Raw genomic sequence first — 113561 nt, 5'->3', positions numbered from 1 at the left:
CGCTCGGAAAGAAGGCCGCCTTGACGTGCGTCTGCCAGCCCTGCCGGTAGGTGTCGATGGTTGCTTCAGCGCGGGCCATGGCGGTGGAAACGTCCGCCGCAGCCGCCGCCATGGCCCGGCCCGCCTCGGTGAGCCGCACTCCCCTGCCGGATTTTTCGACCAGGACAACACCGAGTTCGTCCTGGAGTGTCTTGAGCTGCTGGGAGACGGCGGACGGCGTTACGTCCATCGCCTCGGCAGTGGCGCCCACGGTGCCCCGGTCCGAAAGTTCACGGAGAATCCGGAGCCGTTTCAAATCCATGAGGCGAGGCTACAGGACGGGCGCGATTCCCCCATGTAAGCCTTTACAGCCGTAATCACACCGACGTAACGTCAAGCAACGGCAACCTTGCCTTGTGGACAGAAGGGCTCTGCTATGGACTGGATTATTTGGGTCATCGTCATCGTAGTCATCGTCGGGGTCATCTGGTGGCTCCTGAACCGCAATAGTTCAGGGAATACCACTGGCGCACCGACGTCCTCCGATTCCGGTGTGTCCGCTCCAAGGGCAGAGCAGGCCGGCACCGGCAGGCCCGCAGGAGCCGCACCGGCCGGCGGTGGCGCGGCAGTGTCGGCGGAGGCAGCCGCCACGGCCGGAATGGCAAGTGCCGCAGGGTTTGGGTCTCCTGCCGGACCTGCAGCGCCCGCGACGGCGGATGCCGCGTCCGGGGCAGCGGCATCCACATCCGCCAGCCCGGCGCCAACGAGTTCCGCGCCGGCAGGCGGGGACGTGGATGACTGGGACGAAGACGCAACAGCGGCCCAGGAGGCGCCTACTGCAGAAACCCGCCGCACGGCGGCACAGGACGCCGCCGAAACGGACCGCGCTGCTGTGGCCGACAAGGCCGAGTGGGAAGCGCAGTGGTCCGAGGCTGCCAGCACTCCGCACGCGGTCCAAACGCACCCGAAGGACACGGCAGCCAAGGAACCTGCCGCCCGGGAGACTCCGGCCGACGGAGGCAAGCAGGCGCCAGTCCACCCTGAGTACGTCCACCACCCTGAGTACACCGAACCACATGCCCCCACCCTTCCCGGCGCCGAATCCGCAGCGGCGGAGGATGCTGCGGCAGAGGAAGCCGCGGCCGAAGGCGTCGCGGCCGAAGGCGAAGCGCAACGGCCGCCCGTCGTCGGAGCCGGACCGGCCGCCGGGACCCACACGGGCGTCCTCTCCGAGGGAGATGCTGAAACGCTGCAGGCGGCCGCGTCTTCGGCGGCCACGGAAGCGGCTGCAAGCCACACTGCAGAACCCGCCGGACACCTCGCAGCCGACAAGCCCTACGGCGAAGGATCCGCAGCCCCCGGCCCGGACGGAAACGGGCCGGAAGGCTACACGGTCAAAGGCAATGCACAGTCGATGATCTACCACGATGAAACCAGCCCGGACTACGAGGAAACCACCGCAGAGGTCTGGTTCGAGTCGGCCGCCCACGCGGAAGCGGCAGGCTTCCGGGCTCCGCGTCGGAGTCGGCACTAGGCCCGGCAGTCAACGGGCGGGGTCCATCATGAACCCGGAGAAGGCGGGGCGCACGTCCGGGCGCGCGCTCCGCCTTTTGCATGCCGCCGCCGCCCTGTTCATCTCGCTCTCGTTGGCCGCCTGCACCGGGGGCGGCACCGGCGTTCCCACGGGCAATGCCGGTTCAGTCACGGGAAGCAACGGAGCGGCCCAGGAACCACAGGTACTGCGGACCATTGAGGGACTGCAACTGCCCTGGTCCACGGTCTTCCTGCCGGATGGCACCGCCATCATTTCGGAACGTGACAGCGGCGAACTCAAATCGGTCAAAGACGGGAAGACAACGGTGCTGGGCGACCTCCCCGGAGTTGTTCCCGGCGGGGAGGGTGGCCTCCTGGGGTTGGCCGTGTCGCCGGACTACGGTTCCGACAGGTCGCTGTTCGCCTATTTCACGGCCAGTGCGGACAACAGGATTGCCCGTTTCACGCTGGCGGTGCCGGATTCCGGGGGCCCATTGAAACTTGGACAGCCGGAGATCATCTTCTCCGGCATTCCCAAGGCCTCAACCCACAATGGAGGCCGTATCCGCTTTGGGCCGGACGGGAACCTTTATGTCGGAACCGGTGATTCACAACGCCGCGACCAACCGCAGGATCCGAACGCGCTGGGCGGCAAGATCCTTAGGATCACCGCGGAAGGCCGGCCCGCGCCCGGGAACCCGTTTGGAGACAACCCCGTGTACAGCCTTGGCCACCGGAACGTGCAGGGCCTCGACTGGGACGACTCGGGCAGGCTGTGGTCCAGCGAATTCGGTCCGACCGTGGATGACGAACTCAACCTGATCCAGCCGGGCGGCAACTACGGCTGGCCGGAGGTGACGGGAGCACCGGGCAGGCCGGGCTTCATCGATGCCAAGGTGGTCTGGCCGTCCACGGCGGAATCATCCCCGAGCGGACTCGAGATCGTGGGCTCCACGGCCTATCTGGGAGCCCTCAGGGGCCAGCGGTTGTGGGCTGTCCCGCTCGACGGTGAAAACGCAGGCAATCCTGTGAGCCATTTCACAAGCCGCTTCGGGCGCATCCGGGACGTTTCCCTCGCCCCGGACGGCACATTGTGGATGCTCACCAACAACGAAAACCCTGATTCCGCGCTGATTTTGGCCCCTCCAGGCCTGCCGAAGAGCTGAGGCGGGAGCCGATTTCACACGGCGCTAAATCTCGTGTAGAGTTTCATGTCGTTGCGGAGATGAACGCGGGAAACAAAAGCCCTCGGGAAGAACCAAAACAACAGCTGCACCTCTAGCTCAACTGGCAGAGCAATTGACTCTTAATCAATGGGTTCCGGGTTCGAGTCCCGGGGGGTGCACCACTGAAAACCCCGTCTTCACTGGCCACAAGCAGTGAAGGCGGGGTTTTTGTTTTGCCCGGGCAGGGACCGCCGGATCGGCCGGGCGACAAACCGCCCTGGTTATGCCAAGGCCGGCTGGTTACAGCGGCCCAAACTCCCGGGTGCCCACGGGATCCCGCCACGTCAGTGACATCTCCTCCAGCGCCGCGCGAAGTTGAGGCTCTGCTGAAATATCGGCAAGGAAATCACGCCTGGCATGTTCCAAGAAGTAGGACGGCACAGTGAAGACGCTGCCGATGAAGACGAGGGTCATGACTGCATAACCGAGCAGCAGGGCACCGCCTTCGGGTCCGCGCTCCAGCAGCCGGCTGGCCAAGGGGTAACCGATGCCAGCGAAAATCAGCACGAAGAATGTCCCCGGACCAAGCCCTGACCTGACATTGCCCGCGCCTCTTGAAGGGGCCATCTCCACGACGCGTGGCAACCGGCGCCTCCGGATCCGTCGGAACATCAGCGTTCCAAACAGAACCAGGGCGAGACCAGGAGCGGACAGCCCAACCAGAAGGCCGGGACCGCCGCCGCTTGCCACACCAAGAATTCCGAAGCCGGTGAATGCCACTCCTGCAGACCTCAACCGGGGCCACTTGCACGAGCTTGAAAAGCCGGGGCTCGTCCCGCGGGTCGTAGTGTGCAGGTGCATTCGCCATCCGGTGCGTCCTCTCGATTCGGTCATCGGGAGCAACTCCCCCAAATGAATTGTGTCGCATCAATGCCGGCAGGTGCGTTTCTCGCGGGAATGTGTTTACCAGTTCGGTATACGGCCGTTGAGGCATGGACTCATTTCTTTAGGAAAAATTCACCCTAAGCATCGGAATACCTGCGAAATGCTGGATAAGGTGACCTCATTACTAGGTCTGGGAGGTCAAACCATGGCTGTCTTTCGGTTCACTGTGACGGGCACGATTGAAGCGGATGTCGACGCCCTTGGCGCCGCCATGGCTGCTTCCCTCCCGACCCATCTCACCGGCTCCGACGCCATAGTCGCGCTGGAAAGCAGCCTGGAGTTCAGCGAGAATCCCGGCTCTGCATTACAGGCATTGTTGGAGATGGGCGTGATGGGGATCCTGCAGGCCAAACTCGGCCCGGTGAATAAGGGCTGGGACATCCAGGCTCTGGAGGCGATAGCCGTCAGGCTTCTGGGGTAGGAAAACCTAGTTGGCGCTGCCGGCATCCACGGTGAGGCCGGAATCGGCACTGGCCACGATTGCCTTGGTCTCCGGCGAAGAAAAGCGGCTGGCCAGGACGGTCACCACAGCCTGGAGCTCTTGCCGCAAGACATCGGGGTCGATCGAAGCGGCGGCCAGCACGGTTCGTTCCATGTCCGCTGCCGCAGCCACCGCCTCAACACCCCGTTCGGTGAGCGACACCACATGGCTTCGGCGGTCGGACGTGCTCCGCTCCCGTCGGATGTGTCCATGAACCTCAAGCCGGCTGAGCGTTTTCCCCATAGTCTGGGCCTGGACACGGACCAACTGGGCAAGCTGTGCCTGGGTCATGGGGCCGTTCACGGCGAGTACCTCCATGGCGATAACCCCGGCATGGGTAAGCCCGATGGCTCCCAGCTTCTCATTCCAGGAATGTTCGACGAGGCGTGCCGCCGTGGACAAGAGGCGCCCTGTGGGCCAGCGATCCATATCAGGCATACCACTTAGTATAGCCAGCGTGGGATTCGTCGCCCGCTCCCCCGCTTACTAAGCTTGAATGTCCACAACATTCCAAAGGAGAAAATCTTGGCTGAACGACTCATTCCCGGCACTCCGGCACCGGACTTTACGCTGAAGGATTCCGCAGGGAACGATGTCAGCCTGAAGAGCTACCGCGGCCGGAACACCATCGTGTACTTCTACCCGGCAGCGTCCACGCCGGGCTGCACTAAGGAAGCGTGCGATTTCCGCGATACGCTCGCTTCCCTGCAGCGGGAAGGTTATGACGTCCTGGGCGTGTCCCCTGATCCGATTGCAAAGCTCGCCAAGTTCGCCGAGGCTGAGGGCCTGACTTTCCCGCTCTTGTCCGACGAGGACCACGCCGTGGCCGAGGCCTACGGTGCCTGGGGTGAAAAGAAGAACTACGGACGGACCTACGAGGGCCTCATCCGCTCCACGATTGTGGTGGATCCGGGGGGCAACGTGGCGGTGGCGCAGTACAACGTGCGGGCCACCGGCCACGTAGCGAAGCTCCGCCGGGACCTTGGGCTGGCCTAGGTTTTTCCCCCGGAGACAGGCCCCGGTGTGCCCATCACCGAGCGGAAGGCGCCACCCGGCAGGTACACTGGAGCCTGGCATCCGCCGTCGGACGTTTTACCGCTTTCGCATGAATAGCGTTAAGACCACCCACGACGGCGCCGCGCGCGAGTGGTGAAATTGGCAGACACGCAGGATTTAGGTTCCTGTGCCTTCGGGCGTGGGGGTTCAAGTCCCCCCTTGCGCACAGCAGTGAAAAATCGGAATCCCGGGCCTCACGGTCCGGGATTCCGGTGTTTAAGGCCCAAGTCCCAGTACTTGAAACGCCGCAGGAAAATAATTCTCCAGGTTCACCCATCCGTTGCCGCTGAACCGCCGAATACCCATTGAGACACCAACCAAGGGTCGGTGCCCACAGTCGGAATAGAGCCAGTGCAGTGATCGGGAAGTCGTTCGCCGCAGGCAATCATCGGCACTAACAAGGAGAATCGAAATGCAGTCATTCAAGCGCAGTACTTTCACCGTTGCAGGCGTGGCAGCTGCAGCTCTGCTCAGCCTGACCGCCTGCGGAGGCTCCGCCACGACGGCAAACAGCTCGTCGGCACCGGCGTCCGCGCCGTCCGCTTCGAGCATGGCTCCGTCCCCGTCGGCCAGCTCCGCGGCCGCCATGGATCCGGCCGCCAATTTGGTGGGCCCCGGCTGTGCAGGCTACGCGGAGCAGGTTCCCGACGGTGCCGGCTCGGTGGCGGGCATGGCACTCGACCCGGTCGCGGTTGCAGCTTCCAACAACCCGCTGCTGAAGACCCTGACGGCAGCGGTGTCCGGCAAGCTCAACCCGAAGGTCGACCTGGTGGATACGCTCAACGGCAGCGAATTCACTGTCTTCGCACCGGTGGATGACGCGTTCGCCAAGATCGACGCCGCCACCATCGAAACCCTCAAGACCGACGACGCGCTGCTGAGCAAGATCCTGACCTACCACGTGGTTCCCGGTCAGATCACTCCTGACAAGATTGTGGGCACCCACAAGACTGTCCAGGGCGGCTCCGTCACCGTCACCGGCACCAAGGACGCGCTCAAGGTGGATGACGCCGGCGTAATCTGTGGCGGCGTCCAGACGGCAAACGCCACCGTCTACCTGGTGGACTCTGTCCTGATGCCGAAGTAGGCAACCCGAAACGCTCCTGATCCGGCTCCAGCCTGACTCCCTGGACCGACCCGGAGAAGCGAAGGCCCGCACCGATGGTGCGGGCCTTCGTTTTGCCCACGGGGCACACGGCCCGGACCCGGCCGGCGTCCAGGATCGGTCAATTAGACTGGGGAACGGTCCCGGCCCGCGGACCTCCCAGCCGTCCAGAGGCCTTCCGGCCGTCCAGAGGTGATAATCGAGTGCCCAGCAGTAAATCGCGCCGCATTGCAGTCAGTATCGGTGCAGGTGTCTTGTCGCTGCTGCTTGCCTCGTGCACGGGCGTGCCCGCTCCCGCGCCGGCGTCATCCTCTGCGGTCACCACCAGCGCCGCGTCTGCCGCCCCGACGGCAACATTTACGTTCGGCACCGCGGCCCAGCCGCTGGGGCTTGATCCGGCACTGGCATCGGACGTTGAGTCCTACCGGATCACCCGCCAGGTCCTCGAAGGCCTGGTCGGGGTGGACCAGACGACCGGCCTGCCGACTCCCCTGCTCGCCACCGAGTGGGCAGCATCCAACGAGGGCCGCGCGTACACCTTCAAGCTCCGTGAGGGCGTCACCTTCCAGGACGGCTCGCCTTTCGATGCAGCGTCGGTCTGCACGAACTTCAACCGCTGGTTCAATTTTCCGGAGAGCCTGCGGAAGCAAGCCCCCGGCACGTCATTCAAGGGTGTCTTCAAGGCCCACGCCGACCAGGCCCCGCTGTCCATCTACAAGAGCTGCACCGCACTCTCCGCCGGGAATGTCCGGATCGACCTCACACAGCCCTTCACCGGATTCCTCCAGGCGCTGACCCTCCCGGCCTTCGCCATGTCTTCCCCGAAGGCCATGGCGGAGCAGAAGGCTGACAGCCTCAGCCGGACCCGGGACGGCCAGCCTGTCTCGGATTACGCGCTGCACCCCGTCGGCACGGGTCCCTACAGCTTCGCAGCGTGGGAAGACTCCAACGTCAAGCTGGTCAGTAACAAGGAATACTGGGGCGACAAGGGCCAGATCGGCACCATCAACTTCGTCACCTACGATCAGCCCCAAGCAAGGCTGCAGGCCCTCCTCGACGGGAAGATCGACGCGTACGACGCCGTCACCGTGGGGAACTTCGACCAGCTCGTCAAGCGCGGAAAACAGATCATCCAGCGCGACCCCTTCTCCGTGATGTATCTCGGCATGAACCAGGAAGTGCCCATCCTGCAGAACCTCAAGGTGCGGCAGGCCATCGAAATGGCTGTGGACAAGGACACACTGATCCGCAGGTTCTTCATCGACAACACCACGCAGGCAACCCAGTTCGTCCCGCCCAAACTCAGCGGGTTCAACAACAACGCCGCTTCCCTGGGCTATGATCCGGCCAAGGCCAAGGCGCTGTTGGAGGAGGCCGGGTACAAGGGCGAGGAACTCAAGTTCTACTACCCCCTCAATGTGACCAGGCCGTACCTCCCCACACCTGAAAAGGTCTATGCCGAGCTCAGCAGGCAACTCACCGCGGTAGGCCTGAATGTGAAACCTGTTCCGGTGGAATGGTCGGACGGCTACCTGCAAAAGGTCCAGTCCCCGGGCGACCATGCACTGCACCTGCTGGGCTGGAACGGCTCGTACGCCGATCCGGACAACTTCGTCGGCCCCCTGTTCGGCGAGAAGACCGGTGAATTCGGCTATCAGGATCCGCAGGTCTTTTCCAAGATCGCCCGTGCCCGTGGCCTGCCTGAGGGCGAGGACCGGACGGAGCAGTACCGCACCATCAACGCCCAGATTGCCCAGTCCGTCCCGGCGGTGCCCATCGCCTTCCCCATTTCGGCCCTGGCGATGTCCGACCGGGTGCTGAAGTACCCTGCATCCCCGGTATTAAACGAAGTTTTCACAAAGGTCGAGCTGAAACCTTGACGGACTGAACCAATTTCAGTTAGTGGGGTGCTCGGGGATATTCTGTGACAGCCAGAGCCGCTGCTATCGGAGACTCATTGTGACTTTCATTTCCAAGACCCAACATGCCGACGTCGTCCTGATTGGCGGCGGCATTATGAGCGCCACGCTGGGTGCGTTCATCAAGCAGCTCGAACCGACCTGGACCATCTCGCTGTTCGAACGGCTCGACGAGGCCGGCCTGGAAAGCTCAGGCCCGTGGAACAACGCAGGCACCGGCCACGCCGCCCTGTGTGAGCTTAACTACTCTCCCGCAGCCAAAGACGGCTCGGTTGACCCCTCCAAAGCACTGCACATCAACGAACAGTTCCAGCTGTCCCGCCAGTTCTGGTCCCACCTGGTCAGCAACTCCCTCATCGGTTCCCCCAAGGGCTTCATCAACACGGTGCCTCACATGAGCTTCGTGATCGGGGACGCCAACGCGGACTTCCTGAAGACCCGGTATGAGGCACTGAAGCCGAACGCCCTCTTCCGCTCCATGGAGTACTCCGAGGACCACGCCCAGATCTCCAAGTGGGCACCCCTGATCGTCAAGGGCCGCGACCCCAAGCAGCGGATCGCCGCCACCCGCGCAGCCGAGGGAACCGACGTCGACTTCGGCGCGCTGACCCGCGAGCTGACAACGTACCTGGGCAACAACGGCGTCGAGATCAACTACGGCCACGACGTCAACGGCATCCGCCGCGTCACCGGCGGCGGATGGGACCTCACGCTCAAGCACAAGAAGTCCGGAGAGCACGGCAACATCCGCGCCAAGTTCGTCTTCGTCGGCGCCGGCGGCGGGGCCCTCCATTTGCTGCAGGCTTCCGGAATTCCGGAGAGCAAGGGCTACGGCGGCTTCCCGGTCTCCGGTCAGTTCTTCCGCTGCACCGACGAGGCCCTTGCCGGCCAGCACAGCGCCAAGGTCTACGGCCAGGCGTCCGTCGGAGCGCCGCCCATGTCCGTTCCCCACCTCGACACCCGCTACGTCAACGGCAAGCGCTCCCTGCTGTTCGGACCGTACGCCGGATTCTCCACCAACTTCCTGAAAAACGGCTCCTACCTGGACCTCCCGCTGTCCATCCGCCCCAGCAACATCATCCCCATGCTGGCGGTGGCCAAAGACAACATGGACCTGACCGCCTACCTCGTCAAAGAGGTCGCCAAGCGCCACGGCGACAAGGTGGAGGCCCTGCGGGAGTACTATCCGGAAGCAAAGGACGGCGACTGGGAACTCATCACCGCCGGCCAGCGTGTTCAGATCATCAAGAAGGATCCGAAAAAGGGTGGTGTCCTTCAGTTCGGAACTGAAGTGATTGCGGCCCGCGACGGTTCCATCGGCGCGTTGCTGGGGGCTTCCCCGGGAGCTTCAACCGCTGTTCCCATCATGATCGAACTGCTCCAGAAGTCGTTCCCCAAGAACTTCCGGAGCTGGCAGTCGAAGCTCAAGGAGATGATGCCCGGCTACGGCATCAAGCTCAACGACAACCCGGAACTGGCAGCACAGCTGGAGGCAGAGACTGCCAAGACCCTCCAGCTGGAAGCCGTGGACGCACCTTCCAGCTGACGCCCTGTTCGGGTTACGGCAGGTTTCACCCCCAACCACAAGTCCGATAACCCACCAGGAGACGATGAGATGTACCGGCTGGCAAAACTTTCGCTGGCAAACAGGGCCCTGATCGCGCTGATCACCGTCTTCGCGTCGGTATTCGGCGTGATCACCATGTCCTCGCTGAAGCAGGAACTCATCCCCTCCATCGAGTTTCCGCAGATCACGGTCATCTCGTCCATGCCGGGGGCGTCCCCGGAAGTCGTGGACAAACAGGTGAGCGGGCCCGTCGAAACCGCGCTGAACGGTGTCGAGGGGCTGGAGTCGACGTCGTCCACGTCCCGCACGGGCGTCTCGCAAATCACCATGGTGTTCACCTACGGGACAAACCTTGACCGTGCACGGAACCAGATCGACCGGGCCATCTCCAATGCCAAGCGCGCACTGCCCGACGACGTCCAGCCACAGGCCATCGCCGGCAGCATCAGTGACTTCCCGATCGTGTTCCTGGCGGTCTCATCCGACAAGCCGCTCAGTGAGCTGAACGCCGACCTCCAGCGCCTCAGCGTCCCCCGCCTTCAGAAGCTCGACGGCGTCAGGGGCGCTGACGTGACCGGCGGCGCCACCCAGCACATCCAGATCCTTCCCCGCCCCGAGGCGATGGCCGCCAGGGGTGCCACCATCCAGTCCATCAGCAACGCGCTGAAGAACAACGGAGCCCTGGTTCCCGCCGGCACCATTGAGGAACAGGGCAAGACGCTTTCGTTGCAGATCGGCAGTCCGGTGGACTCCCTGGACGCCGTCAAAGCCCTGCCGCTCGGTGGCGCCAAGGATGCCTCCACGATCGGCAGCGTGGCCGACGTCAGCATCAAGGACGACGTCCGGACGTCGATTACGCGGACCAACGGCAAGGAAACGCTGGCCCTGTCCGTGACGAAGAAGCCCGAAGGCGACACCGTGGCGATCTCGCACGCGGTCAAGGATTCCATCGGCCAGCTCGAAGCGGAGCTCGGATCCAACGCCAGGTTCACCCCCGTGTTCGACCAGGCCCCGTTCATCGAGAAGTCCATCAAGGACCTCACCACCGAGGGCCTGCTGGGCCTCGGATTCGCCGTGGCGGTGATCCTGGTGTTCCTGATGTCAGTGCGGTCCACACTGGTCACCGCCGTCTCCATCCCGCTGTCCCTGCTCATCACGTTCATCGGACTGTCCGCGACCGGATACTCCCTTAACATCCTGACCCTCGGAGCGCTCACCATAGCGATCGGCCGCGTGGTGGACGACTCGATTGTGGTGATCGAGAACATCAAGCGCCATCTCAGCTACGGCGAGACCAAACTGGAGGCTATCCTCACCTCCATCCGTGAAGTTGCCGGCGCCATCACGGCGTCCACCCTTACCACCGTGGCTGTTTTCCTTCCGATCGCCTTCGTCGGTGAACTGGCAGGCGAGCTGTTCCGGCCCTTCGCCCTGACGGTGACCATCGCGTTGCTTTCGTCACTGCTGGTGTCGCTTACCATCGTTCCCGTTCTTGCTTACTGGTTCCTCAAGACACCCGCCGGCAGCGCAGGCGCCGCATTGTCCGCGGCTGCCGCCCGGGAAGCCGCTGCCAAGGCACATGAGGCAGAGCAGCGCAGCCGGCTTCAACGCGGCTACCTGCCGATCCTCCACAAGACACAGAAGCATCCTGTGGTGACTCTCATTGCGGCGGTCCTGGTCCTCGGCGGTACGGCTGCCATGACGCCGCTGCTTGCCACCGACCTGCTGGGCCGGTCCGGTGAGAACAGCATGACGGTCCGCCAGGTCCTGCCGGCGGGAACCAGCCTGACGGACACCAGCGCGGCCGCCGTGAAAGTCGAAGAGGTGCTGCGGAGCATTGAGGGCATCAAGGATGTGCAGGTCACCTCAGGCAACGCGCAGACCGGCTTCAGCGCGCTGATTTCCAGCGGCGCGTCCAACTCGTCATTCACCGTTGTCACCGAGGAGAAAGCCAACCAGGCGCGGCTCCAGGAGACCGTCCGCACCGAACTGGCCAGGGTCAGCGACGCAGGCAAGATTTCGGTGGGTTCCCAGCAGGGCGGATTGGGCACCTCCTCCACCGTGGACATCACGCTGAAGGCCGCGAATTCCGCGGACCTCCGGACGGCGAGCGATGCCATGGTCAAGGCCATGGAGGGCGTTCCCGGTAGCACGGAGGTTGCCACCAACCTCGCAGCCAGCCAGCCTGTTGTGCAGGTCAAGGTGGACCGTGCCAAGGCAGTCGCCGCCGGCCTGAACGAGGAACAGGTGGCGGGCGTCCTGGCTTCCGCCATCAGCCCGCTTCCGGCCGGTACCGTACGGATCGACACCAACGACTTCCCGGTGCAGATCGGCGAGGGCACCCGTTTCACGAGCGTCAGCGCCGTGCGGAGCATCCCGCTGCCGACGTCCGGCGGCGCTGTCCCGCTGGGAAGCATCGCCTCGGTGGAGCAGGTGGACATCCCGGTTTCCATCACCGCCAGCAACGGCCAGCGCACCGCACGTGTCTCGGTGACGCCGTCGGGCGCCAACCTGGGCGAGGTCAGCACGGAGGTACAAAACCGGCTTAAGGCGGTTGGGCTTCCTGCGGGCGTCACGGCAGAGATCGGCGGCGCCACCACCCAGCAGACGGAGTCATTCCAGCAGTTGGGCCTGGCCCTGCTTGCCGCCATCGCCATTGTGTATGTGATCATGGTGGCCGCCTTCAAGTCGCTCATCCAGCCGCTGATCCTGCTGGTGTCCGTCCCGTTCGCGGCGACGGGGGCAGTCGCGCTGCTCCTGGTAACCAGGGTGCCGCTGGGCCTGCCGTCGCTGATCGGCATGCTGATGCTGGTGGGCATTGTGGTGACCAACGCAATCGTCCTGATCGACCTCATCAACCAATACCGGCAGCCGCGGACCGGCCCTTCCGGACTAAGCTCGCCGGGCATGAACGTGGCTGACGCCATCACCCACGGCGCACGGCAGCGCCTCCGTCCCATCCTGATGACCGCCCTGGCCACCGTCTTCGCGCTGACGCCCATGGCGCTTGGACTGACCGGCGGCGGGGGCTTCATCTCCCAGCCGCTGGCCATCGTGGTGATCGGCGGCCTGATCTCCTCAACCGCGCTGACCCTGGTCCTGGTCCCGGTCCTGTACCGGCTGGTGGAGGGGCGCCGCGAGAGGAAGGCCCTGCTCCGGGCGATGCACGAACGCGCCGACTTCGGGCCGGCGGACGACGTCGACGCAGAGTTCGTCGACTGGACAACGGGCATGGTTCCCAAAGTTTCGGGCCGCCGGGCTGCGGCCGGAGAGCCCGAATAGCAGCGCCTGACCAACAGCAGTGCCAAAAAAAGCAGCAGTGCTTAAACAGCAGTGCCCGTGCCACCCCGGTGGCACGGGCACTGCTGTTTAACCGTGCGGGAATATCCTGGCATGCCGGACGTTACACACACCGATAGATGCAAATGCATGTAAATCGGCTACACTGGAACAAGACCCGGAGTAGTTCGGCAATCGGAAAGGCACATCATGCAGATCGGCGTATTCAGCGTCAGTGACATCACCACTGATCCCACCACGGGCCGCACGCCCACGGAACACGAGCGCATCAAGGCGTCCGTGGCCATCGCCAAGAAGGTCGAAGAGATCGGGATGGACGTCTACGCCATCGGCGAGCACCACAACCGGCCCTTCTTCTCCTCCTCCCCCACCACCACGCTGGCGTACATCGCGGCGCAGACAGAACGCATCATCCTGTCCACCGCGACCACGCTGATCACCACGAACGACCCCGTGAAGATCGCCGAAGACTTTGCGATGCTGCAGCACCTGTCCGACGGCCGCGTGGACCTGGTGATGGGGCGCGGCAACACGGCCCCGGTCTACCCCTGGTTCGGCAAGAACATCCAGGACGGCATCGAGCTGGCCATCGAGAACTACAGCCTGCTGCGCAAACTCTGGGATGAAGACACGGTGAACTGGTCCGGCAAGCACCGCACGCCGCTGCAGAACTTCACCTCCACCCCGCGCCCGCTCGACGGCGTTGCCCCCTTCGTGTGGCACGGCTCCATCCGCACGCCGCAGATCGCTGAAGTGGCCGCCTACTACGGCGACGGCTTCTTCGCCAACAACATCTTCTGGCCGAAGGAGCACTACCAGCAGCTGATCGGCCTCTACCGCGAACGCTACGAGCACTACGGCCACGGCAAAGCGGACCAGGCCATCGTGGGGCTGGGCGGACAGTTCTTCATGCGCAAGAACTCCCAGGACGCCGTGAAGGAGTTCCGCCCCTATTTCGACAACGCACCCGTCTACGGCCACGGCCCCTCCCTGGAGGACTTCACGTCGCAGACACCGCTGACCGTGGGCAGCCCGCAGGAGGTCATCGAAAAGACCCTCACCTTCCGTGAGTACTTCGGCGACTACCAGCGCCAGCTTTTCCTGATCGACCACGCGGGCCTGCCGCTGAAGACCGTGCTGGAGCAGCTGGACCTGTTCGGCGAGGAAGTCCTGCCGGTGCTGCGCAAGGAGTACGCCGCGCTCACGCCCGCCCACGTGCCGGAACCGCCCACGCATGCAGGACGGGTGGCAGCCCGGATGGCTGCACAGGTGCAGGAGGACGCCCTGAGCAAGCCCACGGCGCAGGACGCCTGATGGCCTCCCAGCCAGGCGGGTCGCCTGTCCGGCTCGCCGCCGAAACCTGGGAATCACTGTTCCGCGCCCAGGTGGCGGTGATGCGCAGGCTGCAGTCCGGCCCTGCCTTCAAGGCGCTGGCCGTCAACGAATACGACGTCCTGTTCACCCTCTCCCGCTGCCCCTCCGGCTGGCTGCGGCTCAACGAGCTGAACGACAACGTGCTGCTCAGCCAGTCCAGCCTCAGCAGGCTCGTTGAGCGGCTGGAAAAGCGCGGACTCGTGGAGCGGATGCCGGCGCCGCAGGACGGCAGGGGCGTTCTGCTGAAACTGACGGACGCCGGCCGGGACCTGCAAAAGCAGATCGGGCGGGAGCACGTAAGGGACATTTCCGCGCTGATCACTCCGGCGCTGACCGCCAGCGAACAGCGTGAACTGTTGCGGCTCACCGAGAAACTGCGCGGCTCCGTGTCAGGGCACTAGGACGCTGGGGCCGCTCAGGCGATGGCGACAAGCTTCGTGGGATCTTCCACGGGCAAGTCGCCGTCCACCACGGCCGTAACGCGGAGCTCCCTCAGGGACAGGCTTCCTCCCACCGTGGACAGGAAGGCCGTGTCCGAGGAGTCCCTGCCGGCGGTAATCCTCAGCATGCTCTCCCGCGGCGCGAGCCCGGTGGGATCGATGACGTACCAGGCACCGTTGATGTACGCCTCGGCCACGGCGTGGAAATCCATCGGGCTGAGGCCGGGCGCATAAACGGCCACCAGCCGTGCCGGGATGTCCTTGGACCGCAGCAGGGCGATGGCCAGGTGAGCGAAGTCCCGGCACACGCCGCGGCGGTGCAGGAGCGTCTCCACCGCGCCGTCGGTACCGCGGGAGGAGCCGCTGACATAGCGGAGCTCGCTGAAGACCCAGTTGCGGACGGCGTGCAGAAGCTCTTGGCCCTGGAGCCCGCCGAACTCCGCGTAGGCCGTTGGGAGCAACCGGTCGGACTCCGCATAGCGGCTGGGCCGGACATAGCGGATGAGCTCCATGCGGTTGGGCTCCTCCGGGACCGCCAGCCCGGAAACCGTGGCCGTGTACTCCACGGTCACTTCGGTTGGTTCTGCGAACTCCATGTAATGGAAGCGGCCGCCGTGATGATCGGACAGCTCCGTCACGGGAACCTGGCTCTCGCCTGACGTGACCGAAAGCGTCTCATCGAGGGACGAATAGCCCGCATTCCTGGCGACGGAAACCGCCAGCGCGACTTTGGTTTCAGCTGCGGTCTTGAAGACGAGCCGGGCGGCCACGCTGCGTTCCATGTATCTCCGGGGTGTGAGGTAGTGGCAGAACAGTCCCCAGCGCCGGCCGGTTGGATTTACGGGAAGGCGGCGGGACTAACTTTTGATCTTCAGAGACATTAGCATCCGCTGGACATTCGCGAATTCGGACCCCTCGTTGGCGTACTTTGCAGCCTGGTCCAAGGTGTCGAAGGCCTTGGCAGGGGCCACTTTCTCATCGGTGGCGAAGGTCTTGAGCGCGGTCAGGTCACCAAACGAGACGTCCCCTTTGCCTTCGGGCCCGCGGACGATGTTCTGCAGGGCACAGGCCTTGCCGTCGACCCCTCCCACCACGTTGGTGATGCCGTAGGAGCCGAAGAACCTGTATCCCTGAATCACACGGAACACCACATGCGGGGTGATGAGGCCCTCGCCCTCACGGTGCGGCAGGTCCACCGGGACGCTGCTGACCACCACGTACGGCTTCCGGCCTGCCTCAGCGCAGGCAGCAGCCGACGGCGATGGCAAGCCTGTCTGCAGCGTGGCCAGGTAAGTTCCCTTGGCGTCCTTGACCTCGATCTTGAGGGCGCCGGGAAGCGTGCCCTGATCCGGGGTGACGGACTGAGCGATCCAGTCCTGCGGCAGTTCAAAGCTGACGTTCTTGGCGGAATCCGAGAAGACCTTCCACGCCGACGCTGTCGCGCCGGGCGACGCGGTGCCGCCGGGCGCCGGGGACTCCGTACCGGTGGGTGAGGCGCCGGGAGTTGCCCCTGGTGCTGACGCTGAAGGGGTGCCCGCCGCCGTCGCGCTTTCCGTCGGACTGCTGCCCGCCGTCCAGGCGGGTTGACCCTTGCCGTCGCCGCTGCAGCCCGACATCACCGCGGCAACAACGATCAGCGCCGTGCCAAACCGGACCCTGCGGGCTACTGCCTTCCCTGTCATGAGGCAAGCGTAGCGGCGCCGCCGCCGGAGGTCCTGTGTTCCGGACGGAGTGTTGAGGTCGGCGTGTGCATCTGCGGTAATCGTTCCGGGCGGCGCGGCGTTACTGCAGGCGGCGGGGTTTCCCGTCCCCAAAGAGGGATACGCTGGGGACATGGCGGAACAGCACTTTGACGCGGACCAGGACAGCGTGACGGATATCTCGGCCCTGGACATTGCCGACTGGCGGGTCCGGACCTTCGCCATGTACCAAAACGTCCGCAGAATCGCCGCGGACAGCCCCGCCGAAGCTCACACGTACTGGCGCCAGGAACGGGACCGGATGTTCGGAACCCACCCTGCCTCCGCCCTCACGACGCCAGACAAAGCAACGTTCAGCGGCCTCCGGACCGCCGACTACGACCCCATCTACCGGTTCCACGTGCCCCTGACAAAAGAGGGCGAGGGCCGGGAAATGAACGTCGAGACCGCGACCGACGGCGTTGTCAGGTTTGTGCGCCTGGGCACCTTCGACTTGCCGGAGATGGGCCAGTTGGCCGTCTGGAAACTACACGGCTACGGTGGCGGCATCTTCGTGCCATTCAGGGATGCGACGGCGGGCCAGCCCGGAGGCAGCTACGGCGCCGGACGCTACCTCCTGGACACGATCAAGGGCGCCTTCCACGGCGTCCTGGGATCCGGGCCCGACGCTGAATTCATCCTGGACTTCAACTTCGCATACAACCCCTCCTGTGCTTACAACGAAGCCTGGGCGTGCCCGCTGGCGGGTCCCTCCAACCGGCTGGCCGTGGAGATCCCCGTCGGCGAACTGTACTGACGTCCTCCCGCGCCGAAAGGGAATCGTAAGGAAAACCACGAGACGCCACTCTCGCACCGCATCTAGCCTTGAACCATGGGAAAACCGCGACGACGTACCCTCCTGGCCTGGGCCTCCGCAGCGTTCCTGGTGTCGCTCGTTGCGGGAATGGGACTGTTCCAGCCATGGCGGCTGTTCACCAGCAGCTCGATCGATGAACCCCTGACGCCGGGCTCTGTTGCCACCGCACCGGCCGGTTCGCCGCCGGCCGCAGCCGCATCCGCATCCGCCTCCGCGCCCGTCGCCACGCCAGCCATCCGGCCCGCTGTTCTGGCCACAGGGCCGTTCCAGTCCCAGGAACACCCCACCTCAGGCAGCGCGAGCCTGGTGCAGCTGCCTGACGGTTCGCATGTGGTCAGGCTCGAGAACCTTGCCAGCAGCGACGGCCCGGATGTCAAAGTGTGGCTCAGCGACCGCGAGGCCGGCGGGGACTGGTTCAAGTACCGTTCCGGCAGGTTCCTGGATCTGGGACCCGTCAAGGCTACCCACGGCAACCAGAACTACGCCGTCCCGCCAGGAACAGACCTCAGCGGCCTGCACACCGTGGTGCTTTGGTGCGACAGGTTCAGTGTGGCATTCGGATCTGCCGCCCTCGCCTGACGGCTCACGCGGGCACCGGAAGAGGGCGGCCGACACACTGCGTCAAGGTTCAGGACAAGACATAGGATGTCGTGATGACCGCCATCCTGACGCGCCGAATTGCCCGAGTCCGTCCGCACGCCCCTGCCTCTGAGCTCGAACAGTTCTTCGTGGCCAACGATGCCGCGGATTTTGGCAGCGATGCGGGAAAACTCTGGACAGTCATCGACAGCCCGTTCCCCGGATCCCTGGCGAACGCCGGGTCTGCTCCGCGGGCAGGCTGGCAGCAGGGCTCCACTGTCGGCGAAGACTCATTCACCTTCCTCGCGCCCAGTATTCCGGCCAACGTCCTGGGCATGGCGCACAACACCGGCCAGGCCGGGCGGGACCTTCCGCCCCAGGCCTTCCACAAGGCGGCCACCAGCGTGGTGGGACCGGGCGACGCCATCGAACTCGCGCCGGGCGTAGGGCATGTGGACCCGGAAGCGGAACTGACCATCGTCGTCGGGCGCAAGGCACGCGGGCTGACCCTGGAGAATGCACGGACGGCCGTCCTGGGCTTCACCGTGGGCAACGACGTCACGGCCCGCGAGCTGCAGAAAACGGACGACCTGTGGATCAGCGCCAAGAGCCAGGACACTTTCACGCCGGCGGGTCCGTGGATTGTGACGGGCCTGGACAGTACTTTGGACAACGCCGCGCTTTCCATCGGAATCGTGCACAACGGCACTGAACTCCGGGCAGCCAGCTCAGCGGACCTCGGCTGGGGCGTGGACGAAATCCTGGTCTACTTGACGTCCTTCATGACGCTGCACCCCGGAGACCTGGTCCTCACGGGGTTCCCCGCCGAAAGCGCGCGGCTTCACACCGGAGACACGGTCACCTGCCGGGTGGAGGGAATCGGCGATCTGACGAACCCGGTACGGGCCTCAGCCTGACGGGATTCGCCGGCGCGGTGTGGCAGGCTTGAGCGATGGAATCACCTGCTGCGCCCGCCGCCCCGCTGACGCAACAGTCCGGTTCCGGCTCGGCCCTCCGGCGACCACCGGCCACGAAGCACTACCGTGGCATCCTTCGTTTCCCCGCGCTGCGGCAGCTCCTCCGGTTCACCGGCGTAGGCATCGTCTGCACGGTGACCTCGCTTGCCCTCTATGCCCTGCTCCGGCCCTGGCTGGGACCCCAACCGGCCAACGCCGCAGCGCTGGTCATGACCTCGGTGATGAACACGGCCCTGAACCGGCGCCTGACGTTCAAGATTGCCGGAAGCGGAAAACTTGCCAAGGACCATCTCAGCGGACTGGTTGTCATCGTGATTGCGCTGGTAATCACGGGCGGCAGCCTTGGCGTGCTTCACTGGCTCAACCCTGACGCCACGATGTCTGATGAACTGTGGACCACCACGCTGTCCGGATTCCTGGCCACGGCCGTGCGCTTCGCACTGTTGAGGCACTGGATCTTCCGCCGCGCACGGCACCGCTGATGCCCTACAAACAACGCCGGACAGATAGCGCCTAGCGGATGCCGAGGGACAGCACGCTGCCGACGGCGTTGCGAACGGCTGCTGCCGCTTCCTGCAGTTCTTCCGCCGTAACCGTGGCATCAAAGCTGAACCGGACGGCGGTCTGGGCGACTTCGGCCGGGATGCCCATCGCCAGCAGCACCGGCGAGGCGGCATCGGATCCGGCGGCGCAGGCCGACCCGCTGGAGCAGACCACGCCCTGGCGCTCCAGCTCGAGGAGCACCGACTCCCCGCTGGTTCCGGGGAAACAGAACGAAGCCACTGACGGCAGCCTTTCCAACGGGTGTCCTGTCAGTTGTGCGCCGGGAACGTCGGCCAGGATCTCTCCGATGAAGTCGTCCCGCAGGGCCGCAACGTGCGCAGGCAGGCCCTGCTCGGGGCGGACCAGCGACAGTGCGGTGGCCAGTGCCACGGCGCCGGCGACGTTCTCGGTTCCGGAGCGGCGTCCGCGTTCCTGCCCGCCGCCATGGAGAAGGGGTTCAATGCGGGTGCGGCTCCGCACGAACAGCGCCCCGTTGCCTTTCGGCGCCCCCAGTTTGTGACCGGAGATGCTCATGGCGTCCACGCCCAGGAGTTTCGTGTCCAGCGGAAGCCAGCCCGCGGCCTGCACGGCGTCCGTGTGGAACGGAACGCCATGTTCGCGGCTCAGCCCGGCGAGCTGCCGGATCGGCTGGACCGTTCCCACCTCGTTGTTCGCGTACATGATGCTGACCAGCGCCGTCTCCGGCCGAAGCACGACGGCCAGGGCCTCGGGGGTTACCTTCCCGAAGCGGTCCACCGGGACGACATCTACGGCAAAACCGTGGAACCGTTCGAGGTAGCGTGCCGATTCCTCCACAGCGGGATGTTCGACGGCGCTGATCACCACGCGGTTCAGGGCCGGGTCGGCTGCCTGCCGCGCCAGGGCGATGCCCTTGACGGCGAGGTTGTCCGCCTCTGTTCCGCCCGAAGTGAAGGTGATCTCTGCCGGGCGGCAGTTCAGCGCTTTGCCGGTGTCCGTGCGGGCGCCGGCGAGCGCATTTGCGGCGGACTCGCCCAGCGAGTGGTGGCTCGACGGGTTTCCGAAGTCGCCGGTGAGGTAGGGCCACATGGCTTCCAGCACTTCGCGGCGGACCGGCGTGGTGGCCGCTGCGTCCAGGAAAATCATGGCGGTCAGCCCACCGTCAGCTCGGTAGCCGGTGGTTCAACGTCCAGAAGTTCAATGTCGAGGCCCAGGTCAAGGGCGAGGACGCTGTGGGTGAGGCCGCCGATCGAGATGACGTCCACGCCAGTGGCGGCAATAGCGGCCACCGTTTGGAGGCTGACGTTGCCGCTGGCCTCTACCCGGGCCCGTCCGTCGACAAGGGCCACGCCGGCAGCAAGTTCATCGGGCGTGAAGTTGTCCAGCATGATGGTGTCCACCCCGGCGGCGAGGACCGGCTCCACCTGGTCCATGCGGTCCACTTCAACCTCGAAGTGGGTGGTGTGGCCGAGTTGCGCCTTCGCCGCCCGGAGTACGGAGGTGAGCTTCGCCGGGTCGCCGCCGGTGATGACCGCGAGGTGGTTGTCCTTGGCCAGCACGGCGTCCGACAGGCTGAAGCGGTGGTTAGCGCCGCCTCCGCACCGAACCGCATAGCGCTCCAGGACGCGCAGGCCCGGCGTCGTCTTCCGGGTGTCCGTGATCCGCGCGCTGGTCCCCTGGACGAGATCCACGAATTCGGCCGTCTTAGTGGCGATCGCACTCATCCGCTGGACCAGGTTCAGTGCCACGCGTTCCGCCAGCAGGACTGCCCGGGCGTTGCCGGTCACCCTGGCCAGCGGCGTGCCCGCGCCGAACCTTTCGCCGTCAGCCACCAGCAGCTCGACGACGGCGTCCGGGTCCGTGAGTTTCATGGCGGCGGCAAACACGGTTCCCCCGCTCAGGACACCGGGGACACGGGCGTTGAGCACGGCCGTCGCGCGTGCCTGCGCCGGGATGAGAACCTGCGAGGTGATGTCGCCATACGGGGCATCCTCGGCGAGCGCAGCGCGCAGCACCCCCAGCACGGCAGCTTCGGGAAGGCTGCCGGTGAGGTCAACGGCCGTCAGGGCCGGCGTTTCCTGGGCGGTGGTGGTCATGAGGAAATCCTTTGCATGGAATAGGTAGTGGCTGAAGCGTGGTCGGTATCGGCCCGGTAGTGCGCGCCCACGGATACAGTCCGCTTCCGGGCGGCCTCCACGAGCAGCCGTGCGGCCAGCAGAAGGTTCCGGTCCTCGTACTCCCCCGGATCGGTAGGCTCAGTGGCACTGATGGACTCGGCCCACTCGGCCAGCTGCAAGGCCGCGGCGTCGAGTTCCGTCCCACTGCGCAACACCCCGGCATGGGCCGTCATCAACCGCCCCAGGGCCTCTCGGGAAAACGGCCCGGGACCAGGAACAGACTTCACAACAACCTCGGGGGCAGCCGGCGAGGCTTCCTCCCCGGCAAAGTCGCGCGGCAGTGCTGCGGAAGCGTGCGTCAAGGGGAGGCCGCCAGCGGCCGAGACAGCACGCGGAGCAGCGCTGTCGTGCGACGGTTCAGCACCCAGGAAGGACTCAACGGCGCGGCGTCCGAAAACCAGTCCTTCGAGCAGCGAATTACTGGCCAGTCTATTGGCGCCCTGGGCCCCGGTGCAGGCCACTTCGCCCGCTGCGTAGAGACCCGGGACGGAGGTCCGTCCGCCAAGGTCGGTGGACACCCCGCCCATCCAGTAGTGGGCCGCCGGCGACACCGGGAGCGGTTCAGCGGTCCAGTCGTAGCCTGCCGCCCTCGTGGCGGCGTTGATGGTGGGAAAGCGCCGTGCCAGGAAGCCGGAACCCCTGGCGGCTTCTACCCCGCGGGCGTCCAGGAACACCGGGCTGTCGGCCGGTGCCCCGGTGCGGACCAGGTGCAGCGCAATGCTGCGGGAGACGACGTCGCGGGGGGCAAGCTCGGCGTCGGGGTGATAGTCCGGCATGAAGCGGTGTCCGTCGGCATCGAGCAGCACCGCGCCCTCGCCGCGGACAGCTTCGGAAACCAGCAGCGGCGGCGGTCCGCCTGCCCTCTCGCGCATCGCCATGGTGGTGGGGTGGAACTGGAAGAACTCAAGGTCGCCTACCGCGGCACCTGCCCCCCAGGCGAGCGCCAGTCCGTCCGCTGTGGCAACGACGGGGTTGCTGGTGCGCGCGAAGATCCTGCCGGCACCGCCAGTGGCGAGCAGCACGCCCGCGGCCGGAAGGCTCTTGAGTTCGCCGTTCTGCAGGTACTCAACCCCGGTCACCCGGCCGTCCGCCGTCGTCAGCTCTGTGACGAACGCGCCGGTTTCCAGCCGCAGCCGGCCGGACACGGCCCGCTCCAGGACGGCGGCGATCAGGCCGCGGGCAATGCCGGCCCCGGTGGCGTCCCCGCCGGCGTGCAGGATGCGCGGCGCTGAATGGGCAGCCTCCAGCCCCAGTGCGGCGTCCCCCTGCGCATCGGCGTCAAAGGTGACTCCGTACCGGCGTAGCCCCGCGATGTCGCGTGCGGCTTCCGTGCACAGAATCCGCACGGCTTCCGTGTTGTTCAGGCCGGCGCCGGCTGCCAGCGTGTCCGCGACGTGGGCCTCCACGGAGTCGCCGGGGGCGGCTTCGCCAGGTTCCAGCACAGCGGACACGCCGCCCTGGGCATAGAAGGTGTTGCTGTGTTCCAGCTGTCCCTTGCTCAGCAGGACCACCTCTGCCGCGGCACCTCCTTCGGCGTCGGCCGCCAGCAGCGCTGCATACAGCCCCGCAATTCCGCTGCCCACCACGACGAGTCGGCGCGGCGGGGCCCCGGCGTTGTGGGTCGCACCGCCGTCGGCCGCGTTCGGCCGGGCCACACGGGGCCTGGTCACGGCCGGGCCGCCAGCATCCGCTCGAGGGCCACGCGCGCCGGAGCGGCGACGTCGTCATCCACGGTGATGCGGTTGAGGACCTCGCCGTTGACCAGCGCCTCCAGCACCCAGGCGAGGTAGCCCGGGTGGATCCGGTACATGGTGGAGCACGGGCAGATCACCGGATCCAGGCAGAAGATGGTGTGCTGGGGGTATTCCGCTGCCAGCCGGTTGACCATGTTGATCTCGGTGCCGATCGCAAAGGTGGTGGGTTCCGTGGCCGCGGCGATGGCCTTCTTGATGAAGTCGGTGGATCCGGCGGAATCGGCGGCGTCCACAACTTCCATGGGGCACTCAGGGTGGACGATAACGTTGACGCCGGGGAAGTCGGTGCGGGCCTTCTCGATCTGGGCCACGTTGAAGCGCTTGTGGACCGAGCAGAAGCCGTGCCAGAGGATCACACGGGAATCGAGCAGGGTCTGTTCATCGTTGCCGCCGAGCTCCTTGCGCGGGTTCCACATGGGCATCTGCTCCATCGGCACGCCCATGGCCTTGGCCGTGTTGCGGCCCAGGTGCTGGTCGGGAAAGAACAGGACCCGCTGGCCGCGCTGGAAGGCCCATTCAAGGACGGTGGCGGCGTTGGAGGACGTGCAGACGATGCCGCCGTGTTCCCCGCAGAAGCCCTTGAGTGCTGCGGAGGAGTTCATGTAGGTGACGGGGATGACCGGAACCCGGCCGTCGGCGTCGGGCTCGGTGCCGTAGAGCTCTTCCAGCTGCTCCCAGCATTCGGTCACGGAATCGATGTCTGCCATGTCCGCCATCGAGCAGCCGGCGGCGAGGTTCGGCAGGATAACGGCCTGGTCGGGCTTGGACAGGATGTCCGCCGTCTCCGCCATAAAGTGCACACCGCAGAAGATGATGGCTTCGGCGTCCGGTTTGGTCAGTGCGGCATTGGCCAGCTGGAAGGAGTCGCCCACAAAGTCGGCGTACTCAATGACCTCATCGCGCTGGTAAAAGTGGCCCAGGATTACGGCCTTGTCCCCTAGGACAGCCTTGGCTGCCCGGATGCGAGCGTCCAGTTCGGCGTCGCTGGCCTTCTTGTACTCCTCCGGCAGCTGGCCCTGGCGCGGGGTGGCGGCGGGGGCAACGTCGGCGCTGGAGGCGCCCGGGCCGTACGCGGGCACACCGGCGAGGGCCTCGGCGAGGTCGTAGTCCCACGGTCCGCGGGCCAGTGCCGGGCTGCAGGTGGCGGCGGCTCCGGTCGCCAGGCCCAGAGCTTTCTGTTCGGCCTGTTCGCGAGTGATCAACTGGATTGCCGTGTTGACGCTGCTCATGGTGTGCTCCTGTTATCTGGGTCAAGGCCGGGGCGGCCGGTAAAGCGGTAGAGGCGGGGAGGGCGGTGTTTGCCGCCCTGCAGGTATTCGCCGGTTTCTTCGATCTCCGGCGTGGACTTGAGCTGGCGGCGGAAATTGGCGGGGTCCAGTTCGCGGTCCAGGACTGCTTCGTAGACTTCCCGCACTTCGGCCAGGGTGAAGTACTCCCCCAGCAGGTGGTAGGCAACCGAGCCGTAGGCCAGCTTGTTCCGCAGGCGCCAGAGGGCGTAGTCCACGATCGCGTTGTGGTCGAAGGCCAGGTCGCCCAGCCGGTCCGCCCGGAACCACTTGACGTTCTCGGACTCGTCGGCGAGCGCTGCTTCCGTAGGCTGCACCAGCGCCCAGTACACGATGGACACCACGCGTTGCGTCGGGGAGCGGTGGAGGCCGCCGAAGGCGTACAGCTGCTCCAGGTATTTGGGCGCCAGCCCGGTGGTTTCCCGCAGGTTCCGCGACGCCGCGTCCTGCAGGGATTCGGCGTGGGTAAGCGGGCCTCCGGGCAGGGCCCACAGTCCTTTGAACGGCTCCCGGATCCGGCGCACTAGCGGCAGCCACAAGGTGGGACGCCCGGATTTCTCGCTGGGGCGGAGGGCGAAGATCACCGTCGAAATGGCCAGCGACGGCGGCGCGGCCTGGCGCTCGGCGACGTTGGCTGAGCTTGTGTACACGGCGGTTCACCCCGCTTTCCTCGCGCCGGCGGCGCCTCTGGGCTTCGTCCGGCGCCCGACCGACGGGCGCCTTGATTAGTTATAGTCAATATGACTAGAACTAATGGTACGGCTGCAGCGCCAGTAGGCAAAATGTTTCAGGTCACATTGCGGCGGCAGCTTCCAGCAGCGGCAGTGTCCGGCCTTGGAAATGCGTGTTCAGGACAATCACGGACGAGGCCCTCAGCACCGTCCTGGTGGCGATCATGGCATCGAGGACCCGCTGCAGGTCCGGGTTGGACCTGGCCGCGATCCGGGCCATCAGGTCCGAGCTGCCTGACACGGTGTGGATCTCGATCAGTTCGGGGATGCGCGCCAGCGCCTCGACCACCGCATCATGCCCCAGGTCCTGATTGATGGTGAGCGAACAGAACGCCACCACCGGATAGCCGAAGTGTGCCGGATCCGGCTGGGGCACCCACGATCCGATGACCCCGCCCGCCGCCATCCGGTCCAGCCGGGACTGGACGGTGGCACGGGCGATCTTCAGGACACGCGAGGCTTCAAGCACCGAGGCCTTGGGCGAATCCGTGAAGAATCGGACAATTTTGGCGTCGATCTCGTCCACATTCATCGAATTTCCTTCCAAGCTCGCGGGCCAGGTCACAAATCACCGAATAAAACGACGATGTACCTGCAAACTGCCACCATGCTCTCACGAACGGCGTGCGAAGAGGCTTGGCCGGGGCGGTAAATTCAAGTTGTCCCAAAAGGACCACCCAACGACCACAAGAAGGTTCGCAAGCATGACGATGAAGTCCACCGCAGAGCGCCCCACCACAAGTCTCGGGCACAGCATGAAACCCCGCCAGCTCACCATGATGGGACTGGGAAGCGCCATTGGCGCCGGGCTGTTCCTCGGCTCGGGAGCAGGCATCCAGGCCGCCGGGCCCGCCGTACTGATTTCCTACCTCGTGGCCGGCACACTGATCATCCTGGTGATGTGGGCCCTGGGCGAAATGGCCGCGGCCAACCCCAACAGCGGCGCCTTTTCCGTCTACGCCGAAAAGGCCATGGGACGCACCGCCGGCGCCACAGTGGGCTGGCTGTGGTGGCTGCAGCTGGTGGTGGTCATCGCAGCCGAGGCCCTCGGCGCGGCCGGCCTGCTCTTCACCGTGTGGCCGGTCATTCCCGCCTGGGCCCTGGCCCTCGCGTTCATGGCCGTGTTCACCGCCATCAACCTGGCCGGCGTGAGCAACTTCGGCGAATTCGAGTTCTGGTTCGCGATCCTCAAGGTCGCCGCGATCCTGCTGTTCCTGGGCATCGGCACCGCACTGCTCTTGGGCCTGCTCCCGGAAGTGGCGAGCCCGGGCCTTGCCAACATCACCGGGAACTTCGCCCCGGAAGGCCTCGGCGGAATTGCCGCCGCGCTGTTCGTGGTGATCTTCGCCTTCGGCGGCACCGAGATCGTGAGCGTGGCCGCCGCCGAAACCGAGAACCCCCGCCACAGCGTGGGCCAGGCAATCCGTACGGTGCTGTGGCGAATCCTCGTGTTCTACATCGGCTCCGTCTTTGTCATTGCCGCCGTCCTCCCGGCCACGTCCGAATCACTGGCGTCGCCCTTCGCCGGAGTCCTCGATGCCGCCCGGATCCCCGGAGCCGGCACAGCCATCACCCTCGTGGCAGTCGTCGCCCTGTTGTCCGCACTCAACGCGAATCTCTACGGCGCATCCAGGATGATCTACTCCCTGGCGGAGCGCGGCGAAGCCCCGCTCTTCCTGTCGAAGCTGAACAAGGCCAGGGTGCCGATGGTCGCCGTCGGCGTGTCCGTGGCCTTCGGCTTCATCGCCGCCGTGCTGGAGCTGCTTTTCCCGGAGCAGATCCTCCCGGCGCTCTTCCAGCTCGTGGGCTCCACCTGCCTCATGGTCTGGGGTTCGGCTCTCGTCTCGCAGCTGATCCTGCGCCGCAGGGCCGACCGCGACGGCACCGAACTTCCGCTCCGGATGAAGGGCTTCCCGGGCCTGACGATTTTCGGGCTGGTCCTGCTGGCCCTGATCTTCGCCGTCGGGTTCAGCAACACCGACAGCAGCCGGCAGCTGGTGAGCACCATCATCCTGATCGCCGCTATCGCCGCAGCATGCCGGATCGGCGCCAAGGTCGCCGCATCGCGCCAGGACAGCCTCACCCAGTAACGCATCCCAACCAGGTCGCAGCCCAACTAGGTCGCAATAGATGTCGTTATGAGCGCTCAAAACGACATTAACTGCTACCTGGTTGGGTGACGCGGCCTGCGGACCAACCCCGAGGATGCTGCACAAATTGCTATGCATTGCAGCTCCATCCATGACAGCTTCCGGCAATTTGGTCAGTGAACCCTGAGCTGATTGCCTAGCCTTCCGCCCGTGACTAGGGTCACAGCTATGGATACCCCGCTTACCCCGACCGCCGGCAATGATGCCGGCCCGCCGTCGGAACCACGCTACGAGCAACTGTCCGGTCTTCCGGCCGAGCCGCTGACCGCCGGCCAGCTCCGCGAACTGTATTCGCTGATGGTGGCCGTCCGGCACCTGGATGCCTCGGCCATCGCCTGGCAACGCCAGGGACTCATCCCCGGCTACGCCCCCGAACTCGGCCAGGAGGCGGCCCAGGTGGGAAGCGGCTACGCCGTGGACACTGCCCGCGACTTCGTCTTTCCCACCTACCGGGAAATGGGTGTTGCCCGGGCCATGGGAGTGGACATGGTGGCGTACATGTCCACGCACAAGGCCACCTGGCACGGCGGCCTGTACGATCCGCAGGAATCCCGGCTGGCGCCGATCCAGGCCGTGGTGGGCGGCTCCGTGCTCCACGCCGTGGGCTGGGCCCACGGCCAGACGCTGTCCCGCCCCGCCGACGGCACTCTCGGCGTGGCCATGACCTACTTCGGTGACGGCGCCTCGTCCCAAGGCGATGTGCATGAGGCCATGAACTTCGCGGCAGTCATGAAGGCCCCCGTCGTCTTCTTCGTCCAGAACAACGGCTGGGCCATCTCGGTCCCCACAGAACGCCAGGTGGCCGGCGGCTCCGTGGCCGCCCGTGCGGCCGGATACGGCATCCCGGCCCTCCGGATTGACGGGAACGACGTCGTCGCCGTGGTCGAAGCGACCCGGCGGGCGTTTGCGCACTGCCGGGCAGGCAACGGCCCGGCCCTCATCGAGGCCATGACCTACCGCCGCGGCCCGCACTCCACCTCCGATGATCCGGGCCGCTACCGCTCACTGAACGAAGAGCGCGACGACGCCGGGGAGGACCCGCTGGAGCGGTTCCGGCGGCGGCTGCTCGCCGACGGCGTCGCCGACGAAGCCTTCTTCGCCGAAGCCCTCGCCGCCGCCAAGAGCGAAGAGGAAGAAATCCGCGCCGGCGTCCAGGCGCTCGGTTCCCGCCCCGGCAGTGAAATGTTCGACCTGGTCTTCCAGGAAACCACGCCTGCGCTGCAGGCCCAGGCAGCCAACTGGCGCGAGGAGTCCGAGCATGTCTAACGCCATCCTTGAAAGCGAGGCCGCCATGGCCGATGGAACTCCCAACCACGGAGTTGAACAGCTTTCCATGCAGCAGGCGCTGAACCGGGCCCTCGATGAGGTGCTGGCCGGGAATCCGAAAGCGCTGATCTTCGGCGAGGACTGCGGGCGGCTGGGCGGCGTGTTCCGCATAACGGACGGGCTCCAGGCGAAGTACGGAACAGGCAGGGTTTTTGACACCCCTCTCGCCGAGTCCGGCATCCTCGGCATGTCCGTCGGCCTGGCGATGGCCGGCTTCCACCCGATCCCCGAAGTCCAGTTCGACGGCTTCGCCTACCCGGCCATCAACCAGATCGTCTGCCAGATCGCCCGGATGAACTACCGCAGCCGGGGCACCATGCCGATGCCGGTCACCCTGCGTGTGCCCAGCTTTGGGGGCATCCGCGCCCCTGAGCACCACGGCGAAAGCCTCGAGGCACTCTTTGCCCACGTTCCGGGCCTCAAGGTAGTCTCGCCGTCGAACCCGCACGAGGCCTACCACCTGCTCAAGTACGCCGCCACCCGGCCGGACCCGGTGATCTTTATGGAACCGAAGTCCCGCTACTGGCAGAAAGGCGGGGTCAACTTCGACTCCGCAGACGGGTCAGACTCTCCCGCCGGGGATTCCCCCACCGGCGCCAACGTCATGCGCGCGGGCCGGCACGTGACCCTCGTCGCATGGGGGGCCATGGTGGCCCGCTGCCTGCAGGTGGCCGAGCTGGCCGCCGAGGACGGGATCGACGTCGAAGTGCTGGACTTGCGCTGGCTAAAGCCCATCGACGAAGCCGCGCTGGTGGCGTCCGTGCGGAAGACGCGGCGCGCCGTCGTCGTCCATGAAGCGCCGCTGACCTCAGGGCTGGGCGCAGAGGTGGCCCAGCTGGTCACGCAGGGCTGCTTCGACACCCTCAAAGCTCCTGTGGAGCGAATTACCGGCTTTGACGTCCCGTATCCCTCCGGCGACCTCGAAGACGAATACATCCCGAACATTGACCGGATCCTCTTTGGCATCCAGCGAGTATTGGAGTACCGCCGTGGCTGAAATTTCCTTCCCGCTTCCCGATCTCGGCGAAGGCCTGATCGAGGCGACCGTGCTGGAATGGCTGGTTTCGCCCGGCGACCAGGTGGAACGGAACCAGCCCCTCGTCGAGGTGGAAACCACCAAATCGGCTGTTGAACTGCCCAGTCCGCAGGCAGGTAAAGTGGTGCGTATCCACGGCGGGCCCGGCGACAAGATCAATGTCGGCGAGCCCTTGATTGTGTTTGAGGTGCCGGACAACACTGCCGGCATCGTGGGCACGGTCCCGAAGGAAGAGGCACCGAAGCGCCGGGTCCGCCTGAGCGCCGTACTTGATGAGGACTGACACCATGAGCGGCAGGCACACCGGCGAGCAGCACCACCACACCGTGGAGGGCACCGACCCCCAGCTTTACGTGGAGGTGCATGAGCCGGCGGCCGACGCCGGACTGCGGCCCGTCCTGCTGCTCCACGGATTTTCCTCCTCCACCAAGCTGAACTGGGAGGACACCGGCTGGCTGGCCGCCCTGCTGGAAGCCGGCCGCCGTGTCATCACCGTGGACCTGCCTGGTCACGGCCGCAGCGGGGCCCCGGAAGACATGGACTCCTACAGCCCAAGCAGGATCCGGGCGGACCTCCTGCAGGTGGCGTTCGACGCCGGCGCCCGTCCTTTGCGGGACGGTGACCCAGTCAGCGGGCTCGACGTCATCGGCTACTCGCTGGGATCACGGCTCGCCTGGGAATTCGGGGCCACCCAGCCGGAACTGGTTCACCGGCTGGTGCTCGGGGGCCCCAACATCGCGGACCCGCTGGCCGCCTTTGACCTGGTGGCCGCGCAGCGCTACCTGGCCGACGGCACCCCCATCGCGGACGAATCCACTGCCGGGCTGCTGAAGATGGCGCAGGGGCTGCCGAGCAACAACATCTTTGCCCTACTGTCCCTCGTGGAAGCAATCAAGGGCGAGCCCTTTGACCCGGCCGAAGCCATCCCCCACATGCCGATGCTGCTCGTGGCCGGCGAAAAGGACGACCGCGCCGCCACTATGCCCGAGCTCGCCGAACTGGGCGCCAAGTCAGGGTCGCTCGTTGAGCAATTGCTGATACCGGGCAGGAACCACAGCAACGTGATCACCAGCAGGGCCTTCAAGCAGGGCGCTATCGACTTCCTGAGCGTCTAGGTCCCGGGCCAGTAGTAGCCTCCGGCCTCGCACTCGAACAGGGCGCCGGATGTCTCGGACTGTACGGTCGAGGAGACGTCGTCCGACGCGACGGCCGACATGAGCTCGTCCTGCTGGTTTGGTGTTGACTCCTTGGCTGTGGAAAGACCCATCGTTGGGCCCTGGGGTTGGGCCGCCGGCGCGCAGGCTACCAGCGGGATGGCGAGACTCGTGACGAACACGGCGGCACACAGCCGGCTGAAAAGTCTACTGAAGAACGTCAGCCGGGAGGCGCTATCGATGCAGGCACTACGACCATGGGCAGCTGCTGCCGCAACCCTTGTGATGCTGCTTTCCGGCTGCTCGGCCACCGAGCCGCCGTCCATCGCGCCGCTGTCCATTGAGGATGGCGTGCCCCACTACCGGTCCATGACCCGGGAATTGATGGCAGCACTCTCGGCAAAATTTCCCACTGTTGAGTGGAGCCGTGAGGCAACGGAGCACCTTGGACCACGCGAGGACGGACAGGGCTGCAGCTTTCATCCGGCATCGTATGAATCGAAGCAGGGCCTTGAGAAGGCCTCACCCCGCTTTAAGGAGGTTATGGCTGCGGTGAACCCGGTGCTGGAAAAGTTTCATTTCACCAAGGTGGAGAAGCTCGCGGACGTTCCTGGCGGCTGGACAGTCATCAAGTCTTCCGACCGGCATGGCGCCAGCCTTAGCCTCTCAGCCAAGGGCACGACTCTGCTCAGCCTGGGGGCGCCGTTGAAAGCCGCGGACTGCAACGTGGCGCTTCCGGCGTACGGCTCCTAACGCCGCGCCGCCACCGCTAGAGGACGACGTTGGCGGAAGTCGTAGCGTCCGGCGCAAAAGAACGGCGGGCACAGACCACCGGTCCGTGCCCGCCGTTTCCTTCCGGGGACTCCGCCTAGTGGCGGCTCACCCCGAGCAGGTTCCCCTTGGTCTCCTTCGCCAGCAGTACGCCGACGGCGGAAATGACGCACAGGATCATGATGTAGATGCCGATGGACCCGGTCCACTTGGTGGTCTGCAGCAGCCATTCCGCGATGGTGGCCGCGAACGCACCGCCCAGGATCGCGCCGAAGGCGTAGCCGATCGAGATGCCCGAGTAGCGGACATTCGCCGGGAACATTTCCGCGTACATGGCGGACATCGGGCCGTAGGACAGGCCCAGGCCGATCGTCAGGACGAACAGCGCCACGCCGTAGAGCACGATGTCCTTGGTGTCGATGAGGGCGAACATCGGAATCATCCAGGCAAAGACGATGGCATAGCCCGCCAGGAAGGTCTTGACCCGGCCGATCTTGTCCGAGAGCCAGCCGCCGACCAGCGTAAAGATCAGCCAGCCAAAGGAGGCCAGCGTCGTGGCGAGCAGGACCTGCGGTGCGGGCATTTGCAGCGAGCGCGTTGCGTAGGAAATGAAGAACGCAATCAGGAGGTATCCGGCGGCGTTGTTGGCGATGAAGATCATGGTCGAGTAGAGGACCGGCTTCTTGTGATGGCGGATGAGCTCTCCCAGCGGGGCCTTGCTCTCGGCCTTACGGGCAGCCATCTCGCGGAACACCGGGCTTTCCGCAACAGCGCGGCGAATGAGGTAGCCCACCACAATCAGCACGATAGACAGCAGGAACGGTACACGCCAGCCCCATGCGTCGAAGTCGGCCGGAGACATGCCGCTCCGCAGGAAGAACAGCAGGCCCGTGGCGAGGATCATGCCGACGGGAACGCCGATCTGGGGGTACGCGCCGAAGATCCCCCGCTTGCTCATTGGTGCATGCTCCACGGCCATCAGGGCGGCGCCGCCCCACTCACCGCCGGCGGAGAAGCCCTGGATGATCCGGAGGAGGATCAGGAGAATCGGAGCCAGAACCCCGATCTGGGTGTACGTAGGCAGCACGCCGATCAGCGCCGTCGCGGCACCCATCATGACGAGGGTAAAGACGAGCATGGCCTTGCGGCCAAGGCGGTCGCCCAGGTGGCCGGCAATAACGGCCCCAAGGGGCCGGAAGAGGAAGCTGATACCAATGAGGGCGAAGGAGAGGATTTGGGCAAGCCCAGGGTTGGACTGCTGCAGCGGGGTAAGAAACAGCGGTGACAGCAGAGTGCCCGTCAGCTGGGCGAAGATGAAGAAGTCGTACCACTCGATGGTGGTGCCGACCAGCGTGCCCGCGAGGACTTTTCGTTCCTCATGCTTGCTGCTGGGGCCCGCCTCTGAATCGACGTGTGAAGTTGCGGTCATTGGAACTCCGTGGGCTGGGGGCAGTGTTGCTGCCGGAGGTGAATTGGAGCCGCGCGATTTACCGATCGAACGGTCAGTTGGTATGAGGATACTCGATTGTGTGACAAAGCGCACTTAAATTCTTGCGCGGACGCTGTCGCCGCCTCAGCAGCGGCGGCCGGCCCGCCAAATACCGCCCGTTTACTCCTGCCTGTTGAGGAATTCCCGGACCCGGGCACGGACAGGCTCCCGGTCATAGGTATTGACGAGGGCGCCGGCCATCCGGACGGGATCCCCGAAGAAGAAGTACTCGTAGAGGGACTGCCGGCCCGAGAACCCGGAGATGGACGCGTCGAACGCCAGCTTGAACAGGCGGACGCGCTCAGGGCCGGTGAGCGTCTTGCCCTGCAGGTACGTGTCGATGTCCGCCTTGGCCTCGCTGTTGACGTCAGCCTCACCGGGCAGCGCCATGAGCCCCGACGCCGAGAACTTCCGGATGATCTGCGGGAAGCGCTGGGCGATCTTGGGGTACCAGTTCCTGGCTGCGTTCAGGGTGGACCACTTGGGCAGCATCATGCCGGCCTCGTTGAGCTGGGCGTCCGCCTCGGACGCCCGGACCAGCGCCTTGCCGATTTCGACGTCGATGATGAGTTCCGCGATGTCCTCCTGGATGTGTTGGAAGCCGTCGATCCCGATCGAATCGGCGAGCTCGGACGCCAGCCCGAGGAAGAACTCGCTCTTTGCGATGGTCCGGGTGACCACTTGGTGCGTCATCAGGGCACCCGCGCCGGTCTCCGTGTAGAAGGCATTGCAGAGCTGCGGGTTGCCGAGCATGAAGATCCGCTCGCTTGGCACGAACACGTTGTCGAAGATTGCGACGGCGTCCATCTCCTCATAGCGCGAGGCCAGCGGTTCATCGTGGGTGCTGCCGCCGTTGTACAGCGAGGTGCGGCAGAGGTAGCGCAAGCCCGGCACATCGTTGGGGATGGCGAACGCGAAGGAATAGGGGGCATCCTCTGGGGTGCCGCGCAGCACAGTGGATGGGAAGACGAGGAGTTCATCGGCGATCGGGGCGATGGTGGCCAGCATGCGGGCGCCGCTGACCACGATGCCGTCCTCCCGCTCCTCGACGATGTGCGCCGTCAGCTGCCCGCCCATCTGCTCGGAGCCCGAGACGGAGCGGTTGACCTGCGGCGGGATCAGCGTATGCGTGGCCAGGACGTCATTCTCACGCGCCCACTCATAGTAGTTGCGGATATTCTCACCGAATTTGGGGTCAGCCTGCGCAAACCACTTCTGTGCGGTACTGAGTGCCGTCAGGGAAGAGTTCATATAGTCCCCCGAGCGGCCGAGGAAGCCGTTCGAGAATTCTGCCCACGTGGAAATGGCCCTGCGCCGTCGCTGCAGATCCTCGACTGTCCTGGGGACCAGGAACGATGCGTTCACCAGGTCGCCGGTGGAGGGCGAGGGGTACGTCAGCGCTTCCTGGTGGGCGGGGTCGTGCTGCATGTCGAAGAGCTTGGCGTAGGACCTGGCCACGTTGCGGAACGCGGGGTGCTCAGCGATTTTCTCACTGACCACCTCGCCGTCGATCACCACATGGGGCGTCATGGCGTTAAGCTTGTCCAGGTACTGCCGGCCGGTACGGATACCCATTGTTCTTCCTCCAGTCGTCGCTGATCTGTGGCGGGGCTTGGTCAGTGCCTTTCAGGGGCCAGGGATGGCAGGGCTATAGCAGGTCCTCCATACCCAGCTGGCTCTCCGGGATGGTGGTGAAGGTGCTGTTGGCAAACGCCAGGGCGTCCCCGTTGCGGTAGTTGAAATCCACCACCTCGCCGAGATACAGGGTGTGGTCGCCGCCGTCGTACTCCGCCCATGGCTTGCACTCGAAATAGGCGAGGACGCCGGACAGCCGCGGCGCTGTTTCACCTTCCACCCACCGGGGTTCGGGCCCCGGGACGCCGGCGAAATGCATGGCCAGCTGCCGCTGTTCGGCGCCCAGGATGTTGACGGTAAACGGGCGTCCGGCCAGCTCATCATGCGCTTTCGTGGTCCGCGCAATGCTGACCAGGACCAGGGGCGGCTCCATGGACACGGACGTGAACGAATTGACGGTAATGCCGTGGCGCTTGGTGACGCCGTCGAATGTCACGATCGCGACCCCGGTGGCGTATCTGCCCAGGCTGCCGCGGAAGTGGTGGGCGCGCGGGCCGGATGTCCTGCCGATGACTTCGGGAGCCTCCGCGCGGGGCTTGGCAATCATCATTGATCCCTTGGATTGGCCGTTCTATACTTGAACTATTCTATAGTTGAACATATAGTTCCCATATGGAACGCTAGCCCAAAGTGAGGCGCAACACAAGACCCTCCGGGCTGAGCGCCACAACTCCCGGCCTAGGATGGACAGCATGACTCAGACCGCAGGCGCCGGCGCACAGGCTGCGCCCGCCCAGGCTTCCCCGTCCCAGACCCTCTCGCGCGGTATCCGCGCGCTGGAAATCCTGGCGGAAGCCGAGCAGCCACTCACCATCGCGGAGCTCGCGGACGCCATGGGCGTCCACCGTTCCGTCGCGTACCGGATCCTGCGCACGCTCGAGGACCATTCGCTCCTGGTCCGGGACGACGCCGGCAGGGTTCAGCCCGGACCCGGCCTGGCCGTCCTGGCACGGGGGGTATCACGCACCTTGCAGTCGGCAGCCTTGCCGGAGCTGACCCAGCTTGCCAACACCCTGAACATGACAGCGTTCATCGCCGTGTGGGACCACCAGGACTGCATCACGCTCGTGACCGTGGAGCCCAGGCACTCGGCGGCGACGGTGGTCCAGCACCCCGGGTCACGGCACCCTATCAGCGCCGGCGCCCCCGGCATCGCCATCCAGTCCGCGCTCACGGAACAGGACTGGAAGTTGTTGGCACCGGATATCCCCTACCGGGCCGAGGCAGCGGAAGCACGGAAGCGCGGCTACGCGGCCAGCCATGACGAGGTCATCGCCGGGGTTTCATCGCTGGCGGCCCCCATCAACGTGCCGGGCGGCCGCCCCGCTTCGGTCGCCGTCGTGTATATCCGCTCAACGCAGGATCCGGCAGAGGTGGCGGCAGCCCTGACCTCGAGCGCAGCCCGCATCGAGAAGCAGTTGCTGTAAGACGCCGGGTCCCGGAAGGCCCTAGCTGGCGGCTGCCGGCGTCGCCTTCCTGTGTTGGCGGATGACGACGGCGGCGACTGCCCCGAGCAGGAACAGCGCCGCGGCGGCGCACACCGGTACGACGAAAGCTGCGGAGTACCCCTGGTGCTGCGCCAGCTGTCCGGCAATGGAGGACCCCAGGGCCGTGCCGGCGACTATGCCGCTGGCGAGGGCTGTCATGACCGTACCCAGCCGCCCGGCAGGAGCCATCACGCCGCCTATCGCGAACACGGTGACCATCAGCGGGCCAACCGGCAGCCCCAGGACAAGCAGGACCAGGACCATCGGGAGCGCCGAGGCCGGCAGCAGCAGAAGCACGGCGAGGCCGGCCATCAGCACGGCGCTGACCATCCATCGTGCTGACAGCGTGAAGCGCTGCGGCCAGTAGGCAACGCTCAATGCGGCCGCGGCGGAGCTCAGTCCCATGACGGCGTACAGCAGCCCGGCGATTTCGGCTGTGGCGAAGCTTGCGGAGAAGGAGCTCAGCCCGGTCTGGGTGGACCCGAAAAATGTTCCCATGCACACCATGGCCAGGACGGGCAGGGCAACGGCCGCCATGCCCGTGCCGCGGAGGCCGGCTGCCGGGGAATCGGCAGTGGTACCGACGGCGCCGGAACCTGCAGCTGTGGGAGCGTCCCGACGGCGGCGCACGCTCAGCGGTACGGCGCGGTGGGTGCGGTGGACCGCGAATGCGGGAACCAGCGTGATTGTCAGGGCCGCCGCGAGGGCAAGCGGGAGCCACGGGGCGATCAGGCTGGCAAGGATGCCCACCAACGCGGGACCGAGGACGAAGGTCAGTTCGTCCGCCGTGCTTTCGTACGACAGCGCCGCGTCCAGGTCCTGTGGGTTCCCGGCCTTGCTGCCCCGGGCGGTCAGTGCCATCCAGCGGACGCGGGCGAGCGGGCCCACCTGGGGACAGCTCGCTCCGGCCACGAAAGCCGCGGCGAGGACGGGTACCGCCTCCGCCAGGTCCTGGCCGGACGGAACGAGGTATGCCGTGAGGATCAGGGCCACTACGGCGGCGGTGTTAAAAAGTGCGGCGAGCAGCAGCACCGGCCGCTGGCCCAGCCGGTCCGCCCACGCACCAAGGACAGGCGCTCCAAGCGCTGAGCCGATGCCAACGGCGCCGGCTGCTGCTCCGCCAACGGCGTACGAGCCCGTGACCGCAGTCACCAGGGTCAGGGCGCCCACAGTCAGCATGGCCAGGGGAAGACGGGCGAAGAGTCCCAGCGGGATGAATCCCTTGCCGGCCAGCAGCGGGAGCCGGGCATAGCGTCCGCCCGTCGGCCCGGGAGGGCTCGTGACAGGAGGGCTCGGGAAATCCTGCTCGGAAAGAGGAGCGGCGTGTGCGGTGTCCGCGGACGATGAAGTTGCGGCTGATGCCTGCAAAGAGGTTGAAGAGTTCATTATTCCGGGTTCGTTCAAGAGTGCGCATCGTCCCTCCTCCCGATGCGCGCAACCCGGTAACTTTCCAATTGTAGCCGAGGCCCTGAGCGTCGAGCCAAGACCCTACGCCTGCCCGCGAACCAGACCTTCGCGAATCAGACCACGGCGTCGTCGGAAATGTGGAGGGTGGAACCGTTCCGGCCCTTGACCACCTGAAGCTGGGTGTTGATGCGTTGCTTCATTTCCGGCACATGGCTCACCAGCCCGACCACGCGGCCGCCGTCCCGAAGCCCTTCGAGGGCATCCATCACCTGTTCCAGGGCCTGTTCGTCGAGGCTGCCGAAGCCTTCGTCGACGAAGAGCGTCTCAATGTCGACTCCGCCGGACTCCTGCTGCACCACGTCGGCGAGGCCCAAGGCCAGCGACAACGAGGCCATGAACGATTCGCCGCCGGACAGCGTGGCGGTGTCCCTGCGGTGGCCGGTCCACTGGTCCACGACTTCCAGGCCCAGACCGGACTTGGCTCCGCGCGCTGCCTTGGCGTCCGTGTGCTGCAGCGTATAGCGGCCGTCGCTCATGCCGACCAGCCGCTCCGAGGCGGCGATGGCCACCTGCTCAAGCCTGGCCGCCAGCACGTAGCTGTTCAGGCTCATGCGGTAGGTATTGTCACCGGCGCCGCGGGCGGCTTCGGACACGGCTGTCAGCAGCGCTGCACGTTCCCTGGGTGCCTGGCCCGAAGTTGCGAGCCGGGCGTAGTCCCCCGCGATCCGCCGGACGGTCAGCACTGACTTGTCCGCGAGCCCGGCGGCGACAACGGCCTGCCTGGCGGTTCGTTCAGCGGCGGCAGCGTCGGCGCGGAGCTGTTCGAGCTCCGCGGCGTCCAGGGGCCCGTCAGCTTCCAGCTCACGGGCGGCCAGGGTGAGCTCCTCGCCGGCGAAGAGTTCCCCGATGCGGGCTGCTTCATCCTGGCCGGCCCGGATGGCGGCTTCGAGCACCGCCGCGTCCGGGACCGGCAGCAGGACGGCACGTGCCGCATCAGCGGAATCGAATCCGGATTCCGGGAGGGCCTGCTCCAGCTGATGGCGGGCGTCTGCGGTGCGCAGCCGGGCCTGTTCGAGGCTGGTTCGGGCGGCGTCCGTTCGTTCCAGGAGCGCTGTTGTTCCGCGCAGGGACGTGATGCGGCTGCCAAGGGTCGGGTAACCCGCACGCAGTTTGCGCAGCGCACCGTCCAGGGCTGCGGCCTGTTCCGAGACTTCCTGGAGGGTGGATTCCGTCTTCGCGATACGGGACTCCGCGGCCGACTTGGTCGATTCCGAAGCGGAGATCTGGTCGTCCAGCTCCGCCTGCCGTTCCCGGCCAGCAGCCAGTTCCGCGGCGGCCCGGACTGCCAGGTCTGCACGTTCCTTCGCGAGGGCGGCGTCTGCGCTGGCTTCCTCCGGCGAGGTATCGCCGCCTTGGGCCGCCAGGACGGCGACCTGCTGGCGTGCGTCGGCAAGTTCCGTTTCCAGTGCCGCAAGGACCCCTTCTGCTGCCTCGCAGGCGTCGTGGGCGTCCCGTTCCGCTTCGGCGACGGTCAACGCAGCCCTGGCTGCGGGTGCGGGAGACGGATGTTCCGGACTCCCGCACACCGGGCAGGGTTCGGCCGGCAGCAGCTGGGAAGCGAGTTCCGCCGCGGCGTTGGCTAGCCGCTCTTCCCTCAGGTCCAGCCAGCGCTGGCGGTGGTTTTGGTGCTCGTCCCGGGCCACGCGATGGCGTTCTGCAACGCCTGAACACACCTGGACCGCTGAGGTATGACGACTGACAACGGCCACGAGTTCTTCTGCCGCCGCGGCCTCTTTGGTCCGCAGCTGCGCTTCCGCAGCGAGCTCCTCGAGGGGCTTCACGCGTGCCAGCAGCCCGGCAGCCTCGGCACGCAGCGCATCAAGGGCGGCAGCACCGGCCCGGCTTCCCTCCCTCAGCCGATTCAACGTGGTCTGCAGTTCCGTCCTGCGGGCCACCATCCCGGCCAGCCTGGTCTCGTCAGGCAGGCGTTCCTCCAGCACTGCCCGGATCGACCTCAGGCGGTTGAGCCCGCTGCGCAGGGACGCAGCTTCGAAGAGCGATTCAGGGCCGCCATCGCCCGGGCCGCTACCGGCGGACAGGTCAGCAAGCTCCGGGTCCACAAGTACCGCCGCGCGCAGTTCGTCGGCCGCAGCGGCCATTGCCCTGGCAGCCCGCTCGTCGGCGTCCCTGGCCTTGTCCACGGCCTGAAGTTGGCCACCGAGCACTTCTGCCTTGCGGTGCTGGCCAAGACGCTCAGCCTTTTCCTCGAGCTCGGGTGCAGCGGCGTCTGCTGCCGATCGCCGCCGTTCCGCTGCTGAGAGTTTCGCCTGGCGGGCGGCGCGGGCGGCGGCAGCCTCAAGTCGCTTGGCGCTCCTGGTGCGCTGCGCTTCCGCCTGGTCAGCTGCTGCCTGCAATGTCACTGCCCTCGCCGCAGCGGACTCCTGCAGCCAGTTCAGGAGTTCCTCCGGATCTTCCGGTTCGGGGAGGGCGCCCGGCAGGTCCTGTTCCGGCGGTTCCGCTTCAGCCCGGGCCTGTGCCAGCAGGAGTTCCAACTGGTTGTTCAGCCCGGTGACCTCTGAACGGGAATTTGCGGCCCGGCGGGCGAGTTCCTGCTCCACGGCTTCGAACCGTTGCGTGCCGAAGAGGCTTTGGAGCAGGTCGAGCCGGTCGGCGGGCTTCGACCGGAGAAAAGCGGCGAAGTCGCCCTGCGGCAGCATGACCACCCGGGTGAACTGATCGCGGTCCATACCCAGCACCGAGCTAATTTCCGCTCCGGCTTCATCGTTCCGGCCGGACTTCTCGATCCACTGCCCGTCCACGCGTTCGCGCAGCAGGGTGTTTGCCTTCTGCTCCGTAAATCCGTTCCTGCCCCGTGCACTGGGCCTGTTCCACGCCGGGATCCGTGACACTTCAAAGTGCCTGCCCTTGGCGGAAAACTCACACGTCACCCGGGGTTCGGCGGCGGTATCGGCGTGGTCGCTGCGGAGGCGCTTGCCTTCCTGGCGTGCACCCGGCACGGATCCGTAGAGGGCAAAGCAAATGGCATCGAGCACGCTGGTCTTGCCGGCGCCGGTGGCCCCGTTCAGCAGGAAGAGCCCGTGCGCGCTGAGCCGGTCAAAGTCGATGTGCTCGGTGCCTGCAAAGGGGCCGAACGCGGAAATTTCGAGGCGGTGGATCCTCATCGTGACATCTCCTCCAGGCGTACGGCTTCGAGTGCTTCCCCCAGGACGGCAGCTTCGGCGTCGTCCGTGCTCCGGCCCCGGACGTGTTCGAGGAAGCCGCAGCAGATGGAAAGGTCGTCATCCGCCGCGGCGAGCCTGCTGCTGTAACTCGTCCTGGCGTCGGCGGCGGCGCCTTCGGGATCGAAACCCAGAACCAGCGTGTCCGGAAAACGGGCCCGCAGTTTGTCCATGGCCTGGGCGGGACGCTGGGCGTCCGTCAGGGTGATCTGGCAATAGGCGGCCTCGGCCCATGAGTGCTCCTCTGCTGAGAGCAGGTGGTCCAACGTGCCCCGGAGGACGGCGAGGGAGCGCGGCGCGTCCCACAGGACCTCGCTGACTTCGGTGATGCCCGTGGCATCCGCTTCGACCAGCCAGCCGCCTTTGCGGTGTTTCGCCTCGGAGAACGAATAGGCGAGGGGCGATCCGGAATACCGGACCGTGGGTGAGAGCGACTGCCTGCCGTGCAGGTGGCCCAGCGCGGTGTAATCGAAACCGTCGAACAGGTCCAGCGGAACGGCCCCGACTCCGCCGATGCTCAGGTCCCGTTCGCTGTCCGAGCTGATGCCGCCGCTCGCGAAGGTGTGGGCCAGCACCACGGAATGGATCTGCCTGGTCCCGGCCCGGGTGCCCACGTCGGCCCGGATCCGCTCGGTGGCAGCGCGTGTCACTTCGAAATGGCTGGCCTGCTCAACGCCCAGCTGCTCGGCGACCAGCCGGGGCTCAAGCCACGGAATGCCGTAGATGGCCAGCACGGGACCGTCAGGCGCGGAGTCCAGCGGTAGCAGCACCGGAACGTCCAGTTCGGCGAGGCGCGTCCTCAGGTGCACTCCCCCGCGCTCCAGCAGCCTTGACGCGAAGCCGAGGCGGATGGCGGAATCGTGGTTTCCGCTGGTGAGGACCACCTGCGCGCCTGCGTCCGTCAGCCGCACCAGGGCATCGTCGAGGAGTCCGACGACGTCAACCCCGGGCAGTGCACGGTCATAGACGTCACCGGCAATCAGGACGACGTCTACCTTTTCCCCGCGGACGAAGTCGACCAGCTGGTCGATGAAGCCCTGCTGGGCGTCCAGCATGCCGACGCCGTGGAACGACCTGCCCAAGTGCCAATCGGAAGTGTGCAATAACCGCATGTTCTTAAGCTATCCGCGGGTACCGACAGTATTGCGGCACAGACACGGCTGGGGCGGGCAACTACTGTCCGCGCTTGCCGTCGAAGAAGTCGCGGGCGTCGTCGTTGACGGCGTGGCCGCCGTCTGATTTCGGCTGGTCCGCAGGCGTCGGCCCGCCAGCCGCCCGGGTAGAAGGCTGCTGCGCGGCGTCCACCTCGCCGCTGTCCAGGTCGTCGTCCGGACTGTCTGCGTCGTCGTCGAGATCATCGTCGTCGGAGTCCAGCGCGGAATCGTCTGATTGCGTGCGGGCGGGCACAGCCGGGGTCTCGGCGAAGCCGCGGAACACGAGACCGGCGATCGCGGCGCCCACCAGCGGCGCCACCCAGAAGAGCCACAGCTGTTGGAGGGACCAAGAGTTGCTGAAGATGGCCGACGCAGTTGCCCGCGCCGGGTTGAACGGCGTGTTGCCCACTGCCTGGCCAAGCTGCAGCAGGACGGCGAGGGTGAGTCCCACGGCGAAGGGCGCCGCGGCTTTGTTGGCGTTGCGCGCGGCGGTGGTGCCAAGGAAAACGGCGACCAGCAGGGCCGCCCCCAGGACCTCGACGAGCAGGACGCCGGCCATCGGAGCCTGGATGATGGAGTGCTCGCCGAAGCCAGCGGTCACGGTGTCAAAGGCGGCGCGGGTGTCCTCGATCTTGGGCACAGTCCGCAGGACGCCGAACAAGGCCAGCGTTCCGGCAAGTGCGCCGACGAGCTGCGCACCGAGATAGGCGGCAGCCTCCGGCAGCCTGATCCGGCCGGCGATGGCGTTGCCCAGCGTCACTGCCGGGTTGAAGTGGCCGCCGGAAATGTAGCCGACCGCCAGCATGGCGGCGGTGACGGCCAGGCCGGCGGCGAGGGAGGCGGACAGCGGGTTGGACTGGGGGATCGTGAACAGCGGGACGCCAAGCCCTGCAATCACCAGGAACAGGGTTCCAAAGGCCTCGGCTGACAGGCGGGCCACAAGCCCCGGTTTGAATGCCTCCGGAGCGGCGTGCAAATCGGGACTTGAGGTCGGGTGCGCAGGCACAGGGGAGGTCATATTTTGGAAAATCCTTTGCTTCGTTGCCCAGCCGGTGATTCCGGTGCGCGTGCGGGCGGCGGTGCACCCGGCAATGTACTGTCCGACGTAGTCTGCCAACTGAGTCTGGACGCTTGCTGGATCCGAGCTTAGCGGGCGGGCACCCGTCGCTGCGACTGTGGCGGCCGACCGCGCACCAGCGCGTTCGCCGCCCGGGGTAAATTTACTGACATGAGCACTGAACCCTTCCGCCGGACGGCGCCGACGCCCGAGTCCCGGATCCACGGCTGCCTGCTGGGCGGCGCCCTGGGCGATTCCCTTGGCTACGCCGTGGAATTCGATGATATTTCCACCATCCGGAGCCGATTCGGTCCCGCAGGGCTCCAGGATTTTTCAGCGCTCGACGGCGGCAGCCACTTCTCGGACGACACGCAGATGACGCTCTACACGGTTGACGGCCTCGTAGAGGCGCTGGAGTGGGCCAACGACGGGACGGCCGCCGACGCCAACGCCTGCGTGTGGCTTGCCTACCTGCGGTGGCTCGCGACGCAGGGGGTGCCAGTCCCGCCGTCTGCACCGGTCCCGCAACCGCGCTGGATTGACACCCAGGCAGCCCTGAAGCACCGGCGCGCACCCGGAAACGCCTGCCTCAGCGGACTGGCCACCGGCGAAATGGGCACCGTGTACCGACCGGTGAATCCTGATTCCAAAGGATGCGGCACCGTGATGCGCTCGGCGCCGTTCGGCCTCATTCCGCACGTTCCTGCCGAGGCGGTCTACAAGCTGAGCTCTGATGCGGCGTCATTGACCCACGGGCACCGTTCGGCCCGGCAGAGCGCCGGAGCGTTCAGCCTCCTGATCCACGCCCTCATGAGTGGCCAAAGTCTCCATGAAGCGGCCGAATTCGCGCTCAACCACGCGCGTGGCCAGGCCGACCCCGAGCCGGCCCTCATTGACCGGCTGGAGCGGGCCCTCCAGCTCGCAGACGGCTCGGCGCAGGATGCAGCTGCCGGCCGCCCCCTCGGTCCGGAAGACCTGGTGCGGGAGCTGGGGGAAGGCTGGGTCGCCGAGGAGGCCCTCGCCGTCGCGCTTTACGCGGTGCTGGCCACTGCCCCCGCCGGCGGCATCACCCAGGAGGCCGCCGGTCCTGAACTGCAAGCGCACTTCCGCAACGCCATTGCGCTGGCCGTGAACCACAGCGGAGACAGCGACTCCACCGGCTCCATTGCCGGGAACATCCTGGGTGCCTTCTATGGCGAGGAATGCCTTCCGGCCGAGTGGCTGGCGGCTCTGGAAGCCCCGGAGGTCATCCGTGGCATGGCCGGGCAGCTGATCTCGGTTACAGTCGCCTAAGCGTGAAGTTGTTGCATGCTTCGCAGATTTCCGCCGGAATGAGTCCGCGGCGCTGAAGGAACCCGAAGATCACGCAGCCCAGGCAGAAGCCGGCGAATGCTTCCAGCGAGGCTGCCAGCACGAGCACAGCCAGGAGAATCCAGGCGGCGGGAGCAAGACCTGCCGCGAGCAGCAGTGCCGCGGCTGTTGACATGGCCGCACCCATGCCCTGAGCGAAGCGCTTGGGCGGGCCGGGGACCAGTTTGGCCCGGCCCAGGCGGGGTGCCAGGACCTTCACGGAGAGCAGCGCCAGGGGCGAGATCCTGGGGCCGAACAGCACGCGCAGCCAGAAACCGGCGGCGATGACGGCCAGTCCCCATCCCCAGCCCGTCAGCAGAGTCACGGCGGCCAGCACCACCACCAGGCCGGCAGTGATCCGGGCGGCATACTCGTTGACCGGGTTGGGGAACTCGAAAACCTTGCGCCAGTCGACGCCGGCACGCCGGCTTCCTGCCGCAGTGGCTGGAACGGTGTCAGCCGTGGTGTTGTCGATCCGGAATTTGCCCATGGTGCAAGGCTAGGAGGCACCGTCCGGCACCGGAAGCATTGTTGCGCCGTGTGACCCGACTGCCCCGTGTTGTGCGGGTGCCGGACCACAGATCCGGAAACCGGGCCGACGCCCTCCTAGAGCAGCGCAGCGGCGGCGGGCACCTGTCCGCCCACCATCTGAAGGAACTCGCCTTCGGACAGCACTTCGATGCTCTGGCCCCGTTCGTGGAGTTCGAGGACCCGCCGGGCCTTGCCCGTCAGGCGGCCGGAGCGAAGATCGGATGCCACGAAGCCGTCGCCGACCACCAGCACCGTGGTCCGGCCGGTCACCCGGCTTTCCGGCTGCGCACCGAACTCCGCCGAGAGGACCTTGGCTTCGGGCCGGGGCATGGCGAGTTCTCCCGTGAACACCACCGTCTGCCCGAACAGCGGGTGGCCGGGCTCGGCGTCGGTGTTCGGCAGGGGGTTGGCCCCTTCGACGGGCCAGCCCGGCTTGAACGCCTGCACCGGAGCGGCTCCGCTGCCGCCTGCTGTCCCCAGGGCGGTCAGCGTTGCCTTCGAAAGGCCGTCACGGGCGGGATCGAATGCCTGCTGATGCGGGATCGAAAGTCCAAGGGACAAGAAGAGTTCGGCGATGCTGCCGGCCGCGTTCCGCCGTGCGATGTCGATCAGGATGCCCGCGCAGGCCCTGGCGTCCTCGGCAGCATCGTGATGGTTGACCAGCGGGACGCCGGCTTCCTCGGCCGCATAGGGCAGCGAGTTGGAGACGAGCGAATAGCACCGGCGTGACAGCATCACCGTGCAGACATAGTCGTAGGCCGGGCCCGGCAGCCCGGACACTTCAAGTCCGGAGCGGATCACGCCCATGTCGAATGCGGCGTTGTGCGCCGCCAGTACGTCTCCCCCGATGAACGCGCCGATCTCGGGGAAAAGCTCACCGAAGCGCGGCAGGCCCGCCACATCCTCGGGCCGTATGCCGTGGATCCGCACATTGTGGTAGTCGAACCGGTCATGGTTTTCGGGCGGCCGCATCAGCCAGGAGGCTTCCTCCACCACCACCCCGCCACGGACCTTGCTGAGCCCAACGGCGCACGGCGAACCGCGGAAGCCGTTGGCTGTCTCGAAGTCAATCGCCGTAAAGTCCAAACCCACGGCTCAAACTTTACCGCCGGCCCGGTGGCGTCCTGGCACCGCTCCCCCGCCTGTCGCGCGTGTCGATGGTCACGCCGCGGGCCGCAAGGGCAGGGCCGACGCCGCAGGTCCAGTAGCCTTGAAGGGTGAACCTACATGCGATGAGTGACTTTGCCGTGTCCACCCTCGGGGGTGCGGGACCGGTGCAGCCGCACCTGGCCTCGTTCCTCCCCGACTGGCTCAACCCCCAGATCTTCCTGGCCGATCCGGCACTGGCCCCCTGGGTTGTGCTGCTGGTCTGCGGCATCATCTTCGCGGAGACGGGCCTGCTGATCGGGTTCTTCCTCCCCGGCGACTCCATGCTTTTCACGGCTGGCCTCCTGGTGGCCACGGACACCATCAAGTTCAACATCTGGCTCTTTTCCGCGCTGATCATCGTGGCGGCCATCGTGGGAAACCAGACCGGCTACTTCATCGGCTCCAAGGCCGGCCCCGCGATCTTCAACAAGCCGGATTCGAGGCTGTTCAAGCGCGAGAACGTGGAAAGCGCGCACGCCTTCTTTGAAAAGCACGGCGGCAAGGCGCTGATCCTCGCGCGTTTCGTTCCCATCATCCGCACCTTCGTCCCGGTGATCGTCGGGGTCGCCCAGATGAGCAAGCGGAAGTTCTTCCTCTTCAACGTCATCGGTGCCGTGCTGTGGGGCGGCGGAGTCACGCTCCTCGGCTACCTGCTGGGCGACCGGGTGCCCTGGGTCCGGGAAAACCTGGACATAATCTTCATCGTCATTGTGCTGGTCTCCGTGATCCCCATCGGCATCGAAGTCCTCCGCGGGCTGTCCGCCAAGCGCCAGGCGGCCCACTTCGGCACGGACGCCGTGGACGAGTACATCGAGGAGCACGCTCCTGAAGGGGAGCGCAAGACGAACATGTAGGTCCGGCTTCCGGATAGCAGCGCCACGACGAAGGCGCCCCACGATGTGGGGCGCCTTCGTCTTTGTTCCTGAAGCGTCGTTGCTATTGAAGCTACGCCTGGTCCTGCCGGCGACGCCCCGCCAGTGCCTCGACGATGGCGGGCAGCAACGCCCTGAATGCCTGGCCCCGGTGGCTGATGGCGTTCTTTTCCTCCGGGCTCAGCTCTGCGCAGCTGCGGTCCAGGCCGCTCGGCTGCAGCACCGGATCATAGCCAAAGCCGCCCTCCCCGCGCGGTTCGCGCAGCAGTGAGCCTTCAAGCTGGCCGTACTCCACCACCTCGCGTCCGCCTCCGTCCGCGGCCTGGCCCGGCACGGCGAGCGCCGCAGCGCAGACGAAGGCGGCCCCGCGGTATTCGTCCGGAACATCCGCGAGCTGGGCGAGGAGGAGGCGCAGGTTGGCGGCGTCGTCACCGTGCCGGCCGCTCCACCGGGCCGAAAAAATTCCCGGGGCGCCGCCGAGGACGTCCACGGAAAGTCCTGAGTCGTCGGCTATTGCCACCAGACCCGTGGCTTCGGCCACCGCGCGGGCTTTGAGCAGGGAGTTCTCGGCAAACGTCACGCCCGTCTCGGCGACGTCCGGCGCGCCGACGGCACCGGCGTCCACAACCTGCGTGTCGACGTCGAGCCCTGGAACCTGCCCGCGCAGCAGCTCCCGCAGTTCGCGGAGCTTGCCTTTGTTGTGCGTGGCGAGGACCAGTACGGGAGCCGCCGGGCCGTCCTGGTGCGTCACGGGGCTTCCGCCAGCGTTTCCCGCTGGATGGCCGCGAGCTGTTCGGTGCCCAGCAGGGCGAGGTCCAGCAGCTGGTTCAGCTCGTCGCGGTCGAAGGGGGCGCCCTCGGCTGTCCCCTGGACCTCGACGAACTTGCCGGAGCCGGTGACCACGACGTTCATGTCGGTCTCTGCGCGGACGTCCTCGACATACGGCAGGTCCAGCATGGGGATGCCGTCGATGATGCCGACGGACACGGCAGCGATGGTGTCGATGAGGGGCTGCGCGTTTTTGGAGATCATCTTGTTCTCGCGGGCGAACCGGATGGCTTCGGCAAGGGCAACGTAGGCGCCGGTGATGGCGGCGGTGCGGGTGCCGCCGTCGGCCTGCAGGACATCGCAGTCCAGCACAATGGTGTTCTCGCCCAGCGCCTTCGTGTCGATGATGGAACGGAGCGAGCGGCCGATGAGCCGGGAAATCTCGTGGGTGCGGCCGCCGATCTTGCCCTTGACGGACTCGCGGTCGGAGCGTGTGTTGGTGGCACGGGGCAGCATGGCGTATTCGGCCGTGACCCAGCCGCGGCCCTCACCCTTGAGCCAGCGCGGCACGCCTTCGGTCAGGGAAGCCGTACACAGCACCCGGGTGTTGCCGAATTCGATCAGGGCAGAGCCTTCGGCCTGCTTGGACCAGCCGCGGGTGATGCTGATCGGCCGGAGCTGATCAGGAGTACGGCCGTCGGCACGAATGACGGGGGTGGCAATTGCTTCAGAAGTCATGCCTTTAGCTTATCGACCCGCGCGGTCCTGCCGGACACCGGTCACAGCGCACTGCACAGCGCCCCGCACTGCAAGCGGGGGCTCAGACGGTGTAGTGGACTCCGGCCACGGCAACAGCCACGTCGCCGTTGAACACCGGCTTGGCCTCGGCCATAACTTTGGTCTGCGACGTCCACACCGGGATGTGGGTGAGGAGCAGCCGGCGTGCCCCGGCGGCAGCGGCTGCCTCGCCGGCGCGCTTGCCGGTCAGGTGCACGTCCTTGATGTCGTCGTCGCGGCCCTCCTCGAAGGCGGCCTCGCACAGGAACAGGTCCGCGTCCTTCGCCGCCTCTTCCAGCCCGGCGCAGGAGTCCGTGTCCCCCGAATACGTGAGCACGCGTGTGACCGGGGCGCCGTGGGCGGACGGTTCGGTGACCTCGACGCGGAGGGCGTAGGCCTCCTCCACGGGGTGGTTCACCGCAAACGGTGTCACGGTGTAGGGACCAACAGTGACGGACTGCCGTTCAGTCCAGTTGGTGAAGTCGAATTCCTCGTGCATGCCGGGGTCAAGCTCCAGCCCGTACGCCGTGGCCATCCGGTCCGCAGTGGCGGCAGGGCCCCAGACCGGAATCCGGTCGCGCCCCCAGCCGCCCGGCTTCCACCGCACAGCCACGTGGAGGCCGCACAGGTCCATGCAGTGGTCCGGGTGGAGGTGTGTGAGGAAGATCGCGTCGATGTCCTCCAGGTCCGTGTACCGCTGGATTGCACCGAGCGCCCCGCTGCCAAGGTCCATTACAATCTTCCACGTCCGCTCGCCGTCGTGGGCGGTCAGCAGGTAGCACGACGCCGGGGAGCCGGGTCCCGGGAAGGACCCGGTGCAGCCAACAATGGTCAGCTTCACAGGCGGGAACCTCCGGCGGCGGAGCCGCTGACGAAATTGGAAAGCCGCGGCCGGGCGGCGCCGGCCTGCGCGGCAGCGATCATTTCCGGCGTTATTCTTGCCAGGCTGCCGGTGGGGTACTGCGCGGCTACATGGTCCACGTGCCGCACGCTGAGGACCTCCGGGCCAAGGAAGCGCCTGGCCAGGGTTTCGAACTGGCCCGCTTCCCCGGTGGCGATGAAGTGATGCTGCGGCGGCGCCTCGAGTGTCCGCTGCAGATCGTGCGAGACGAGTGCCCGGTAGACGTCCTTGGCAGTTTCCTCGGCGCTGGAGACCAACGTGACGTCCTCGCCCATGACGTAGGAGATCACTCCGGTGAGCAGGGGGTAATGCGTACAGCCGAGAACGACGGTATCCACGCCGGCGGCGCGTAGCGGCTCAAGGTACTCCCGGGCAACGGCTAGCAGTTCCGGACCGGTGGTGACGCCGGCCTCCACGTAGCTGACGAACGCCGGGCAGGCCACGGAGGTGATGTGCAGGTCCGGCGCAGCGGCGAAAGTGTCCTCGTAGGCGCGGGAGCCCACGGTCGCGGACGTCCCGATGACGCCCACCCGCCCGCTCCGGGTGGCGGCCACGGCCCGGCGTACGGCCGGCTGGATCACTTCGATAACCGGGATCCCGTAACGCGCCGTGTACCGTTCACGGGCATCCCGCAGCACGGCGGCGGAGGCGGAGTTGCACGCAATGGTCAGCAGCTTGACGCCGGAATCGACCAGCTCGTCCATCACACCCAGGGCGTTGGCCCGGACCTCGGCGATGGGCAGCGGTCCGTACGGGCCGTTGGCGGTGTCGCCCACGTAGAGGATCGACTCGTTGGGCAGCTGGTCGATGATGGAGCGCGCCACCGTCAGCCCTCCGACTCCAGAGTCGAAGATGCCGATAGGCCGCGAGCCCATGGGGCTGTTGTCCGTGCTGATCGCTGGGGAATCCGCCGCAGCTCCCGCTGCCGGATCCATGCTCGAGGCTGTTGTCATGATTATTCGAGGATAGGGCTTCCCTGTTGGTGCGGCCATCACATTGTGTCGTCCGACTCATGTCGGATGGGTCACACTCGCGTGACGGGCCGCCCGGGCCGCGCGCCGGTCCGTCAGCCGCGCGATTCCATGGACTGGAGCATGGCCTGCACGAGTGACTCCTGCAGCCACGTGGTGAAGTTGTACACCAGCGCCAGGTAGCTTTCCACGTCTTCGGCCTGGGACCAGTCCTGCATGGTGTGGACGTGTTCGGCGTCTGCGTCGTCCCGGATGTCCAACCGTTCGGCCAGGACAAGGCGGACATCGTTGAGGGCCTGGGACCAGTGCCGGGCATCGGCGGGCGAAAGAACCACGTCATTGGTGTCCAGGCTCAGCGCCGCCGCGCGCAGGGCGCCGATCTTGTTTTCCCGCAGGGAGCGTTCGGTGAGCTGCCGGAACTCCAGGGACGCGGCGTCGTCGTTCTTCATCACGTTGGGCAGGAGCCGCCGCAGCGCGCGGTCCGACGGTTCCTGGACATTCATGTCCAGCCCGATCAGGGCGGTCAGCGGGTCTTCACTTGCACTTTCCGCGGGCTGGAGCATGGAGATGACGTCGTCAATCAGGCTGCGCAACAGTTCCCGTTCCGCGGGTTCCAGGTACCCGGTAATGCCTTTGAGTCCGTATTTAAATGCCTTAGCCACGTTTGCCTTTACCCTTGCCGGTTCCGCCCTCTTTGCCGCCCCCGGTGGCTTTCTCCACCGTTGCCCACAGGCCAAAGCCGTGCATCGCGACGGCGTGCTGCTCCACCTGTTCCTTGCTGCCGTGCGCCACGATGGAACGTCCCTTTTTATGGACCTCCATCATGAGCTTGTTGGCTTTGGGCTCCGAATAGCCGAAGTAGCTCTGGAAGACGTAGCTCACATAGCTCATGAGGTTGACGGGATCGTTCCAGATCACCAGGTTCCAGGGAATGTCCGGGGCGGTCAGGGCGTCGGTGGACGTCACTGTTCCGGTCTGGGTGCTCTCCTGGGTGTCAGGGCCGAGCGCAACGCTTAGGGTCATCTGTCCATTCTAGGGCGATGCGCACTAGAGTGAATTCGTGAGTACCTCTGCTGGCTGGGACCATCCCCGCACGTCCTTGTACACCGACCACTACGAACTGACCATGCTCCAGGCGGCGCTGCACTCCGGTGCCGCGCACCGGAAGTCGGTGTTCGAGGCGTTCGCCCGCCGGCTTCCGGACGGCCGCCGCTACGGGATCGTGGCAGGAACGGGCAGGCTGCTGGAGGGCATCGCGGACTTCCGCTTCGACGGGCCGGAGCTGGATTTCCTCCGGAGCACGGGGGTGGTCAACGCCGAAACCCTGGACTACCTGGCCGGTTTCCGTTTCACCGGCGACATCTGGGGCTATGCGGAGGGTGAAGCGTATTTCCCTCACTCCCCCATCCTGATTGTGGAATCCACGTTCGCAGAGGCCTGCATCCTGGAGACGTACATTCTCTCGGTGCTCAACCATGACAGCGCCATCGCGTCCGCAGCGTCCCGGATGATCACCGCAGCCGGCAACCGGCCCTGCATCGAAATGGGCTCCCGGCGGACCCAGGAGGAATCCGCGGCCGCCGCCGCCCGCGCAGCCGTCATCGCCGGCTTCGACAGCACCTCCAACCTGGAAGCCGGGCGGCGCTACGGCATCAAGACCGTGGGCACCGCCGCCCACTCCTTCACGCTCCTCCACGACACCGAACGGGAAGCCTTTGAGGCGCAACTCGCCTCGCTCGGCAGCGGAACCTCGCTGCTGGTGGACACGTACGACGTCGAAGCGGCCGTCCGTACGGCCGTTGACCTTGCGGGCCCCAAGCTGGGGGCGGTCCGGCTGGACTCCGGGGACCTCGTGGCGCAGGCACAATGGGTGCGGCAGCTGCTGGACGACCTCGGCAACGAAAACACCAAGATCGTGGTCACCTCCGACTTGGATGAATACGCCATCGCAGCGCTGCAGTCGGCACCGGTTGACTCCTACGGCGTGGGCACCTCGCTGGTCACCGGCTCCGGCGCCCCCACGGCGAGCATGGTGTACAAACTCGTCAGCCGCACGGATGACGCCGGTGAATTCGTTTCGGTGGCCAAGGCGGCCAAGAACAAGGCCAGCAAGGGCGGCAGGAAGTACGCCCTGCGAAAGCTCGACGAGCGGGGCGTCGCCACCCAGGAGATCGTGGGGGTGGGACACCGGCCCGAAGACGACGGCAACGACCGCCAGCTGCTGCAGCAGTTCATCAAGAACGGCGAGCTGCTCCCCGGTTGGACCGGAACCGAGGGCGTGATCCGCGCCCGCCAGCGGCACATGGACTCCATGGCGGAACTCCCCGCAGTGGTCAACCGCCTCCAGCGCGGCGAACCAGCCATCCCCACTCTCTACGAAGAAAACTGAGGAGAACTGATGTCCCGCGCCCTGATTATTGTTGATGTCCAGAACGATTTCTGCGAGGGAGGCTCCCTAGCCGTCAAGGGCGGGGCCGAAGTGGCCGGTGCCATCAGCGAGTTCGTGGATGCCCATCACGGCCAGTTCGACCACATTGTGGCCACGCAGGACTGGCACATCGAACCCGGACAGCATTTCTCGGAGTCGCCCGACTTCATCGACACCTGGCCGCCGCACTGCGTCGCCGGCACCCGCGGCGCGGAGCTTCATCCCGACCTGGACACCGAGTACATCCAGGCCTATTTCCAGAAGGGCCAGTTCACAGCCGCCTACTCCGGCTTTGAGGGCATCCTGGCCCCCGAGGACGCCGTCCCGACGGGTGACCGCAAGCCCGGCGCCCTGCCGTTGCCGGACGACGCGGAAGCGCTCACCGCCAGTTCATTCGCCGATGAGGACGCGATCGGCCTGGACGACTGGCTGCAGAGCCATGACGTGGAAGACGTTGTGATCGTGGGCATCGCCACCGACTACTGCGTGATGGCCACGTCCCTGGATGCCGTCCAGGCCGGCTATTCCGTGACGGTGATCCGGAACCTGACGGCCGGGATCGCCGCCGACCTTGACGACGCTTACGCGGAAATGGAACTCGGCGGCGTGGACCTGGCCTGAGCCGGCCCTGCTTTTACGCGCCGAAAGGGCCGGCCCGCGTTGCGGGTCGGCCCTTTCTGCGGCTCCGCCGTGAGCTCCGGCCCTACTTGCGGCCGATGAACCAGTCCTGAAGCTTCCGCAGCCTGGCCTGCAGCTGTTCCTCGTTGGCCTGCGCCACGGGAGGGCCGCCGCAGACGGTTCGGAGCTTGGTGTGCACCACGCCGTGCGGCGTCCCGGTCCGGGCGGACCAGGCAGCCACGTTCTTGGCCAGTTCGTTGCGCAGGTCCATCAGCATCCGGTGGTCCGGCACCGCAGGCGAGGCAACCGGCTCTGCGGACCTGAGCTTCTTGCGGCTCTGCTGTTCATGCTGGCGCTGGCGCAGCAGCGTGCCGACCTGCTCGGCGTCCAGGAGCCCCGGAATGCCCAGGAAGTCCAGTTCGTCATCTGACCCGATGTCGCCGCCGGTGCCGAACTCGCCGCCGTCGAACAGCACCCGGTCGAACGATGCCTGCGAGTCCAGGGCCTCGAACTTGCCCTTGGTGAGGCTGTCGGAGGCTTTGTCCTCCCGGTTGGCCTCGTCCATCAGCGAGTCCTCCGGATTGAACAGGCCGTCGCCGTCCTCTTTCTCCGGCCGGTCCAGGGCGTGGTCCCGTTCAGCCTCCATCGAGTTCGCCAACGCGGTCAGCTGAGGCACGGAGGGCAGGAACACGGAGGCCGTCTCGCCCCGCTTCCGTGCACGCACGAAACGGCCCACGGCCTGGGCGAAGAAGAGCGGCGTGGACGTGGAAGTGGCGTAGACGCCCACGGAAAGACGGGGCACGTCCACGCCTTCGGACACCATGCGGACGGCGACCATCCAGCGCTTTTCGCTGGCGGTGAATTCCTCGATCTTGCTGGATGCCTTGGCGTCGTCGGAAAGGATCACGGTGGGTGATTCGCCCGTGATCTTCTTCAGCTGGAGGGCGTACGCCCGAGCGTCTTCGTGGTCGGTGGCGATCACCAGGCCACCGGCATCGGGCACGGTCCGGCGGACCTCGCTCAGGCGTTTGTCCGCCCCGGCCAGCACGGCCGGGATCCATTCGCCTGCAGGGTTGAGGGCCGTACGCCAGGCCTGCGAAATGATGTCCTTGGTGACGGCCGACTCGCCAAGCGAAGCGGCCATCTCCTCGCCGCCGCTGGTGCGCCAGCGCATCTGTCCTGAGTAGGCCATGAACATGACGGGACGGACCACGTGGTCACGGAGGGCGTTCCCGTAGCCGTAGGTGTAGTCGGCCTTGGAGCGGCGGATGCCGTCCCGGTCCTCGGCGTACTCTACGAACGGAATGGGCGAAGTGTCGGAACGGAAGGGCGTCCCCGTCAGCGACAGGCGGCGTGTCGCGGGGTCAAAGGCTTCGCGCAGTCCGTCGCCCCAGGACAGGGCTTCGCCGCCGTGGTGGATCTCGTCGAGGATCACCAGGGTCCTGGCGGCCTCAGTCTTTGCGCGGTGCAGCATGGGCTTGCTGGCCACCTGGGCGTAGGTCACGGCCACGCCGATGAAGCCGCGGCCGTGCTGCCCGTCCGCGTTCTTGAAGTTGGGGTCGATTGCGATCCCCACGCGGGCTGCGGCATCAGCCCACTGGCGCTTCAGGTGGTCCGTGGGCGCCACAATGGTCACCCGGTTCACGGTGCCGGCCTCGATCAGCATCGAGGCCACCCGCAGGGCGAAGGTGGTTTTGCCTGCCCCGGGTGTTGCCACGGCCAGGAAGTCCCTGGGACCGGTAGCAAAATAGCGGTCAAGCGCCTCCTGCTGCCAGGCACGGAGCTTTTGCGCAGTACCCCACGCTGCCCGTTCGGGGTAGGCCGGTGGCAGCGTTGGCCCGCCGAAAAGTGTCTCCGTCACGCAGAGCCCTCAATTCCCCGCATTGCGGCAGCCGACAACGAAAGACACATAAACATAAACACCAATCTGTTCCGGATGAGCCGCACCGGTCCGGCAACCACAATTAACCACAATCAATATCGTCACGGGACGCGCGCAGCGGAGAATAGCGCGCCGTGATTTGTCGCCTGCCCCGGAGGGGGCGCGGTCACCTCAAGAAGTGGGTGACCGCAGGAAGCACCGGCTACTTGCCGGAATCGCCGTCCGAGCCCTTGCCGCCGTCGTTGCCGGGACGCAGGCCTTCGTAGACCTCTTTGCACTCGGGGCAGACCGGGAACTTCTGGGGATCGCGGCCGGGGGTCCACACCTTGCCGCACAGTGCGATGACCGGCTCGCCCGTCAGGGCCGATTCCATGATCTTCTCTTTGCGCACGTAGTGGGAGAACCGCTCCCGGTCACCGGGCTCCACTTCCTGGCGCAGTTCCTCGCGCTCGATAGTGGCAGTGGACGTTCCTGCTCCGGAAAGCTCACGCATCGGGTCGTTTTCGAGGGGATCCGTCATGCTAGTCATGGCATCCATCTTAGCTGTTGTGCCGGACAAAAAACTGAACAGCCGGACTACAGGCCCTGCCACCCGGGCTTGTTGTCATAGGTGTGGCGGTAGTAATCCGCCAGCCGCAGCGACGACGCGGCTGCCTCGTCCACAAGGACCGTGGCGTGCGGGTGCATTTGCAGCACCGACGCTGCACAGATGGCTGCGACCGGACCCTCTATGAAGTCCCGGACAGCCTGTGCCTTCTGGGCGCCGGTCGCAATCAGAATCACGTGGCGGGCGTCCATGATGGTGCCCAGCCCCTGGGTGAGCACATGGTGGGGAACGTCATGGATGCTGTTGAAGAAACGCGCGTTGTCCCGGCGTGTCTGTTCGATCAGGCTCTTGATCCGGGTCCTCGACACCAGCGACGAGCCCGGCTCGTTGAAGCCGATGTGCCCATCGGTGCCCACCCCCAGCAGCTGAAGATCCACGCCTCCGGCGGCCTTGATGGCTTCCTCGTAGGCCTCGCAGGCTGCCTCGATATCCGCCGCCGAGCCGTCGGGGCTGTGCACGTTCTCCGGATCAATGTTCACGCGGTCCGTGAACTCCCGCCGGATCACCTCACGGTAGGACTGCGGATGCCCCGGCTCAAGGCCCACATACTCGTCCAGGGCAAAGCCGTGCGCCCGGCTGAAGTCGAGGCCGGCCTGCTCATGCCTGCGGGCAAGCTCATCGTAGACCGGCAGCGGGGAGGATCCGGTGGCCAGGCCGAGGACAGCGTCCGCTTTCCGGCGCAGCAGGGCCTCAATGGCGTCCGCCGCCAGGGAACCGATCTGTTTGCTCCCCGGAAGAATCACGACTTCCATGGCCAACCGCCTTTCCGCGTCCTTACTACTAAATCATGCCCCTGGCAGGCCTAGCGGTTGACCGCGAGCTGGGCCAGCAGTTCGGGTCCGCGCGCGTCGAGCCATTTGCCGCCGAGGCGTACGCCCAACACGAAAAGTACGACTCCCAGGATGGTGCCCAGCGCAAGGTTCAGCCACCCGAAGAGCGCATTGCCCGTCACGCTCTGGGCAACTATCAGCGCGGCTTCCGGGAGCACGAGGAGGAACAGCACGCCCATCCCGCCGAACTGCACGAGCATTGTCTGGCCCACATTGCCCGGGGGTTTCTTGAACGGGCTGTCTCCCGGCAGCGGCACGGCTACGTTGTACCGGGCCGACACCACGGACGAGAGGCCAAGACCGGTCAGGAGGATGCCCACGGACAAACCCAGCATTCCGGGCAGCCACTCCCAGCTGCCGGTGAACGCAAACGGCACGAACGTGAAAGCCAGCACCACCGGGACGGAGAGAAGAAGGCAGGCCAGGGCACGGCCCAGCCGATCGGCGACCCCCCGCACTCCCGTGGCTAGGTGGAGCGCGAAAGCGGTGTTGTCGTAGGAGACGTCAGCCGAGATAGACCAGGCCATCAGGAAAGCGGTCAGTGGGCCAAGCACCAAGAGGATCCCGAAGTCATCACCCTGGCTCGCCTGGAAAAACATCACCAGAGCCAGCAGCGGGATGACAATGAGCGATCCGCCGTAACGGGGATCGCGCAGCCAGTAGGTAAGCGCACGCGCTGTCACCGCACCGGTAGGCGTTGCGGGCAGGATGGAGAACAGCCCCATCTTGCCGCCCTTCCGGCTCCCGCTACCCGCGTATGGAGGGTTGACCAGGGCGCGCTCCAGAAGGATTTTCCAGCACCAGGCGAGCGCCGCCACGGTGGCCACGGCGATGAGGAGTTTGGCTGCCGCCGTCCCCGGGTACCCGGCGTCGATGTCACCGCCCAGGGACCAGGCAGCCCCGAGAGGTGTCCACGCCATGGTCCGGGCAAAGTCCGGCAGGAACCCGGCGGACGCTGAGATCCCTTGCGATACTCCTGCCACGAGGGGGCCCAGCAGGATCAGGGGCACCATGAAGACAACGCCGCTGACATCCTTGAAACGGCGCGACGCCGCAAGGCTGGCTGTGGCCGTCGTGGCCACCTTGGACAGCACAATGCACGTGAAGACGCCCAGGACCGCCCCCAGGAGCGCGGCCAGTGCGGGAATGACGCCGCGGGACCACGTCCCCACCGTGGCCAGTGCCACCAGGGCAGTGGCCACGCCCGGAATTCCGATCAGCCCGCCCAATGCCAAGCCGGTCAGGAGCTGCCGCATAGGGACGGCGAACGTGGTGAACCGTGCGGGATCGAGCGTCATGTCGGCGGCCGAGACCGCCACCGGGATGATGCCCCAGCCGAGGACGGCCGCCGCACCGCCCAGGACCACAACGGTGTGCGCGACGTCGTTTGCCTCCTGCCGCAGCAGGAGCAGGGCCACCACCAGGACACCCACCAGCCCCAGCGCGTAGAGGCCGCCGACGATCAGACCCACGAGCTGCCAGGGGCTGCGCCTGAGGCTGTTGCGCAGGAGCGTGATCTTCAGCCTTAGAAGGTGCGCAACCATTCCAGGCCCTCCGTCTGGCTCCGGCCGCCTACGAGCTGGACGAACCGGTCCTCCAAGGAGGCGCCGGCGCGGACTTCTTCCACCGTGCCGGCTGCGAGCAACCGGCCCGCGGCTACGACAGCGACGTGGTCGCACATCCGCTGGACGAGGTCCATGACGTGGCTGGAGACGATCACCGTCCCGCCGGATTCAACGTAGCGTTCAAGGATGTCCCGGATATTGGCCGCGGAGACCGGGTCCACCGATTCAAAGGGCTCATCGAGCACCAGCAGCCTGGGCGCGTGGATAAGGGCGGAGGCCAACGCGATCTTTTTGGTCATGCCGGCCGAATAGTCCACCACCAGGGTTCCGGCGTCGGCGCTGAGGTCAAGCGCGGCCAGGAGCTCCCGCACTCTGGCGGACACCACGTCCTTGTCCATCCCCCGCAACAGGCCCGCGTAGCTCACCAGCTGTTCCCCCGTGAGCCGGTCAAAAAGCCGGACTCCATCAGGGAGGATGCCCATGAGTTTCTTCGCCTCAAGCGGCCGGGCCCAGACGTCGACGCCGTGCACCAGTGCCGTGCCGAAGTCCGGCCGCAGAAGCCCTGTAGCCATGGACAGCGTGGTGGTCTTGCCGGCTCCGTTGGGACCCACAATCCCGTAGAAGGACCCGGCAGGCACGTCCAGGCTGAGGCCGTCCACAGCGATCTTTCCGCCGAAGCGTTTCGCGAGGCCGCGGATGGCAAGGGCCGGAACAGGGTGCTGCTGAGGGCCGGCGGACGGATCAATCCCGGGTTGCGGTTCAGTCATGGTGCCAGCGTAGCCTCCGGAATGCGCCGGAAGGATCGTCCGAAAGGGGTACTTCCTAGAACGAGTGGCGGGGAATGGCCCGTTCGTACTGCGGCGCCCACGGGAGCTGGTGGCCGAGCTCGAAGGCGGCGCGGAGCCACCAGTGCGGATCCCGCAGGGCCGCGCGCGCAATGAAGACCCCGTCAGCCTGGCCGGTGGCGACGGCGTGTTCCGCCTGTCCGGGAGAGGTAAGGAGTCCCACAGTGCCGGTGCGGACGCCTGCCTCCCGCCGGATCCGGGCCGAGAAGCCCGTCTGGTAGCCGGGACCGGCCGGAATCTGCTGGTGCGCCACGGCTCCCCCGCTGGACACGTCCACCAGGTCAACACCGTGTTCTGCGGCCGCGCTGGCCAGCCGGACCGAGGCGGCGGCGTCGATCCCGCCCTCAGCCCAGTCCGAAGCGGAAATCCGCAGCAGGAGCGGCATCGAATCGGGGATGACTTTGCGCACCGCGTCCACCACGGCCAGGGTCAGCCGGTTCCGTCCGGGCTCGTCGCCGCCCCAGGCATCGGTGCGGTCGTTGATGAGCGGGCTCTGGAACTGATGCAGCAAATAACCGTGGGCGCCGTGGATTTCGATCGTGTCGAACCCTGCGTCGACTGCCCGGACTGCGGCCGCGGCAAAGTCCGAAATGACGCCGTCAATTTCCGCCGCGGTCATGGCAGCGGGCGCCGCATAGCCGTCAAATGCCGAGGTGCCCGGCCCCACAGTCTCCCAGCCGCCGTCGGACGCCGGCACTGAGCCGCGATTGCCCGAGAAGGGCCAGTACGTCGAGGCCTTCCGGCCGGCATGCGCCAGCTGGGTGCCGATCTTGGCGTCCGCTGCACCGTGGCGGTGCACGAACGCCGTGATCCGCTCCCACCCGGCCGCCTGCTCGTCGTTATAGATTCCGGCGTCCATTGGGCTGATTCGGCCGGCTGCGTTGACCGCTGCAGCCTCGGTGAGGATCAGGGCCGCGCCTCCGGCCGCGAAGGACCCCAGGTGCATGAGGTGCCAGTCGTGGGGGACGCCTTCGCCGGTGTCCGGACCGCAGCTGTACTGGCACATGGGCGAAACCCATCCGCGGTGGCTCAGTGTCAGTGAGCGCAGCTCCAAAGGTGAAAAGAGTGCCGGGGGCATTAGAAGAGCACCCGGGCCAGCCCCTGCCGTGCCTTGGCGACGCGTTCATCGGACGGGCCCACTACTTCGAAGAGGTCCAGCAGCCGGACACGGGCGGTCTCGCGCTCCGGCCCGAAGTTGCGGCCGATGAAGCCGACAATCCTGCCGAGGGCGTCCTCGATGTGCCCGCCCGCAATGTCCAGGTCGGCCACGCCCAGCTGGGCATCAAGGTTGTCCGGCTCATCGGCCGCGAGCTGGCGCAGCGCCTCGCCGTCCGGACCGGTCAGGGACTGCAGTCGCTCCATCAGCTCCACCTGGGCAAGGCCGGCTTTGGCTTCCGCGTCAGCGGGCATTTCCAGCAGCGCCTGCCGGTAGGAAGCGGCCGCAGCGGCGAAATCTCCGGCGTCGATGGCGTCGTACGCTGCCTGGTGCAGGGGCGGCAGCGGGACCGGTTCGGCTTCGGCCGGTGCGGCTTCGGCGCCGCCCAGGCTGCCGGTGACGCCATTGGCGGCGGCGACCTTCAGCAGTTCATCCAAGAGGCTGCGCACCTGTTGTTCGTCGGCTCCGCCCTGGAACAGGGGCACTGGCTGCCCCTTCACCACGGCCACGGCCGTGGGAACAGCCTGGACCTGGAAGGCTTGGGCCAGCTGCGGGAAGGCGTCGATGTCTGCGGCACCCAGGACCAGGCGTCCGCCATAGCTGTTGATGATGTCCTCAAGGACGTTGAGCAGCTCGCCCGAGGCGGGCGAATAGCTGGCCCAGAGGCCGAACACCACGGGGACCTGCGCGGACAGTTCAACGAGCTGCTGGAAGTTCGCCTCGGTGACTTCGACGCGAAGCGGCTGCCCGCCGGTGTCCGGCGCCCCTTGGGCGGCTGAGGGCGGGACGGCGCCGGACTGTCCCGCACCGGGCTGTCTGCCGGCGGGCGACTGCCCGGCCGCCGGTGGCGCAGGGCGCTGTTTCAGGCTGGAAAGGTCGACGGCGCCGCGCAGGTTGAGCTGGCTGGCAGCGGCTGGAGGGACTGGACGGGAGGCTGGCGAACTCATAGCCTCCACTCTAGCCACTCCGGCCGCTGCCGGTCATACCCGGAGCAGGGGCTACTTGAAGCTTGCGCCCACGAGCCCGCGGGTGGCGGCCACGAGCTTCATCGGATCCTTGGATCCGGTCGGCGGGATGTAGACGGCCATGGACTCGGCGAAGTTGAGCACCATGCCGGAGCTCGTCTCCTTGCCCCCGGCCAGGACGGCCGCGTCGTCGCCTATGGCGAGCTTGTCGCCTTCGGCCTTGGGCGTTCCGTCGAAGGCGAAGTTCAGGCGGCCAAGGACCAGTGCGCCGCCGTCTGCGGTGCGGAACACCACGGTTTCCTCGGGTGCCACCTTATGCGTGAAGCTGAAGTTGCCGTTGACGCCGGTCTTGGCCACATCGGCCTGGTACGCCAGGGTGTCGGCGATGTAGGGCGAGGACTCACCCTCGACGAGCTTGTCCTTGAACGTCGAATCAGGCTTGGTCAGGCGGTCGCCCAACCCGGCAAGGGCTTCCTCGCCGCTGTAGAGCAGGCCTGACTTGTCGTTGGCGGCAAGGGTTTCCGTGCCGGTCCGTCCGATGGCGGGGAACGTGGTACCCGGCTGCAGCGGGGTGGTTTCCACGAGCTTGTAGTTCTCGCGCGGGGACTTCTGCACGAGGGTCAGCAGCTGAGGCACAACATTGCCTTCACCCTGGGTGACGGCCATGACCTGGCGGGGCCAGGCCCGCTTGCTGGTGACAACGGTGGTCAGCAGCTTGGTGGCACGGACGGGCATGCGGGCCTCGTAGGCGCCCACCTGCGAACGGATCCTGTAGTTCTGCGTGCGGACCTCAAGTTCGGTGCGGTCCACACGGGACTTGAGCTTCGCGGCATCCTTGGCGGCGTCGCCGGCATCCACCGTGCTTGACACTTGTTCCAGGATCCGGCGGAACTGGGCATCCAGCAGCACGGGCGAGTCGGGCGCGGTCTCCGCCCCGGCGGCAGTGCTGGCCGACGGCGAAGGAGTGGTTGTGGCCTGGGCGGCTACGCCCGTGCCGGCAACGATGGTGGCTGCGAGGGCAGCCATGGCCACGCCCGCGCGCCTCGCGGTGAAGTTGGCGGTGGAACTGGCGCTGCCGGGCTGCTTCTCGACCGGCGAGGGAGCTGCAGGCGCCGGCTTGTCAGCCGGGCGGACTGCGCGTGCACGGCGGACCAACTTGTCTTTCAGGGATTCGCCGGTGTCATCCCCTCCCACTCCGGCGGGCTTGCCGCCCTTTGGCTTGATCACCAGCAGCGCCAGCCCGGCGAGCATGAGGAGGCCGCCAAGAACCATCAACGGCACGGCCCACGGGGTGGAGGTGTCATTGGGGAACGTCATCGAGATGGACGACGGCGCCGGCTTGGTGCCGTCCGAGGCCAGCAGGAGCGACCACTCGCCGTCGGCCGGGGCATTCCAGGTGTAGTTCAGCTCACCGCTGGCGTTCTCCGTGGAAACCCACAGATCGGAACCGGCGGGCGACGGTGCGGCGGCTTCGCCGTCCGCGTGGGTCACCTGGAGGGATTTGTTGTCTTCGGAGACTCCGGACACCGTGTTGTGGGCTGTCTTGCCCACCCATGCATCAACATCGTCGGGACGGCCGGCCGCCAGCATAAAGCTGCCTTCGCCCTTGACGTTGATCTTGACCGTTCCCCCGTGAAGGGTCCTCAACTTCTGGTCAATGACGGTAAGTGGTGCGGCGGTGCCGTCGGAGGGTGCCGAGGCTGTAACGGTCTCGGCCGGGGCCCAGATGGTCTTCTGTCCTACGCCGGCCAGCAGTGTTAGGAGGCCGAGCAGCACTAGTGCAACTGCAGTCTTGAAACGCAAAAGGATACCTATCATCAGCGGGGGTTTACTTTCAATAGTAACCGTTTTGTTACCAATGAGTCAGATCGGGGCTTTGTTCCCAGCCTAGGGCAACCTGCCGCGTCCGCCGGAAAACCGGGCGCTGACAGGCCTGCTGATAGTGTTTGCGATGATCATCACAAGGCCCGCGAAGGCGGCGCCACGGACGGTAAAGGGCCTCAAAACGCAGTGACTGAACACACGGATTCGTCCACCCCAGGACAGCAAGACATCACGGGATCCGGTGCACAGGAAGGTGTAACGGGCGGCAGGCAACACGAGCACAAACGGCGGCTGCCCCGCTTGGCGGCGGCGGTGGTGCGCAGGCTCCGGACGCCCATTCCCGGCGCCCAGCCCCGGCTTCGCTTCGAGATGCCGCCGGAGTCCGTGGAGGAATCCCTCACCCCCGAAACCGAGAGGGGTACCCGCTTCGGCCATCCGGGGCCGCGCATGTCATCCCAGCATCCCCTTTATATGGGATTCATGGGGACCGTCGGTGTCGGCCTGGCCTTGCTCGTCTACTGGATTGGGTCCAACACCACGCAGCTCCTGCTGTGGATTGTGACCGCGCTTTTCATTGCTCTGGGCCTGGACCCGGTGGTGCGCTGGCTGGAAGGGCGCAAACTGCCGCGGCCTATTGGCATTTTGGTATCCGTCACGGTCCTTGCCGCCGCCGTCGTCGGATTCTTCGCAACGCTGATCCCCACCATAGTCCAGCAGGTGACCCAGGTTGTGCAGGAAGCGCCCCGCTGGATCCAGGACTTCATCGATTCGGACTTCTTCCGCAGCCTGGACGACCAGTTTGGCGTGCGGGAGCGCATTACGCAGGAGCTGGAGAAGTTCGTTAACGATCCGGATGCCGTGGGTGGCATCTTCGGCGGGGTGGTCGGCTTCGGTTCCACGGTGGCCAATGGGCTCTTTGGAACTCTTATTGTCCTCGTGCTGAGCCTTTATTTCCTCGCCGCCCTTCCCGCCATGAAGAAGTGGGGTTACCGGCTGGCACCCCGCTCCCGCCGGGGACGGGTGGAAGCCCTTTCGGAAGAGATCACCGGTTCCGTGGGCAACTACGTCATCGGCCAGGCCTGCGTGGCCCTCGTCAACGCGACCTTTGCGTTCATCGTGATGTCCATTGTCGGCGTCCCTTTTGCCGTCCTGCTGGCCTTCGTCGTCGCGCTGCTGGCCTTCATCCCGCTGGTCGGCGGAATGATCGCAGGCGTGTTGGTAACGCTGATCGCCCTGACCGCAGGGTGGCAGACCGCCGTTGCCTATGCCATTTGCTACTTCGCCTACCTGCAGTTCGAGGCGTACTTCATCTCCCCCCGCATCATGCAGAAGGCGGTGGCCGTGCCCGGCGCCGTTGCCGTCATTTCCGTGATCGCGGGCGGCAGCCTCCTGGGAGTGCTCGGCGCCCTTATCGCCATTCCCACCGCCGCTGCGGTCATGCTGCTCGTGAAGGAAATCTTCATCGTCCGCCAGGACAAGCACTGACCAGCGATTCCGCTGGGAAACAGGACAGCCGCCCCCGTGGATCCACGGGGCGGCTGTCCTGTTTAGTTGCGGTGTTGTCGCGGTTACGGCCTAAGGCGCGGCCGTGGCCACGGGACCGTTCCATTCCTGCGGCAGGCCGTCCGGGCTGGCACCACTCTCCGTGACCTCGTCGACGATTTCATTGAGCACGCGCGCCGCGTACTTCTCCCCCACCCAGAGGTGCTTGGCGCCGTCGACCCCCACCACGTCCGCCTGCGGCACCAGCCTGAAGCGCTCGGCGGCGGCCGCCGGCTGGAGGTAGTCGTCGTGTTCGGGGACAAGCACTTTAAGGGGCTTGCCTGCGGCGGCCCACTCCTTCAGGTGAACATCCGTGGCCCGGTGCAGCGGCGGCGAAAGCAGGACTGCGCCTTCCACCTCGGAGGCCACCGGTTCCGTCGCCCCATACATGAGCGCGAGCTCGGTCCCGAACGACCAGCCCACCAGCCAGCGGTTTGGCAGGTTCCGGCCTGCGGCGAACCTGACGGCCGCTTCGACGTCGAGCCGTTCTCCGATGCCCTCCTCGAACCGGCCGTCGCTGGTGCCGCGCGGCGAGCTGGTTCCCCTGGTGTTGAACCTGAGGACGGCCACTCCGGCCAGCGCGGGCAGCCGGTAGGACGCTTTGCGGTAAACGTGCGAGTCCATGAACCCGCCGTGGGTGGGCAGCGGATGCAGCGTGATCAGCGTGGCGGTGATGTCTCCCGACTCCGGGACGGCGAGTTCGCCGACGAGTACGTGACCGTCTTCCGTCCGTATTTCCACGTTCTCCCGGCGGGCCGGAAGAACGGTTGAAGCCCGGATTGCGGTTACTTCGGAGGGCTGGCTGAATACGAACGACGCCGGGTCAAAAGTCATGACTAACAGCTTAGCGATAGCGGTACGTGCGTGACGTCCAGCAGTTGGAGTGCCAGTGGCGCCGCTCCGAAAGGCCTGCCGCCGCGCCGAACAGGTGATCCTCGGACCAAACCACCAGGTGCTCCACCCCGGGGAGGACTGCTGTTGAGCAGCCCGGGCAGATGTATGCCTTTTCCGCCCGCTTGGCCGTCATCGTGCGGACCATCCACTCGCCGTCGGGAGCGCTTTCGCGCCTTGCGATGCCCGACCGGGCACGCTCGAGGTCCAGCTCCGGCACGGGGCCTGTGGCGTGCTTGCGGCTGGCCTGCCCCAGTTTTCCGGAGGCTGCACGGCGGGGGCGGTTGGAACGGGGCATGCCTCCATTCTGCCCCAGGCTATGACCCCGTGCTGTCCCTGCCTTGGGCTCAGACGGTAGTGTTTACCGGGTGCGTTTAGTCATAGCCCGTTGTTCTGTTGATTATGTTGGCCGGCTCAAGGCCCATCTCCCCCTCGCCACCAGGCTCCTGCTGGTCAAGGCGGACGGGTCTGTCCTGGTGCACTCCGACGGCGGCTCGTATAAGCCGCTGAACTGGATGAGCCCCCCGGCCAGCCTTCGGGTCTCCTCGCCCGACGAGGTGGACCTGGAGCTTGGTGTCACGGAGCAGTGGACCGTCCAGTCCGCCAAGACCGATGACCGGCTCATCATCAACATCCATGAGCAGCTGCACGACACCTCCCATGAGCTGGGCCAGGATCCCGGCCTCATCAAGGACGGGGTCGAAGCCGACCTGCAGCGGTTGCTGGCCGATCAGATCGAAAGGCTCGGCACCGGTTTTTCACTCATCCGGCGCGAGTACTTCACGGCCATCGGCCCGGTGGACATCCTGGCCAGGGATGCCGACGGTGCAACTGTCGCCATAGAACTCAAAAGGCGCGGCGACATCGACGGCGTCGAACAGCTGACCCGCTACCTGGAACTGCTCAACCGGGATCCGCTGCTGGCACCTGTCCGCGGCATCTTCGCCGCCCAGCAGATCAAACCCCAGGCGAAGGTCCTGGCCAACGACCGCGGCATCGACTGCGTCACCCTCGACTACGACGCCATGCGCGGCGTTGACGACAGCGAATCCCGCCTCTTCTGAATTGGCGGCCGTCCAATAGCGCGGCGAACTGTCATAAGGCAGCGGTTCACAAGGGCTTTACTCAAAATTTATCGAATTCCCCGTTTTGCCCGTTGACCTGACGCAACCCACATGAAATTCTTATATAAGTCTTTGTGTAGGTGTTTTTCATGCTCGCAAGACATGTTGCGAGCGCGAAGCTTCGTCAGCTAGTGTCCGGTTCCACCGGGCTGCAAGCCAGGATTCTTCTCGCGGAGTGACCAAGTGCGGTGCGAAGTGTGCCGGACTTAAGCAAGTTCCACAATGAGGAGAAATAAATGGCACAGGGAACCGTCAAGTGGTTCAACGCGGAAAAGGGCTTCGGCTTCATCACCCCGGATGACTCCGATGGTGATGTCTTCGTTCACTACTCGGAGATCCAGACCGGTGGATTCAAGACCCTCGACGAGAACCAGCGCGTTCAGTTCGAGATCGGCCAGGGCGCCAAGGGCCCCCAGGCTACCGGTGTAACGCTGGTCTAGTCCCTCTTAGGACTGCCGCCTGCGGGCGGCATCCAACGAATCAAATGATCCCCGGCATTCGTGCCGGGGATCATTTTTTTTGCCGTTATGCATTGACCCGGCCCGCGGAATTGTTTCTTGTCACAAATGTTTTCAGAATTAGAAAACATGCTGCCCGCGTCGCTCAGCCGGCGATACGCAATTAGCTCACAAGTGTCCTCAGCAGGCGCGCGCTCTGGCGGACGGAGAGACCGGGCAGGTAGGCACGGCTCAGCGCCCTGCCAATCGCAGGCAGCTGCAGGGGGTCCTGGTAATAGAGGTAGAGCGTTCGGTAGTCAGGTTTGAAGCGCGACTTGAAGGTGGCCAGGGAACGGAAGCCATACACGGGCTCCAGTGCCCGCCCCACCACATCAAGGATCGCTGCGAGCCCCTCGGGCTTGCGGTCCTTCCCCCGGTCCTCATCCCCGGCCGGATCCGCCGGTGCGGCGGCCGAGTCAGCAGGCTCCTTGGCCAAGGGCGAGCCGGACAGGGAAATAACTTCAACGGAGCTCCGCAGCTCCAGGACGGCGGAGGCAATCAGGAACTCCATGACGCCGGGGAACCCGTCCTCCCGTCGGCGCATGAAGTCGAGCGTCCAGCTGACCACCGACCCGTCGTCGAATACGGGGAGCCAGCTCGTCACGCCGTGCACCAGGCCGTCTCCGTCAACGGCGACGCAGCACAGGACGTCGTCGTCCATCAGTTCGTCCATGCCGCCGAGCGTAAAGCCCATCTCCGGGACGGACTTCTGGGCGGCCCATTCCTCGGACACCTCCAGGAGCTGGGCCCGCAGCGGCGCCGCGAACCCGCTGTAATGTCCCCACACTGCCGTGACGCCGATCTTTCGCGCACGGTTCAGGGCCGTCCGGACGTTTTGCCATTCCTTGCCTTTGAACTCGAGTTCCCTGACCGCAAGCCGGGTCTCCTGTGCCACAGCCACCCGGGTGAACGCCCGCGATTGGAGCAAGGGCCAGAGACCGTCGGTGCAGGAATAGAAACACGGAACCAGGGCATGCTCCGCGCAGTACTGCATAAAACCGGCGGCGGCCTCATCCCGCAGTCCCGGGTCTCCGAACGGACCGCCCAGGGTCAGGGCCACGCTGCCATGCTGCTGGTAGGCCACGCCGGCGTCCCGGGCGGGGGTGAACCAGTATTTGTTGGGTTCCCACAATGCCATCCAGGACAGTGAATCGCCGCCCGTGCGCACCAGGCGGCGGGCCACGTCCCTGTCCTCAACGCCTGCACCGGCTCCATGGTGCTGCCCGAGCAGCACGACCCAGACGCCGGCCAGGGCGACAGCCCAGAAAGCGATGCCGGAATAGGCAAACAGGAAGGCCTCAACTGTATTCCGGTCCTCGAAGATCCGGTTGTACAGGCTGGGGATGGGCACGGGCAGATACTGGCGTGCCAGTTCGGCCGCGAGCCCTGACGGACCGCCATCGCGCTCTATGCCGCCGGCCGCCAGCCAGGCGATGGTGTACGCGCCTGCAAGGGCCAACCACGTTCCTGCCAGCACCCGGGTCAGCCGCCGCCTGGCTGCTGCCGACGTTTCCACGCGGAACTGGCGGCGGTTGATCCAGAGCAGCACCACCAGCAGCAGCGGAACTGCCACTAGCGGGAGCACGTGGACGAACCCTGAACCCATGACGGCCGTGTGCGGCCGTGACGGGTAGTGCGGTATCCGCGCAAACAGCGTGAGGTACACGGCGGACAATGCTGTGACGGCCAGCTGGACACCGATGGTGATCCGCCAGGCGAGCCGCCGGCCCCGCCGCAGCCCGTCGGCGCAGATCAGCAGGAGCAGCACAGGCACCACGGCCAGGGCAAGGCCCAGCGGTCCGGCGAACCCGGCACGTCCGACCTCCAGGCAATCCACGTCCACGGTGCCGCCGCAGTTCTGCTCCAGTTGGCTGAGGGTGGGCAACGGGTTCAGGACGACGTCCCGCAGCAGCGCCAGCGGTCCGGTGGGGCTGCGGACGGCAGCCGTCAGGATAGGACCGACGGCGAAAATTCCCACGATCAGGGATAGGAGATTCCGCGTCTCGCGGCCGGTGGAGCGGTGGCGGTGGAGGGTTCCGTGGTCGCTCTGGATCCACCACCCGGCGGCCAGCCCGGCCAGGGCACCGAGGAACCCGACCACGGTCTCCGGATGCCCGACGTAGAGGACAAGCAGCAGCGACGCCGACATGATGCCGGTTCGAAGCCGGCGCTGCCACAGGGCGGGAATGAGTCCGCTGGCCCCCAGTGTCGCAGCAAGGACCGCGGCGTACGGTCCAATGAGCCGGGCGTCCACCATGAGCCCCATCCAGCCGTCGCCGGCGAAGCGGGCGAGCTGGGTGAGGAGCAGAAACAGCGAAACGGCCGCGAACTGTCCGCCGAAGAAGAACCCTGCGGTCCGCGCTGAGCCCAGCCTGCGCTCGGCGAGTCCCAGCAGCAGCAGGATCATGGACGCGGCGGTGAGGTAGGCCGCCGGGTTCGTGGCGAAGAAGAGCGATGTGAACAGGGACCACCACTGCCCGCCCTTCAGGGCCGTCATGTTCACCGAAGCGACGTCGAGGAGGGCCTCCGGAGGACCCGACAGGAAGCTGTTGGTGGCCGCGCCCGTGCCCAGGAACAGGCCAAGGACAACCAAGGTAAACGGCACTGCCTTGAAATGGTCCTGCGCACGCCGGAGCGCTTGCCATGTGACATCCGACCACGTCACACCGCGGTCGGCTGCGGAACCCGCCTTGGCCACCGGTTGGTCTGCCACTCGCTCGTTGGTCACGGCACGATTCCCCACCGCTCCGCCATGAAGTCCAGAGCGGCGGGAAGGCCCTTGGACGCGGCTTCCCATGAGTGACCCGTGTTGGCCACCGCTTGGGCGTGGACGGTGAAACCGGCCTGGCGCGCGGCTGCGGAAAGTTCGTCCATGTAGGCAATGAACTCCGGGTCCCTGGAACCGGCACCGAAGTACACGGCATGGCCCTCGAACCGCGTCTTCTGCATGATGTTCAAGGGAGTCTGCGCATCAAAGGCCGCCGCGTCGCCGCCGAACGCCGCGTCAACTGTCTTGTGCCGCTCCTTTGCAAGGGCCGGCTCGCGCTCGCTTGAGAAGGCGAGGACGGAAGCGTAGACGTCGGGATGCCGGGTGCCCATCTGCATGGCACACGTTGCTCCGAAGGAGAATCCCCCGGCCGCCCACTGTCTGTGGTCCGGATCAACGTCCAGGTTCTGTTCAATCCATTCCGGGACGTCCCGGGAAAGAAACGTGTCGGCCCGGGCGATGCGGCTGTCCATGCACAGCGTGTTGGCGGACGCCGAACCGTTGGGATCCACCACAACGGCAACCGGGGCAACGCCGCCGTGCTCCGCTGCGAATCGGTCCATCCGGCTGCGCAGTGCCCCGCCGGTGAGCCAGTCCGACGGGCCGCCGGGCTGGCCGGAGAAGAGGACAAGGACCGGAAGGGCAGGGCGGGGTGTGGCCTGGTAGGCGGGAGGCAGGTAGACATATGCCTCGCGGCTGCTGAAGCCCGACACGGAGCCGGGGATCTCCGCCTTCCGCAGCACTCCGCCCGCCGGCATTCCCTCCGGTGCCCGCCAGGCTCCCAAGGAAACGGGAGCCTCGGCCGCAGGCTGGCGCTTCAGCGCGGATTCAAGCGGCAGGATCCTGGCCACGGCCGTGCCCATGACGTCACTGACCGTGTGGTTGAGGCCGAAGTAGGCATTGATCTGGACGGACGCGAGCAGGAAGACTCCGAGCATGGCAGCTGTCACGGCGGTCCTCCCCCGCCACGCGCCGCGCGCCGCTGGCGGGGACGGCCGGCGGAGCTTCCAGAGCCGGAGCGCCCAGAGGAACAGGGCAAAGACCACTGCCACAAACCACGCGAGCACTTCGCGCGGGAGTTCCTCGGGCAGGGTTGAAACCGCATAGATGAGCAGCCAGTGCACGGCGGCCACAATGCCGGCGGACAGCAGGAGGGCAACGCCCGCGCTCAGGATCCAGCGGCGTCCGCGGGCCCACAGGAGCCAGCCGAACCCGACGGCTCCGGCGGCCCAGGCGATCCAGAGCACTGGTCCGTCGGTCAGGTTGATGTCAGCTATGAAATCCACCGGCGTTAGCGCCAGGTACCAACACCGATGACCGGGCCGGCCTCCAGCCACGACGACAGTCCGGTGTAGGCGTCGAACTTCATTGCCAGCAATACTTCCTGGCCCTCATAGTGCAGTTCCACGATGACGGAATCAGGCTGCACCTTGACGAGTTCGGCCTCGGTGGGCTTGCGGCGTCCGACGAGTTCCAGCGAGCTGCGCCGGAAAGTGTATTTGGGGCGGACACTGAGCGAGAGCAGCTTGAACCACTCAAGGTCGTTGTCCTGATAACGACAAACCCCCATCTGCCAGCTTTTTCCAGCCGTGCAAATGGAGGCGTCCACTGTGCCCAAGGCACGCCGCAGGTTAAAGCGGCGTACCCCGGACAGGCACAGTGCAAAAATCAGCAACGCAAAGGCAGTTGCCAACGCGATGAACGGAAAACCAGGATCGTTCATCAAGGTCGTGCTAGCGGATCCCCGCAGTAGCCGCGTCACCCAATTGGGCGTTGTCAGCAACAATGACGACCCTGTTGTTGTCGACGGAGAAGAATCCGCCGTCGACAACTACAGCAATGCGGTCACCGGAAACAGGCTCAATGGCCAGCTCACCTTCGGCCAGAATCGCCAGCAGGGGCGAGTGGCCGGGCAGGATTCCGATTTCACCATCGCTGGTGCGGGCCTTGACCATCTTGGCCGCTCCGGACCACACGAAGTGATCCGCTGCGACAATCTCAACCTCAAGCTCAGCCATATTACTTGGTCTGTTCCTGGATCTTGGCCCACTGGCGCTCAACGTCATCCAGGCCACCGACGTTGAAGAACGCCTGCTCTGCAACGTGGTCAAGCTCGCCGTCGCAGATGGCGGTGAAGCCTTCCACCGTGTCCTTGATGGTAACGGTGGAGCCTTCCACGCCGGTGAACTGCTTGGCGGTGTAGGTGTTCTGCGAGAGGAACTGCTGGATGCGGCGTGCACGTGACACGACGATCTTGTCCTCTTCAGACAGTTCGTCAACGCCGAGGATGGCGATGATGTCCTGGAGTTCCTTGTTCTTCTGCAGGATCTGCTTCACGCGGACAGCAGTGTTGTAGTGGTCCTTGCCGATGTACTGGGGGTCCAGGATTCGGGAAGTCGACGTCAGCGGATCCACAGCCGGGTACAGACCACGGGAGGCGATTTCACGGGAAAGTTCCGTGGTCGCGTCGAGGTGTGCGAAGGTGGTGGCCGGTGCCGGGTCGGTGTAGTCATCCGCGGGAACGTAGATGGCCTGCATCGAGGTGATGGAGTGGCCCTTGGTGGACGTGATGCGCTCCTGGAGGAGACCCATCTCGTCAGCAAGGTTCGGCTGGTAACCCACGGCGGAAGGCATGCGGCCGAGAAGGGTGGAAACCTCGGAGCCTGCCTGCGTGAAGCGGAAGATGTTGTCGATGAAGAGCAGCACGTCCTGGTTCTGCACATCGCGGAAGTACTCCGCCATGGTCAGTGCGGACAGTGCAACGCGAAGACGCGTTCCCGGCGGCTCATCCATCTGGCCGAATACAAGGGCGGTGTCCTTGAGGACGCCTGCCTCTTCCATTTCAACCCAGAGGTCGTTACCTTCACGGGTACGCTCGCCGACGCCTGCGAACACCGAGGTGCCGCCGAAGTTGCGGGCAACGCGGGTGATCATTTCCTGGATCAGCACGGTCTTGCCGACACCGGCGCCACCGAACAGGCCGATCTTTCCACCCTTGATGTACGGGGTGAGGAGGTCGATCACCTTGATGCCGGTTTCCAGCATCTCGGTGGAGCCTTCGAGGGTCGCGAAGGCCGGGGCCTTGCGGTGGATGGCCCAGTGGTCCGAAGCCTGGATCTCGGACTCGTCAACATCCAGCGGCTTGCCGAGGACGTTGAAGATGTGGCCCTTGACGCCGTCGCCGACGGGCACCGTGATGGGCGAGCCGGTGTCCACTACGTTGGTGCCGCGGACGAGTCCGTCGGTAGCCTGCAGGGAGATGGCGCGAATGAGGTTGTCACCCAGGTGCAGGGCGACCTCGAACGTGATGGTCTTGGTCTCACCGTTGAGAGTAATCTCCGTGGTGAGTGCGTTGTAAATCGAGGGGATTGCGTCAGCCGGGAATTCGACGTCGACAACCGGGCCAATAACACGTGCAATACGGCCGGTTGCACCGGACGTTGCGGCTACGTGTTCGGTAGCGGTGGCAGTCATCTCTCTCACTTCACTCAGTAGATGGCGTGGGGGTTAAGTTTATCTTTGGTGCAGGTACAGCTGGATCCGGAACCGTGCTGGCTAGGACGCGTTCAAGGCGTCGGCGCCGGCCACAATTTCGGAAAGCTCCTGCGTAATTTCAGCCTGGCGGGCAGTGTTGCGCAGACGCGTGTACTTCTTGATGAGGTCCGTGGCGTTGTCGCCGGCGGACTTCATCGCCCGCTGACGGGCTGCGAGCTCGGAAGCTGCGGCCTGCAACATTGCGGCGAAGATGCGTGACTCGATGTAGCGCGGCAGCAGGGCGTCGAGAACCTGCTCCGCTTCCGGCTCGAATTCGTAGAGCGGCAGGAGGTCCGATTCGGACTGCGCCTGCTCTTCGACGACCTCGAGGGGAAGAAGACGGATGACCGTCGGCTCCTGCGTCACCATGGACTTGAAGCGGGTGTAGACAACGTGGATCTCGTCCACGCCTCCCTCTTCGTACGCGGTGGCAAAATCCTCCAGCAGCGCTGCGCCGACTTCCTGCGCGGTTGCGAACACCGGCGAATCCGTGTTTCCGGTCCACACCTGTGCGTAAGGACGGTTACGGAAGTCGAAGTACGCCTGGGCCTTGCGGCCGACAACGTACGTCTTGACTTCCTTGCCTTCCTCATGGAGCAGCTCGGTGAGGCCTTCCGCCTGCTTGAGCACGCTTGCCGAGTAGGAACCTGCGAGGCCACGGTCCGAGGTGATGACCAGAACGGCGGCGCGGCGGATCTGCTCGGGCTCGGTGACCAGCGGGTGGTCGATTTCGCTCTGGCTTGCGACAGCAGAAACGGCACGCGTAATCGCGTTTGCGTAAGGCAGTGAAGCCGCTACGCGTGCGCGGGCCTTGCCGATGCGCGAGGTAGCGATCAGTTCCATCGCCTTGAAGATCTTGCGCATCGACGTCGTCGAGCTGATCTTCTGGCGGTAGACCCGAATCTGGGCTCCCATACTTATCCTTTCCTAAGATCCCGGTGGTCGGGACTGCCGGAACCCGTCGGGGTCCCGGCAGTCCCAGCCAGCGAAACTAGCGCTTCTGCTTGACGATTTTTTCCTGGTCGACCTGTGTCTCGTCGATGGGGGCGTGCTCCTCGTGCCCCGCACCTACCAGGTAGCTGTCTCCCTCGCCGAAGAAGCCCTTCTTGAAGGCCACGATCGAGGTCTTCAGTGCTTCCGCAGTGTCATCGTCCATGACGTTGGTCTGTGCCAGCGTCGTCAGGATGGAGGACTTGTGCTTCAGGTGTTCCAGGAACTCGGTCTCGAAGCGGTTGATGTCCTCAACCGGAACGTCGTCCAGGTGGCCGTTGGTACCGGCCCAAATCGACACAACCTGGTTCTCAACCGGGAACGGCGAGTACTGGCCCTGCTTGAGCAGTTCCATCAGGCGTGCACCACGGGTCAGCTGCTGACGCGATGCGGCGTCGAGGTCCGACGCGAACATTGCGAATGCCTGCATGTCGCGGTACTGGGCCAATTCCAGCTTCAAGGTACCGGAGACCTTCTTCATGGACTTGACCTGCGCTGCACCACCCACGCGGGAAACGGAGACACCCACGTCGACGGCGGGACGCTGGTTGGCGTTGAAGAGGTCCGACTGCAGGAAGATCTGGCCATCGGTAATGGAGATCACGTTGGTCGGGATGTAGGCGGAGACGTCGTTTGCCTTGGTTTCGATGAGCGGCAGACCGGTCATCGAGCCGGCACCCAGCTCGTCGGAGAGCTTGGCACAACGCTCCAGCAGGCGGGAGTGCAAGTAGAAGACGTCTCCCGGGTAGGCTTCGCGTCCCGGCGGGCGGCGGAGCAGCAGCGACACTGCACGGTAGGCCTCAGCCTGCTTGGACAGGTCATCAAACACGATGAGGACGTGCTTGCCGCCGTACATCCAGTGCTGGCCGATAGCCGAACCGGCGTAAGGGGCCAGGTACTTGAAGCCTGCGGGGTCGGACGCGGGGGAAGCCACGATGGTGGTGTATTCCAGTGCGCCGTTGTCCTCGAGCGTCTGGCGGACAGCCGCGATGGTGGACGCCTTCTGCCCGATGGCCACGTAGATGCAGCGCACCTGCTTGGTGACATCTCCGGAAGCCCAGTTGGCCTTCTGGTTGATGATCGTGTCGATGGCAATTGCCGACTTGCCCGTCTGGCGGTCACCAATGATCAGCTGACGCTGGCCGCGGCCGATCGGGATCATGGCGTCGATAGCCTTCAGACCGGTCTGCATCGGCTCGTGAACCGACTTGCGCTGGGTCACGCCGGGCGCCTGGAGTTCCAGTGCACGGGTGGTTTCAGCCTTGATTTCACCGAGGTCGTCGATCGGCTGGCCCAGCGGGTCAACCACGCGGCCGAGGAAGGCGTCGCCGACCGGCACGGACAGAACCTGACCGGTGCGGTGGACTTCCTGGCCTTCTTCGATGCCGGTGAAGTCTCCGAGGATGATGACACCGATTTCGCGGACGTCGAGGTTCTGGGCCAGGCCCAGCGTGCCGTCTTCGAAACGAAGCAACTCGTTCGCCATGACCGAGGGAAGGCCCTCAACACGGGCGATGCCGTCACCTGCGGTGGTCACACGGCCGACCTCTACGCGCTCTGCGTTTCCGGGTTCGTAGGACGCCGCGAACTCGTTCAACGCAATACGGACGTCGTCGGCGTTGATGGTCAATTCGGCCATCTGCAGTCCCTGCTCTCCTGTTTTCGTGATCATCGTTGTCACGATGACCGGGGTTTCTATCAGTTAAGTTGTGCTTGTCCGGTTAGCCGGCAAGCTGACGCTGGAGCTGGCCCAGGCGGGTGAGTACGGAAGCGTCAACCACTTCGTCACCAACCTGGATCCGGATGCCACCGATCAGTGCCGGGTCAACGTTCATGTTGATCTTGAGCTCGCGCCCGTACAGGGCGTTCAGCCCTGCCTGCAGTCGGCTGGTCTGTGTCTCCGTCAGCGGACGGGTGACGCTGACCGTTGCGATCCAGCGCTGCTGGCGCTTGGCTGCAAGCTCTGCGAAACGGCGCACAAGGTTGGTCACCTTGAGGCCACGGGGCTGCGAAACTGCCTGTCCGATAAGGACTTTCGCTTCCTCGCTCGCTTTGGGAACGAGCTTTTCGGCGAGGGCAATCTTGGCAGCCGGACTCGCCTGCGGCTCGGACAGAGCACGCTGTACCTCGTGGCTGGAATCAACGGCCTGGTTGAAGGCGAACAGGTCGTTCTCCAGCGCTTCCAGTCCGGTGATTCCTGAGGCAGAGACGGCCGACTTGTTCTCAGCAACGGCAATTACCACCGAAGCGGCAAGAGTCTCGAGTGCATCGCCGATATCCCGAGCCGACGCCCAGCGTGAACCGGCCAGTCCGCTCGCAATTTCCGCAGCATCAGCAGAGACTTTCCCACTGAAGAGCTGCTTGACCAGCGCCGACTTTTCGTCACCGCTGCGGGACGGGTCAGTCAGGGCGCGGCGCAAGCCAGCCGAGCTGTCCACCGTTCCCAGGATTCCGAAGAGTTCCTTAGCCAACTGCAGCGAAGCGAAGGGAAGCTTGGCTTCCAACGCCACCAGCGCCGCGGTCAGCGATTCGCTCGATACACCTGCCATTACTTAGCTGCACCTGCGTTCTGGTTCTCCAGATCTGCCAGGAAGCGGTCAACCACACGGGCTGCACGCGCGTCATCGCTGAGTGACTCGCCGACGATGCGGCTTGCCAGCGTGGTGGCCAGCGTGCCGACCTCCGTGCGCAGCGACACAACGGCCGCCTGGCGCTCGGATTCGATCTGCGCGTGGGCGTGGGCGGTGATGCGGGCAGACTCTGCAGCTGCCTTTTCCTTCAGATCCGCCAGGATCTGGGCGCCTTCAGCACGGGCTTCCTCGCGGATGCGGTTGGCTTCTGCACGGGCGTCGGTGAGCTGCTGCTTGTACTCTTCGAGTGCAGCAGAAGCCTCTGCCTGGGCCTTTTCAGCCTTGGCGATGCCACCTTCGATAGCCTCGGCACGCTCCGCGAACGTCTTCTCGAACATCGGGACAACGAACTTGACCACGATGTAAAAGAGGACAGCAAAGCCGGCGAAGACTACGCCCATTTCCCATACGTTGGGAACGAGCGGATTAGTGCCTTCGGTGGCGGCTGAGATGATCGTCTGATTCATATTTCACCCGTCCTTATCTACTCGGTTCTGGATGTTCGCTAAGTTCTAACGCTTAGGAGAGAACGAAAGCGAAGACCAGGCCGAGGATGGCGAGTGCTTCAGTCAGCGCAAGGCCGAGGAACGCGATCGGCTGCAGGACGCGCTGGGCTTCCGGCTGACGTGCCACACCATTGATGTAAGCCGCGAACACGAGACCCACACCGATACCACCGCCGATAGCGGAGAGGCCGTAGCCGATGAGGTTGAGGGAGCCGTTGATGGAGCCTTCCATTTTTCTTCCTTTCAAGATGCCACCCGTGTGGCAGGTTGTTTGGGTTGCTTCATCCCCGCGAAGGGGAAGTTTGTGGGTGCCTAGTGGCTGTCCGCGTGCAGTGCGCCTTCAATGTAGATGGCAGTCAGCAGCGTGAAAACGTAAGCCTGCAGCGCCATGATCAGCGCTTCCAGCATGTACATGGCGATGGCGCCGACGAGCACCAGTACGGAGGTGCCCTTGAGGAGGATGTTCTCCTGCATGACGAGGTACTCGATGCCGGATCCGGCAATCATCACGATGAGGTGACCGGCCAGCATGGTGGCGAACAGACGGAGGCTGTGCGTCACGGGCCGGACCAGGAAGTTGGAGATGATCTCGATCGGAATAACGATCGGGAGGATGTACACCGGCACGCCCGAAGGAACAGTGGCCAGCTTGAAGTACTTGAGCCCGTTCTTCTTGACGCCGATGGCGATCCAGGTGAAGTAGACGATGGCAGCAAGCACATAGGCGCCGCCGACGTGCGAGAAGCTCGGAAGCTGGATCAGCGGGATAGCGCCGTAGATGTTGTTCACCAGGATGAAGAAGAAGAGGCTGAACAACAGCGGGACGTACTTCATGAAGTCCTTGCCGCCAATGATGTCCTTGGCGATGCTGTTGCGGACGAAGCCGTAGGCGGCCTCGCCTGCAAACTGCAGTTTGCCGGGAACAAGCTGCTGCTTCCGCGCAGCTAGCAGAAAGAATGTAGCGATAATGACGACCGACAGGATTACCAGCAGCATCTGCTTGGAGAATCCGTCTGCCACACCCCACGGCAGGATTGCCGGCAGGTGCATTTCTTCAATTCCAGGAGGATTGAACTCTCCTGAATCTTGGGCCGGGAGCGCAAGCGCGATCAACGCGTTTCCTCTCTGCAGTGTCCATCATTGGGCGTTGGTGAGGGTCCGGCGATCATCGAGTCCGCCCTTCCCCTTGTGAAATTGTTAGGCATTACTGTTCCTCGTCCTTGGACGGGCCGCTGGCTGCACTGTCTTCACCAGTTGACGTTCTGTTACTGGTGAGGCCGTGCATATGAGAAAGATAGAACCCTCCTGCAGCTCCAAGCAGAGCGCCTGCGAGCACAATCCAGCGGGTTCCCCACAGATAATCCAGACCCCACCCTATCAAACTCCAGACGATGATTCCGCCAATAATGTAGCTAAAGACGGCGATGCCGGCGTTGTATCCGCTGTCCCTGCCGTTGGCAGATACGCCGGGAGAACCGGAGGTGGAATTGCGGATTTGGCGCACGTTTTTACGCTTGGAATTACGGCTGCTTATCATGGCCGTCTTTCACGGGTTCGGGGTCGTTATAGATGCGGAAGCGGGCTTTGCTGAAACCGTAGATCTCGGCAGCCTGCCAAAACACGACGCAGGCAACGGCTCCGATCAGGAACCAGCGGTCATGGAGCCATTCGGGTGTCCCGACAACAAAGAGCACCACGGCAAAACCGACGACTTTGACGAAGTAGGTGACGACAAAGACCCCGATGGCACCCGACGGATTGTTGCGGCCGACAAAATGGCCAACCAGGAGGCTGATCGCAAAGAAGGCCATGACCAGGAGGCCACCAAAAGTGCTGGACAGCACTCCCCCGGCGCCGTTGAGGATGGCGGCCGGTATCCCCGCGAGGACAAGACCGGCCAGCCCGGCGCCGCTGCTCAGAATCAGCAGCCGCAGCCACAGTGAATTTGTGGGGCCGGAGACACCAACGGGTCCGTTGCCGGAGCTAGGTCCGGGTTCGGCGTTGGAGGTCATGAGATCCCAATCGTCGTGTACTGCGCGCTGGCAAGGGTGGGTGCGGCGAATAGCTGCACCTGAATTCTACATGAGATAGAAATTATTCGGAAAAGAGACTCCAACACTCAATCCTGCCCCGCCGCTTCCGCTTCGGCTTCGGCTTCTGCTTCCGACCTCGGGCCCGGTCCCGGGGCCTTGTCGCGAAGGTAGGGCCACGCCGTTACGACGGCCATGATCGAGGCAGCCGCCACGTCAACGGCAAGCACGATCTGCCACGGGTAGACCACGAACGCCAGGCCACCGAAGGCCAGGACGCAGGTCCAGGCGTACATCAGCAGAACCGAGGCCCGGTGGGAGTATCCGATGTCCATCAGCTTGTGGTGGAGGTGCCCGCGGTCGGCCGACCACGGCGATCGGCCAACCGCGGTGCGTCGGATGACGGCAAGGCCAAGGTCCAGGAGGGGCAGGAAGAGCACCGCAAACGGAAGCAGAATGGGGATGATCGTGGGAATACCGTTGACCCGGTCGTACAGGCCGGACGAAATCTGTCCCGTTGACACGACACCGGCCGATGCCATCAGGAGGCCGATGAGCATGGCGCCGGAGTCTCCCATGAAGATCTTCGACGGAAACCAGTTGTGAAGCAGGAACCCCATGGAACTGCCCACCACGATCGCGGTCAGCAGCGTCGCAAGGTCGGAACGGTCCAGCAGTACAGCGGTCCGGTGCACCCAGTACGCGGTCAGGAAGAAGGCCGCTCCCCCGATGATGGCGACTCCGGCAGCCAGGCCGTCCAACCCGTCGATGAAGTTGAACGCGTTCATGGCCGTGACAATGAGCCCGGCCGTCAGCACAATGCTCACGATTTCGTTCTCGACAACCACAGGTTCAGGAATTAGCGGAACGATGGTCATCCGGACGCCCCAGATGGCCACTACCATCGCTGCGGCGCTCTGGCCGATCAGTTTCACCCACCACCGCAGGTCCAACAGGTCGTCGGCGAGTCCCACTATGACGATCACCGTGGCGCCGGCGAGGACCCCCCACGGGGAAGCGTTGCCCCGAAAGATGTCCTTGACGAAGAATGACTGGCTGGCGACACACAGCGCCGCCAGGAATCCTGCATAGATGCCCAGGCCTCCCAGCCTGGAGACCTTGTGCGAGTGCGTGTCGCGGCTGCGGATCGGCGAAAACAGTTGAAGCCTGCTGCCGATCAGGCGTGCGCCCCAGGTTGCGCCGTAAGACACCACGGCCGCGGTCAGCATCATGAGCAGGTACATGATCATGGGGAAGCCACCTTCCCCGTGCCGTCAGCGGAGCCAGCCCCGGGCAGCATGGATCCCTGCGGGCCGGTCAAAGCCGGGCGGCTGGGATAGCTCGGGCGGGATAGTTGTGAAACTGACTTTCGATAAATGAAACTTCTCCGTCGCAGTGCGCGCGGCAGGCAGTGCGTAGTGCCTGACAGGGCTGTATTACAGTGGACTCTAGTCAAGATACTAATGCCAACGGCTTGCTGGCTTCGCGTCACACGGCCCAATGCCGGCGGGAAAACCACCGGCGGCCGTGTTGAAAGGAACCAGCAATGTCCATGTCGGTTGCAGTTGCTGCCGTGACGTTTGACCGTCCCCGTGAGCTCGCCGTCCTGCTGAATGCCATCAACAGGCAGACCGCGCCCGTCCGTTCCATTTGCCTCGTGGACAGCGGCACCGTGCCCGCCAAAGACGTGGCAGAAGAGCACTCCAACGTGGATTACGTCCGGTCCGAAGCGAATCTGGGCGGCGCCGGCGGTTTCTCCCTGGCCATCCTCAAGGCGGTGGCCAGCGGCGCGGACTGGATCTGGATGATGGACGACGACGCCGAGCCCGGTGACCCGGAATGCCTCGCCACGCTGCTCCGCGAGGCTGAGTCGCGCGGACTGGACGCCGTGGTCCCCTTGGTGGCTGCGCCCGGCCACCCTGACCGGCTGTCCTTCTTCTTCCGCCTCGACGGCAAAGTGACGCACGACCGTGCGGAAGTGGAGAAACTCGGCTTCCTGCCCGATGACGGCCACTTCTTCAACGGCGCGCTGATCCGTTCGGACGTCTTTTTCAAGGTTGGCCTGCCCGACATGCGGCTTTTCATCCGGGGCGACGAGGTGGACTTCACCATCAGGCTCCGCAAGGCGGGAATCCGGTTCGGCACTGTAACGACGACGGCGATCACGCACCCGCACGCGTTTGCCGAGACAAAGCACGTTTTCGGCGCGCGGTGGCACGTGATTGTTCCCGAGACCGCTTTCAAGCGCTATTACTACTACCGGAACCGCGGGTACCTGATCCGCCGCCACTTCCGCGTCAAATCCTTGGTGGCGGACGTGGGCGGCTACCTTGGCTACTTCCTGCGCCGCGGAGACTTCCGCGGCCTGGCTGATTGGTTCCGGGCATTCTCCACCGGGCTCCGCGGCAAGGGGTTCGCTCCCCTGAAGGACCAGAAGTTCTAGCGGTTTGACGTGAGGCGTCGCCGGATCAGGAGCCCCAGGAGAACCCACGGCTCGCCGAACACGCGGTAGGCCACCCTGCGCGGGTGCAGCATGAGCCGCCACGCCCATTCCAGGCCCATTCGTCCTAGCCAGCGAGGTGCCAGCTTCTGGATTCCGGCAATCTGTTCGATCGCTCCGCCCACTGCGCAGTACACGGCTGGGGGAAGAGCGTCCAGCTGCCGGCGGAGAACCATCTCCTGCAAGGGCATGCCGAGGCCGACCAGCACCAGCTGCGGTCGAAGCTCCGCCAGCCAGGCAACAGCTTGGTCCTCAATTTTGTCGTTCCAGCCTTCACCGGGCATGCCGGCGACCTTGGCATTGGGCACGATCCCGGCCAGGCGCGCCACAGCCTTGGCGTTGGCCTCTGCCCCGGCGCCGATCACAGCGATCCGTTCAAGCCCTTCGACATTGCCCAGCGCCGGGATCCAGTCGGTGGAGCCCAGCCGGTAGTCCATGACCGGCCCGTCCGCATCCCGCGACCTTCCCCACAGCCACAGGACCGGGGCACCGTCGAGGAGCACCACATCACTGTTTTCGTAGAGGGTGCGGAATTCCGGATCCGAGTGGAAGAGCGTCACACTGTGCAGGTTGTGGCCCACCACCGTTCGCGTGAGGCCTTCAGCGACAAAGCGGTTGAGCGTCGCGGTCAACTGCGGAACGGTTAGTGGTGTCGCGTCCACGCCGAGAACAGGGATCTGCTGCCGGGTCATGATCATTCGGCGCCTGTTCCCGTCTGGCGCGGTTGGGCCGCGGCGGGCGGTTCAGCCTGTGCTTCGGTGTCCGCTGCCAGCTCCTGCGGTTCAACCTGCGCTTCCGTCACTGGTTCGTAGTCAGGTGCGGGCTCAGCTTCCGGGACATCAGCCGCATTGCCGTGAACGTCCAAAAGGCCTGGGACAACCTCGCGAAGCCGGTCCAGGCTGATGGCCCCCTGGCGGACCACCCTGAGCGGCAGCGCGGTGGCGTCGACGATGGTGGACGGAAGGGCCTCTGCGTCCCCGTCGCCTGCCGGCCGCAGCCCGCCTTCGAGGTAGACCTCCACCGATTCCGCGAGCTGGCTCATGGCGTCGGCCGCGGTCCGGGCTGCCGGCTGGCCGGTGCGGTTCGCGGAGGACACCGCAAGGGGACCGGTTAGCGTCAGCAAGTCCTGCGCGACATCGTCCGCCGGCATCCGCAACGCCACGGTGCCCTTGGTTTCACCCAAGTCCCAGTCCAGCGACGGCTGCGCGTGGAAAATCATGGTGAGGCCGCCCGGCCAGAAGGCCTCGGCAAGCTTGCGGGCTTCTGCCGGTACGTCAGTTGCCAGTCCGTCCAGGGCGTTGAGCCTCGGGATCAGGACCGGCGGCGGCATCTCCCGGCTGCGGCCCTTCGAGACGAGCAGCATGGTGACGGCCTGCGGCGAAAAGGCGTCCGCGGCGATTCCATAGACCGTGTCTGTCGGGAACACCACGCATTTGTGTTGGCGGATTGCCCGTTGGGCATGCTCCAGCCCTTCAGCCCGCTGGTCAGCTGCCGTGCAGTCATAGGTTGTGGTCACTGGCCCATTCTTTCATCACTATTTGTCCGTCGGTTCCTTAAGGACCGCGCTGGTGGCACGCTCCTTGGCGTTGAGGTCCAGGTGCGTTGTCACGTCGGACCAGCGGCCGGAGTTCCTCAGCATGGCTGCGATCCACGTTGCCTGGACTTCGGCATGCTCCATCACGAAGTAGCCGCCGGGAACCAGCAGCCGGGCAGCTGAGGCTGCCGCCGCCGTCGGAAGTTCCATTCCGTCCGATCCCCCGCCGTACAGGGCTTCGGGCGGATCGTGCAGCGCCACCTCGGGTTCGTTGGGGACCGCTTCGGCGGGAATGTACGGCGGATTCGAAACTACGACGTCGAACGTTCCGTTGTGTTCCTGCAGCGCGTCGCGCAGGTCCCCCCGGACCAGCTTGACGCCCAGGGGCGCCAGGTTCCGCGAGGCCCAGGCGTGCGCGAATTCGCTAAACTCCACCGCGTAGACTTCCGCGCCGGGGACCTCGTGCGCAATGGAGCCTGCAATCGCACCGGAGCCGGTGCCCAGGTCCACCACTTTCGCGTCGCCCGGGCCGTGCAGGCGTTTCCGGTCCTCGAGCCAGTCAATGACCAGCTGGACCACCGACTCGGTCTCGGGGCGGGGAATGAATACGCCGGGGCCTACGGCAAGCTGCAGGTACCGGAAGTGGGCAACGCCGGTGATGTGCTGCAGCGGGACGCGCCGGACACGCTCCGCCACCAGCTCGGCATAGCCGTCCGGCTCCGGCGAATCCCCCAGGAGCATAGCCCGCAGCCGGCCCAGCCCGACGCCAAGGAGATGGTCCGCCAGCAGCTCCGCGTCCACGCGGGGACTGGGAACACCGGCGTCGGCCAGCAGTGCGGTTGCTTCGCGGACGGCCTCCGCCAGGCTCAGTCCTGTTCCAAGTGTCATCAAGCGACCAGCCGGGAACTAATCGCCGATGGCGTCCAGGCGTGCCTGTTCGTCCATCTCGATGGCCGACTGGATCACGGGCTCGAGGTCGCCGTTCATGACCTGGTCCAGGTTGTAGGCCTTGTAGCCGGTGCGGTGGTCAGCGATCCGGTTTTCCGGGTAGTTGTACGTGCGGATCCGCTCCGAACGGTCCATCGTGCGGATCTGGGACTTCCGCTGTGCGGAGTTCTCGGCATCGATCTGCTCCTGCTGGTGGGCCAGGATCCGGGCACGGAGGACGCGCATGCCGGCTTCACGGTTCTGCAGCTGGGACTTCTCGTTCTGCATGGCCACCACGATTCCGGTGGGCAGGTGGGTAATACGCACCGCGGAGTCCGTGGTGTTAACTGACTGCCCGCCGGGTCCCGAGGAGCGGTAGACGTCGATCTTGAGATCGTTCTGGTTGATCTCGAGTTCCTCGGGCTCGTCCACTTCGGGAAGCACCAGCACGCCGGCAGCCGAGGTATGGATGCGGCCCTGGGATTCCGTCACGGGAACACGCTGCACACGGTGCACGCCGCCCTCAAACTTGAGCCGGGCGTAGACGCCCTCGGCCGGATCGTTGGAGTTGCCCTTGACGGCCATCTGGACGTCCTTGTACCCGCCGAGGTCCGATTCGGTGGCGGAAATCAGTTCGGTCTTCCAGCCGCGGGACTCCGCATAGCGGGTGTACATGCGCAGCAGGTCGCCGGCGAACAGGGCAGCCTCGTCGCCGCCTTCACCGCCCTTGACCTCGAGGATCACGTTGCGGGCATCGTCCGGATCGCGAGGGATCAACAGCCGCCGCAGCTTGGCCGAAGCAGTCTCGAGGGCAGCTTCCAGCACGGGAACCTCCGCCGCAAACTCCGGATCCTCCGATGCCATTTCCTTCGCAGCAGCGAGATCATCCTGAATCGCATGCCACTTGTGGTAGGCCTCCACAATGCCGTTCAACTGCGCAGAACGCCGGCCCAACTTACGGGCCAGCCGCTGGTCAGCATAAACGGCCGGATCCCCCAGCTGCGCCTGGATTGAGTCATGCTCATCAAGCAGGCCCTGTACGGACTCAAACATTTTCAAAACCTCTTTCGACTCTTACAAGTCTAGTTTCACGGGACTTAACGACGAACCGCCCAAAATATGCCGGCCATCAGGCCGGCATATTTTGAGCGGTGAGCGCAGCTACTTGTCGTTATCCGACTTTGCACCAAGAGTCGTCTTCTGGACCTGCATGAGGAACTCAACGTTGCTCTGGGTCTCCCGGATCTTGTTGGTCAGCAGTTCAAGGCTCTGCTGCGTTTCGAGTCCGGAAAGGACGCGCCGCAGCTTCCACATGATCTTGACTTCCTCGGGGGAAAGCAGGTTTTCCTCGCGGCGTGTACCGGACGCATTGACGTCCACAGCCGGGAAGATGCGCTTGTCCGCGAGCTGGCGGGACAGGCGCAGTTCCATGTTGCCGGTGCCCTTGAACTCTTCGAAGATGACCTCGTCCATCTTGGAGCCGGTCTCAACGAGAGCGGTCGCCAGGATGGTGAGCGAGCCACCGTTTTCGATATTGCGGGCTGCACCGAAGAAGCGCTTCGGCGGGTACAGCGCTGCGGAGTCGACGCCACCGGACAGGATGCGGCCGGAAGCCGGTGCAGCCAGGTTGTAGGCGCGGCCCAGGCGGGTCATGGAGTCGAGGAGCACCACAACGTCCATGCCCATTTCCACGAGGCGCTTGGCGCGTTCGATGGAGAGTTCGGCCACCGTGGTGTGGTCGTCGGCGGGACGGTCGAAGGTGGAGGCAATGACCTCGCCCTTCACAGTGCGCTGCATGTCCGTGACTTCTTCGGGACGTTCGTCAACGAGCACCATCATGAGGTGGACCTCAGGATTGTTGGTGGTGATGGCGTTGGCGATGGACTGCAGGATGAGCGTCTTGCCGGCCTTGGGCGGCGAAACGATGAGGCCGCGCTGGCCCTTGCCGATCGGGGCAACCAGGTCGATGACACGGGGGCCGATCTTCTTGGGGTCCGTCTCGAGGCGCAGGCGCTCGGAGGGGTACAGCGGGACGAGCTTCGCGAACTCGACGCGGTCCTTGAGTTCTTCCGGCGTCTTGCCGTTCACGGACGTGACGCGGACAAGGGCGTTGAACTTCTGGCGGGCCGACTGCTGGCTGCGGTCTTCGCCTTCACGTGGTGCACGGATGGCGCCGACGACGGCGTCGCCCTTACGCAGGTTGTACTTCTTGACCTGGGCGAGGGACACGTAGACGTCGTTCGGGCCCGGCAGGTAACCGGAGGTGCGGATGAACGCGTAGTTCTCCAGCACGTCCAGGATGCCGGCGACGGGCAGCAGGACATCGTCCTCGGTGACCTCGACGTCGTCAACGTCCGGTCCCTGGGCGCGTCCCCGACGGCGGTCGTTACGGTCGCGGAACCGGTCGTTGCGCGAGTTGTCGCGGCTGTCGCGGCTGTCCTGACCGCCTGAACGGTCGTTGCGGTCACGGCGGTTGCGACGGTTACGGCGGCTTCCGCCGTCGGCATCATCGCTTTCGCGCGTGTCGTCCCGACGGGTTTCACGCGTAACGGAGGTGTCTCCGCCGTCGCGGCCGCCACGGGTGCGGGTGGACTGGCGTTCGTTGCGCTGGCCGGATTCGGCTGCTTCGCCGCCCTGGTCCGCGCGCTGTTCACGCTGTTCACCGCCACGCTGTTCGGTGCGCTGCTCGCCGCGCTGTTCACCACGCTGTTCGGCGCGCTGTTCAGCAGGGGCCTCGACCGGTGCTTCAGCTTCAGCGGCCGGGGCCGTTGCCTGGGCTGCCGCTTCGCCGCGGCGGCGGTTGCGGGTACGGGGCTGGCGGCGCTCTGCAGCTTCAGGTGCAGCACCTTCAGAGACGACGGCCTGACCGGCTTCAGGAGCAGACGGGGCTGCGGGAGCCTCGCTGGGGGCAGCTTCCGGAGCAGTGGCTTCGGTGGCAGGAGTGGTCACAACGCCGTCGCTGCCGGCGCGGCGGCTGCGGCCACGGCGGGCACGGGTGCCTTCCGGGGCGGGAGCCTCTGCGGTTTCAGCCGCAGGGGCCGCAGCGGCAGCCGGCGCCTTTGCCCGTGACGAGATGGTTTCGCCGGTCTTCTCAGCGCCCTTGGCCGGAGCCTTGGTGGCTGGAGTACCCGCACGATGAGCGGAGATGGCGGTCACCAGATCGCCCTTGCGCATGCGGGATCCGCCGGAAATACCCAGCTGGCTGGCGAGAGCCTGCAGCTGGGCGAGCTTGAGGCCTGCAAGGCCGCTGCTCTTGGCGGGTGCTGCCGACAAATCGGTAGCAGAAGATGATATGTCCACAGCTGGAGACAGCTCAGTGGTTTCGGTCACGAAGGATCCTTCCCCCTCGACGGCGTCCAGACTGGGAGCTGGACGCGATGATTTGATCTGGGCTGCAGTTCAGATCTACAGCCGGATTTCGGCCTTGCCGGATGGAATTCGGCCAGCAGGGCCGGATACTGATACACCTCGACATTCCAACAAGAGACCGGAATGGCGGACTGACGCTTCAGGGGTGCAGAGTGATTCTGCAGATTCCTGCGACAGACCAAAGCAGGCGGCACCGGTGACTATTGCGCAGTTGAAATTCAGAGCAGCAAACGATCAGACAGGCTCCATGGCCAACATCGGGTTCTTTTGACTGCGGTTCTGGTTCTTTGACTAACTGCCTGCGGGATTACCGCCGGTGCACTCCCACTTTAGCACCTTCAACGTCCACCGCCAGCTTCATCACGCGCCAGCCAACATCCGGCGTGTTGGCCTGGGTGTGGGCGCCGATGAACTCCACCACCGCGGCTGCCTCGTCTTCGCCGTTGGCCAGCACCAGGACGGTGGGTCCTGCGCCGGAGACAACGGCTGCGTGCCCCGCGCGGCGCAGTGCCCGGATCAGCTCCGCGCTGGGGCGCATGGCGTCCGCACGGTAGCTCTGGTGGAGGTAATCTTCCGTTCCGGCGAGCAGGAATTCAGGCTTGCTGGTGAGGGCGTGGATGAGCAGAGCCGCCCGGCCGGAGTTCATTGCGGCCGCATGATGGCCCACCGATGCCGGCAGGAGCGCGCGGGCCGCTTCGGTGGAAAGCTCGTAGTCCGGTACTGCGACCACCGGAATCACCGAATCCGCCACTGTAGCGCAGGTGCTGCTGTACTGGTCACTGTCCTGCCATGACAGCGCCAGCCCGCCGAATATGGCCGGTGCGACGTTGTCGGGGTGGCCTTCCATTTCGCTCGTGAGCTGCAGGATCCAGTCCTTGCCCCGGCGCGCGGACTCCGGAACCAGTGCATTCGCGGCGGTCACTGCGGCCACAACGGCAGACGCCGAAGAACCCAGGCCGCGGCCGTGCGGATTCACGTTGTCGGCCGTGATCCTGAGGCCGGCGTGCCGGAAGCCCAGCCGGTGCAGTGCCTCCGTAATGGCCTTGACCACAAGGTGGCTCGCGTCGCGCGGGAGCGTCTCCGCACCTTCGCCGCTAAGTTCGAACTGCAGCTCGCCGCTGCCCAGGGTTTCCACGGTCAGGGTGTCGTGCAGCGAAAGGGCCAGGCCCAGGCTGTCATATCCCGGGCCGAGGTTGGCGCTGGTGGCCGGGACGCGCACGGTCACCAGCTGCCCGGCCGGGACTGCCGGCGTGCCGGCGGCAGACTCGGCCGGGACTGTGAGGGTGGTTTCCAAGGTTATTTTTCTTCCAGGCCAAGCTCGGCGGCCACGGTGACCACATCGTTGGACACCTTGACGGGCTGGACGTCGCTGCCGTCCTCGGTACGCAGTGCCCACTGCGGATCCTTCAGGCCATGGCCGGTCACAGTGATCACGATGGTCTTGCCCGTAGGAACCTCGCCCGCCGCGTGCTTCTTGATCAGGCCGGCGACGCCGGCGGCGGAACCGGGCTCGACGAAGACGCCTTCGCGGGCAGACAGCCAGCGGTGCGCTGCCAGGATCTCGTCGTCGGTGACGGAGTCGATGAAACCACCGGACTCGTCACGGGCGGCGATGGCGCCGTCCCAGGAGGCGGGGTTGCCGATCCTGATGGCCGTGGCGATGGTGTCCGGCTCCGTGATGGGGTGGCCGACCACGAATGGGGCTGCGCCGGCGGCCTGGAATCCCCACATCTGCGGTGTCCTGGTGGACACGGCAGGGAGCGTCCCGGCAGTTTCGGACTCGAACGGCGCGGAGTACTCCTTGTAGCCCTTCCAGTACGCGGTGATGTTCCCCGCGTTGCCCACCGGCAGGACGTGGATGTCCGGGGCATCGCCGAGGGCATCGACGATCTCGAAGGCGCCGGTCTTCTGGCCCTGGATACGGGCGGGGTTCACCGAGTTCACCAGGAAGACCGGGTAGGCCTCGCCGAGCTTGCGGGCGATGTCCAGGCAGTTGTCGAAGTTTCCGTCCACCTGCAGCAGCGTCGCGCCATGCGCGATGGCCTGGCTGAGTTTGCCCATGGAGATCTTGCCTTCGGGCACCAGCACGGCACACTTCAGCCCTGCGGCCGTGGCGTAGGCGGCGGCCGACGCCGAGGTGTTCCCGGTGGAGGCGCACACGACGGCCTTCGCGCCGGAGGCCACCGCTGCCGTCATGGCCATGGTCATGCCGCGGTCCTTGAAGGAGCCCGTGGGGTTCATGCCTTCGACCTTGAGGTACACGGCGGAGCCGGTCAGCTCGGACAGCTTCTGCGCATGGACCAGCGGCGTGCCGCCTTCACCGAGGGTAATGACCTTGGTGCTTTCCGTTACGGGCAAACGATCAGCGTATTCGCGGATGACACCGCGCCATTGGTGAGCCACTTAGACTCCTTCTACCCGAAGAACGGATGTAACGGAATTGATGACGTCTAGGCCCTTCACGGCCCGGACGGTTGCTGCCAGTGCAGCTTCGGTTGCGCGGTGCGTGACGATCCGCAGTTCGGCCGATTCCACGTTGGAGTCGGCATCACGGTGGATGGTCTGGCGCATGATCTCGATGGACACGCCGTGCTCCGCAAACAGATGGGCGATCCGTGCCAGCACGCCCGGCTGGTCGGCAACGTCGAGGCCGATGTAGTAGCTCGTGTTCACGGCGTCGATGGGCAGCGCGGGAACGTGGCCGATGGTGGTCTCGGTCTGCGCAGGTCCGCCCAGGACGATCCGGCGGGCTGCGGAAACGAGGTCGCCCAGGACGGCCGACGCCGTCGGGGTCCCGCCGGCGCCCTGGCCGTAGAACATCAGCTCGCCGGCGTTCTCGGCTTCAATGAACACGGCGTTGAAGGCACCGTGGACGGCAGCCAGCGGGTGCTCACGCGGCAGCAGCGTGGGGTGCACGCGGACGGAGACGCCCTCGCTGCCGTCGGCAGCGGTCAGTTTCTCAGCGATGGCCAGCAGCTTGATGACGAACCCGGCGTCCTTGGCCGCGGCGATGTCCGCGGCGCTGACTTCGGTGATGCCTTCGCAGTGGACGTTCTCCAGGTCGAAGCGTGTATGGAAGGACAGCGAGGCGAGGATGGTCGCCTTTGCCGCTGCGTCCAGGCCTCCGACGTCGGCCGTGGGATCCGCCTCGGCGTAGCCAAGTCGCTGCGCCTCAGCGAGGGCATCGGCGAACTGCGCGCCGGTGGAATCCATCTGGTCAAGGATGAAGTTGGTGGTGCCGTTGACGATGCCGAGCACCCGGGTGATGCGGTCACCGGAGAGGCTGTCGCGGATGGGGCGCAGGATGGGGATGGCACCGGCGACGGCTGCTTCGTAGGACAGCTGGACGCCGGCCTTGTCTGCCGCCTCGTAGAGCGTGGGGCCGTCCTGGGCCAGCAGGGCCTTGTTGCCGGTGACCACGCACGCGCCGTTCTCGATGGCAGAGAGGATCAGGGAGCGGGCAGGTTCGATTCCGCCCATCAGTTCGATGACGAGGTCGGCGTCCTTGACCAGGGTGTCTGCATCCGTGGTGAACAGTTCCCGCGGCAGCTCAACGTCACGGGGCGCATCGATGCTGCGCACGGCGATGCCGGTCAGTTCCAGGCGGGCTCCGGTGCGGGCTGCCAGTGCGTCGGCGTCCTCAATCAGAATCCGCGCCACCTGGGCCCCAACGTTGCCACAGCCCAGCAGGGCCACCTTCAGGGTTCGCAATTCAGTCATTCAGACTCCCATGTCGCGGTTCAGCAGATCTTGTTCGGTTTCCCCGCGGACAATCAGCCGTGCTGATCCGTCGCGCACAGCGACAACGCCCGGCCGGGCCAGATAGTTGTAGTTGCTTGACAGGGCCCAGCAGTAGGCGCCGGTCCCCGGTACAGCGAGCAGATCACCGGCTGCCACGTCCTCGGGCAGATATACATCTCTAACAACTATGTCGCCGCTCTCGCAATGTTTGCCCACTACGCGGGACAGCTGCGGGGCTGCGTCGGAGGTCCGGGACGCCACAATTGCCGAATAATCCGCGTCATAAAGCACCGGACGGGCGTTGTCACTCATGCCGCCGTCCACCGACACATAGCGGCGGGGGTACGTAACGGTTCCTTCTGCAGTCTCGCCAATTTCGCCGCCGTCACCGGTTCCGGCGGCGGGCGCGTCCACGCGGACGGTCTTGAGGGTTCCCACTTCGTAGAGGGTGAAAGTGGTGCTCCCCACGATGGCGCGCCCCGGTTCAATGGAGATCCGCGGAGCGGTGATGCCAAGCTCGGCGCAGGTGGAGCGCACGGTGGCGGCCATCGCCTGCGCGATCTCGGCCGGCGGACGCGGGGTGTCCACCGGCGTATAGGCAATGCCGTATCCCCCGCCAAGGTCCAACTCGGGCAGGACGATGGAGTACTTCTCCTGCATCGCGGCGAGGAAATTGAGCAGTTTCACCGCTGCCAGCGCGAAGCCGTCCGGTTCGAAGATCTGCGAGCCAATGTGGCAGTGCAGGCCAAGCAGTTCAATGCTGTGGTAGCTCGTCGCAGCGGCCACTGCTTCCTCTGCAGCGGACAGGCCGGCCTGGTCCGTGGAGTCCTCTGCCATGGAGAGGCCGAACTTCTGGTCCTCATGGGCGGTGGCAATGAATTCGTGCGTGTGCGCATGCACTCCGGGGGTGAGCCGCAGCATCACCTTGGCGGTTTCGCCGCGGTCAGAGGCGATTTTCGCGACGCGCTCCAGCTCCGCGAGGCTGTCCACGACGATCCGCCCCAACTTCATGTCCAGCGCACGGTGGATTTCGGCGTCGGACTTGTTGTTCCCGTGCAGGGCGACGTCGGCCCCGGGGATGCCGGCTCGGTGGGCGACGGCGAGTTCCCCGCCGGACGCCGTGTCCAGCCGCAGGCCTTCTTCCTCAACCCACCGGACAACAGCAGTGCAGAGGAACGACTTGCCGGCGTAGTAGACATCCACTCCCCCGCAGATGTCGGCGAAGGCGTCATTGAAGGCGTCGCTGAACGCCCTGGCGCGTGCCCTGAAGTCGTTCTCGCTCATCACGAACAGCGGCGTGCCGAACTGGCGCTGGAGCTCGCTGACCGTAATGCCGTCTATGGCGAGTTCGCCGGCGTCGTTCCGGGCAACTCCAGCGGCCCACATGGGCTCATGGAGCGCGTTGGGGTCTGCCGGGACGGCAAGCCACTCCGGTGCCAGCGGCGATGCGTAATCTGAGGAATTCTCGGGCTGTCCTGACATGGGGGTCACATCCGTTCCGGCGCCGAAACGCCAAGCAGTTCCAGTCCGTTGGCCAGCACCTGGCTGGTGGCGTCGTTGAGCCACAGCCGCGTGCGGTTGACGCCGGTGATGGGCTCATCGCCCTGCGGCGCCACCCGGCAGGCGTCGTACCAGCGGTGGTAGGCCCCGGCGATGACTTCCAGGTGGCGGGCCACGCGGTGCGGTTCCCGCAGCTCGGCGGCCTTGGCCACGATGGACGGGTAGCTGCCCAGGTAGGACAGCAGTTCATTCTCGGTGGGGTGGTCCAGGAGTGCTGCGTCGAACACGTCTTTCCCATCGACACGGCGTTCCACTCCGGCCGCCACGGCATTGCGCGCCGTGCCGCGGGAGCGTGCATGTGCGTACTGGACGTAGAACACCGGGTTCTCGTTGCTGTGCTTCTTGAGGAGCTCGGGATCCAGGGTGAGCGGGGAATCCGCGGGGAACCGTGCCAGCGAGTATCGGACGGCGTCCTTGCCAAGCCAGGAGATGAGGTCCTTGAGCTCGATGATGTTGCCGGCCCGCTTGGACAGCTTGGCACCGTTCACCGACACGAGCTGGCCGATCAGCACCTCGATGTTGGCCTCGGGATCGTCGCCGGCGGCGGCGGCGATCGCCTTCAGCCGGTGGATGTAGCCGTGGTGGTCCGCTCCCAGCAGGTAGATCTTCTGGTCGAAGCCGCGGTCCTTCTTGGAGAGGTAGTAGGCGGCGTCCGCGGCGAAGTACGTCGGTTCGCCGTTCGCGCGGATCATCACGCGGTCCTTGTCGTCACCGAAGTCCGTGGTCCGCAGCCAGACGGCACCGCCGTCGTCGAACACGTGGCCCTGTTCGCGAAGGCGCGCCACGGCACTTTCGATGGCGCCGGCGTCGTGCAGTTCCTGCTCGGAGAAGTAGACGTCGAAGACAACACCGAACTCGGCGAGGGTGTCCTTGATGTCCTTCATCTGCGCCTTGTACGCTGCGCTCCGGATGACCGGCAGCGCCGCCACGTCGGTCAGCTCGCGGATGCCCGGGTGTTCCGTCAGGACGTGGTGGCCCAGGTCGGAAATGTACTGGCCCGGGTAGCCGCCCTCCGGTACCCCGCGGCCGTGCAGCCGGGACAGCACCGAATGGGCGAAGACGTTCATCTGGGATCCGGCGTCGTTGATGTAGTACTCGGCGGTGACTTTCGCGCCGGAGGCCCGGAGCACGCGGGCGATGGAGTCGCCCAGCGCCGCCCAGCGGGTGTGGCCGATGTGCAGCGGGCCGGTGGGGTTGGCCGAGACGAATTCCATGTTGACCACGTGGCCGGCGAGCGCCGAGTTTGTGCCGTACTCCCGGCCGGCTTCGACGATGGCCTTGGCCAGCGCCCCCGCTGCGGCGGCGTCGACGGTGATGTTCAGGAAGCCGGGCCCGGCGATGTCCACTGCCGACACGCCGTCGATGGTCTTGAGCCGCGCGCTGAGGATTGTGGCGAACTCCCGCGGGTTGGTGCCCGCCTGCTTGGCCAGCTGGAGGGCAATGTTGGTGGCCCAGTCACCATGGTCCCGGTTCTTAGGCCGCTCCACCCGAACCTCGTCCGGTACGGCTGATGCGGAAAGAGCGATTTCACTGGCGGCGACGGCGTCTTTCAGGCAAGCGGATATGGCGAGGGAGAGTTCTTCGGGAGTCACACTTCTAGCCTACCGGTGGCCCGCGATAGCGGCGGAATCGGGGAATGACATGACGCTGTGAAGGCGCACAAAAATCAGAAGCCTCACAGTTTTGAAACGGGTTTCGTCACAGCATGAACCGTTACGCTGATTCCAACGTTGTCCATCCTGTAACCGCCTGACTGAGCCCGGCCACTCCGGTGCCGCGACTTCGCCAACACTCATCCATACGCAACTACACGAAACGAGTCCCTGCATGAGCTTCCCGGTACGCAAGAGCGTTTTCGTCGGCCTCGCCGGCATGTCCCTGATCGGAACCGTAGCGGCCTGCGCGCCGTCCGCCCAGGCACCCGCTGCCCAGTCCACCGCCGCCTCCACCGGCTCGGCAACCGGCAGTGCCCCCATGGCCAGTACCGGCGCGTCGACGGCGGCCGCTTCCGGCTACAAGGACGGCACCTACAGCGCCGACGGAAACTATGTCTCCCCCAACGGCACCGAAACCGTGGGCGTCGAGCTGACACTTTCCGGCGGCACGGTGTCCGACGTCAACATCACTCAGCACCCCTCCAACCCCAACACGCGCAAGTTCCAGGGTGAGTTCGCCGGCGGAATCAAGGCCCAGATCGTAGGCAAGAACCTGGATGAGCTGAACGTCTCCAAAGTTGCCGGCTCGTCGCTGACCAGCGGCGGCTTCAACGAGGCCGTGCAGAAGATCAAGGCCGAAGCCCAATAACGCGGCGCCTTATCAGCTGTTCACCGCGTCAAAAGGAGATCACGTGCCGCAACCCGGCTGGGCAGTCTTTAGTTTCGAGGGAATCGGGACCAGCTGGGAGATTTCCACGCCGGGCCCCCTGGACACCGGCCAGCGCCGCCGGCTCCTGGACGTGGTGGAGAATTACGACGCCGCGTGGTCCCGTTTCAGGACGGACTCCCTCGTGGCACAGGCGGCAAGGGAAGCTGGACGCTACGAGATGCCGGACGGTGCAGGCGAGCTGGGCCGCCTGTACCGGAGCCTGTACCGGCTGAGTGCCGGTGCCATGACTCCGCTGATCGGTGGCAGCCTGGAACAGCTGGGCTACGACGCTGACTACTCGCTCCGGTCCCGCGGAACCCCGGTGCCCGCCCCGCAGTGGGACGACGTGCTGGACTGGCAGGACTCCGTGTTGACCACCACGGCCCCCGTGGTGCTGGACGTCGGAGCCGCAGGCAAGGGGCAGCTGGCCGATCTGCTTGCGGCGGAGCTCCGGTCCCTGGGCATCAGTGAACACTTCATTGACGCCAGCGGCGACCTCCTCAATTCCGGACCCGTTCCGGTGGCCGTGGGCCTGGAGCATCCGTACGATCCCGGCCGGGCCATCGGCACCATCAGCCTGGGCGCCGGCGCACTGTGTGCCTCGGCAGCAAACCGCCGGGCCTGGGGCGACGGGCTGCACCACGTGCTGGACGGCATCACGGGGACGCCGGTGCGGACTGTCGTTGCCACCTGGGCGCTGGCGGCGAATGCCATGACGGCCGATGCACTTGCCACGGCGTTGTTCTTCGTTTCCGGCAAGGTGCTTGAGCAGGATTTTGAGTTTTCCTGGCTTACGGTTTTCTCGGACGGAAGTGCCGCCTACTCAGCAGGTTTCGAAGGAGTGCTGTTCGAATGAGTTCCATGATCCAGCGGCTGGACACGTCCTTGAACCGCCTGACCATGTACCGCCTGATCCTGTGGGTTCTTGCCGTACTGGCCGCGTACAGCCTGCTGCTCAACGTCCTGGGCTGGCTGACGTTCGGCATCCCCGAGATGCTGGCCCATCTGGCGCTCTGCCTGGGACTGACCTATGCCTCGAACCGCGGCCTGGCAGCGCTGTTCCACGTCCGACCGCATTCCGAATCATCGCTCATCACCGGACTGCTGCTGTATTTCCTCTTCTGGCCCAGTTTCAAGGCCCTGGACGTCGCGGGCGTAGCGCTGGCCTGCGTCCTGGCTTCGGCCTCGAAATACGCCCTGGCCTGGCGCGGCCGGCACATCTTCAATCCGGCTGCCGCAGGGGCCTTCACGGCAGGTCTGACGGGACTGAACATCGCCACGTGGTGGGCGGCAACTCCCGCGATGCTCTTCCTCCTCGTTCCCGGCATCCTGCTGGTGCTCTACCGCACCAGGAAGATCCTCATGGGTGCCGTCTTCACGGCCGTATCCGTGTCCATTGTGGCCACCGAACTGCTCCAGGCCGGGATGTCTCTGGGCGGAGCACTCTGGCAGCCCCTCGCGCAGCGCCCGGTGCTGTTTTTCGTGGGCTTCATGCTGACCGAACCGCTGACCCTTCCGCCGCGGCGCTGGCAGCAGCTGGCGCTCGCCGCCGTCGTCGGTGTGGTGTTCGCGGTGCCCTACAACCTGGGATTCGTGGCAAACTCGCCCGAACTGGCGCTGCTCGTGGGAAACCTGATTGCCTTCCTGGCCGGACAGCGCGGCGGTATCCGGCTGAACTTCCAGGAATCGCGGCCCCTGACGCCGACGACAACGGAATTCAGCTTCCGGCCGGAACGCGCCGTCCGGTTCGCGCCGGGGCAGTACATGGAACTGCACCTGCCCCACGCCAGGTCCGACGGGAAAGGCCGGCGGCGCGTCTTCAGCCTGACCAGCGCCCCGGATGCCCGGGACGTGACGATCGGTGTGGGAACCGCCGAGCCGGTGTCCGCCGCCAAGCGGGCCCTTCTCGCGCTTCGGCCCGGAGACTCCGTGACGGCTACCGCTGTGGGCGGCGACTTCGTCCTCCCCCGCAGACCGGCCGGTCCCGTCCTGCTGGTTGCGGCCGGCATCGGCATTACGCCGTACCTTGCCCAGCTCGCCGCAGGTTCCGCGAAGGACCGCGACGTCGTCCTGCTGTACCTGGCGAAGTCGGCCTCGGAACTCGCCTACGCGGATGCGCTTGAGCAATCCGGTGCCCGGGTCATTGCGCGTCTCTCCGACGGCTCCGCGCCGCCGTCGTTCATGGAAGACGCGTGCAAAGTCTCCCGGCCGCCGGCACGGCTCGACGGCGCGGCGCTCAAGGAACTCGTTCCGGACATTACCGCGCGCGACGTGTTCGTTTCCGGCTCGCCTGCCAGCGTCCGCTCGCTGCGGGCCGCCGCCCGCAGCGCCGGTGCCCGGCGCATCCACACCGACTCGTTCGCAGGCTACTGACCCCCGATTTTCCATTCGAGGCCACCTTCCTGCTAAGCTCTAGGACGTCCCGCCGGCAACGGCAGGAAACCCTGACTGCCCTCGTAGCTCAGGGGATAGAGCGTCTGCCTCCGGAGCAGAAGGTCGTAGGTTCGAATCCTATCGAGGGCACAGACAAACCCCGCCAGCCCAGCTGGCGGGGTTTCCTGCTTAAGGGCGGCCCGCCCTTAAGGCGTGTCCCGCGGCAATGTCGGCACCCCCTCGTAGGCTGGTTCAAACGCCGACGAGCAAAGGGGAAATTCATGTACTGCTCCATCATCCCGCCCTACCTGCTGCGTCGACTTGCGGCCCGGGACGAACCACGCCTCTCCGCAGTTGCGCGCGCAGCCAAGGAAGCGCTGCTCCATGTCAGGTCCATCCAGGCCACCCGCGCACTGCCGTTGCCGGCCGTCCCCTCCGGAATACGGCAGCTCACTCCCGGTCCGCCCAGCCGCACGGTCTACGACACAAAGGGCTCTGAGTCCCTGCCCGGCCAAGTGGTCCGCAAGGAGGGGGAGCCCGCCACGGGAGACCCCTCAGCCGACGAGGCCTATGACGGCCTGGGGCACACCCACCGGCTATATGCCGAGGCTTTCGGCCGGAACTCGATCGACGGCCAGGGACTTCCGCTCGATGCCACGGTGCACTTCGGCAACCTGTACGACAACGCGTTCTGGGACGGAAGCCAGATGGTTTTCGGCGACGGCGACGGCGAAATCTTCCAGCGCTTCACCCGGTCCCTGAGCGTCATCGGGCACGAGCTGGCCCACGGCGTGACGCAGCACTCCGCCGGGCTCGTCTACCGGAACCAGGCGGGCGCCCTCAACGAATCGCTGTCTGACGTGTTCGGCGCACTCGTGGAGCAGTACGTCGGCCAGCAGCCGGCCTCGGCCGCCAGCTGGCTCATCGGCGAGGGCCTGTTCACCGATCAGGTGGAAGGTGCGGCCCTGCGGTCGCTGAAGGCTCCCGGTACCGCGTACGACGACGACGTGCTGGGCAAGGATCCCCAGCCGGACTCGATGGATTCCTACGTGCGGACCAGCGCGGACAACGGCGGCGTGCACATCAACTCAGGCATCCCCAACCGCGCGTTCTACCTGGTGGCATCAGCGCTCGGCGGCAATGCCTGGGAAACGCCGGGCCGGATCTGGTACGACACACTCACCGGCGGATCCCTGCCGGCCAACGCGACTTTCACGAAATTCGCTAAAGCGACCGCCGCATCTGCAAAGGAACTGTTCGGCGATGAATCTCCGGAACATGACGCCGTCCGGAAGGCGTGGGAAACTGTGAAGGTAAAGCTGTAACTGAATCGCCGCCGGAGCGGTCAGCCGGCGGCCAGCAGTAGCGGAAGCACAGGAACCAGGCCATGAAGATCACTGTCCAGCGCAGCGGCGGGATTGCGGCGATCAAGCGGGTGTGGAGCGTCCAGGCCACCACGCCGACGGACAGGAGCCGTTGGGAACCGCTCGTTGAGGCCTGCCCGTGGGACGCCGTCCCGCGCCCGGCTGAGGCCGGGGGCCAGCCGGACAGGTTCATGTATTCGATCAGGGCAGGCCAGCACCGCGCCACTCTCCCGGAGCAGGCAGTCACCGGCCCGTGGCGGGTCCTCGTGGACAACACCCGGGCGGCGGCCGAAGCCGCCCGGAACGGCGGACGCCGCTCCGGGTAGGTCGCGAACCAGACCGCGATCTCCGGCTAGACCGCCGGCTCCAGGTGCCCGCGGAATGCACGCCGGTAGGATTGCGGGCTCGTGTCGAGCACTTTGCCGAAATGGTGCCGCAGCAGCACGGAGTGGCCGAACCCGGACTCGCGGGCAATCTCGTCGATGTTCAGCTCCGTGGATTCGAGAAGCTCCTGTGCCCGCAAAACGCGCTGCGAGTTCAGCCAGGCCGCGGGAGTGGCCCCCGTTTCGGACCGGAAGCGCCGCGCGAACGTCCGCGGCGACATATGGACCCGGGCCGCCAGTTCATTCACCGTGTGCTCATGTTCGAGGTTCCGGACCATCCACTGCAGCAGCTCTTCCATGGGCTGCGAACCGCAGGCAGGAATAGGACGGTCGATGAACTGCGCCTGCCCGCCGTCGCGGTGGGGCGGGACCACCATGTCACGGGCAATGCTCGCCGCCACGTTGGCTCCGAGCTCCACCCTCACCAGGTGAAGGCAGGCATCGATGCCGGCCGCGGTGCCTGCACTGCTGATGATCCGGCCGTCCTGGACGTACAGGACGTTTTCATCCACGAGCGCCGCCGGGTATCGGCTGGCCAGCACTTGCGAATAGTGCCAGTGCGTCGTGCATCGACGACCGTCCAACAGGCCGGCACGCGCCAGGGCAAAGGCGCCGGAACAGATGGACATCACCCAGGCGCCGCGGTCGTGCGCGGCCCGCAGCGCGTCCAAGACCGATTCGGGGACGTCCTCGTCGTGGCCGTAGGGTGCCATGATGACGAGGTCCGCATCGGCGGCCGCCTCCAGCCCCAGGTCCACGTGCAGGGACAGCCCGGACTTGAGCCGGATATCGCCCGGTTCCGGCGTGCAGACGCGGAAATCGAAGGCCGGCACACCGGTTCCCCGGGCCGACCTGTCAATGCCGAACACCTCGAACGCGGTCCCGAACTCGAAGATTGAAAAGTTGGGAACAACAATCACTGCCACTGAATTGAGCATGCTTCCATTGTGGCAGAAATTAGAGCTTTTTGGGCATTTCTGCCACTGTTTTGTCACCGGGAACGGGAGAAACATAGAGGCATGGAAACCATCGCAGTCGCACTCATCGTCCTGTTGCTCCTCGTCCTGTCGGCCACCGTCGCCGCACTCCTCAAAGACGGACGGGGCCATACGCCCCCCGAACGTTCGGAGAAGGACTGGTCCGCCCTGGACCTCCCGAGCGTCAGCTACACCATAAGGAACTACTGACATCGCCATCCCGGCCGGCTGCCATTCGGCAAACCCGGCCAACGGCCCGACACCTTCATCCCATAACAGCCGCCTGCGCCCCTATCCGGACAGCTCCAGTCCGCATAGGGGCGTACATTCGTTCCTATGATCCAGACGTCCGCCCGCCTGCTCCAGTTGCTGAGCCTGCTGCAGGTCCGCCGCGAATGGACGGGACCGGCCCTGGCGGAACGCATGAAGGTGACGGAACGGACCGTCCGTCGCGATATCGGCAAGCTCCGAAGCCTGGGGTATCCCATCCAGGCTTCCCCCGGCGTGGCCGGCGGCTACCAGCTGGGATCGGGGGCCCAGCTTCCGCCGCTCCTGCTTGACGACAACGAGGCCCTGGCTGTGGCCCTGGGCCTCAGCTCGGTGGCGGCAGGCCCGGTTGCGGGGATCGGCGAGGCCTCCGTGCGGGCCTTGGCCAAACTCGAACAGGTGCTGCCGTCCCGGCTCCGCACCCGGTTCTCCACGCTGCGAAACGCGGTGACCACACTGGCCAGCGACGCCGCGCCCGTTGATCCGCTATTTCTAACGGCAGTGTCGACGGCTATCGCCGAGCGCCGCCAGGTGAGCTTCGACTACACGAAGGCCGACGGCGGCGCGGGCCGCCGCCTGGTGGAACCGTACCGCCTCGTGGACACGGGGCGCCGCTGGTATCTGGTCGCCTGGGACTGCGACCGGGCGGACTGGCGCACGTTCCGGGCTGACCGCATCGCCTCCATGCCCGCGGAACGGAAGAAGTACGTGCCGCGTCCACTGCCCGCACCGGACCTGGCAGCCTACGTGCAACGCTCGGTAACGCGGTCCCCGTACAGGTACGAGGTAGTGGTGCGGCTGCACGCGCCGCTGCACGACGTGGCAGCCCTGGTCGGTCCGCATGTGGCCACCCTGACGGCCGAAGGGCCGGACCGGACCATCCTGCATGCGGGCTGGGACCGGCTCGATGCCCCCGCCGCGCACCTGGCAGGGCTGGACATGGACTTCGAGATCCTCGCCCCGGCGGAGTTCGCGGAGCATGTCGGCAGGCTGGCCGAACGGCTCCGCAATGCGGCGGGCGGCGGCAGCCCGGCGTCGGGCAGTGTCACTGCTGGAGGTCCGGGCGGCACGCCGGACAGCAACCCGCACGTCAAAAGGGACCCGGCTCAACCGTGAGCCGGGTCCCTTCCGTCGATACTGAGTCCACTAACCGACAGCAACGTCGGAGGGATGCACCGCCAACGGCGTGATATCGATCGTCATATACGGGAACAGCGGCAGCCCCCAAAGAACTTCATGCAGCCGCTCGTTGCCGGAGACATCGAAGATACTGATGTTGGCGTACTCCCCCACGCAGCGCCAGATGCTCTGCCACTCACCTTTCCGCTGCAGCTCCTGCGAATATGCTTTCTCATTGGCGAGCAGCTCTGCCTTTGCCTTCCCGTCCATGTCCTGCGGGATGCTGACGTCCATGCGCACTGCAAAAAGCACTGGAAGAATCCTTACTCTCGGTGTTTGGTTCTCGGTGTTGACGGGATGAGGTGGAGCGTTTCCGGCCCTCCTCAGGCGCGCTGGGCGTCCAGCACGAAGTCGTACGTGACCTCGTTCCCTGCCCCATCGGGGCGTGCCGCCGGGCTCAGGACCAGTTCGGGCTTGACGGCCGAGGCGATGTCGTCGGACAGATGCTGGTCACCGTCGAAGTACAGCTGCGCAGTCAGCAGCTGGTAACCCGGGGCGGAGACTTTCAGGTGGAGGTGCGCCGGCCGCCAGGCGTGCCAGCCTGCCGCGGCGATCAGCTTGCCGCAGGCGCCGTCGGTGGGAATCTGGTACGGCGCCGGCTGCACAGTGTTCAGCGCGAAGTTACCGGCGGCGTCCGCCACCACAGTACCGCGCAGGTTCCATTCGGGCAGGCCAGGGGCGAACTGCGAGTAGAACCCATTGTCATCCGCGTGCCAGATTTCCACGTGGGCGCCGGACAGCGGGCTCCCGTCGACGGCGCGGACCTGGCCCTGGAACAGCAGCGGCGTGCCGCCCTCGTCGTCCCGCATCGGCAGCGTGGCCGGCGTTTCGAGCTGCGGCGACCCCGGCACGTAGTAGGGACCTTCGATGGTGCCCTTGTTGCCTTCACGGTCCTCCGTGGAGACTTCCTCGACAACGTGCTCCACCCAGACGTCGAGGAACAGCGGCCACTCGCCGTCCTCGCCCACCCCGATCAGCCATGATTTGAGGGCGTTGAACTCGTCGTACGTCACTTTGTGCTTGCGGATCGTTTCGTAGACCGCGCCGAGGACCTCGTTGGCCAGCAGCGACACGCGTTCCTTGGGGACCGCGAGCGCAGTCGTCTTGCCGCTGTCACGGAAGCGCTCGGTCGCAGCGTTGCCGGACTCGGCGGCCTTGGCATCGAATTCGGTCAGCTGGGTTGTCATCGTTGACTCTCTTTCTGCAGCCGGCGCCCGCCTCAGTGCAGGCGCCGTGGGGTTTAGTGCTGTGGAGCTTAAGTTTCAGCGGCGGGTGTCCAGGTCGAGCCGGTACTTGGCCAGCTTCTCGGGGTCGATGTCGATCCCGATTCCCGGGACCTGGCGTGCAGCAAGCCGTCCGTCCACGATCTCGAGGGGTTCCGCCAGCAGGTCATCACTCATGTCCAGGAAGTTCGACAGTTCCCCCGCCCGACGGGTGGTGGATTTGAAGGCGGCGCCGAAGGTGACCGTGCACAAGGTGCCGAGCTGCCCGTCGATCTGGTTGCCCATCACCACTTCGACGCCCAGGCCGTCGCACTGGAACAGCACGCGCTGGGAGTGTGAGAACCCGGTGCGTGCCGTTTTGATGCTGACGGCATTGGCGGCGCCGCTGAGCAGTTCGCGGGTCACATCGCCGGGGTTTGTGGCGCTCTCATCTGCCACGAACGGGACAGGGCAGTGGTCCACCAGCCACTTGCGTCCCAGGATGTCGTCCGCCGGGCACAGCTCCTCGGCGAGCGTCAGGTCAAGGTCCGCCATGGCATTGAGGGCGCGCAGGGATTCCGACGGCGTCCAGCCCCGGTTGCCGTCGATGTACAGTTCGATGCCCCCGCCAAGCTCCTCGCGAAGGGCGCGGCAGACGTCGACGTCCAGGCCGAAGGGCCGGCGGCCCACTTTCACCTTGAACGTGGTGATCCCGTAGGTGTCCCGCATGCGCTCCGCTTCGGCCACCATCCTGGCCGGTTCCGCGAAGCCGAGCATGTGGCTCACGCGCATGCCGTCGGAGAAACCGCCAAGGAGGGCTGTGACAGGCTGCCCCAGCGTCTTTCCGATGACGTCCCAGACGGCCATGTCCACAGCCGACTTGGCGGTCGGATTGCCCACCGTTCTATCCATGGCTGCGTGCATCGACTCGCGGTCCAGGACGGACATTCCCACAAGCTGGGGTGCGAACAGGGTTTGAATCGCCGCCACGATGGATTCCTGGGTTTCACCGTAAGTGAAGGGCCGCGCAGGCGCCTCGGCAACTCCGACGATCCCGTCGTCGCTGCGGACGCGGACCAGTACATGCGACGCCGTGTGCACCTCGCCGCTGGCGAACCGCAGGGGTTTTAGGTAGGGGATGGCGAATGGAATCGCCTCGATGGAAATGATCTTCACGGAAGTCCTCCGGAGTAGCTTGGGTCGAGGAAAATGTTGTTGTCCTCCAGAGTGGCGAGGAACGCTGCCACCAGGGGTGAGTCTCCGGTGCGGCACCACGCCAGAGCCAGCTCGACGTCCGCCGCGCCGGTCACTGCCCGGTACTGAACGCCGGCCAGTGCGATGCCACGGACCGATTCAGGGAGGACTGCGATGCCGAGCCCGGCCGCAACGAGGGACAGCTGAGTGGACGTTTTGGCGGATTCGTGGGCAACCCGGGGGTAGAAGTCCGCGGCCCGGCAGGCGCTTACCACGGCGTCACGGACGACTGACCGGGAGCCCGCCGGGTACATGATGAAGTCCTCCCCCCGGAGTTCGCCGATGGTCAGGCGCTCCGCGGCAGCCAGGCGGTGGCCGTCCGGGAGGGCGACCACAAACGTTTCGCGCGCTATGGGCCGCAGCGCCAGCGCCGGGTCCCTGACAGGCGGCCGGAGGACGCCGACGTCGAGTTCGCCGGCAGCCAGGGCCAGTTCAATGGCAGGGGTCAGCATCTCGGTGTGGATGTCCAGCACTACATCCGGAAGCTGCTCCTTGACGAGCCGCGCCAGCGCCGGAAGCTGTGTGTAGGATGCGGTCCCTGTAAGTCCGATGCGCAGCGTTCCTCCCTTTCCGTCCGCGAAGCGCCGGGCACGACGGGCCGCTTCCTCAACTGTGCTGAGGATTCGCCGAGCATCGGTAAGGAATGCCTCGCCCGCCGGCGTCAGGTTCACGCTTCTGGTGGTCCGGGCCAGGAGCTCCGCTCCGAGCTCGGCCTCCAACTGTCGTATCTGCTGGGACAGCGGGGGCTGCGCCATCTGCAGGCGCTCGGCAGCCTGGCCGAAGTGGCGGGTCTCCGCCACGGCGATGAAGTAGCGCAGGTGACGCAGTTCCATTTTCCGGCGTGCCCCTTCCCTGTGTGCTGTGCCACGTTGATGGTTGTTGGTTCAACAGCCTAAGCGTGAATTTAGTATTCAACAAATATCCAATTAGCAGACTTTCAGACGTATGAAGTCTCAATGAGCTCCTAGGCGACCCTAGGCAAATGCCTAGTGTGACGGGCGCCACCCGCTGGCAGAGTTGGCTGCATTCAGTTCGACCGACCGATCGTTCGGCGTTCCGCACGGGCACCGCAGCCCGGCACCCGGGCAACGCTGCCCGATACCGATAGGAGCCAACATGACAGAGACGCTGGCGGGCATCCGCGCCCACCTTGACCAAGCCCTTGTGGAGGATCACGAGAACGGCATCTACCGCGCCAAGCGGAGCATCTTCACGGACGAAGACCTCTTTGAACTGGAAATGAAGCACATTTTCGAGGGCAACTGGGTGTATCTGGCCCACGACAGCCAGATCCCCAACGTGGGCGACTACTTCACCACCTACATTGGCCGCCAGCCGATCATCATCTCGCGCGACAAGCAGGGCGGACTGAACGCCCTCATCAACGCCTGCAGCCACCGTGGTGCCATGTTGTGCCGGCGCAAGACAGACAACCGCACCACCTTCACCTGCCCCTTCCACGGCTGGACGTTCAACAACACGGGCAAGCTGCTCAAGGTCAAGGATCCCCGCGACGCCGGCTACCCGGAGCAGTTCAACAAGGACGGGTCGCACGACCTCACGAAGGTGGCCAGGTTCGAAAGCTACCGTGGATTCCTTTTCGGCAGCATCAACCCGGATGTGAAGCCGCTGGAAGAACACCTCGGTGAATCCACCAAGATCATGGACATGATCGTGGACCAGTCCCCCGAGGGCCTGGAAGTACTCCGGGGCGCCTCCAGCTACACCTATGACGGCAACTGGAAGCTTCAGGCGGAGAACGGCGCCGACGGCTATCACGTCTCCGCCACGCACTGGAACTACGCCGCCACAACTGCCCGCCGCACCACTGGCGAGTCGGCCAACGAAACGAAGAACATGGATGCCGGCGGCTGGGCCAAGCAAAAGGGCGGCTACTACTCCTTCGACCACGGCCACCTGCTGCTGTGGACCGAATGGCTTGACCCGAGCAACCGGCCGCTGTTCGACCGCCGCGATGAACTCGTCGAAAAGTACGGCGAGGCCAAGGCGGACTGGATGATCAACATCTCCCGCAACCTCTGCCTGTACCCGAATGTGTACCTGATGGACCAGTTCGGCTCGCAGATCCGGCATTTCCGCCCGATCTCCGTCGACAAGACCGAGGTGACCATCTACTGCATCGCGCCCAAGGGCGAGAGCGCGGACGCCCGCGCCAACCGCATCCGCCAGTACGAGGACTTCTTCAACGCCTCGGGCATGGCCACCCCGGACGACCTCGAGGAGTTCCGCTCCTGCCAGAAGACCTATCTGGCCACTGCAGCCCCCTGGAACGACCTCAGCCGCGGCATGACCCACCAGATCCCCGGTCCGGACGCCAATGCGGCCAAGATCGGGCTCAAACCGGTTTCCAGCGGCGCCCGAACCGAGGACGAAGGCCTGTACCCGATCCAGCACGGGTACTGGGTGGACACCATGCGCAAGGCGGTCGACGTCGAATCAGCAACAAGCAACTAGCCCGGACCACAGCAGGAGCACCTCATGACACAGACCATCGACACCGCCGCCGTGAGCCTGGACCGGAACACCGGGTCCGGCCCGGCAACCCTGGAAGAAATCCGGTCCTTCCTCTACCGAGAAGCGCGGTTCCTGGATGACAGGGAGTTTGACCGCTGGCTGGACTGCTACCACCCGGAAGCCGAGTTCTGGATGCCGGCCTGGGCCGACGACGACCAGCTCACCAGCGACCCCCAGCGTGAAATTTCACTGATCTACTACGCCAACCGGGGCGGACTCGAGGACCGGGTGTTCCGCATCAAGACGGACCGCTCCAGCGCAACCAGCCTGCCGGAACCACGCACGGGCCACAACATCACCAACGTGGAGATCATCGGGTGGCGCGGCAGCGAAGTTGACGTCCGCTTCAACTGGCACACGCTCTACTACCGCTACCAGACCATCGATCCTTACTTCGGAACGTCGTTCTACACGGTCGACTACTCCGGCACGCAGCCTGTCATCACCAAAAAGAAGGTCGTCCTGAAGAACGACTACATCCACCACGTCGTGGACATCTACCACATCTAAACTTCCGAACCACTGGAATCGAGCCCTTCATGAGTTACCAGATTGCCCTCAGCTTCGAGGACGGCGTCACCCGCTTTGTCACTGCAAATCCCAACGAAACAGTGGCCGACGCCGCCTACAAATCACGCATCAACATCCCCTTCGACTGCCGCGACGGCGCCTGCGGCACCTGCAAGGCCTTCTGCGAGTCAGGAAAGTACGACGGCGGCGACTACATCGACGAGGCCCTCACCGAGGACGAGGCCGAGAAGGGCTTCTGCCTCCCCTGCCAGATGGTCCCGGAGACCGACCTCGTCCTGCAGATAGCCGGGACGTCCGAGATGGCCAAGGTGGGCGCAACCACTTTCGAGGCAACCGTCAAGGAACTGACCTGGTTCGCGGACAACACCGCCGCCGTCACCCTGGAGTTGGAAAACCGCGGGGACCTGAACTTCCTGCCCGGCCAGTACATGAATTTCGCGATTCCCGGCACCGAGGCCGTGAGATCCTACTCGTTCAGCAGCGGCCCCGCGGACGACGAGCTGCGGTTCCTCATCCGCACCGCCCCCGACGGGGCCATGACCACCTACCTTAAGGAGCGTGCCGCCGTCGGCGACGCACTCCCCCTGACCGGCCCCATGGGCAGCTTCTTCCTCCGGGATATCAAGCGTCCCGTCCTGATGCTGGCCGGCGGCACCGGCATCGCACCGCTGCTGTCCATGCTGGAAAAGATCGCCACGGGACTTGAAGAAGCGCCGGCCCACCCGGTGCACCTGGCCTATGGCGTGACCTTCGATAAGGACCTCGTGGAGCTGGACAAACTCCAGCATTACGCAGACACCATCAGCAACTTCACCTTAAGCTACTGCGTGGCCGACCCTGAAAGCGCGGCCCCGCACAAGGGCTACGTGACCCAATACATCACCCCCGGACAACTGAACGACGGCGACGTGGACGTGTACCTGTGCGGCCCGCCGGCGATGGTGGATGCCGTGCGCAAGTACTGGGACGCCCAGGGCATCACCCCGACCAACTTCTACTACGAACGCTTCGCAGTCGGAAGCACCGCGGCGGCACCGGCACTGGCAGGGGCCTCCGCTTGAACCCGGTCAGCCCCGGAGCCGGCGGTATGCAAACCGGCACGGCCCGGGTCATCAGCCCGGGCCGCTTCGCCGGGAAAGTCGTAGTGGTCACGGGCGCAGCCCAGGGCATCGGCCACGCCGTGGCCTCGCGGGTTGCCGCCGAAGGCGCCCACACCATCCTCGTGGACCGCGCCGAACTCGTCCGGGAAGCGGCCACTGCCCTTGCCGCCGATCATTATGCCGACGGAGGGACCGCCGTCGGCATAACTGCCGACCTGGAAAGCTACGAAGGCGCGAGCGGCGCCATCACTGAAGCACTGCAGCTCCACGGCCGCATCGACGTCCTGATCAACAATGTTGGCGGAACGATCTGGGCGAAGCCGTTCGAGCACTACGAACCGGACGAGATCACCAAGGAAATCCAGCGGTCCCTCTTCCCCACCCTCTGGACCTGCCGTGCAGTCCTTCCGCACCTGATCGGGCAGCAGTCCGGCGTGATCGTCAACGTCGCCTCCGTTGCAACCCGCGGGGTGAACCGGGTCCCGTACGCCGCCGCCAAGGGCGGGGTGAAAGCCATCACCGCAGCCCTGGCGCTGGAAGCCGCGCCGCACGGAATCCGCGTCGTCGCCACAGCCCCCGGCGGCACAGAAGCACCACCGCGGAAAGTGGCACGCGGCCCCCACCCACAAGACGAGACGGAGAAGGCCTGGTACCAGCAGATCGTGGACCAGACCATCGACTCGTCGCTCATGAAACGCTACGGAACCCTCGACGAGCAGGCCGGACCGATCGTTTTCCTGGCCTCCGACGAAGCCTCCTACATCACCGGCAGCGTCCTCGCCGTGGCGGGCGGCGACCTCGGCTGATCCCGGCGCCCGCTGACCAACCAACTGTGCCAGCGGGCACCAACCATTTGCAGGACCCCCACCGGCCGCAACGACGCGGCCCCGGCCAATGGAGCCCTCCATGAACGCTCTGCCCGCTTCAACGGACGCCTCGCCGACTGAGGCCACAGCCCCGCAGTCATCTTCACCCGACGCGACCCGCGCCAAAACAGTCCGCTGGGTGATGGCCATCGCGGCCGCCGCCCTGCTCTTCGACGGTTACGACCTCGTGGTCTACGGAACCGTTGTCCCGTCGCTACTGCGCGACCCCAGCCAGATTGGTGCCCTGGATCCGGCCCAGGCCGGCGCGCTGGGCAGTTATGCCCTGATGGGCGTCATGGTGGGCGCGCTCGCCGCCGGCGCGGTGGGCGACTTCCTGGGCCGCCGGAAACTGATGCTGATCAACATTGTCTGGTTCTCCCTCGGCATGGCTTTCACGGCCCTGGCCACCAGCGTGCCGGCGTTCGGCATCTTGCGGTTCCTGACAGGAATCGGTGTAGGCGCCCTGGTTGCTACCGCCGGCGCGGTGGTGGCCGAGTTCGCGCCCGCCGGCAAGCGCAACTTCTACAACGCAATCGTCTATTCGGGCGTGCCGGCAGGAGGCCTGCTCGCTTCCCTGCTTGCCATCGTCCTGAACGGCATCACGGACTGGCGCGGCCTCTTCCTGATCGGAGCGCTCCCCCTGGTCATCCTGTTTCCGCTGGCCCTCCTGAAGCTGCCGGAGTCGCCCCGCTGGCTGCTGGCCCGCGGCCGCCCAGAACAGGCCCGACTCCTCTCGGTGAAAACCGGTATTCCGCTCGAAGACAGCACGTCCGACGGCGGTCCGGTCGCCGCGCGGTCCCGCCCCACCGTGGAGCCCCCCGCAGCGGTGCGCAAGGACGGACGATCCCTCGCGGGCTTCGCGGCGCTCGCCTCCGGCAGCTACCGCAGGCCCACCGTCCTGCTCGGGCTCATGAGTTTTTGCGGGCTGCTGCTCACCTACGGCCTGAACACCTGGCTTCCCGAGATCATGGGGCAGCACGGCTACGGCAAGACCTACTCACTGACATTCCTGCTCGCCCTTAACGCGGGCGCCGTAGTCGGTGGCCTCGTGGCATCACGTGCCGCGGACCGCTTTGGACCCAAGGCCATCGTGTCCACCACGTTCGTTATCGCCGCTGTCTCCCTGGTGCTGCTGACCCTGAGCTTCCCTCTGCCAGTGCTGCTGGGCTCCGTTGCCTTCGCCGGCGTGGGCAGCCTGGGAACCCAGGTCCTTGTCTACGGCTTTGTGTCCAACTACTACCCCACCCCGGCCCGCACGGCCGGTGTTGCCTGGTGTGCCGGCTTCGGCCGGCTGGGCGGCATCGTCGGTCCGCTGGTGGGCGGCTTCCTGATCAGTGCCCACGCACCCAGCAATGTCGCTTTCCTGGTTTTTGCCGGCGTCGCCCTGGCCGGCGGTCTTGTCACCGTCTTTGTCCGCCTGCACCGGGCCGCATCCCCGGCGGAGCCGTCACCCGGGATCGTGACGACAGCAGCCTGACCGGGTCCGCTACTGTTGGAACCCATGCCTGACAATGAAGCCGGACTTTTTCGCGGCGGACGCACCGCGCAGGCCCGGCAACTGCTGGGCCTGTTGCGGTCCGCCCGCTCGGGAGAGCCGTCCCTTGCTGTCATCAGAGGCAGCCAGGGCATGGGCAAAACCGCGCTGCTGGAGGCGTTCCTTCACGACGATGCCGTAGCGCGACAGGACACCACTGTGCTCAGGGCTGCCGGCGCGGCGTGGGAGCAACACGTGGAATTCGGCGTGGTGCAGCAGCTCCTCGCGAAGGCTCCCGACGGCGGCGGGGAACCGGACCCGGCCAACAACCCCGCGCAGGCCGGCTCCGGTCACGCGAACCCCGTGCAGCAGCATGGGGACGCCCTCCTCTCCGCCATAAACCGGGTGACGGGCTCGGGCCGGACGTTGATCCTGTGCCTCAGCGACATCCAGCTCGCCGATACTGCGTCGCTGCAGGCGCTGCTCCATGCCCTCCGCCGTTCAGGGCGGCTCCCCCTCATGACTGTCCTGTCCGTCGACCCGGGACCCGTCCATCCGGCCGCGCCGGATCACCACAACGCGAGTGAATGCCCGGAAAAGGCAGATCCCGGCGTCGCGGGGCTGCTCCGATACCCCGGCGCGGCCACCATCCCGCTGGGTCCGCTGACGCCGGATGAAGTGCGGAGCATGTGGCGCGGAACCGCAGCTTCGGAGCTCAGCCTCCCCTCCGCCCGCGCGCTGGTGGAGCACACCGGCGGCCGGCCGTTCCTCATCCGGGCCCTGCTGGAACAGTTTCCCGCCGCCGTCTGGTCTGCGAGCCTGGAGACGTTGCCGGCACCCTCCGGATGTGTTTCGTTCATCGCGGCCACCCTCCGCCGAATGTCCGCCGAGGGGGCGGCACTGACCGAGGCGGCTGCGGTGCTGGGCCTTCGGACACACCTTGCCACCGCCGCAGAACTGGCCGGCACCAAAGACGCCGTCGCTGCGGTGGACGCCGCGCACGCCGCCGGCCTGCTGCGCGTTAGCACCACCGGCGCGGAGACCCGGCTGGAATTTCCGCTGCCCGTTTACCGTGCCGCCGTCTACCAGTATCTCGGCCCCGCGAGGCGTGCGGCGTTGCATGCTGCAGCTGCCGGCATCATGACCACACCCGTCCAGCGGCTGAAGCACCGGGCGGCGGCAGCCCTGCTGCCTGACTCCGGTCTGGCCGCCGAGCTTGAGGCCTCCGCTGAGGGCTTCGCCTCGACGGGGGCATGGCATCCAGCCGCCGAAGCCTATGTCCAGGCAGCACGCCTGAATCCGCAGCCTGAAGACCGCGAAACCCTGCTGGTCAAGGCGGTGGACGCCATGGTGGGGGCGGGCGAGCTCCCCCGGGCAGTAGCGGCCCTCGACGCCTTGGAATCCTTCGCCCCCAGTCCGGGGAGCGACGCCGTCCGCGGCCACCTCGCCATTCTTCGGGGCCGCCCGGCGCAGGCGGACGCATTCCTCCACAAGGCGTGGACCGCCGTCGACCCGGTGACGGATCCCGGGACAGCAGCTGGAATCTGCCAGCGCCAGGTGCTCCACGCCCTGGCCCGGCTCAACGGCAGGGACCTCGTGACGTGGGCGGAGCGCGCAAAGCGGCTTGCACCGCCGGGCAGCCCGGCAGCCGTGGAGGCGCAGGCCATCGAGGGGCTTGGCCTGGGTTTCATGGGCCGCTATGACGAGGCCGGACAGAGTTACCGGGATGCGGACCGCCAGCCGGAGCACGGTGCCCAGCACCAGCGCCTCGAGATGGGAAAGGGCTGGCTGCATCTGGCCATGGACCAGGTAGAAGTAGCCAGGGCGGAGCTTGCCGGAGCGGTCCCCACAGAGTTCGCCCACGGCTCCGAACGCATCTCGCTGTGGGCCCAGGCATGGTTGGCCCGGGCCGATTTCGCCGTAGGCGCCTGGGACGATGCGCTCCGGACGGTCCAGGCGGCGGTGGTCTCGCAGGAAGAGTCAGGCATTGAACTGCTTCGGCCGCTGCTTCACTGGACGGGCGCCCAGATCCATGCCCTCCGCGGAAACTGGGACGCTGCGGCCGGTCATCTGGAGCAGGGTGCTGCGGCGAGCGACAGCTATCCCGCCATGCTGCTGCCTTATTGCCTGGCCCAGGCCCAGGTGGCGGAAACCAGGGC

General features: G+C 65.7%; 108 protein-coding genes and 3 tRNA genes (2 of these 111 only partly in view). 45 read left to right on the top strand and 66 right to left on the bottom strand.

Annotation, left to right across the window (positions count from 1 at the left end):
• Positions 1-301, bottom strand: the 5' end (the start) of a protein-coding gene (locus J2S97_RS02930; protein ID WP_307046388.1) for a LysR family transcriptional regulator. 623 nt of this gene lie to the left of the window's left edge; only the first 301 of its 924 coding nucleotides appear in the window; its start codon is at positions 299-301; its stop codon lies beyond the left edge, outside the window.
• Between the two features lie 114 nt (positions 302-415).
• Between J2S97_RS02930 and J2S97_RS02925 the strand changes: the two genes are divergently transcribed.
• The 3 genes from J2S97_RS02925 (at position 416) to J2S97_RS02915 (ending at position 2860) form a co-directional block, all read left to right on the top strand.
• A complete protein-coding gene (locus J2S97_RS02925; RefSeq protein WP_307046386.1) occupies positions 416-1513 on the top strand; it encodes a sunset domain-containing protein in 1098 nt (365 codons plus the stop codon).
• Between the two features lie 28 nt (positions 1514-1541).
• Positions 1542-2678 carry a PQQ-dependent sugar dehydrogenase gene (locus J2S97_RS02920; protein ID WP_307046385.1) on the top strand — a complete coding sequence of 379 codons (1137 nt, stop codon included), beginning with the start codon at positions 1542-1544 and terminating at the stop codon, positions 2676-2678.
• Between the two features lie 106 nt (positions 2679-2784).
• Positions 2785-2860, top strand: a tRNA-Lys gene (locus J2S97_RS02915).
• A 118-nt stretch (positions 2861-2978) separates the two neighbouring features.
• Here the strand turns inward: J2S97_RS02915 and J2S97_RS02910 are convergent.
• The gene (locus J2S97_RS02910; protein WP_307046383.1) at positions 2979-3245 is read right to left on the bottom strand and encodes a hypothetical protein; all 267 of its coding nucleotides are present in this window, start codon (positions 3243-3245) and stop codon (positions 2979-2981) included.
• A 523-nt stretch (positions 3246-3768) separates the two neighbouring features.
• Between J2S97_RS02910 and J2S97_RS02905 the strand changes: the two genes are divergently transcribed.
• The gene (locus J2S97_RS02905; RefSeq protein ID WP_307046381.1) at positions 3769-4044 is read left to right on the top strand and encodes a hypothetical protein; all 276 of its coding nucleotides are present in this window, start codon (positions 3769-3771) and stop codon (positions 4042-4044) included.
• 6 nt (positions 4045-4050) lie between these two features.
• Here J2S97_RS02905 and J2S97_RS02900 read toward each other — a convergent pair whose 3' ends face one another.
• Complete coding sequence (locus J2S97_RS02900) at positions 4051-4533, bottom strand: MarR family winged helix-turn-helix transcriptional regulator (protein ID WP_307046562.1); 483 nt, start codon at positions 4531-4533, stop codon at positions 4051-4053.
• A 96-nt stretch (positions 4534-4629) separates the two neighbouring features.
• Here J2S97_RS02900 and bcp point away from each other — a divergent pair, with 96 nt between their 5' ends.
• The 8 genes from bcp (at position 4630) to J2S97_RS02860 (ending at position 14826) form a co-directional block, all read left to right on the top strand.
• Positions 4630-5100, top strand: a complete 471-nt coding sequence (gene bcp / locus J2S97_RS02895; RefSeq protein WP_307046379.1) for a thioredoxin-dependent thiol peroxidase — start codon at positions 4630-4632, stop codon at positions 5098-5100.
• 144 nt (positions 5101-5244) lie between these two features.
• Positions 5245-5326, top strand: a tRNA-Leu gene (locus J2S97_RS02890).
• A gap of 246 nt (positions 5327-5572) precedes the next feature.
• A complete protein-coding gene (locus J2S97_RS02885; RefSeq protein WP_307046377.1) occupies positions 5573-6247 on the top strand; it encodes a fasciclin domain-containing protein in 675 nt (224 codons plus the stop codon).
• A gap of 221 nt (positions 6248-6468) precedes the next feature.
• Positions 6469-8145: an ABC transporter substrate-binding protein gene (locus J2S97_RS02880; RefSeq protein WP_307046375.1), complete on the top strand. Its 1677-nt coding sequence runs from the start codon at positions 6469-6471 to the stop codon at positions 8143-8145.
• Positions 8146-8224: 79 nt separating this feature from the next.
• A complete protein-coding gene (locus J2S97_RS02875; protein WP_307046373.1) occupies positions 8225-9730 on the top strand; it encodes a malate:quinone oxidoreductase in 1506 nt (501 codons plus the stop codon).
• Positions 9731-9799: 69 nt separating this feature from the next.
• Positions 9800-13033 carry an efflux RND transporter permease subunit gene (locus J2S97_RS02870; protein ID WP_307046371.1) on the top strand — a complete coding sequence of 1078 codons (3234 nt, stop codon included), beginning with the start codon at positions 9800-9802 and terminating at the stop codon, positions 13031-13033.
• Between the two features lie 207 nt (positions 13034-13240).
• Entirely contained in the window at positions 13241-14365 is a 1125-nt protein-coding gene (locus J2S97_RS02865; RefSeq protein WP_307046370.1) for an LLM class flavin-dependent oxidoreductase, read from the top strand.
• Entirely contained in the window at positions 14365-14826 is a 462-nt protein-coding gene (locus tag J2S97_RS02860) for a MarR family winged helix-turn-helix transcriptional regulator (protein ID WP_307046368.1), read from the top strand. The genes J2S97_RS02865 and J2S97_RS02860 overlap by 1 nt, the downstream gene beginning before the upstream one ends.
• 14 nt (positions 14827-14840) lie before the next feature.
• Here the strand turns inward: J2S97_RS02860 and J2S97_RS02855 are convergent, their stop codons facing one another.
• Complete coding sequence (locus J2S97_RS02855; protein WP_307046366.1) at positions 14841-15647, bottom strand: transglutaminase-like domain-containing protein; 807 nt, start codon at positions 15645-15647, stop codon at positions 14841-14843.
• A gap of 75 nt (positions 15648-15722) precedes the next feature.
• Positions 15723-16547 (bottom strand): hypothetical protein, encoded by an 825-nt coding sequence (locus tag J2S97_RS02850; RefSeq protein WP_307046365.1) that lies wholly within the window; start codon positions 16545-16547, stop codon positions 15723-15725.
• Positions 16548-16698: 151 nt separating this feature from the next.
• Here J2S97_RS02850 and J2S97_RS02845 point away from each other — a divergent pair, with 151 nt between their 5' ends.
• The 4 genes from J2S97_RS02845 (at position 16699) to J2S97_RS02830 (ending at position 19459) form a co-directional block, all read left to right on the top strand.
• Positions 16699-17361, top strand: coding sequence for a DUF1684 domain-containing protein (locus J2S97_RS02845; protein WP_307046363.1), 663 nt, complete (start codon positions 16699-16701; stop codon positions 17359-17361).
• Positions 17362-17436: 75 nt separating this feature from the next.
• Positions 17437-18000, top strand: coding sequence for a DM13 domain-containing protein (locus tag J2S97_RS02840; protein ID WP_307046361.1), 564 nt, complete (start codon positions 17437-17439; stop codon positions 17998-18000).
• 74 nt (positions 18001-18074) lie between these two features.
• The gene (locus J2S97_RS02835; RefSeq protein WP_307046358.1) at positions 18075-18917 is read left to right on the top strand and encodes a fumarylacetoacetate hydrolase family protein; all 843 of its coding nucleotides are present in this window, start codon (positions 18075-18077) and stop codon (positions 18915-18917) included.
• A 35-nt stretch (positions 18918-18952) separates the two neighbouring features.
• On the top strand, positions 18953-19459 hold the full coding sequence (locus J2S97_RS02830; protein WP_307046357.1) for a GtrA family protein: 507 nt from the start codon (positions 18953-18955) through the stop codon (positions 19457-19459).
• A gap of 31 nt (positions 19460-19490) precedes the next feature.
• On the opposite strand, the gene J2S97_RS02825 is transcribed toward J2S97_RS02830, so the two are convergent.
• From J2S97_RS02825 to J2S97_RS02800, 6 genes are all read right to left on the bottom strand, one after another.
• Positions 19491-20645: a cysteine desulfurase family protein gene (locus J2S97_RS02825; protein ID WP_307046355.1), complete on the bottom strand. Its 1155-nt coding sequence runs from the start codon at positions 20643-20645 to the stop codon at positions 19491-19493.
• Positions 20646-20650: 5 nt separating this feature from the next.
• The gene (gene nadC, locus J2S97_RS02820; RefSeq protein WP_307046353.1) at positions 20651-21595 is read right to left on the bottom strand and encodes a carboxylating nicotinate-nucleotide diphosphorylase; all 945 of its coding nucleotides are present in this window, start codon (positions 21593-21595) and stop codon (positions 20651-20653) included.
• Entirely contained in the window at positions 21592-23331 is a 1740-nt protein-coding gene (locus J2S97_RS02815; protein WP_373460489.1) for an L-aspartate oxidase, read from the bottom strand. Before J2S97_RS02815 ends, nadC begins: the two co-directional genes overlap by 4 nt.
• An 11-nt stretch (positions 23332-23342) precedes the next feature.
• Positions 23343-24659: a quinolinate synthase NadA gene (nadA, locus tag J2S97_RS02810; protein ID WP_307046351.1), complete on the bottom strand. Its 1317-nt coding sequence runs from the start codon at positions 24657-24659 to the stop codon at positions 23343-23345.
• Positions 24656-25366: an NUDIX hydrolase gene (locus J2S97_RS02805; RefSeq protein ID WP_307046349.1), complete on the bottom strand. Its 711-nt coding sequence runs from the start codon at positions 25364-25366 to the stop codon at positions 24656-24658. The genes nadA and J2S97_RS02805 overlap by 4 nt, the downstream gene beginning before the upstream one ends.
• Before the next feature lie 142 nt (positions 25367-25508).
• A complete protein-coding gene (locus tag J2S97_RS02800) occupies positions 25509-25979 on the bottom strand; it encodes an Lrp/AsnC family transcriptional regulator (protein WP_307046347.1) in 471 nt (156 codons plus the stop codon).
• A gap of 172 nt (positions 25980-26151) precedes the next feature.
• On the opposite strand from J2S97_RS02800, the gene J2S97_RS02795 reads away from it, so the two are divergent.
• The 5 genes from J2S97_RS02795 to J2S97_RS02775 all read left to right on the top strand — a co-directional run bounded on the left by J2S97_RS02795 (position 26152) and on the right by J2S97_RS02775 (position 31074).
• A complete protein-coding gene (locus J2S97_RS02795; protein ID WP_307046344.1) occupies positions 26152-27537 on the top strand; it encodes an amino acid permease in 1386 nt (461 codons plus the stop codon).
• Between the two features lie 357 nt (positions 27538-27894).
• Positions 27895-28863 (top strand): thiamine pyrophosphate-dependent enzyme, encoded by a 969-nt coding sequence (locus J2S97_RS02790; RefSeq protein ID WP_307046558.1) that lies wholly within the window; start codon positions 27895-27897, stop codon positions 28861-28863.
• Positions 28856-29920, top strand: coding sequence for an alpha-ketoacid dehydrogenase subunit beta (locus J2S97_RS02785; protein ID WP_307046342.1), 1065 nt, complete (start codon positions 28856-28858; stop codon positions 29918-29920). The genes J2S97_RS02790 and J2S97_RS02785 overlap by 8 nt, the downstream gene beginning before the upstream one ends.
• A complete protein-coding gene (locus J2S97_RS02780) occupies positions 29913-30242 on the top strand; it encodes a biotin/lipoyl-containing protein (protein WP_043482513.1) in 330 nt (109 codons plus the stop codon). The genes J2S97_RS02785 and J2S97_RS02780 overlap by 8 nt, the downstream gene beginning before the upstream one ends.
• 4 nt (positions 30243-30246) lie before the next feature.
• Positions 30247-31074 (top strand): alpha/beta fold hydrolase, encoded by an 828-nt coding sequence (locus J2S97_RS02775; protein WP_307046339.1) that lies wholly within the window; start codon positions 30247-30249, stop codon positions 31072-31074.
• On the opposite strand, the gene J2S97_RS02770 is transcribed toward J2S97_RS02775, so the two are convergent.
• A complete protein-coding gene (locus J2S97_RS02770) occupies positions 31071-31226 on the bottom strand; it encodes a hypothetical protein (RefSeq protein WP_307046336.1) in 156 nt (51 codons plus the stop codon). The genes J2S97_RS02775 and J2S97_RS02770 overlap by 4 nt on opposite strands.
• Positions 31227-31353: 127 nt before the next feature.
• On the opposite strand from J2S97_RS02770, the gene J2S97_RS02765 reads away from it, so the two are divergent.
• Positions 31354-31866 carry a hypothetical protein gene (locus J2S97_RS02765; protein WP_307046334.1) on the top strand — a complete coding sequence of 171 codons (513 nt, stop codon included), beginning with the start codon at positions 31354-31356 and terminating at the stop codon, positions 31864-31866.
• Between the two features lie 115 nt (positions 31867-31981).
• Here J2S97_RS02765 and J2S97_RS02760 read toward each other — a convergent pair whose 3' ends face one another.
• From J2S97_RS02760 to J2S97_RS02750, 3 genes are all read right to left on the bottom strand, one after another.
• Entirely contained in the window at positions 31982-33313 is a 1332-nt protein-coding gene (locus J2S97_RS02760) for an MFS transporter (RefSeq protein WP_307046332.1), read from the bottom strand.
• A 180-nt stretch (positions 33314-33493) separates the two neighbouring features.
• The gene (gene hpaB, locus J2S97_RS02755) at positions 33494-34948 is read right to left on the bottom strand and encodes a 4-hydroxyphenylacetate 3-monooxygenase, oxygenase component (protein ID WP_307046330.1); all 1455 of its coding nucleotides are present in this window, start codon (positions 34946-34948) and stop codon (positions 33494-33496) included.
• A 73-nt stretch (positions 34949-35021) separates the two neighbouring features.
• A complete protein-coding gene (locus J2S97_RS02750; RefSeq protein WP_373460482.1) occupies positions 35022-35558 on the bottom strand; it encodes a flavin reductase family protein in 537 nt (178 codons plus the stop codon).
• A 142-nt stretch (positions 35559-35700) separates the two neighbouring features.
• On the opposite strand from J2S97_RS02750, the gene J2S97_RS02745 reads away from it, so the two are divergent.
• Positions 35701-36435 (top strand): IclR family transcriptional regulator, encoded by a 735-nt coding sequence (locus tag J2S97_RS02745; RefSeq protein ID WP_307046328.1) that lies wholly within the window; start codon positions 35701-35703, stop codon positions 36433-36435.
• Positions 36436-36456: 21 nt separating this feature from the next.
• Here the strand turns inward: J2S97_RS02745 and J2S97_RS02740 are convergent, their stop codons facing one another.
• From J2S97_RS02740 to J2S97_RS02725, 4 genes are all read right to left on the bottom strand, one after another.
• Positions 36457-37881 carry an MFS transporter gene (locus J2S97_RS02740; RefSeq protein WP_307046326.1) on the bottom strand — a complete coding sequence of 475 codons (1425 nt, stop codon included), beginning with the start codon at positions 37879-37881 and terminating at the stop codon, positions 36457-36459.
• 134 nt (positions 37882-38015) lie between these two features.
• Positions 38016-41084, bottom strand: a complete 3069-nt coding sequence (locus J2S97_RS02735; protein ID WP_307046324.1) for an AAA family ATPase — start codon at positions 41082-41084, stop codon at positions 38016-38018.
• Positions 41081-42253 (bottom strand): exonuclease SbcCD subunit D, encoded by a 1173-nt coding sequence (locus J2S97_RS02730; RefSeq protein WP_307046322.1) that lies wholly within the window; start codon positions 42251-42253, stop codon positions 41081-41083. Before J2S97_RS02730 ends, J2S97_RS02735 begins: the two co-directional genes overlap by 4 nt.
• 61 nt (positions 42254-42314) lie before the next feature.
• On the bottom strand, positions 42315-43313 hold the full coding sequence (locus tag J2S97_RS02725) for an MIP/aquaporin family protein (protein WP_307046320.1): 999 nt from the start codon (positions 43311-43313) through the stop codon (positions 42315-42317).
• Between the two features lie 210 nt (positions 43314-43523).
• Between J2S97_RS02725 and J2S97_RS02720 the strand changes: the two genes are divergently transcribed.
• A complete protein-coding gene (locus J2S97_RS02720) occupies positions 43524-44645 on the top strand; it encodes an ADP-ribosylglycohydrolase family protein (protein WP_307046318.1) in 1122 nt (373 codons plus the stop codon).
• Here the strand turns inward: J2S97_RS02720 and J2S97_RS02715 are convergent.
• Positions 44632-45192: a DUF4395 domain-containing protein gene (locus J2S97_RS02715; RefSeq protein ID WP_307046316.1), complete on the bottom strand. Its 561-nt coding sequence runs from the start codon at positions 45190-45192 to the stop codon at positions 44632-44634. The genes J2S97_RS02720 and J2S97_RS02715 overlap by 14 nt on opposite strands.
• A gap of 116 nt (positions 45193-45308) precedes the next feature.
• Positions 45309-46325, bottom strand: a complete 1017-nt coding sequence (locus tag J2S97_RS02710) for an exonuclease domain-containing protein (RefSeq protein WP_307046314.1) — start codon at positions 46323-46325, stop codon at positions 45309-45311.
• A gap of 140 nt (positions 46326-46465) precedes the next feature.
• On the opposite strand from J2S97_RS02710, the gene J2S97_RS02705 reads away from it, so the two are divergent.
• Complete coding sequence (locus J2S97_RS02705) at positions 46466-47236, top strand: VTT domain-containing protein (RefSeq protein ID WP_307046312.1); 771 nt, start codon at positions 46466-46468, stop codon at positions 47234-47236.
• Positions 47237-47327: 91 nt separating this feature from the next.
• On the opposite strand, the gene rdgB is transcribed toward J2S97_RS02705, so the two are convergent.
• The 6 genes from rdgB to clpS all read right to left on the bottom strand — a co-directional run bounded on the left by rdgB (position 47328) and on the right by clpS (position 51694).
• A complete protein-coding gene (gene rdgB, locus J2S97_RS02700) occupies positions 47328-48005 on the bottom strand; it encodes an RdgB/HAM1 family non-canonical purine NTP pyrophosphatase (RefSeq protein ID WP_307046310.1) in 678 nt (225 codons plus the stop codon).
• Positions 48002-48760: a ribonuclease PH gene (gene rph, locus J2S97_RS02695; protein WP_104172370.1), complete on the bottom strand. Its 759-nt coding sequence runs from the start codon at positions 48758-48760 to the stop codon at positions 48002-48004. The genes rdgB and rph overlap by 4 nt, the downstream gene beginning before the upstream one ends.
• Before the next feature lie 82 nt (positions 48761-48842).
• Positions 48843-49640, bottom strand: coding sequence for an MBL fold metallo-hydrolase (locus tag J2S97_RS02690; RefSeq protein WP_307046308.1), 798 nt, complete (start codon positions 49638-49640; stop codon positions 48843-48845).
• Complete coding sequence (murI, locus tag J2S97_RS02685; RefSeq protein WP_373460481.1) at positions 49637-50653, bottom strand: glutamate racemase; 1017 nt, start codon at positions 50651-50653, stop codon at positions 49637-49639. The genes J2S97_RS02690 and murI overlap by 4 nt, the downstream gene beginning before the upstream one ends.
• A 113-nt stretch (positions 50654-50766) precedes the next feature.
• The gene (locus J2S97_RS02680) at positions 50767-51333 is read right to left on the bottom strand and encodes a DUF2017 domain-containing protein (RefSeq protein ID WP_307046303.1); all 567 of its coding nucleotides are present in this window, start codon (positions 51331-51333) and stop codon (positions 50767-50769) included.
• On the bottom strand, positions 51326-51694 hold the full coding sequence (gene clpS, locus J2S97_RS02675) for an ATP-dependent Clp protease adapter ClpS (protein WP_307046301.1): 369 nt from the start codon (positions 51692-51694) through the stop codon (positions 51326-51328). The genes J2S97_RS02680 and clpS overlap by 8 nt, the downstream gene beginning before the upstream one ends.
• Before the next feature lie 37 nt (positions 51695-51731).
• Between clpS and J2S97_RS02670 the strand changes: the two genes are divergently transcribed.
• Together J2S97_RS02670 and J2S97_RS02665 are read left to right on the top strand one after the other, a co-directional pair.
• The gene (locus J2S97_RS02670) at positions 51732-53060 is read left to right on the top strand and encodes a nicotinate phosphoribosyltransferase (protein WP_307046299.1); all 1329 of its coding nucleotides are present in this window, start codon (positions 51732-51734) and stop codon (positions 53058-53060) included.
• A gap of 9 nt (positions 53061-53069) precedes the next feature.
• On the top strand, positions 53070-53720 hold the full coding sequence (locus J2S97_RS02665; protein WP_307046297.1) for an isochorismatase family protein: 651 nt from the start codon (positions 53070-53072) through the stop codon (positions 53718-53720).
• 82 nt (positions 53721-53802) lie between these two features.
• Here the strand turns inward: J2S97_RS02665 and J2S97_RS02660 are convergent, their stop codons facing one another.
• From J2S97_RS02660 to J2S97_RS02625, 8 genes are all read right to left on the bottom strand, one after another.
• Positions 53803-55578 (bottom strand): DEAD/DEAH box helicase, encoded by a 1776-nt coding sequence (locus tag J2S97_RS02660; protein ID WP_307046295.1) that lies wholly within the window; start codon positions 55576-55578, stop codon positions 53803-53805.
• A gap of 223 nt (positions 55579-55801) precedes the next feature.
• A complete protein-coding gene (locus J2S97_RS02655) occupies positions 55802-56137 on the bottom strand; it encodes a DUF3039 domain-containing protein (RefSeq protein WP_307046293.1) in 336 nt (111 codons plus the stop codon).
• 38 nt (positions 56138-56175) lie between these two features.
• On the bottom strand, positions 56176-56958 hold the full coding sequence (gene nagB, locus J2S97_RS02650) for a glucosamine-6-phosphate deaminase (protein ID WP_307046291.1): 783 nt from the start codon (positions 56956-56958) through the stop codon (positions 56176-56178).
• A gap of 50 nt (positions 56959-57008) precedes the next feature.
• Complete coding sequence (locus J2S97_RS02645; protein WP_307046289.1) at positions 57009-58580, bottom strand: transporter; 1572 nt, start codon at positions 58578-58580, stop codon at positions 57009-57011.
• Positions 58562-59368 carry an ABC transporter ATP-binding protein gene (locus tag J2S97_RS02640; protein ID WP_307046288.1) on the bottom strand — a complete coding sequence of 269 codons (807 nt, stop codon included), beginning with the start codon at positions 59366-59368 and terminating at the stop codon, positions 58562-58564. Before J2S97_RS02640 ends, J2S97_RS02645 begins: the two co-directional genes overlap by 19 nt.
• 55 nt (positions 59369-59423) lie before the next feature.
• A complete protein-coding gene (locus tag J2S97_RS02635; RefSeq protein WP_307046286.1) occupies positions 59424-60524 on the bottom strand; it encodes an NADH:flavin oxidoreductase/NADH oxidase in 1101 nt (366 codons plus the stop codon).
• Positions 60524-61549 (bottom strand): tetratricopeptide repeat protein, encoded by a 1026-nt coding sequence (locus J2S97_RS02630; protein WP_307046284.1) that lies wholly within the window; start codon positions 61547-61549, stop codon positions 60524-60526. Before J2S97_RS02630 ends, J2S97_RS02635 begins: the two co-directional genes overlap by 1 nt.
• A gap of 51 nt (positions 61550-61600) precedes the next feature.
• Positions 61601-63385, bottom strand: a complete 1785-nt coding sequence (locus tag J2S97_RS02625; protein ID WP_307046282.1) for a hypothetical protein — start codon at positions 63383-63385, stop codon at positions 61601-61603.
• A 297-nt stretch (positions 63386-63682) separates the two neighbouring features.
• Here J2S97_RS02625 and J2S97_RS02620 point away from each other — a divergent pair, with 297 nt between their 5' ends.
• Positions 63683-64876 carry an AI-2E family transporter gene (locus J2S97_RS02620; RefSeq protein WP_307046554.1) on the top strand — a complete coding sequence of 398 codons (1194 nt, stop codon included), beginning with the start codon at positions 63683-63685 and terminating at the stop codon, positions 64874-64876.
• A gap of 90 nt (positions 64877-64966) precedes the next feature.
• Here the strand turns inward: J2S97_RS02620 and J2S97_RS02615 are convergent, their stop codons facing one another.
• Complete coding sequence (locus J2S97_RS02615) at positions 64967-65767, bottom strand: alpha/beta hydrolase (protein WP_307046280.1); 801 nt, start codon at positions 65765-65767, stop codon at positions 64967-64969.
• Between the two features lie 10 nt (positions 65768-65777).
• Entirely contained in the window at positions 65778-66122 is a 345-nt protein-coding gene (locus J2S97_RS02610) for an ATP/GTP-binding protein (protein ID WP_307046278.1), read from the bottom strand.
• Between the two features lie 70 nt (positions 66123-66192).
• Between J2S97_RS02610 and nucS the strand changes: the two genes are divergently transcribed.
• A complete protein-coding gene (gene nucS / locus J2S97_RS02605) occupies positions 66193-66888 on the top strand; it encodes an endonuclease NucS (RefSeq protein ID WP_104172352.1) in 696 nt (231 codons plus the stop codon).
• A 296-nt stretch (positions 66889-67184) separates the two neighbouring features.
• Positions 67185-67388 carry a cold-shock protein gene (locus J2S97_RS02600; RefSeq protein WP_011692441.1) on the top strand — a complete coding sequence of 68 codons (204 nt, stop codon included), beginning with the start codon at positions 67185-67187 and terminating at the stop codon, positions 67386-67388.
• A 181-nt stretch (positions 67389-67569) separates the two neighbouring features.
• On the opposite strand, the gene J2S97_RS02595 is transcribed toward J2S97_RS02600, so the two are convergent.
• From J2S97_RS02595 to J2S97_RS02530, 14 genes are all read right to left on the bottom strand, one after another.
• Positions 67570-70110, bottom strand: a complete 2541-nt coding sequence (locus tag J2S97_RS02595; protein ID WP_307046552.1) for a bifunctional lysylphosphatidylglycerol flippase/synthetase MprF — start codon at positions 70108-70110, stop codon at positions 67570-67572.
• 59 nt (positions 70111-70169) lie between these two features.
• Complete coding sequence (locus J2S97_RS02590; RefSeq protein ID WP_307046275.1) at positions 70170-71498, bottom strand: alpha/beta hydrolase; 1329 nt, start codon at positions 71496-71498, stop codon at positions 70170-70172.
• A 5-nt stretch (positions 71499-71503) separates the two neighbouring features.
• Complete coding sequence (locus J2S97_RS02585) at positions 71504-71935, bottom strand: DUF2550 domain-containing protein (protein WP_307046273.1); 432 nt, start codon at positions 71933-71935, stop codon at positions 71504-71506.
• Positions 71936-71945: 10 nt separating this feature from the next.
• Positions 71946-72230, bottom strand: coding sequence for a F0F1 ATP synthase subunit epsilon (locus tag J2S97_RS02580; protein WP_190989724.1), 285 nt, complete (start codon positions 72228-72230; stop codon positions 71946-71948).
• Between the two features lies 1 nt (position 72231).
• The gene (gene atpD, locus J2S97_RS02575) at positions 72232-73686 is read right to left on the bottom strand and encodes a F0F1 ATP synthase subunit beta (protein ID WP_104172347.1); all 1455 of its coding nucleotides are present in this window, start codon (positions 73684-73686) and stop codon (positions 72232-72234) included.
• Positions 73687-73767: 81 nt separating this feature from the next.
• Positions 73768-74661 carry a F0F1 ATP synthase subunit gamma gene (locus J2S97_RS02570; protein WP_307046269.1) on the bottom strand — a complete coding sequence of 298 codons (894 nt, stop codon included), beginning with the start codon at positions 74659-74661 and terminating at the stop codon, positions 73768-73770.
• A gap of 76 nt (positions 74662-74737) precedes the next feature.
• Complete coding sequence (gene atpA, locus J2S97_RS02565) at positions 74738-76375, bottom strand: F0F1 ATP synthase subunit alpha (protein WP_307046550.1); 1638 nt, start codon at positions 76373-76375, stop codon at positions 74738-74740.
• Positions 76376-76457: 82 nt separating this feature from the next.
• Positions 76458-77285 carry a F0F1 ATP synthase subunit delta gene (locus J2S97_RS02560; protein ID WP_307046267.1) on the bottom strand — a complete coding sequence of 276 codons (828 nt, stop codon included), beginning with the start codon at positions 77283-77285 and terminating at the stop codon, positions 76458-76460.
• The gene (locus J2S97_RS02555) at positions 77285-77833 is read right to left on the bottom strand and encodes a F0F1 ATP synthase subunit B (protein WP_307046265.1); all 549 of its coding nucleotides are present in this window, start codon (positions 77831-77833) and stop codon (positions 77285-77287) included. Before J2S97_RS02555 ends, J2S97_RS02560 begins: the two co-directional genes overlap by 1 nt.
• A gap of 52 nt (positions 77834-77885) precedes the next feature.
• Complete coding sequence (atpE, locus tag J2S97_RS02550; protein WP_011692451.1) at positions 77886-78104, bottom strand: ATP synthase F0 subunit C; 219 nt, start codon at positions 78102-78104, stop codon at positions 77886-77888.
• A gap of 80 nt (positions 78105-78184) precedes the next feature.
• The gene (atpB, locus tag J2S97_RS02545) at positions 78185-78985 is read right to left on the bottom strand and encodes a F0F1 ATP synthase subunit A (RefSeq protein WP_307046262.1); all 801 of its coding nucleotides are present in this window, start codon (positions 78983-78985) and stop codon (positions 78185-78187) included.
• A 91-nt stretch (positions 78986-79076) separates the two neighbouring features.
• Entirely contained in the window at positions 79077-79376 is a 300-nt protein-coding gene (locus tag J2S97_RS02540; protein WP_307046260.1) for a hypothetical protein, read from the bottom strand.
• A 16-nt stretch (positions 79377-79392) separates the two neighbouring features.
• Complete coding sequence (locus J2S97_RS02535) at positions 79393-79884, bottom strand: hypothetical protein (RefSeq protein WP_307046259.1); 492 nt, start codon at positions 79882-79884, stop codon at positions 79393-79395.
• Positions 79885-79991: 107 nt separating this feature from the next.
• The gene (locus J2S97_RS02530) at positions 79992-81152 is read right to left on the bottom strand and encodes an MraY family glycosyltransferase (RefSeq protein WP_307046257.1); all 1161 of its coding nucleotides are present in this window, start codon (positions 81150-81152) and stop codon (positions 79992-79994) included.
• A 296-nt stretch (positions 81153-81448) separates the two neighbouring features.
• Between J2S97_RS02530 and J2S97_RS02525 the strand changes: the two genes are divergently transcribed.
• Entirely contained in the window at positions 81449-82345 is an 897-nt protein-coding gene (locus J2S97_RS02525) for a glycosyltransferase (protein WP_307046255.1), read from the top strand.
• On the opposite strand, the gene J2S97_RS02520 is transcribed toward J2S97_RS02525, so the two are convergent.
• From J2S97_RS02520 to argS, 10 genes are all read right to left on the bottom strand, one after another.
• Positions 82342-83100, bottom strand: coding sequence for a WecB/TagA/CpsF family glycosyltransferase (locus tag J2S97_RS02520; RefSeq protein WP_307046253.1), 759 nt, complete (start codon positions 83098-83100; stop codon positions 82342-82344). The two genes, J2S97_RS02525 and J2S97_RS02520, sit on opposite strands and share 4 nt — an antisense overlap.
• Positions 83097-83918 (bottom strand): L-threonylcarbamoyladenylate synthase, encoded by an 822-nt coding sequence (locus J2S97_RS02515; protein ID WP_307046250.1) that lies wholly within the window; start codon positions 83916-83918, stop codon positions 83097-83099. The genes J2S97_RS02520 and J2S97_RS02515 overlap by 4 nt, the downstream gene beginning before the upstream one ends.
• Before the next feature lie 18 nt (positions 83919-83936).
• Positions 83937-84824, bottom strand: a complete 888-nt coding sequence (prmC, locus tag J2S97_RS02510; protein WP_307046249.1) for a peptide chain release factor N(5)-glutamine methyltransferase — start codon at positions 84822-84824, stop codon at positions 83937-83939.
• Positions 84825-84842: 18 nt separating this feature from the next.
• Positions 84843-85916: a peptide chain release factor 1 gene (gene prfA, locus J2S97_RS02505; RefSeq protein WP_307046247.1), complete on the bottom strand. Its 1074-nt coding sequence runs from the start codon at positions 85914-85916 to the stop codon at positions 84843-84845.
• Between the two features lie 108 nt (positions 85917-86024).
• On the bottom strand, positions 86025-88193 hold the full coding sequence (gene rho, locus J2S97_RS02500) for a transcription termination factor Rho (protein WP_307046245.1): 2169 nt from the start codon (positions 88191-88193) through the stop codon (positions 86025-86027).
• A gap of 346 nt (positions 88194-88539) precedes the next feature.
• Positions 88540-89526, bottom strand: coding sequence for a homoserine kinase (gene thrB, locus J2S97_RS02495; protein WP_307046243.1), 987 nt, complete (start codon positions 89524-89526; stop codon positions 88540-88542).
• A gap of 2 nt (positions 89527-89528) precedes the next feature.
• Complete coding sequence (thrC, locus tag J2S97_RS02490) at positions 89529-90635, bottom strand: threonine synthase (protein WP_307046241.1); 1107 nt, start codon at positions 90633-90635, stop codon at positions 89529-89531.
• Positions 90636-91952, bottom strand: a complete 1317-nt coding sequence (locus tag J2S97_RS02485) for a homoserine dehydrogenase (protein WP_307046239.1) — start codon at positions 91950-91952, stop codon at positions 90636-90638.
• Positions 91953-93455: a diaminopimelate decarboxylase gene (gene lysA, locus J2S97_RS02480; RefSeq protein ID WP_307046237.1), complete on the bottom strand. Its 1503-nt coding sequence runs from the start codon at positions 93453-93455 to the stop codon at positions 91953-91955. It abuts the gene before it with no gap.
• 5 nt (positions 93456-93460) lie between these two features.
• Entirely contained in the window at positions 93461-95125 is a 1665-nt protein-coding gene (gene argS / locus J2S97_RS02475; protein WP_307046235.1) for an arginine--tRNA ligase, read from the bottom strand.
• A 235-nt stretch (positions 95126-95360) separates the two neighbouring features.
• Between argS and J2S97_RS02470 the strand changes: the two genes are divergently transcribed.
• From J2S97_RS02470 to J2S97_RS02445, 6 genes are all read left to right on the top strand, one after another.
• On the top strand, positions 95361-95837 hold the full coding sequence (locus J2S97_RS02470; protein ID WP_307046233.1) for an FMN-binding protein: 477 nt from the start codon (positions 95361-95363) through the stop codon (positions 95835-95837).
• A 43-nt stretch (positions 95838-95880) separates the two neighbouring features.
• Positions 95881-96753 carry an FAD:protein FMN transferase gene (locus J2S97_RS02465; protein ID WP_307046231.1) on the top strand — a complete coding sequence of 291 codons (873 nt, stop codon included), beginning with the start codon at positions 95881-95883 and terminating at the stop codon, positions 96751-96753.
• A gap of 5 nt (positions 96754-96758) precedes the next feature.
• Complete coding sequence (locus tag J2S97_RS02460) at positions 96759-98270, top strand: ferredoxin--NADP reductase (protein WP_307046548.1); 1512 nt, start codon at positions 96759-96761, stop codon at positions 98268-98270.
• Positions 98271-98347: 77 nt separating this feature from the next.
• A tRNA-Arg gene (locus J2S97_RS02455) sits at positions 98348-98420 on the top strand.
• Between the two features lie 131 nt (positions 98421-98551).
• Positions 98552-99595, top strand: coding sequence for a M4 family metallopeptidase (locus tag J2S97_RS02450; protein ID WP_307046229.1), 1044 nt, complete (start codon positions 98552-98554; stop codon positions 99593-99595).
• Positions 99596-99657: 62 nt separating this feature from the next.
• Positions 99658-99960 carry a protealysin inhibitor emfourin gene (locus J2S97_RS02445; protein ID WP_307046227.1) on the top strand — a complete coding sequence of 101 codons (303 nt, stop codon included), beginning with the start codon at positions 99658-99660 and terminating at the stop codon, positions 99958-99960.
• Between the two features lie 26 nt (positions 99961-99986).
• Here the strand turns inward: J2S97_RS02445 and J2S97_RS02440 are convergent, their stop codons facing one another.
• On the bottom strand, positions 99987-100955 hold the full coding sequence (locus J2S97_RS02440) for a GlxA family transcriptional regulator (RefSeq protein WP_307046225.1): 969 nt from the start codon (positions 100953-100955) through the stop codon (positions 99987-99989).
• Positions 100956-101036: 81 nt separating this feature from the next.
• Here J2S97_RS02440 and J2S97_RS02435 point away from each other — a divergent pair, with 81 nt between their 5' ends.
• Together J2S97_RS02435 and J2S97_RS02430 are read left to right on the top strand one after the other, a co-directional pair.
• Positions 101037-101204 carry a hypothetical protein gene (locus tag J2S97_RS02435; protein WP_307046222.1) on the top strand — a complete coding sequence of 56 codons (168 nt, stop codon included), beginning with the start codon at positions 101037-101039 and terminating at the stop codon, positions 101202-101204.
• A gap of 126 nt (positions 101205-101330) precedes the next feature.
• Complete coding sequence (locus J2S97_RS02430) at positions 101331-102377, top strand: helix-turn-helix transcriptional regulator (protein ID WP_307046221.1); 1047 nt, start codon at positions 101331-101333, stop codon at positions 102375-102377.
• 30 nt (positions 102378-102407) lie between these two features.
• On the opposite strand, the gene catC is transcribed toward J2S97_RS02430, so the two are convergent.
• The 4 genes from catC to J2S97_RS02410 all read right to left on the bottom strand — a co-directional run bounded on the left by catC (position 102408) and on the right by J2S97_RS02410 (position 105729).
• Entirely contained in the window at positions 102408-102692 is a 285-nt protein-coding gene (catC, locus tag J2S97_RS02425; protein WP_307046219.1) for a muconolactone Delta-isomerase, read from the bottom strand.
• A gap of 71 nt (positions 102693-102763) precedes the next feature.
• Entirely contained in the window at positions 102764-103627 is an 864-nt protein-coding gene (gene catA, locus J2S97_RS02420; RefSeq protein ID WP_307046217.1) for a catechol 1,2-dioxygenase, read from the bottom strand.
• 75 nt (positions 103628-103702) lie between these two features.
• Positions 103703-104818 (bottom strand): mandelate racemase/muconate lactonizing enzyme family protein, encoded by a 1116-nt coding sequence (locus J2S97_RS02415; protein ID WP_307046215.1) that lies wholly within the window; start codon positions 104816-104818, stop codon positions 103703-103705.
• Positions 104815-105729, bottom strand: coding sequence for a LysR family transcriptional regulator (locus tag J2S97_RS02410; RefSeq protein WP_307046213.1), 915 nt, complete (start codon positions 105727-105729; stop codon positions 104815-104817). Before J2S97_RS02410 ends, J2S97_RS02415 begins: the two co-directional genes overlap by 4 nt.
• Positions 105730-106012: 283 nt before the next feature.
• Between J2S97_RS02410 and benA the strand changes: the two genes are divergently transcribed.
• From benA to J2S97_RS02380, 6 genes are all read left to right on the top strand, one after another.
• On the top strand, positions 106013-107371 hold the full coding sequence (gene benA / locus J2S97_RS02405; RefSeq protein WP_307046211.1) for a benzoate 1,2-dioxygenase large subunit: 1359 nt from the start codon (positions 106013-106015) through the stop codon (positions 107369-107371).
• A 24-nt stretch (positions 107372-107395) separates the two neighbouring features.
• Positions 107396-107941, top strand: coding sequence for a benzoate 1,2-dioxygenase small subunit (gene benB, locus J2S97_RS02400; RefSeq protein ID WP_307046210.1), 546 nt, complete (start codon positions 107396-107398; stop codon positions 107939-107941).
• A 29-nt stretch (positions 107942-107970) separates the two neighbouring features.
• Positions 107971-109023 (top strand): benzoate 1,2-dioxygenase electron transfer component BenC, encoded by a 1053-nt coding sequence (benC, locus tag J2S97_RS02395; RefSeq protein WP_307046208.1) that lies wholly within the window; start codon positions 107971-107973, stop codon positions 109021-109023.
• A 26-nt stretch (positions 109024-109049) separates the two neighbouring features.
• Complete coding sequence (locus J2S97_RS02390) at positions 109050-109868, top strand: 1,6-dihydroxycyclohexa-2,4-diene-1-carboxylate dehydrogenase (RefSeq protein WP_307046206.1); 819 nt, start codon at positions 109050-109052, stop codon at positions 109866-109868.
• 100 nt (positions 109869-109968) lie between these two features.
• Positions 109969-111405 carry an MFS transporter gene (locus tag J2S97_RS02385; RefSeq protein ID WP_307046204.1) on the top strand — a complete coding sequence of 479 codons (1437 nt, stop codon included), beginning with the start codon at positions 109969-109971 and terminating at the stop codon, positions 111403-111405.
• A gap of 24 nt (positions 111406-111429) precedes the next feature.
• Positions 111430-113561, top strand: the 5' portion of a protein-coding gene (locus tag J2S97_RS02380) for a helix-turn-helix transcriptional regulator (protein WP_307046203.1). The gene runs 745 nt beyond the window's last position; 2132 of the gene's 2877 nt are visible here — the first part of the coding sequence; its start codon is at positions 111430-111432; its stop codon lies beyond the right edge, outside the window.

This window comes from Arthrobacter oryzae (assembly GCF_030812315.1).
GTDB classification, from domain to species: domain Bacteria; phylum Actinomycetota; class Actinomycetes; order Actinomycetales; family Micrococcaceae; genus Arthrobacter; species Arthrobacter oryzae_B.
This window is presented reverse-complemented; position numbering and strand designations above follow the sequence as displayed.

Bases quoted from the DNA above. Each gene is read 5' to 3' on its own strand.
- J2S97_RS02535 (WP_307046259.1), bottom strand. From the start codon at position 79,884: ATGACCTCCAACGCCGAACCCGGACCTAGCTCCGGCAACGGACCCGTT.
- J2S97_RS02580 (WP_190989724.1), bottom strand. From the start codon at position 72,230: ATGGCTGAGCTTGAGGTTGAGATTGTCGCAGCGGATCACTTCGTGTGG.
- J2S97_RS02860 (WP_307046368.1), top strand. From the start codon at position 14,365: ATGGCCTCCCAGCCAGGCGGGTCGCCTGTCCGGCTCGCCGCCGAAACC.
- J2S97_RS02850 (WP_307046365.1), bottom strand. From the start codon at position 16,547: ATGACAGGGAAGGCAGTAGCCCGCAGGGTCCGGTTTGGCACGGCGCTG.
- J2S97_RS02450 (WP_307046229.1), top strand. From the start codon at position 98,552: ATGTACTGCTCCATCATCCCGCCCTACCTGCTGCGTCGACTTGCGGCC.
- nagB (WP_307046291.1), bottom strand. From the start codon at position 56,958: ATGGAAGTCGTGATTCTTCCGGGGAGCAAACAGATCGGTTCCCTGGCG.
- J2S97_RS02445 (WP_307046227.1), top strand. From the start codon at position 99,658: ATGAAGATCACTGTCCAGCGCAGCGGCGGGATTGCGGCGATCAAGCGG.
- prmC (WP_307046249.1), bottom strand. From the start codon at position 84,824: ATGACACTTGGAACAGGACTGAGCCTGGCGGAGGCCGTCCGCGAAGCA.
- J2S97_RS02470 (WP_307046233.1), top strand. From the start codon at position 95,361: ATGAGCTTCCCGGTACGCAAGAGCGTTTTCGTCGGCCTCGCCGGCATG.
- prfA (WP_307046247.1), bottom strand. From the start codon at position 85,916: ATGTTTGAGTCCGTACAGGGCCTGCTTGATGAGCATGACTCAATCCAG.
- J2S97_RS02870 (WP_307046371.1), top strand. From the start codon at position 9,800: ATGTACCGGCTGGCAAAACTTTCGCTGGCAAACAGGGCCCTGATCGCG.
- J2S97_RS02385 (WP_307046204.1), top strand. From the start codon at position 109,969: ATGAACGCTCTGCCCGCTTCAACGGACGCCTCGCCGACTGAGGCCACA.
- benC (WP_307046208.1), top strand. From the start codon at position 107,971: ATGAGTTACCAGATTGCCCTCAGCTTCGAGGACGGCGTCACCCGCTTT.
- J2S97_RS02835 (WP_307046358.1), top strand. From the start codon at position 18,075: ATGACCGCCATCCTGACGCGCCGAATTGCCCGAGTCCGTCCGCACGCC.
- atpE (WP_011692451.1), bottom strand. From the start codon at position 78,104: ATGGAAGGCTCCATCAACGGCTCCCTCAACCTCATCGGCTACGGCCTC.
- J2S97_RS02390 (WP_307046206.1), top strand. From the start codon at position 109,050: ATGCAAACCGGCACGGCCCGGGTCATCAGCCCGGGCCGCTTCGCCGGG.
- J2S97_RS02905 (WP_307046381.1), top strand. From the start codon at position 3,769: ATGGCTGTCTTTCGGTTCACTGTGACGGGCACGATTGAAGCGGATGTC.
- J2S97_RS02645 (WP_307046289.1), bottom strand. From the start codon at position 58,580: ATGGTTGCGCACCTTCTAAGGCTGAAGATCACGCTCCTGCGCAACAGC.
- J2S97_RS02585 (WP_307046273.1), bottom strand. From the start codon at position 71,935: ATGAACGATCCTGGTTTTCCGTTCATCGCGTTGGCAACTGCCTTTGCG.
- J2S97_RS02615 (WP_307046280.1), bottom strand. From the start codon at position 65,767: ATGACTTTTGACCCGGCGTCGTTCGTATTCAGCCAGCCCTCCGAAGTA.
- J2S97_RS02640 (WP_307046288.1), bottom strand. From the start codon at position 59,368: ATGACTGAACCGCAACCCGGGATTGATCCGTCCGCCGGCCCTCAGCAG.
- J2S97_RS02760 (WP_307046332.1), bottom strand. From the start codon at position 33,313: ATGACCGCAACTTCACACGTCGATTCAGAGGCGGGCCCCAGCAGCAAG.
- J2S97_RS02845 (WP_307046363.1), top strand. From the start codon at position 16,699: ATGGCGGAACAGCACTTTGACGCGGACCAGGACAGCGTGACGGATATC.
- J2S97_RS02735 (WP_307046324.1), bottom strand. From the start codon at position 41,084: ATGAGGATCCACCGCCTCGAAATTTCCGCGTTCGGCCCCTTTGCAGGC.
- J2S97_RS02625 (WP_307046282.1), bottom strand. From the start codon at position 63,385: ATGATAGGTATCCTTTTGCGTTTCAAGACTGCAGTTGCACTAGTGCTG.
- catA (WP_307046217.1), bottom strand. From the start codon at position 103,627: ATGACAACCCAGCTGACCGAATTCGATGCCAAGGCCGCCGAGTCCGGC.
- J2S97_RS02740 (WP_307046326.1), bottom strand. From the start codon at position 37,881: ATGAACTCTTCAACCTCTTTGCAGGCATCAGCCGCAACTTCATCGTCC.
- J2S97_RS02715 (WP_307046316.1), bottom strand. From the start codon at position 45,192: ATGGGCAAATTCCGGATCGACAACACCACGGCTGACACCGTTCCAGCC.
- hpaB (WP_307046330.1), bottom strand. From the start codon at position 34,948: ATGGGTATCCGTACCGGCCGGCAGTACCTGGACAAGCTTAACGCCATG.
- J2S97_RS02460 (WP_307046548.1), top strand. From the start codon at position 96,759: ATGATCCAGCGGCTGGACACGTCCTTGAACCGCCTGACCATGTACCGC.
- nadA (WP_307046351.1), bottom strand. From the start codon at position 24,659: ATGAGCAGCGTCAACACGGCAATCCAGTTGATCACTCGCGAACAGGCC.
- J2S97_RS02775 (WP_307046339.1), top strand. From the start codon at position 30,247: ATGAGCGGCAGGCACACCGGCGAGCAGCACCACCACACCGTGGAGGGC.
- J2S97_RS02570 (WP_307046269.1), bottom strand. From the start codon at position 74,661: ATGGGAGCCCAGATTCGGGTCTACCGCCAGAAGATCAGCTCGACGACG.
- J2S97_RS02705 (WP_307046312.1), top strand. From the start codon at position 46,466: ATGAGTGACTTTGCCGTGTCCACCCTCGGGGGTGCGGGACCGGTGCAG.
- nadC (WP_307046353.1), bottom strand. From the start codon at position 21,595: ATGACCACCACCGCCCAGGAAACGCCGGCCCTGACGGCCGTTGACCTC.
- J2S97_RS02885 (WP_307046377.1), top strand. From the start codon at position 5,573: ATGCAGTCATTCAAGCGCAGTACTTTCACCGTTGCAGGCGTGGCAGCT.
- J2S97_RS02750 (WP_373460482.1), bottom strand. From the start codon at position 35,558: ATGATGATTGCCAAGCCCCGCGCGGAGGCTCCCGAAGTCATCGGCAGG.
- J2S97_RS02730 (WP_307046322.1), bottom strand. From the start codon at position 42,253: ATGCGGTTATTGCACACTTCCGATTGGCACTTGGGCAGGTCGTTCCAC.
- J2S97_RS02665 (WP_307046297.1), top strand. From the start codon at position 53,070: ATGTCCCGCGCCCTGATTATTGTTGATGTCCAGAACGATTTCTGCGAG.
- benB (WP_307046210.1), top strand. From the start codon at position 107,396: ATGACACAGACCATCGACACCGCCGCCGTGAGCCTGGACCGGAACACC.
- atpA (WP_307046550.1), bottom strand. From the start codon at position 76,375: ATGGCCGAATTGACCATCAACGCCGACGACGTCCGTATTGCGTTGAAC.
- J2S97_RS02795 (WP_307046344.1), top strand. From the start codon at position 26,152: ATGACGATGAAGTCCACCGCAGAGCGCCCCACCACAAGTCTCGGGCAC.
- J2S97_RS02830 (WP_307046357.1), top strand. From the start codon at position 18,953: ATGGAATCACCTGCTGCGCCCGCCGCCCCGCTGACGCAACAGTCCGGT.
- J2S97_RS02630 (WP_307046284.1), bottom strand. From the start codon at position 61,549: ATGAGTTCGCCAGCCTCCCGTCCAGTCCCTCCAGCCGCTGCCAGCCAG.
- J2S97_RS02770 (WP_307046336.1), bottom strand. From the start codon at position 31,226: ATGGGTCTTTCCACAGCCAAGGAGTCAACACCAAACCAGCAGGACGAG.
- clpS (WP_307046301.1), bottom strand. From the start codon at position 51,694: ATGACCCTAAGCGTTGCGCTCGGCCCTGACACCCAGGAGAGCACCCAG.
- benA (WP_307046211.1), top strand. From the start codon at position 106,013: ATGACAGAGACGCTGGCGGGCATCCGCGCCCACCTTGACCAAGCCCTT.
- J2S97_RS02525 (WP_307046255.1), top strand. From the start codon at position 81,449: ATGTCCATGTCGGTTGCAGTTGCTGCCGTGACGTTTGACCGTCCCCGT.
- J2S97_RS02825 (WP_307046355.1), bottom strand. From the start codon at position 20,645: ATGATTTTCCTGGACGCAGCGGCCACCACGCCGGTCCGCCGCGAAGTG.
- J2S97_RS02785 (WP_307046342.1), top strand. From the start codon at position 28,856: ATGTCTAACGCCATCCTTGAAAGCGAGGCCGCCATGGCCGATGGAACT.
- J2S97_RS02790 (WP_307046558.1), top strand. From the start codon at position 27,895: ATGGTGGCCGTCCGGCACCTGGATGCCTCGGCCATCGCCTGGCAACGC.
- J2S97_RS02855 (WP_307046366.1), bottom strand. From the start codon at position 15,647: ATGGAACGCAGCGTGGCCGCCCGGCTCGTCTTCAAGACCGCAGCTGAA.
- J2S97_RS02655 (WP_307046293.1), bottom strand. From the start codon at position 56,137: ATGGATGCCATGACTAGCATGACGGATCCCCTCGAAAACGACCCGATG.
- J2S97_RS02765 (WP_307046334.1), top strand. From the start codon at position 31,354: ATGCAGGCACTACGACCATGGGCAGCTGCTGCCGCAACCCTTGTGATG.
- J2S97_RS02430 (WP_307046221.1), top strand. From the start codon at position 101,331: ATGATCCAGACGTCCGCCCGCCTGCTCCAGTTGCTGAGCCTGCTGCAG.
- J2S97_RS02635 (WP_307046286.1), bottom strand. From the start codon at position 60,524: ATGCCCCCGGCACTCTTTTCACCTTTGGAGCTGCGCTCACTGACACTG.
- J2S97_RS02900 (WP_307046562.1), bottom strand. From the start codon at position 4,533: ATGGATCGCTGGCCCACAGGGCGCCTCTTGTCCACGGCGGCACGCCTC.
- murI (WP_373460481.1), bottom strand. From the start codon at position 50,653: ATGACAACAGCCTCGAGCATGGATCCGGCAGCGGGAGCTGCGGCGGAT.
- J2S97_RS02440 (WP_307046225.1), bottom strand. From the start codon at position 100,955: ATGCTCAATTCAGTGGCAGTGATTGTTGTTCCCAACTTTTCAATCTTC.
- J2S97_RS02485 (WP_307046239.1), bottom strand. From the start codon at position 91,952: ATGACTGAATTGCGAACCCTGAAGGTGGCCCTGCTGGGCTGTGGCAAC.
- J2S97_RS02435 (WP_307046222.1), top strand. From the start codon at position 101,037: ATGGAAACCATCGCAGTCGCACTCATCGTCCTGTTGCTCCTCGTCCTG.
- atpD (WP_104172347.1), bottom strand. From the start codon at position 73,686: ATGACTGCCACCGCTACCGAACACGTAGCCGCAACGTCCGGTGCAACC.
- J2S97_RS02725 (WP_307046320.1), bottom strand. From the start codon at position 43,313: ATGACCTCCCCTGTGCCTGCGCACCCGACCTCAAGTCCCGATTTGCAC.
- J2S97_RS02530 (WP_307046257.1), bottom strand. From the start codon at position 81,152: ATGATCATGTACCTGCTCATGATGCTGACCGCGGCCGTGGTGTCTTAC.
- lysA (WP_307046237.1), bottom strand. From the start codon at position 93,455: ATGTCAGGACAGCCCGAGAATTCCTCAGATTACGCATCGCCGCTGGCA.
- J2S97_RS02925 (WP_307046386.1), top strand. From the start codon at position 416: ATGGACTGGATTATTTGGGTCATCGTCATCGTAGTCATCGTCGGGGTC.
- J2S97_RS02560 (WP_307046267.1), bottom strand. From the start codon at position 77,285: ATGGCAGGTGTATCGAGCGAATCGCTGACCGCGGCGCTGGTGGCGTTG.
- J2S97_RS02720 (WP_307046318.1), top strand. From the start codon at position 43,524: ATGAGCACTGAACCCTTCCGCCGGACGGCGCCGACGCCCGAGTCCCGG.
- J2S97_RS02410 (WP_307046213.1), bottom strand. From the start codon at position 105,729: ATGGAACTGCGTCACCTGCGCTACTTCATCGCCGTGGCGGAGACCCGC.
- J2S97_RS02745 (WP_307046328.1), top strand. From the start codon at position 35,701: ATGACTCAGACCGCAGGCGCCGGCGCACAGGCTGCGCCCGCCCAGGCT.
- J2S97_RS02555 (WP_307046265.1), bottom strand. From the start codon at position 77,833: ATGAATCAGACGATCATCTCAGCCGCCACCGAAGGCACTAATCCGCTC.
- J2S97_RS02610 (WP_307046278.1), bottom strand. From the start codon at position 66,122: ATGCCCCGTTCCAACCGCCCCCGCCGTGCAGCCTCCGGAAAACTGGGG.
- J2S97_RS02600 (WP_011692441.1), top strand. From the start codon at position 67,185: ATGGCACAGGGAACCGTCAAGTGGTTCAACGCGGAAAAGGGCTTCGGC.
- rph (WP_104172370.1), bottom strand. From the start codon at position 48,760: ATGACTTCTGAAGCAATTGCCACCCCCGTCATTCGTGCCGACGGCCGT.
- J2S97_RS02865 (WP_307046370.1), top strand. From the start codon at position 13,241: ATGCAGATCGGCGTATTCAGCGTCAGTGACATCACCACTGATCCCACC.
- J2S97_RS02800 (WP_307046347.1), bottom strand. From the start codon at position 25,979: ATGAATGTGGACGAGATCGACGCCAAAATTGTCCGATTCTTCACGGAT.
- J2S97_RS02920 (WP_307046385.1), top strand. From the start codon at position 1,542: ATGAACCCGGAGAAGGCGGGGCGCACGTCCGGGCGCGCGCTCCGCCTT.
- J2S97_RS02840 (WP_307046361.1), top strand. From the start codon at position 17,437: ATGGGAAAACCGCGACGACGTACCCTCCTGGCCTGGGCCTCCGCAGCG.
- J2S97_RS02520 (WP_307046253.1), bottom strand. From the start codon at position 83,100: ATGATCATGACCCGGCAGCAGATCCCTGTTCTCGGCGTGGACGCGACA.